This is a genomic window from Hymenobacter rigui, assembly GCF_003944715.1.
GTDB classification, from domain to species: domain Bacteria; phylum Bacteroidota; class Bacteroidia; order Cytophagales; family Hymenobacteraceae; genus Hymenobacter; species Hymenobacter rigui.
This window is the reverse complement of sequence record NZ_RWIT01000003.1, coordinates 1-113,838: the sequence shown is the minus strand read 5'-3', so window position 1 is coordinate 113,838 and position 113,838 is coordinate 1. Positions and strand designations below refer to the sequence as shown.

Genomic DNA, 113,838 nt, shown 5'->3' with positions numbered 1-113,838 from the left:
GTTCCACTTTATCATTGGTCAGCAGCTCCGCTAAGCCCGGCGGCGTGGCGGGCCGTTCATCTCTCCGTATCAGTATGAACAAACTGTTGTTATGGATGGCTGCCCTGAGCATGGGGCTGGTAGTTAATATACTGGCACCGCAAGCTGCGCAGGCCCAGAAATTCGGATACGTGGACTCCGAGTTTATCATGAGCAAAATGCCGGCCTATACCCAGGCCCAGCAGGAGCTCAACACGCTTTCGGCGAACTGGCAGAAAGACATTGAAACGCAAAAAAAGGACCTCGATAAGCTCTACCGGAATTATCAGGCCGAAGAAGTGGTTCTGACGGAGGCCATGAAGAAGAAGCGCCAAGACGAGATTCTGAAGAAGGAGCAGGACATCAAGACCTACCAGAACAGAATTTTCGGCTTCGAGGGCCAACTCTTCAAGAAGCGCCAGGAACTGACCAAGCCGGTGCAGGACAAGGTGTTTGAAGCCATTGAAAAAGTAGCCAAGAAAAAACAGCTGGCTATTGTATTCGATAAGTCCGGCGACCTGACCATGCTCTACACCAACCCCGTGCATGATTACACGGAATTTGTGCTGGAAGAGCTGGGTTTAGCTTCCGAAGACCGGAACCAACCCGCCCAGAAGGGGGCGGTAAAGACGGTAGCTACTCCGCAAACGCCGGCCACTGATGCCGCCGCCGAAGAGGAGCCGGTACCGGGTAAGCAACCAGCCAAAACCCCGGCGCGGCCATCTACCCGAAAAAAGTAACTTTGTGCATCTAACTCTCTGACTTTTCTCTTTTTGATGACCACTATGAACAAATTCCGCGTTGCGCTGGCTGCTGCCGCCCTCACCTTCACTACGGCTACGGCTTCGATGGCACAGACCGCCGCTCCGCTGAAAATTGGCTATACCAGCGTGGAGTACGTGCTGAGCCAGATGCCCGAAAGCAAGCAGATTGAGTCGCAGTTGAAAGATTACAGCACCCAGCTTAAAAACCAGCTGGATGCTAAGAATACCGAGTTCCGCACCAAGCTGGAAGCCTACCAGAAAGGTGGTGCTACCATGCCCGACCCCGTGAAGGCCGATAAAGAAAAAGAACTGCAAAACATGCAGCAATCGATGCAGGAGTTCCAGCAGAATGCCGAAGTATCGCTGCAGCAGAAGCAGCAGGCGTTGCTGAAGCCCGCCCTGGATAAGCTGCAGAAGAACATTGACGCGGTGGCCGATGAAAACGGTTATACCTACATTCTGAACTCGGATGGTGCCAGCCCGGTGCTGCTCCACGGCCCCAAGGATGGCGACGTATCGGACCTGATTCTGAAGAAAATGGGCATCACGCCCGGCGCTGCTCCGGCCGCTGCTCCTAAGGTAACCACGCCGGCTACCACCACGCCGGCCGCTGTACCCGCCGCTTCGAAAACCAAAACCAAGACGAAGAAATAAGGCGTCAGCCCGTTTCTGACCAGATTTCTGCACAGTCGGGGCATTCGCTCCGGCTGTTGCTGTTTTATAGAACCCTGGCCCGCACTGCTGTACGTGGCCGGCCCATGAACTACCTGACCCACGCCCATATGTCGGAGCTGGAAGAAGAACTGGAAAATCCCACGCTCCCGGCCGCCATGCCGCCGCACCATGCTGTTGACATCGATGAAGATGGCGAAGGTGGGGACGAGCTGTATGAGCACCACCGCATCACGGCCGACCGGCGACAGGAGTTGCTGCGGCTGGATAAGTTTCTGCTGAACCGGCTGCCCAGCACGTCCCGCACTCGCATTCAGAATGCCATCAAGGCCGAAGCCGTGCAGGTAAATGACCGTGCGGTGAAATCGAATTACCGCGTCAAGCCCGGCGACACCATCACCATTACCCTGCCCGAGCCACCTCGCGAGTTTAAGGTAGTGCCTGAGCCCATGGACCTGGATATCCGCTACGAGGACGCTGAGCTACTGATTGTGAACAAGCCGGCCGGATTGGTGGTACACCCGGCCTTTGGCAACTGGAATGGTACGCTGGTAAACGGGCTGGCGTATCATCTGCAGAACCTGCCTACCGGCCGTAACGGCGAAATCCGCCCCGGTCTGGTACACCGCATCGACAAGGATACGTCCGGGTTACTAGTTGTGGGCAAAACCGAATTTGCCATGACGCACCTATCTAACCAGTTCTTCCATCATACCATTGAGCGGACGTATCTGGCGCTGGTATGGGGCGTGCCGAAGGAGGAAGTCGGTACCATGCGGGGGCACATTGGCCGCAGTCTTAAAGACCGGAAAATTCAGGCAGTGTATCCGGATGGGGAGCAGGGTAAGCACGCCGTGACTCACTATAAAGTGCTGCGTTCATTCGGCAAAGTAGCTCTGCTGCAGTGCAACCTGGAAACCGGCCGCACCCACCAGATCCGGGCGCATATGAAGCATATCGGTCACCCGCTGTTCGGCGACTCTACCTATGGTGGCGACAAAATAGTGTATGGCCAGCGTACCGGGGCATACAAAATATTTGCGGAGAAAATGCTGGAGATAATGCCCCGACAGGCACTGCATGCCAAGTCACTGGGCTTCGAGCATCCTACCACCCGCGAGATACTGCACTTTGAAGCCGAATTACCGGCCGATTTTGAAGCCGTACTGGCAGAGTGGGGTAAGTATGCTGCCGAGCACTCCTAGTGCCTTCAAAGGGTGTTAAAACGCAAAAAGGCCCGCTACTAGGTAGCGGGCCTTTTTTAGTGTGAAGGGTCAAGCGGTTATTTACGCTTTACCGGGGCTTTTGCCGGAGCCTTCTTGGCTGGAGCGGGCTTTGTGATTTCACTCACGGCCGTTTTAGCCTGCTGGTCGTTGGGGTCCAGGGCCAAGGCCTGCTGCCAGTAGGGGAGGGCCGCAGCCTTATCACCCTTCTGATAGTAGTAATACCCCAGGTACTTGTTGGCCTCAATCAGACCCGACTTGTACTTGCTGGCATCTTCAGCGGCACCAGCCACCTTGATGTACTGCTCATAGTATGGCTTAGCCAGGCCCTGCTTCGAATCCTTATCCTGGTTCGCATTGGCGCGGGCGCGCATCTGGTAGCCGGGAATATAGTTCGGACGCTCCGTCAGTACCACACCGTACAGGCTGTCAGCCTGGGTATACTGGCCGTTCAGTTCGTAGGCACGGCCCAGGTATACCTTATCCGTCAGCTCACCCCCTTTATTGGCATTCATGCGTGCTTTCAGCGTGCTGATAGCATTGGGGTAGTCCTTGGCGGCGAGGTAAGCCTGTGCCAGTTCGTTCTGCAGTTCAGAAGCCTTCTTGGGGTCAGCGTCAATGGCCTTTTTGATGATGGCAGCACCTTCAGTGGTTTTACCACCTTTGATGAGCATCTTACCGTAGTACACGTTGTCTTCGGTAATCACCTTGTTGTTGGTTTGTGCTACCTGCAGGTATTTCTGCATGGCCGCCAACGCCTCATCGTTCTTGCCGGTTTCGTACAGGCTGTAGGCCCGCAGACGAAGCATCGTCAGGTTATTGGGGTCTTTGGCCAATACCTTATCTACTTCTACCAGCGCCTCGGGATACTTTTTGGTCAGGTACAGGAACGACGCATTCTTGGCATCGGTAGTCGACGACTTTTCGGCCAGTGAGGAATACTTCTGGAACTGGGCCAGAGCATCATCATAACGACCAGCGAAGTAATAGGTCTCGGCCAGCGAGTTGTAGGCCGGCGCATAGTTCGGGTCGATGCTGATAGCCTTGTCGAAGTTGGTTTTGGCTTCGTTGTAGGTACGGGCCCGCATGTTCAGCTGGCCTTTCCGCACATACGCCTGCACGTTGTTGGGGTCAGCCAGCGTAGCACGCTCGTAGCTGTTCATGGCTTCGCCACCACCCGTTTCCGACTTCAGGTAGATGTCACCGCGAGCAATCATCAGCGCGGCGTCATCTTTGCCTTTGTTCAGCTTTTCTCCGGCGCTAACGTATGACAGGGCCTTGTTGATGTCCTTCACATCCGACTCGGCGTAGGCCTGGGCAATCATGGTATACACCTTCTGATCTTTGCCTTTCGAGGCCTTCACCGCATTGTCGAACTGAATTTCAGCTTCAGCAGTCTTACCCTGCGCCAGGGCGGCACGACCAGCGGCCACCATCGTCAGGGGGTCTTTCTGATTCAGCGTAACCCGGTTGAAGTAATAAGCAGCCGAGTCGGGCATGTCGCGCATCTGGTACAGACGGCCCAATTCGTAAGAGGTTTCATTGGACTGCGGAGCACGTAGCAGAGCAGCACGGGCTTCGCTGTACCGCTCCAACTCAATGGCTTTCTGAGGGCTGGTTTGAGCAAGCGCGGCCGAACCGGTAACAGACAAAGCAGCGAGGAGCGTGAGCTTCCAGGGCTTGAGGTTCATGAGCAAAAGGTTTGGTGAAAAGACGTAGGAAAGGGAGAAAATGTAGACTTACAGGGAGGGCTTCACATCCAGCATCCGGACTTGGCCGGTAGCCGGCATCAAGCCCGATTTCAGCATGATCAGCTGTCCTTTGTTGCCAGCTGAGAAGGATGCAAAACCGGTGCCAAGTCCGGCCCGCGCCTCCCGGCTGATGACGTATAGCGTCCGGCGCAACGGATACACTTTCTGCGCCAGATACGCCTGATACGGCTGTACGTAGTCGGACGGAGTTGCGCCGGTATTCTTCGTGCTGATACCAGCAACCCGGATTCCTTTCAGGAACTTGGGAACCTTCGGGTCGTCCCGGTCACTGATCCAGTTAATTCCGATTACCCCAATAGCATTGGGATGAGTAGCAACGTAATCAATAAGCGCTGGGTTCGATTTAGACGCAAAAACTCCTTTGGCAAGCGCTGCACCACGCGTTACGGAATCCTGCACATAGCGGGCAGTGCTGGAGTTGTTGTTGTCAAATACCGCCGTAATATCCCCCAGTTTGTTACCGGAGCTGATCTGGCTCCACTGCTTTAGCTGGCCCGTGAAAATGCCTTTCAACTGGTCTACCGTCAGCAGAGAATCAGTGTTGCTGGGGTGCACGATAATGGCCACCCCATCTACCCCGATACGAATAGCGCGGGGCTCAATCCGCAGCTGCTGAAACTTTGCCTTCTCATCTGCCGTCAGCTCGCGCGCTACCACGGCCAGCCGGACGCTGTCGGCCATAAAAGCCCGCATCACGTCCAGCTCCGGCTTGTAAGCCGCCTGAATGTGGGCGCTGGGGTACAGTTTCTGAAACGTATCTACCTGCGACTTCAGGATGGGGGCAAACGTCTCATCCACCCCGATACGAATGGTTCCGCTGGTCGGAGTGTCGGTGGCGTCCGGCTGGGTGGCCGTGTTATTGCCGCCGCAGCTGGTTAGCCATGCGCAGGCCAGCAGGCAGGCACTGGTACTCCAAAATTTAGCGTGCGTCATCCCGGTCTTTTTTGAAATGTTGCTGGTAGGTGCGGACAAATCTAACGATTCCGTAAAATACGAAGACACCAGCCAGAAGGCGGCGGGGCAGCTCCGGCAAGTTAAAAGTGCCGGCCGGAGCCAGCCACAGAAACACCCCAATGCCCGCGTAAAATACCGACATGATGAGGGTAAAGTAGCGTACCAGAGTAGGTTGGCTACGTTGATCCAACCGTTCGTTGGTGGTAGGGCGTTCGGACATATTAAAGTTCTGACTAAAGGCAGGTAGGTAGCTTCTAAACGCAAAATCACCCGGATTTTGTTCGTTTACAATCCGTGCCATATGCCGCATCGGAAGAGCAGTCCGCAAAAAAAGCCAAAAAACGGCTGGTTCTACGCGAACCAGTCGTTTTTTGGCTTTTGAAAAAACAATTCAATTAACGCTATGTGCCATCGGCTTTCTACTCGTACTTAAACGTGATGGGTAGCGTGTAGCGCACGGGTACCGCGTGATGGTTCTGGTAGCCAGGCTTCCAGGCAGGCATCTGGCGGATAACGCGGCTAGCCTCCTCATCGGTGCCAAACCCCAGCCCCTTTAGTACGGATACATCCTGAATACTACCGTCGGCATTCACGGTAAAGGAGATGAATATTTTGCCCTCCACGCCGTTGCGCAATGCCTGGGAAGGATAATGCAGCTGGCGCTGCAGGTATTTGGCCAGCGCTGCCTGACCGCCCGCAAACTCCGGCATTTCCTCCACATGCACGAATGGCTCCACTACAGCCGGGGCGGCGGGTTGCGTTACGGTATCGGTACCGCGGCCCGTGGAGCCGATAACCGTACCTCCATCACCTGCCTGAGCCACCGGGCCCACTACCACGGGGCCATCAATTGGCGGCGCGGTAATCGGATCCGTTGCCGGCGGAGTCACATGGTCGTTCGGCACTACGCGGGGCGGTAGCAAAGCGGGTGGGCGTACCACTACTGTAGGGCGGGCGGCTGTGGCTGGAGCAGGCTTGACAAAAACAGGATCAATCAGTGTAATGGGTGGCAAGTCTCCCTTATTTATATCCGGCACTACGGTAACAGGGGGGAAGAAGTGCTGCACAGCAAGTGGAACGGCCAGCAGCAGGCCGGCTAAAGCGGTGGCAATACCAACGGCTTTAATAACGTGCTGACCATACAGCTTCCGGAGCACATAGGCTCCGTAGGCTTTGTTGCGGCCCTCAAATACAATGTCATCGAGGGAGGGTAGGGAGGTGTGCGCGGCTGTGGTCATGGGATAAATAGTTAAAGTGAACGATGAAAGAATACAGATCTATAATTCCAAGCCATTCGCCCCTGCCTCTTACCACTTATGCACTGGCTTTCAGTTATTCAACGCGTCTGTAAATGCTTATAGTATGCCAGCCGACTATATTTTTTTTCGACAGTATTCACCACGAAAAAGCCCCAGACCGGACAATGTCCAATCTGGGGCTTTAGGTGTTCAGCGGCGGGTGCCTATGAACGAGCTTGCTTACTTGATGGCGAAGGTTACCGGAACAGTGTAGTACACTGATACAGCACGACCATTCTGCTTGCCAGGGGTGAAGCGAGGCAGGTTTTTGATTACCCGCAGCGACTCTTCGTCGCAACCGGCACCAATGCCCTTCTGCACTTCGGCATTCGTAACCGATCCGTCAGGACCTACTACGAACTTGATAAATACCCGGCCTTCCACCTGGTTACGCAGCGCCATTGCCGGGTACTTGATGTTCTTGGCAATGTACTGCAGCAACGCTTCCTGTCCACCGGGGAAAACCGGCATCTGTTCCACGTAGGTGTAGGGCTTGGTTTCCACCACTTCCTCTACCGCTTTGGTGCCTTCACCGGGTTCCAAACCAGCCAGGTCGGCGGGGTTGTCGGTGTTGCCCTTCACGGTTTCGTTGGCTACCACCTTATCCTTCAGCTCTTCCTGATCCGGAATTTCTTCCTGCTTCTGTACCTCTTCGTCCTTTTTAACAACGGGAGGTACAAACTTGATAGTGGAGAGCTTTGGCGGCGGCGGTGGCGGCGCGTCTGGTGGCGGCGGGGGTGGGGGTGGCGGCTTCGTAGCGTCCAGGGGTGGGGCTTCGAGTACGTTCACCTTGAGCATCTTCTCGTCTACTGCTACCTCGTCCTTCTTCAGCATGCGAGCCACCAGGGGAAACGCAATGAAGAGGGCGAACAGCGCAATAGCAATAAGAACTGCCCGGGTTACGTGCTTGCCATACACCCGCCGGATTACGTAGGCTCCATAGGCCTTATTGCGCCCCTCGAAGACGATATCGTCGAGGGAGGCTTTGGCCAACTGTGCGTTGTCCATCATAATCCAGAAGATTTAATCAGTTCCTGGTCGGGCTTGGAAATGTCCACCAACGCGTACTTTTTCGTCTCGGTGATGTTCATTTCGTCCAAAATGTCGACCATGTTCTTATAAGCGGCTTTGTCGTCCGGCTTAATCAGCACTACCAGCTGGGGGTTGCTCTTGTGCTGCAGCAGCACTTTGCGAATCCCGTCAGCACCGTAGTTCGAGAGTTTCAGCTCGGGCTTCGTGGTGCCGTCCAACAGACCGTCGTAGTAATACAGCTTGTTGTTCTCACCCAGCAGCAACGTCAGGGCATTGGATGCCTTGATGGGCGGCTGCTCTTCACCCGGCTTGGGCTTTACCGGCATAGCAACCTCCATTACGGTCGGCTTGCTAAAGGTAGTCGTGAGCATGAAGAAGGTGAGCAGGAGAAAGGCCAAGTCTACCATCGGGGTCATGTCGATTTTGGTCGACATTTTCTTGGCCCGCTTCTTCCCACCTTTACCGGAGTCACCGGATTGTTGAATTTCTGCCATGTCTGTGCGGGTTACTTACCGGCTACTGGTTTAGTTTCCAGGTCGGTAATGAGGTTGAACCGGTTAATGTTCTTATCCTGCATCAGCTTGATGACTCTCTTCACCGTCGGCACGTCGGCATTACCGTCGCCTTTAATGGCAACGTAGGCCGGCTTACCGTAGGCTGATTTGCGGCTCAGGGCCTGAGCGGTCTGTACCCATTCAATGAACTGGTTGTTCACGGAGTCAGCCGGAATACCGGTCTGCTTCACGTTCTTCCGCTGCTCGCTGTCCAGGTTCAGGAGAGCGGGTAGCTGTTCAATGGGAGTACCAAAGCTCGAGGCAACGCCTTTGAAGGCCTGGATCTGCGACGGGGTGAAGCTCACTCCGTACTTAGCTCCGACCTGCGTCAGCAAATCCGACTTGATAGCGTCATCATCCACCCCGAAGAATACCCGCTTGTCTTTGTCAACCGCAATGGTAATTACGTGCGACTCGGGCAGGCGAATTTCGGAGGTAGAGGAGGGCGTATCAACCACCACGGCCTCTTCCGGGGCAAACTTGGTGGTGAGCATGAAGAAAGTCACCAGCAGGAAGGCCAAGTCCACCATCGGAGTCATATCCAACGACGGGGAGGTTCTATGAGGCTTTACTTTGGGCATTGCTGGTGTCGGTTAATAGCGTAATTCAGAAACGAAAGAACCTGTGCTTTAGTGCGTAAAGGCACTAAAAATTAAGCAACGTGGTGGTCGGTTTCGCCGTGCTGAGCAGCGTAGGTCTGAATGATGCTGAAACCAGCTTCGTCGATGCTGTAGGTCAGCTCGTCAATCTTGCTGGTGAAGAAGTTGTAGGCTACGATGGCCAGAGCCGAAGTACCGATACCCAGAGCCGTGTTGATCAGAGCTTCCGAAATACCGTTAGCCAGACCTACTGCGTCAGGAGCACCACCTTGGGCCAGAGCCGAGAAGGCCTTGATCATACCCAGTACCGTACCGATCAGACCGGTCAGCGTGGCTACCGAAGCCAGGGTCGAGATGATAACGAGGTTTTTCTCCAGCATGGGCAGTTCCAGAGCCGTCGATTCCTCGATTTCCTTCTGGATGGCCAGGATTTTCTGGTCTTTCTCCATGTTGCGCTCACGCGACATTTCCTGGTACTTCATCAGGCCAGCGCGAACTACGTTGGCTACCGAGCCTTTCTGCTGGTCGCAGGCGGCAATAGCACCGGTGATGTCGTTCACATTCAGCTTCTGACGGATGGTGCGAACGAAAGTTTCGATGCTCTTCGAGCCTTTAGCGCGGCCGATGGTCAGGGCACGCTCAATCGAGAAGATGAACACGCACAGGAACATGGTCATCAGTACAGGTACTACGGGACCACCTTTGTACACTACGCCAAAGTAGTCGCCCGAAATGGGGTTGTTGTCATGGCTACCACCTTGGAAGTGGCTACCGTCGCCGAGGACGAAGATGTAAATGACTACGCTGACAATAAACGCCACCAGGATGGCGATAACGGCAAATGAGGATGAACCACCACCCTTGGACTCGCCCTTAGGCGCAGCAGCAGCGGCGGGCCGAGCCGCGGGCTTGTTCATGGCATTCTTTTGTTCCATTGTTCCGGAGAATTAGTGGGTTGTTGGTGAAAGGTTGACGTACGTGTGAAAAAAAAAGAAAAACAGCGGCTAATCGATTTCACTTCGACCGTCGCTCACCCGCATCCTGCTTCGCGGGATGGGTCTGCTCGTGTGCGAAGTCTGTGGCAAAATCAGAAGTAGCCTTGGCAAACCTAAATAAAAAACCTGACTGCCGCCAAATGAAAAATGGGTTTAAACGCTTTAAACCGATGTGAACCTCAAAAAAAGGCTATTTTTATTGCGTTGCTTCATGGTTACCGGGAGCTTGCTTTTTGGCTTGTTCCCAATATACGTCCATCTGGGCCAGGGTGAGGTCGTGCAGGGCGTGACCATCCTGAGCAGCCTGAGTTTCCAGATACTGGAAACGGTGGATGAACTTGCGGTTGGTTCGCTCCAGTGCCTCTTCGGGGTTGATACCCGCGTGCCGGGCAAAATTGATAAGCGAGAATAGCAAGTCGCCGAACTCCGCCGTGGCACGCTCCTGATTGATTTCGGCCGGAGTACTATTGGAAAACTCTTCTCCAAACTCCGCCAGTTCCTCCTGTACTTTTTCCCATACCTGTTCCGGCTGCTCCCAGTCGAACCCGGCTCCGCGTGCCTTTTCCTGAATGCGCATAGCCTTCACCAGCGCCGGTAACGACGTAGGTACGCCGCCTAGTACTGAGGAGTTGCCTTTTTCCTGCAGCTTAAGCTGCTCCCAATTGCGTTTTACGGCTTCCTCGTCGTCGGCCTGCACGTCGCCATAGATGTGCGGGTGCCGGAAAATGAGCTTTTCGCACTGGGCATTCAGTACGTCAGCAATGTCGAAAGCGCCTTGCTCACTGGCAATTTTGGCATAAAACGTCAGGTGCAGCATCACGTCGCCTAACTCCTTTTTGAGGTCGGGCAGGTCATGGCGGATGATGGCGTCGCTGAGCTCGTAGGTTTCCTCAATGGTGAGGTGACGGAGGCTTTCCAGGGTCTGTTTCCGGTCCCAGGGACATTCGGCCCGCAGGCGCTCCAATACATCAAGCAGGCGGCCGAAGGCTTCCAGTTGCTGCGGCCGACGGGCAGGGGTGTTGTATTCCATTACACCAAATATACAACGGCTGACGTCTTTCTCTGTTACTACATGTAAGCCGGTTCTACTATCGGCATCTATTGACCCGGATTCTTTCGTAGGGAAAGCAGGCGCAGTTGGCTACTTTTGCAGCCTGATAACGCATTACTTCTCGCACTTCAACATAGCGCACATACTGTGGCACTGATCAAATCAATTTCGGGCATCCGGGGAACCATTGGGGGGGCGGCCGGCGACGGCCTGACGCCTATTGATGTGGTAAAATATGCGGCTGCCTTTGGTACCTGGGTTCTGCAGCAAACTGATAATAACACCATCATTATCGGCCGCGACGCCCGCTTGTCGGGGGATATGGTGAGCCGGCTGGTATCGGCCACGCTGCAGGGACTGGGCATCCATGTCATTGACCTGGGCCTGAGCACCACGCCCACGGTGGAAATGGCCGTGCCGGCCAAAAAAGCGGGCGGCGGTATTATTCTGACGGCCTCGCACAACCCCAAGCAGTGGAACGCGCTGAAGCTACTCAACAGCAAAGGCGAGTTCATCTCGGACGAGGACGGCAAGAAAGTCTTGGCTCTGGGCGACTCGGAGGCGTTTGATTTCGCGCCGGTAACCAAGCTGGGTAGCTACACCACCGACGACACGTTCCTGCAGGAGCACATCGACGCTATTCTGGCGCTGCCGCTGGTGGATAAAGCCGCTATTCAGGCCAAAAACTTCCGGGTGGTGGTAGATGCGGTGAACTCCTGCGGGGGCTTTGCCGTGCCGATGCTGCTGGAGCAGTTGGGCGTGGAAGTAATTGAAAAGCTGTTCTGCGAGCCGACCGGCGACTTCGCCCACAACCCCGAGCCGCTGCCCGAGAACCTGCGCGAAATTGCCAAGACGATGGAAAAAGGCTCCTTCGACCTCGGCATTGTGGTAGACCCTGATGTGGACCGCCTGGCCCTGGTGAACGAAGACGGCACCATGTTCGGGGAGGAATACACGCTGGTGGCCGTGTCCGATTACGTGCTGCAGCAGCTGGGCGGCGGCAATACGGTGAGCAACCTGAGCAGCACCCGCGCCCTGCGCGACGTGACGGAGAAGCACGGCGGGCAGTATGCCGCCGCCGCCGTGGGCGAGGTGAACGTGGTAAACAAAATGAAGGAAACCAACGCCGTAATTGGTGGGGAAGGCAACGGGGGCATTATTTACCCCGAGCTGCACTACGGCCGCGACTCATTGGTGGGTATTGCGCTGTTTTTGAGCCACCTAGCTAAAACCGGCCTGACGATGACGCGCCTGCGGGCCTCGTATCCCAACTACTTCATCTCGAAGAATAAGATTGAGCTGACGCCTGAAATCAACACCGACCAGGTGCTGGTAGAGATGGAGAAGCGCTATGCCAAGCAGCCCGTAAATACCATTGATGGGGTGAAAATCGAATTTGACAAGGAGTGGGTGCACCTGCGCAAGTCAAACACTGAGCCTATCATCCGGATTTACGCCGAATCGGACTCCAACGCCACGGCCGACCATCTGGCCAACAAAATCATCGGCGACATCAAGGAAATCATCAGCAAATAGTGCTGTAACCGGCCTTGCGCCGCTAAACTGCCGGGCCACTTACCGCTACCCATGAGGGCTGCAGTAAGTGGCCCGACAGTTTTTTAGGAATGTGGCAGGTCGCACGGCCCAACGGAAACCACTATTTTTGTGGGCGTTTTCCTTTCCTGCGTTTTCACCCGCCTTCGTCTTGCTTTATGAACGTGTATTTCGATAATGCCGCTACCACGCCGCTGGACCCCGAAGTGCTGGATGCCATGCTGCCGTTTCTGCAGAACCATTTTGGCAACCCCAGCAGCATTCATGGCCACGGCCGGCAGGTACGCGCCGCCGTCGAAAATGCCCGCAAGACCATTGCACACCTGATTAACGCGGCTCCCGCCGAAATTGTGTTTACCTCCTGCGGCACCGAGGCCGATAACTACGCCGCTTTCGGGAGCGTGCGTACGTTGGGGCTAAAGCACGGTATCACCTCTAAGCTGGAGCATCACGCCGTGCTTCATACGATGCAGGCGCTGGAAAAATCCGATGGCATGGCACTGAGCTACCTGCGCCATGACGCGCAGGGCCGCCTCGACCTAGCGCATCTGGAGGAGTTGCTGGCTACGCATCCGCGCACGTTTGTGAGCTTGATGCACGCCAACAACGAAATCGGCAACCTCAATGATATTGCCGCCATTGGTGACATCTGCGCCCAACACAACGCCGTGTTTCATACCGATACGGTGCAGACCATGGGCCATTACCGCCACGACGTACAGCAGTTGAAGGCGCATTTCCTGGTAGGGTCGGCGCACAAATTTCATGGGCCGAAAGGGGTGGGGTTCCTGTACCGTCGCTCAGGCCAGACGGTGGATGCCCTGATTCATGGGGGCTCGCAGGAGCGCAATCAGCGGGCCGGTACTGAAAACGTGTACGGCATTGTCGGGCTGGCCAAAGCCTTGGAAATTGCCTACCGCGACATGGCCGAGCACCAGCGCCACATTCAGGGGCTGAAGGACCGGTTTATTGAGCGTTTGCGCGCTGAAATTGATGGGGTGGAGTTCAATGGCACCTCCGCTGACGCCGACCAGAGCCTGTACACGGTACTGAGCGTAAGTCTGCCGCCTTCGGAGCTGAATGAGATGCTGCTGTTCAACCTGGATATCAACCACGTATCGGTGTCGGGCGGCTCGGCGTGTACCAGCGGGGCCAATGCCGGCTCCCACGTACTGAATGCGTTGGAATGCGACCCAACCCGGGGCACCATCCGTTTTTCGATGAGCAAATACAACACGGCCGAGGAAGTGGATTACGCCGTGGAGCAGCTGGCCAAGATGTACCGGAAGGTGCCAGCGTAGCTTCCTTGACATACCAGAACTCGGATGCCCCGACCTGCCAACAGGTTGGGGCATTTGTGTTTTTCAGGTTGTCAGAGCCGTACGCCTGCATCATATTGCAGGCGGAGCGCGTAAGGCACACGCACCCTTTTCCGGTTTGTATGGCTGACATCAATATTCAACGCAAGAAGAACACTCCAAGCCCGTGGCTGCTGTTGCTGGTGGTACTGGCGGTAGTGGGCATTGGCGCATATTTCCTGTTCCGCGCCGAAACGGCCCCGCCCACTGATGTACCAGCTCCGGCTGGCTCCGGCATTCCGGCCCCGCCTGATAGCACTACTGGCGCCGAAACAGGCCCGGCTCCCGCCCCTGATGCCGTAGGGGATATGGCAGCCGAAGCCCCGGCTCCCGTAACGCCTTCGGTGCTGGCAGCGTTTGCCAAAGGTGATGCCTCGCAACCAACCTACGGGCAGGAAGGACTGCGGCTACTGAAGGCGGTGTTAGTGGATCTGGCTGACCGCGCCGATTTGCAGGATCCCACCATTCAAACCCGGCGCGACGATTTAACCAGCGCCACCAGCCGCCTCGGCGAGCCGGGCACCAGCCTGCGGCCCGGGTTTGTGGCTGCTGCGTCGCTGATTCAGGCTATTCAGCAAAAGGGGTATCCGGAGCAGGAAAAGGCGGTGCGGCAACTGGCTACGCTCACGGAGGGGCTAAGCGGCCGGAACACAACTGCACAGGATCAACAGCAGGTACAAGCCTATTTTCAGCAGGCTGCCGAGCTGGTGCAGGCCCTGAGTGAGCCGCCCCGGTAAGCGGCTGAGCTCTGCTTTTTGAAGTAATTGCCCACAATAACCGTATTTATGGAAACCACCACTGGCCCAATACCATCCGCCGAAGGCATGCACCTGCGCCGCCTGCGCGACCTGACCGAATTTGAAGTGGCCGACGGCAACCCCGATGTACGTGGCTGGTCGGTGCGCGGGGCCGATGGCCGCCAGTTTGGGCAGGTCTTCGAGCTGATTGTAGATGTGGATGCCCTCAAAGTGCGATACCTCGATATTGAACTGGACGAAAGCCTGCGAATCAACGAGCGGGACCGGCACATTCTGCTGCCCATCGGGGTAGCGGCGCTTGATGAGGAAGCCGATAACGTGTTTGTCCCTTCTCTCACGGCCCAAACAGTGCTGGAGTATCCGCCCTACGTCGAAATTCAGATTACCCGGCAATACGAGGAGGCCATGCTACGGGCGCTGAGCCTGCCGCTGGCCGCTGCACCCGGGCAGGATTTCTATGGGCAGCCCGTGTATGATGGGTCCGGGTTCTACCAGCGCCGCAAGCTTGGGTAGGATAGCGTCACGCAAAAGCCCCGGCCCCGCTGCACTGTGCAGCGGGGCCGGGGCTTTGATATATTCTGTACTGGCTAGTTCCGATGAATCATATCGGTTACAGCGTCCACCCACAGGGGGGTAGAGTTCAGGCTGGGTACCAGCTGCCAGTGCTGGCCGCCGGCTTCCTCAAACAGTTCCTTGAATTCCTCGCCTACTTCAATGGTCGTTTCCAGGCAGTCAGCCACAAAGGCCGGGCTGAATGCCAGTACGTTCTTAATGCCTTTGGCAGGCATTTCCTTAATTACCTCGTCGGTGTAGGGCTGCAGCCATGGGTCGCGGAGGCGGCTCTGCAGGCGGCTTTGGAAGGTAGTGGTGTATTGCTCAGGGCTAAGGCCCAGCGCGGCCCCCAGCTGGCGCGAGGTTTCAAAGCACTGCGCCCGGTAGCAGTACCGGTTGTTCTTGTTGTAACTGTTGCAGCAGCTGCCCAGCTTGCAGTAGTTTTTGTGGCTGCCCTTCAGCACGTGCCGCTCCGGAATACCGTGGTAGCTGAATACGATATGGTCGTAGTCGTGCTTTTCCAGTTCAGCTTTGCCTAAAGCCGCGAAGCTGTTGATGAAGCCCGGATCATCCACGAACGTGCTGATAAAGCTGATGCTGGGCACCACCCACCATTTGCTCACCAGCTCCATCACCTTTTCCTGCACCGAGCCGGTGCTGGCCGCCGCGTACTGCGGGAACAGCGGCAGCACGATAATGCGGTCCACGGCCGCGTCGCGCAGCTCCTGCAAAGCACTTTCGATGCTGGGGTTCTGGTAGCGCATGCCGAAGGCCACCAAATAATCTTTGCCCAGCTTCTCCTGCACCAGTTTCTGCAGGTCCAGGCCGTGGTAGAGCAGGGGAGAGCCCCGGTCCTTATCCCACAGCTGCTGGTAAATCTTTGCCGATTTGGGTGCCCGTAGCGGCACCACCAGCCCCCGGAAGAGCGGGTAACGCACGGCGGCTGGCATGTCAATCACGCGGGCATCGGTGAGAAACTCGTTGAGGTAGCGGCGCACATCGGGCGTGTTGGGCGAGTCGGGCGTACCCAGATTGACGAGCAGGACGCCGATGCGGCCCTTGGAAGATGCTGAAGAAGAAGGCATAAACTATTGATACGGTGGCCCAAACGGCTGACGACCCGTACAAGAGGGCAGCCAGGGCCGCCTCGTGCAGGGAAGTGCAAAGGTCGCACAATCAGCCGCCGAAGAAAAACTGACTTCCATCAGCTTTCCTACTGCAGCCAAGACAAACTCCCCACTGCCAATGTTCTGGCAAGCAGCCCGAAGGCCGCTAAAAAACCGTACCTTTGCAGCCCAAAATCCAGAATCTGAAGTGAATACCGAACCAACTCCGCACCGCGCCGGCTTTGTGAGCATTATTGGCAAGCCCAACGTAGGCAAGTCCACGCTCATGAACGCCCTGATGGGTGAGCGGCTCAGCATCGTGACCAGCAAGGCCCAGACCACGCGCCACCGCATCCTGGGCATCCTCAACGGCGACGATTTTCAATTGGTGTATTCCGATACGCCCGGTATTATCCAGCCCAAATACGAGTTGCACAACGCCATGATGTCGTTCGTGTATTCGTCGCTGGAAGATGCTGACGTGGTGCTGTTTGTGACTGATATCTACGAAAAGCACGACGAGGAGCCGGTGGTGGAACGCCTACGCAAAATGGTGGATACCCCCATTCTGCTGTTGGTAAACAAGATTGACCAGGCCGACCAGGCCGAGGTAGAGGCTAAGGTGGAATACTGGCGTAGCCATTTGCCCAACGCGGCCCGGGTACTGCCCATTTCGGCGCTGGAGAAATTCGGTACCGGTGAACTGCTGGATCTGGTGCTGAGCTACCTGCCCGTGCACCCGCCCTACTACCCCAAAGACGAGCTGACCGACAAGCCCGAGCGGTTCTTCGCGGCGGAGATGATCCGCGAGAAAATCTTCAAGCTCTATAAAAAAGAAGTACCCTACAGCTGCGAGGTAGGCATTGAGGAGTTCAAAGAAGATGACGACATCATCCGGATGCGGGCCATCATCTTCGTGGAGCGCAGCAGTCAGAAAGGTATCATCATCGGCCAGCAGGGTGCGGCCCTGAAAAAAGTGGGCACCTGGGCCCGCGAGGAAATGGAGAAGTTCTTCCAGAAGAAAGTCTTCCTCGAAATCCACGTCAAAGTCAACGAAAACTGGCGCACCGACCCCAAGGCATTGAATCGGTTCGGGTACAGCCAATAATATTCAGTCCGATGATTCCAGAAGACATGCCAGCATGGTTGATACTATTGATTTCTGTAATAGTCTTTGCCATCGGTATTGTATTGTGGGTTCAGGCGCAAACTGACTACCAGCGGCATCGACCCGATCGGGAAACAATGCCTGAGTGGTCTCGTCAGTCCCGTCAGTCGCGTATACCCCGACAGTTTTTAAATGCTTTAGGGGCCATTCTACTTGGTTTGTATTTACTCACGGTTGCCTGGAATCGGCTATAGAAGATTCTGAAAACCTCCGACCTCACATTCACTTAACTACTCCGGGCACTGCCGAACTTGGTCGGGCCGGCGGCTGGAGTCAGACACATGAAGAATACCATTGCCATTGTGGGCCGCCCGAACGTGGGCAAATCCACCCTGTTCAACCGCCTCGTGGGCCAGCGTAAGGCCATCATGGACAACGAAAGCGGCGTAACCCGCGACCGGCACTACGGCTACGGCGAGTGGACCGGCACCTACTACACCGTGATTGACACGGGTGGGTACGTGCACAACTCCGATGACATTTTCGAAGGCGAAATCAACAAGCAGGTAAAGCTGGCTATTGATGAGGCTGACGTGGTGCTGTTTATGGTTGACGTAGACGCCGGCGTACACCACCTCGATGAGGAATTTGCCAATGTGCTGCGCCGCTACCAAGGCAAAAAGCCCATCTACATTGTAGCCAACAAAGCCGATACCAACGCCCGTGCCCACGCCGCCGGCGAGTTCTACACCCTAGGTGTTGGCGACGGTGAAATTTACCCCATCAGCTCCCAGAGCGGCTCGGGTACCGGTGATTTGCTGGACGCCGTTGTCAGCCACTTCGAGGAGGAAGGCATTGAGGAGCCCGATCTGGGCATCCCGAAAATTGCCGTGGTGGGCCGTCCCAACGTGGGCAAGTCGTCGTTCGTGAACCTGCTGCTGGGCACCGACCGGAGCATCGTAACGGATATTGCCGGCACCACCCGCGACTCCATTCAGGCCCGCTACAATGCCTTCGGCAAGGAGTTTATGCTGGTAGATACGGCCGGCTTGCGCCGCAAAACCAAGGTGCACGAAGACGTGGAGTTTTACTCCGTGCTGCGCTCCATCCGGGCCCTGGAAGAAGCCGATGTGTGCGTGGTGATGCTGGACGCCACCCGGGGCATTGAGGCCCAGGATGTGAACATCATTGGCTTGGCCGACAAGAACCGCAAGGGCATCGTGATTCTGGTGAACAAGTGGGACCTGATTGAGAACAAGGAAACCAATACGGCCAAGGAGTTCGAAGCCAAAATCATGGAAAAAATAGCGCCCATTGCCTATCCGCCCGTGATTTTCATTTCCGTACTCAACAAGCAGCGCGTGCACAAAGCCATTGAAACGGCCATTGACGTGTACGAAAACAAGCGCCGCAAAATCCCGACTTCGGAGCTGAACGAGGTAATGCTGAAGGAAATTGAGAAGTACCCGCCGCCCATCCAGAAGGGCAAAATGGTACGCATCAAGTACGCCACGCAACTGCCCACGCACAATCCGGTGTTTGCCTTCTTCTGCAACCTGCCCCAGTACGTGAAAGAAAGCTACACCCGCTACCTGGAAAACCGCCTGCGCGAAAACTTCAACTTCACGGGCGTACCCATCGGCATCGTATTCCGCAAGAAATAGACGGCAGCTATATAGTGGGTGAATGAAGAAAAGATGAAAATTATTCTGGGGGTCGGGTTACCTTCTGGCAGAACCCATATAAAGCCTCGATTCTCGGGGAAAACCCGCCGAATCATTTTCAATTGACATTTCATTCTCTCACATTTCCCCCACTATGAAAAAGGTATTGTTCCTCGCCCTGGCTGCTGCTTCGTTCTCTTTCGCTTCTTGCGACAGCAAAACCGAAAACGCTCAGGAAGCTCAGGCTGAGAAAGTAGAAGAGGCTGGCGAAGCCAAAGCTGATGCTATGGAAGCTGCTGGCAACGAAGCTGGTGCTGACTCGGTAGAAAACGCTACCGAAGCCAAAGCCGATGCTATGGAAAACGCTGCTGACGCGCAAGACGCTAAGTAAGCCGGCGCGCCTCTCGGCGCCCAGCAAAAAGCCTGTTTCCCAGCCGGGAAACAGGCTTTTTTGGTTGTATAAAATGGCGGCCTGTTCATAAGCTGAGCCGTACGGCGAAAAAAAACCTGTTACCGTTGGGTTACCCTTCTTGATACTCTGAGATAAACAGTTGAATTTCGCCGCCGCTCCGTGTGAAAAACGGCGCAATTCGCTCGTAAACGAATTTCATTTTCTCAACCAACCCTCATCATGAAAAAAGTACTGTTCCTCGCCCTGGCTGCCGCTTCGTTCTCTTTCGCTTCTTGCGACAGCAAGAAAGAAGACGCTCAGGAGCAAGCTGCTGAGAACGTAGAAGCTTCCGGCGAAGCTAAAGCTGACGCTATGGAAGACAAAGCTGACGCCGTACGTGACTCGGCCGATGCTAAAGCTGACGCTATGGAAAACGCTGCTGACTCGGCTGACGCCAAGTAAGCAGATGCGCCGACCGGCGCACAAAAAAGGGCCGCTCCGAAAGGTGCGGCCCTTTTTTATGAACAACTCAGCCCAGACGGCGCAGTAGCAGGCTATCCACTACTTCAAACAGCTTGCGGGGCGGGTAGGTACGCCACGGCAGTTCATCCAGCTGCCCGCCAAAGTTGAGGTAGGAATCAATGTTGTACTGGCGCATTTCGCGGATGACGTGCTCCTGAAAGTTTACGGCCGCAATCCAGCCGTCTTCCACATCCTCAAACCACTCCTCATAGTAGGAGTCGTCGGAGCCGTGAAAGTTGAACACGTTTTCACCGACGAGAATGAATTTGCTGATGCCTTCGTGCGTCATCAAATCCACGATGTTGCGCTTGAGCAGCATGACGTCGTTTTCAATGGCGTCATTCCACTCCCCAATAAACTCAATGATGGCCGTGCCCAGCTCGTAATCCACGAACAGGATTTTCAGATACAGCGTGTCCGAATCGAGGCTGTCCCACTGCGGATGGATGTAGTAGCCGTAAATGGTATTGGTGTAAGTGTCGAGGCTGTTTTCGGCTTCGAACAGGGGAGAGCGGGGGTCTTCGGAGGCTTGGTATTGTTCCAGCCAGGCGTAGTGCGGCTCGATGGTGTGCATGGCAGTAGCGAAAAGAGAAACCCACACCGAAGCCTGGGCCATCAGTTTCTCTGACTAACTCCGAATACGCAAACGGGGTTTCCGGAGCCCTGTGAAAAGTAACTCCGGAAACCCCGTCTGACCTGCTACATTGCAGCTACTACCTGGCGTTCAGCGCAGCGCGCACCGAGCCGTGCCGGCGCAGCAGCTCCGCCGCTTCGGGCTGGGCAATGCCCAGCTCATCCATCAGCATTTTCTCGCCCCGGTCAACCAGTTTGGCGTTGCTGAGCTGCATATCTACCATCTTGTTGCCTTTTACGCGGCCCAGCCGAATAAACGTGGCGGTGGTGAGCATATTAAGGACCAGCTTCTGGGCGGTACCGGCCTTCAGGCGCGTACTGCCGGTTACGAATTCGGGGCCGGTTACCACCTCTACCGGAAACTCCGCCACGGCCGCTACCCGGGAACCCGCGTTGCACACGATGCAGCCCGTAGCCAGACCGGCCTGCCGGGCCTGCTCCAACCCGCCAATTACGTAGGGGGTGCGCCCCGAGGCGGCAATACCCACCACAATATCCTGGTTGGTGATATTATGGGCCTGCAGATCTTTCCAGGCCTGTTCGGTGTCATCCTCGGCGTTTTCCACGGCCTTCCGGATGGCTGTGTCGCCGCCGGCAATGAGGCCGATGACCACGCCATGGGGCACGCCAAACGTGGGCGGGCACTCCGAGGCATCCAGAATCCCGAGCCGCCCGCTGGTGCCGGCCCCGATGTAGAACAGCCGGCCGCCTTTGCTCAGCCGCTCCACGGTAGCATCCACCAGCGCTTCAATCTGGGGCAGTGCCTTGGCCACGGCCTGCGGTACCGTCTGGTCGACGCTATTGATGCCGGCCAGCAGCTCGTGGGTGGACAGGGTTTCGAGGTGGTTGAATTCGGAAGGGCTTTCGGTGGTGCTCATGGAAAGGAAGTGGTAGCGGGGGAATCAGCTCAGTTGACCGATAACCGGGAATTTATCGAAAACGTTGGGTGTGTGCGGGGCGTCGTGGTCCAGCTCCTTAGTCAGGTCTTGGCCGGCCCAGTGTTCGTAGTGGTTGCCGCGCTTCCAGAGGCGGGAGCGGGTTACGTCGTAAATCAGCCCCCGGTACGCTACCCAGATTTCGTCCCGGTCCTGGCCGTTGCGCAAAGCCAGCTGGCCACGAGTATACGTTTCTAGTTGCTGGTTGCTGGTTGCTGGTTGGGTTAAGCCAGAAGCAGCAGCCTTCGTTGCACTCTTATTGGCAGCGCCGGGCTTTGCTGGTTCCGTAGAGGACTCAGCAGATGAAATGGGCTTTTGCATACGCATTGATTTGACTAGAAACCAGCAACTAGCAACCAGAAACTTAACCTACCCCAGCAGGGCCTGCGTCAGAATCCAGCGGTGAGGCACGTCGCCCTGGGCGGCGTGCAGGTAGTCCTGGTAGCTGCAGGGTACAATGCGCTTCACGTTGCCGGCCAGGTTCACCACTTCCATCCACCACCGGTCCGTCTGCTGGGATTTGTAGAACACAATCCGGTCGGGGCCTTCCTCAACGTACTCATCCAGCGGGCTATAGTCGGGCGGGCCGTGCAGACCGGCGGCGTAGCGCACAAAGCTGGGACCCCGGAAGTCGGTTTCGCGGCGGCGGTGGTAGTAGCCTTCCACAAAATACCACAGCATGGTGGCCAGCACCATAGCAGCCAAGCCGTTGGCGTCGTAGTCGGGCCGGTAGCCATACAGTCCGAACGAAGTGAGCTGGTCGTTGCAGCCCGCGTACCAAGCCAGCTTGGCAGCTTCCTCATTGGTCAGGCCAAAAGGGTTGGCTGGGTGGTAGCCCGGGGCATCGTTCCAGCGCAGGGCCGTAATATCCACGCTCACAAAATCGGCCTGACGCAGCAGCGGCTCCGCCTGCCGGATATCATCCCGGATTTGGCCTACGCGCAGGGTTTCGAAGTGTAGCTTCTCCAACGCAGCCAGCACGTCGGGCGCTACCAGATATTGCTGGTGGGCCAGCTGGGCGAAGTTGAACAGAAAGCTGGGCTCGTGCAGCAGCATCCGGCGCAGGTGGCTGTCTTCGGGTGTGGCACTGTCCGGCTCGGCCATGTCAACCCGGGAGTCAATGGCGGCAAAGCTGATGGGCCGCTCCAGCGTTTCATAGGCCAGAAACTGCCCGTAATCCAGGTCGTGAGAGCCGCCCAGCAGCAATGGCACGGTATTGTGCTCCAGCAGAGTCGCAATAATCTCGCGCAGGCGTTGATACGTGTCTTCCAGCGTCAGTCCGGGCCGCAGGTTGCCTAAATCTACCAGCCGACAAGGGCCGGTGCCTCTCTGGAGCTGATAGAAGCAGTGGCGTACGGCATCGGCCCCGTGCCGGGCCGGAGCGCCGGCCGCGCTTCCCCGCCATTCATCCAGCCCAATTATAGCCAGATCAGCAGTACGCCAGTCCGGAAACGTGTCCAGAAAGGGCGTAACGTAGCTTGCCAGCGTAGTAGATGCGGATGCGGGAGAAACCAGCTCTTCAGTGAGCGGGTCAAAAAAAATGGCCAGATTCATCGTGCGCGGCGGGTGCGGACTCCGACAAAGCTACGCAAAAGCTTGCCACGGCCCTACGGCCCTTTCCGCCATGGATTGCGCTTTACCCGGAAAAAAATAGTTATTTAAGCAGCATTTACCATTACTGTTGAGGTTTTGGCTCGTATCATAGCTGCCAGTACCGCTTCTCTCTCACTGCCAACCCACCAAGTGCCCGCTCTCTAGCATGGATATTCGCCGTACGTTCGACATTCTGCCCCATCTGCAGCAGAAGTACAATAAGCCCGATTGTTTTGCCGCCAAAATTAACGGCCAGTACACGCCCATCAGCACCGATGCGGTGGTAGAAAAGGTAAACCAGGTAAGTCTGGGCCTGCGTAGCCTGGGTATTGGTAAGGACGATAAAGTGGCCATCATTGCCATGAACCGGCCGGAGTGGATGTTCGCCGACTTTGGTATTGCGCAGCTGGGCGCCACCAGCGTGCCCATGTACCCCAGCATCACGGTGGAAGATTACAAGTATATCTTCCAGGATGCCGGCGTGAAAGCCGTTTTTGTGTCGGACAAGAAGCTGTTCGATAAAGTAAAGGAGGCTACCCAGGGCCTGAACATTCCCGCCGAAAACGTCTTCACCTTTGATAAGGTAGAAGGTGCCCGCCACTTCGATGAGTTGCTGGAACTGGGCAAAAAAGGCAACTCCGCCGACCTGGAGCCGCTGAAAGCCGCCGTGCAGCCCGATGACCTGCTCACGCTGATTTATACCAGCGGCACCACCGGCCAGCCCAAAGGCGTGATGCTCACCCACAACAACCTGCTCAGCAACTGCCGTAACTCGCAGCGGTTTGTGCCCGTCACCAAGGACGATAAGGCCCTGAGCTTTCTGCCGCTCTGCCACATTTTCGAGCGGATGGTGACGCACCTGTACCTCATCAACGGCGTGAGCATCTATTACGCCGAGAGTATGGAAACCATTGCCGACAACCTGCGCGAAGTGAAGCCCGAAATCTTCACCACCGTGCCGCGCCTGCTGGAAAAGGTATACGACAAGATTGTAGCCAAAGGCCACGAGCAGACCGGCATCAAGAAAAGCCTGTTCTTCTGGGCCCTGGATCTGGGCCTGAAGTACGACAACCAGAAGGATGGCGGCTTCCTGTACAACACCCAACTGGCGCTGGCCAACAAACTTATCTTCAGTAAGTGGCGGGAAGCGTTGGGTGGCAACCTGCGCTGCATCGTAAGCGGGGGCGGTGCCTTGCAGCCGCGCTTGGCCCGCGTGTTCTGGGCTGGCGGCATCCGGGTGATGGAAGGCTACGGCCTCACCGAAACCTCGCCCGTAATTGCCGTAGGCGGCTATGAGCCCGAAAACAATATGATTGGCACCGTGGGCCCCATCATTGACAACACCGAAGTGAAAATTGCCGCTGATGGCGAAATTCTGACCAAATCGGAGTCGGTAATGAAAGGGTATTACAACAAGCCTGAGCTGACGGCCAAGGAGTTTGACGCTGAAGGCTGGTTCCACACCGGCGACATTGGCGAGTTGGTAGAAGGGAAATTCCTCAAAATCACCGACCGGAAAAAGGAGATGTTCAAAACCTCCGGTGGCAAGTACATTGCCCCGCAGGTAATTGAAGGCAAGCTGAAGGAGTCGCCGCTGGTGGAGCAGTGTATGGTAGTCGGCGACGGACAGAAATTTCCCTCCGCGCTGGTTATTCCGTCCTTTGATGACCTGAAAGGCTGGTGCAAGCGCAACGGCGTGGACTGCAACTGCTCCAACGAGGACCTCGTGAAAAACGAGAAAGTAGTCAAGATGTACGAGGACCTCGTGCACAAGTACAACAACGGCTTCGCCCAGTGGGAGCAGGTGAAGAAAATTGTGCTGCTACCCAAGCTCTGGACCGTAGAAACCGGTGAAATGACCCCTACCATGAAGGTAAAGCGCAAGGTCATCACTGAGAATAATAAGGACCTGATTGAAGGCCTGTACCATCAGGACGGCCACCGGTAAGCGGAAAACGGCGCTACTGCATCAGCAGTAGCGCCGTTTTCTGTTTGGGGCTTTAGGGCAATGGAATACCGTGTCAGAATGCGTGAATGAACAGAAGAGAAGCCAAAACTTTTTTTGGGTAACTTAGTATGCAAGCATAACATATTTCTGTATGTTTACCGGACTTGCAGTACCTACCCATGACTCCCGAAGAAACCGTCGATTATAATATTAAAGTTGCCTGGCACGCCATTTCGCGTATGTACAATACGCAGGCCGCCAAGCACGACATCACCACGAGCATTGGCTTCGTGCTGCTAAACATCGACCAGGAAAACGGCACGCCCGCTACCAAAATCGCGCCGCTGCTGGGCCTCGAAACCCGCTCTCTCACGCGCATTCTGCGCAGCATGGAGGAAAAGGGCCTCATCTATAAACAGGCCGACACCCAGGACAAACGCTCAGTGCGTATTTTCCTGACTGAGGAAGGCCTGCGCGGCAAGGAAATTTCCCGCCAGACGGTGCGCCACTTCAACCTGAAGGTACGCGAGAAAATCCCGCAGAGCGAGCTGAACGTGTTCTTTAAGGTAGTAGCCCAGATTACGGGCATGATTGAAGGCAAAACGCTCTACGACGACTTCAAACTGAAACCTTTGCGCTCCGAGTCGCCGGCTTAGCCGCGCGGCCGGGGCTTTTTTTTGTGGGCTTACTTCCAACTGAGAAAGGAAGTTTGTTTGCTTAAAAACTCGGCATGACGACTAGTTTAGTCCTTCAGCTGACAACTGGTAACTGACAACTAACAACTCATTTTCCCACCTCATTCCTCCCCACGAATGAACCGTACCATCAAAAAAGTAGCCGTATTGGGCTCCGGGGTGATGGGCTCGCGCATTGCGTGCCACTTCGCCAACATCGGTGTGCAGGTACTGCTGCTCGACATTGCGCCCAAGGAGCTGCTGCCCGCCGAGGAGGCCAAAGGCCTGAAGCTGGACAACCCGGCCGTGAAGAACCGCATCGTGAACAGCTCGTTGCAGGCAGCCGTGGCGGCTAACCCCTCGCCGCTGTACCGCAAGGCTGATGCCGCGCGCATCAAGACCGGCAACTTCGACGATAACCTCAAGGACATTGCCGGCTGCGACTGGACGATTGAGGTGGTAGTGGAACGTCTCGATATCAAAAAGAGCCTGTTTGAGCGCGTAGAGCAGTACCGCAAGCCCGGTACGCTCATCACCTCCAACACCTCGGGCATTCCGATTCATATGATGACGGAAGGTCGTTCCGACGACTTCCGCAAGCACTTCTGCGGCACGCACTTCTTCAACCCGCCCCGCTACCTGAAGCTGCTCGAAATCATCCCGACGCCGGAAACCGACAAGTCGGTGGTGGATTTCCTGATGCACTACGGCGACCTGTACCTGGGCAAAACCACGGTACTGGCCAAGGACACCCCGGCCTTCATTGCCAACCGCGTGGGCGTTTTCGCCATAATGGACGTGGTGCAGGTGATGAGCGAGCTGGGCCTGACGGTGGAGGAAGTGGACAAGCTGACGGGGCCGGTTATCGGCCACGCCAAGTCGGCCACGTTCCGCACTTCCGACGTGGTGGGTCTGGATACGATGATCAACGTGGCCAACGGCCTCGCCCAGAACCTGCCCAACGACGAAGCCAAGCACGTGTTCCAGCTGCCCGACTTCATCAAGAAGATGGCCGAGAACAAGTGGCTGGGCGACAAAACTGCCCAGGGCTTCTACAAGAAAGTGAAGGGCGCCGGCGGTAAGTCGGAAATCCAGGCCCTCGACCTAAACACGCTGGAATACAAGCCCAGCCAGAAGGTAAAATTCGCTACCCTGGAAGCCACCAAGCCGATTGAGAAGCTGGCGGACCGCTTCAAGGTGCTGGCCGGCGGCAAAGACAAGGCCGGGGACTTCTACCGCAAGACTTTCGCGGGCCTGTTTGCCTACGTGAGCAACCGGATTCCGGAAATCACCGACTCGCTCTACAAGATTGACGACGCCCTGCGCGCCGGCTTCGGCTGGGACCTGGGCCCCTTCGAAACCTGGGATGCCCTGGGCGTGCAGAAGGGCCTGGAACTGGCCAAAGCCGAAGGCAAAACCGTTGCGCCGTGGGTAGAGGAGATGGTAGCCGCCGGCCACACCGCCTTCTACAAGGTGAGCGAAGCGGGCGTGAAGCAGTTCTACGACATCGAGTCGAAGAGCTACCAGGCCATTCCGGGCATGGAGAACTTCATCATTCTGGACAACCTGCGCGCCACGGGCAAAGTGCTGTGGAAAAACGCCGGGGCCTCGGTGCTCGACATGGGCGACGGTATTCTGAACGTGGAGTTCCACTCGAAGATGAACGCGCTGGGTTCCGACGTCATCCAGGGCCTATTGAAAGGCGTGGAGCTGGCCGAAAAGGACTTCCGTGGCCTCGTGGTGGGCAACGACGCGCCGAACTTCTCGGCCGGTGCCAACCTGGGCCTCGTGTACATGTTTGCGCTGGACCAGGAGTACGACGAGCTGAACCTGATGATTGCCCAGTTCCAGCAGGCCATGATGCGGATGCGCTACAGCAGCATTCCGGTGGTGGGCGCACCCCACGGCCTGGCCCTGGGCGGCGGCTGCGAGCTGAACTTGCACTGCGACCGGGTGGTAGCGGCGGCCGAAACCTACATGGGCCTCGTGGAATTCGGCGTGGGCCTGATTCCGGGCGGCGGCGGCACCAAGGAAATGACTTTGCGCACCGCCCTCAAGTACGAGGAAGGCGAGCCGGAGTACAACCTGCTGCGCAACGCCTTCATGACGGTGAGCACCGCCAAGGTATCCACCTCGGCCCACGAAGCTTTCGACCTGGGCTTCTTGCGCCGCGGCGACGAAGTGGTGGTGAACTCCAACCGCGTACTGGCCCAGGCCAAAGCCGCTGCCATTGAGCTGGCCGAGGATGGCTACACCCAGCCGCTGCAGAAAACCAACATCAAGGTGCAGGGCAAAGGCGCTCTGGGCATGTTCCTGACCGGCGTGCACGCCATGAAGGAAGGCCGCTACATCTCCGACCACGACGTGAAGATTGCCAACAAGCTGGCCTACATCATGTGCGGCGGCGACCTGAGCAGCCCCACCGAAGTATCGGAGCAGTACCTGCTGGACCTGGAGCGCGAAGCCTTCCTCAGCCTCACCGGCGAGCGGAAAACGCTGGAGCGGATTCAGAGCATTCTGACCACCGGCAAACCCTTGAGAAACTAGAGCTAGAAGTTAGTTCCCCTCCTTGGAAAGGAGGGGCTAGGGGTGGTTGAATGACGCCAGAACAATACTAGAGCTAACTCTAACCATCGTTCAACCAGTCAACCACCCCCAACCCCTCCTTTCCAAGGAGGGGAGCTAGTCAACCTCTACTTCCCCACCTTCTCTTAGACTTGAAACCATGAACGCATATATCGTAGCCGGTTACCGTACGGCCGTTGGCAAGGCCAACCGTGGCGGTTTCCGCTTCACCCGCCCCGATGACCTCGCCGCCGACGTCATCAAGCACCTGGTGGCCTCGGTGCCCCAGCTGGACCCTACCCGCATCGACGACGTGATTGTGGGCAACGCCGTACCGGAGGCCGAGCAGGGCCTGCAGATGGGCCGTCTGATTTCGTTGCTGGCTTTGCCCATGAACGTGTCGGGCCTCATCGTGAACCGCTACTGCGGCTCCGGCGTGGAAACCATTGCCATGGCTGCCGGTAAAATTGCCGCCGGTATGGCCGACTGCATCGTGGCCGGGGGTACCGAAAGCATGAGCCTGGTGCCCACTGTGGGCTGGAAAACCGTGCCCAACTACAAGCTCGCCCAGCAGCACCCCGACTACTACCTCGGCATGGGCCTCACCGCCGAAGCCGTGGCTCAGGATTACGGCATCACCCGCGAAGACCAGGACCAGTTTGCTTACAACTCGCACCAGAAGGCCATCAAAGCCATTCAGGAAGGCAAGTTCAAGGAGCAGATTGTGCCCGTAACCGTGGAGGAAACCTACCTCGATCAGGCCACCGGCAAAAAGAAAAACCGCTCGTTCGTAGTCGATACCGACGAAGGCCCCCGCGCCGATACGTCGATGGAGGCCCTAGGCAAGCTGCGCCCCGTGTTTGCCGCCAACGGCTCGGTAACGGCCGGTAACTCCTCCCAGACTTCCGACGGAGCTGCTTTCGTCATCGTTATGTCGGAGCGCATGGTGAAGGAGCTGAACCTGGAGCCGATTGCCCGCATGGTGACCTACGCCACCGAAGGCATCGACCCGCGCATCATGGGTATGGGCCCCATCAAAGCCGTGCCGAAGGCGCTGCGTCAGGCCGGTATGAAGCTCCAGGACATCGACCTGTTTGAGCTGAACGAGGCCTTCGCCTCCCAGAGCCTGGCCGTAATGCGTGAGCTGGACATGGACCAGAGCAAAGTGAACGTGAACGGTGGTGCCATTGCCCTCGGTCACCCACTGGGTTGCTCCGGCGCCAAGCTCAGCATCCAGCTGTTCCACGAGTTGCGCGCCCGGGGCCAGAAGTATGGCATGGTAACCGCCTGCGTAGGCGGCGGCCAGGGCGTAGCCGGCATCTACGAGCTGCTGAAGTAGCACACGCTTTAGCTTGTGCCGTGGGCGGCCCGAAGCCCAGCTTCGGACGGAAAACTCAGCCGCTCACGGCACAAGCCAAAGCTGCGTGGTCAGAACGTGTAGAGACGCAATATTTTGCGTCTCGCCGTTGAACGACCGGTCTTGCGCTATCTGAACAACATCAGCAACGGCGAGACGCAAAATATTGCGTCTCTACACGTTCTGCCGAACCGCAAAAAGAAACCCCACATCAAACTGGGGTTTTCTTTTCGTGAACTAGTCGGCAAGCATAACAAATTTTTGTATCTTTCGGTACGACAAAACAACGGGGCTTACTTGCCGGTAAATAGTAGGTAAGCCGAGTAGTTTCTCTTCTTTTTGACTTCGAATTTTCCCACATCAACCCTCACCCGGTCATGGAAGTAACCAACCAACTTGTGAAAGGCGGCGAGTTTATCATCAAGGAAACCGACGCCCAGGACGTATTCACGCCCGCCGATTTTTCGGAGGAGCAGAACATGATGCACCAGACCGCTCTCGACTTCGTGGAGAAGGAGGTGACGCCGCTGCTGGAGCGCCTCGATAACCACGAGGAAGGCCTCATGCGCAACCTGATGGAAAAGGCCGGCGAGCTGGGCCTGTTCGGCGTGAGCATTCCCGAGCAGTACGGCGGACTGGACATGGACTTCCCCACGTCGCTGCGCGTGACCGAGGGTGTGGGTGGTGGCCACTCGTTCCCGGTGGCTTTCGCGGCCCACACCGGTATTGCCATGCTGCCTATTCTGTACTTCGGCAACGAGGAGCAGAAAGCCAAGTACCTGCCCGGCCTCACCAACGGCGAGCTGATGGGTGCCTACTGCCTCACTGAGCCCGGCTCCGGTTCTGACGCCCTGGGCGCCAAAACCAAAGCCATGCCCACCGAGGACGGCGAGCATTACGTGCTTAACGGCCAGAAAATGTGGATTACGAACGGTGGTTTCGCCGACGTATTCATTGTGTTTGCCCAGGTGGATGGTGACAAGTTCACCGGCTTCATCGTGGAGAAAGAAACGCCCGGCCTGAGCCTCGGCAACGAGGAGCACAAGATGGGCATCAAGGGTTCCTCGACCCGCCAGGTGTTCCTGTCCGACGTGAAAGTGCCGAAATCGGCGGTGCTGGGCGAGATTGGCAAAGGCCACCTCATTGCCTTCAACATCCTGAACATCGGCCGCATCAAGCTGGCTGCCGCTTGCCTGGGTGCTACCAAAATGGCTTCCACGCTGAGCGTGAAATATGCCAACGAGCGGGTGCAGTTTAAGCTGCCCATCAGCAAGTTCGGCGCTATCAAGTACAAGCTGGCCCAGCAGGCCGTGCGTATCTACGCCGTAGAATCGGCTATTTACCGCGCCGGCATGGACATCTACCGCATGGAGCAGGAGCTGCTCAGCAAAGGCCAGAGCCACAACGAGGCCCTGTTGGGTGCCGCCCGCGAGTTTGCCGTGGAGTGCGCCCTGCTGAAAGTAGAAGGCTCGGAAGTGCTTGATTACGTGGTGGACGAAGGCGTGCAGATCTACGGCGGCTACGGCTTCTCGGCCGACTACCCGATGGACCGCGCTTACCGGGATTCGCGCATCAACCGCATCTTCGAGGGCACCAACGAAATCAACCGCATGCTGCTCGTGGACATGATCCTGAAGAAGGGTCTGAAAGGCGAGCTGGACCTGATGGGCCCGGCCCAGGCCGTGCAGCAGGAGCTGATGGCTATTCCGGACTTCAACCTGGAAGAAGAAACCGGCCTGTTCGCCGCCGAGAAAAAGACCATTGCCAAGCTGAAAAAGGCTATTCTGATGGTAGCCGGTACGGCCGTGCAGAAGTACATGAACTCGCTCGCCAAAGAGCAGGAAGTGCTGATGAACATTGCCGACATGGCCATCAAGGTGTACACCGCCGAGAGCACCCTGCTGCGCGTGGAGAAAGAAGCCGCCGCCAAAGGCGAAGAGGCTGTTTCGACGCAAATCGACATTGCCCGCGTGTACCTCTACGACACCGTGGACCAGGTGAACAAGTTCGGCAAAGACGCCATCGGCACCATGACCGAGGGCGACGAGCAGCGCCTGCTGGCCATGGGCCTGAAGCGCTTCACCAAAGCCGACCTCTACAACGCCAAGGAAGCTCGTCGTCGCATCGCCGACAAGCTGATTGCCGCCAACGAGTACGCCTACTAAATCACGGATTTAGCCGGATTCATCGGATTTCACGGATTTTGTAGACGGTGCTGGCAGGCGCTTTCTGCGGGTCGTGAAGCCGATGAGAATCTGAGAAACCGCAAGCCGCTCCCGTTTCGGGGGCGGCTTGCTGCGTTTTTGGCCGGTTGTCATTCCGACAGAGGGGAGAAATCTGGGTGGGGCCGCCAGAACGGTGTAGAGACGCGCCACTTCGCGTCGCGTCGTTGCTGAGGTTGCTGTAGTCGCTGCATAGATGGTAGGACTCTGGTCGTTCAACGCCGAGACGCGAAGTGTCGCGTCTCTACATCGTTCTGGCGGCCTGAAAAACACGACTCAGCACAACGCCGACGGCCGGGCCGCCGTTTGCTGATACATCTCCCACCTTCAACTCCCTCCAGCTATGGCCAACGAACAGGTACAGGGTAAAGACTTTTACGAGAGCGTGCTGCGGTTTTACGACCACGCGGCCAGCTTCTCCAAGCTCGACCCCGGCATCATCGCCCAAATCCGGGCCTGCAACAGCATCTACAAGGTCAACTTCCCGGTAGAAGTGGACGGCCACGTGCAGGTGTTTGAGGGCATCCGGGTGCAGCACAGCCACCACAAGCTGCCCAGCAAGGGCGGCATCCGCTACAGCGTGTACGTGGATGAGGAGGAGGTAATGGCCCTGGCAACCCTGATGACGTTCAAGTGTGCCCTGGTGGACGTGCCCTTCGGCGGCGCGAAAGGTGGCGTGAAAATCAACCCGCGCACCACGCCCGTCAACATCCTGGAGCGCGTGACGCGGCGCTACGCCACGGAGCTGATCAAAAAGAACCTCATCGGCCCCGGCATGGACGTGCCGGCCCCCGACTACGGCACCGGCAGCCGCGAAATGGCCTGGATTGCCGATACCTACCAAACCTTCAAATACGGCGACACCAACGCCCTGGGCTGCGTAACCGGCAAGCCGGTCGGGCAGGGGGGCATCCGGGGGCGGACCGAGGCCACGGGCCTGGGGGTGTTCTACGGCCTGCGCGAGCTGCTGCTGGACGAGCCGATGCTGGCCAAAGTGGGCCTGAGCAGCGGCGTGGCCGGCAAACGCATCATCGTGCAGGGGCTGGGCAACGTGGGTTACTACGCGGCCAAGTTCTGCCAGGAAGCCGGTGCCCTCATCGTGGGTATTGCCGAGCGGGAAGGCGGCGTGTTCAGCGAAGCCGGCCTCGATGTGGAAGCCCTGTTCCAGCACCGTCAGCAAACGGGCTCGGTGCTGGGCTTTGCCGGGGCTGAGGACGTAGCTGAGTCGCTGGATTTGCTAGAGCGGGAGTGCGACGTGCTGATTCCGGCCGCCCTGGAAAACCAGATCCATGAAGGCAACGCCGACCGGATTAAGGCCAAAATCATTGCCGAAGGCGCCAATGGGCCCACTACTCAGGCCGCCGAGCAAATTCTACTGGCCAAGGGCGTAATCATTCTGCCCGACCTTTACCTGAATGCCGGCGGCGTGACGGTATCGTACTTCGAGTGGCTGAAAAACCTGTCGAACGTGCGCTTCGGGCGCATGGGCAAGCGGGCCGAGGAAGGTGCCATGCGCCGGCTGGTGGAAACCATTGAGCGCACCACCGGCAAAACCATCAGCCCCCAGGAGCGCCAGCTCATCGTGCACGGTGCCGACGAAATCGACCTGGTGCACTCCGGCCTCGAGGATACCATGATTACCGCCTACCAGTCCATCCGCAAAGTGATGGACGACGTGGAAGGCATCACCGATCTGCGCACCGCCGCCTTCTACAGCGCCATCGAGAAAATCGGCGTCAGCTACCAGTCCCTCGGCATCTTCCCGTAAGCCAAGGCGGATATCCGCCCACGAAAAAGCCGCTTCTGAAGAATCAGAAGCGGCTTTTTCATTAGAACAGATCTGCGGCATCAGTGCCATCTGCACCATCTGTGATTTATTTAACCACAATCTTATTCAGCATGAGGGCTGCTGATTTTTTGCTGGGGCGGCTTACGCCGATGAGGGTTTTGGCATCGAGCCAGGCCGTAAAATCCTTTACATAGGACGGGTTCTGGTCCGAGGCCACGTTCAGGCCCAGGCCTTTTGGCTCCGATACCACGCCCGTCTGCACGTTCACGCGGCGCAGGTACAGGTCTGACTTGTTCTTGAGCTTCTCCCAGGTTACCATCTGCACCTCGGGCCCAAACACGGCCGCCCGGTAGCCAATGCTGCTGTAGCCTTCGGTGGCGGGGGCTACCTGGTCCTTGCCGATGATGCTGTGCCAAGTAGGCGACTGGAACTCGTTGTAGCCGAACAGGTGCAGCTCGCGGGTGTGGCCGGGCGAGTCGTCGCCGCCTTCCTCGTACTTCTTCTCGGCCGCCACCACTAGCTGCTTATCGTCGGTGAGCAGCAGGTCGGTGAGGTACACGTCTTCGAGGCGCTTGGCCGCGCTGCCGTTTGCCTTGTTGACTTCAGCCAGATACTCGGGCGTGAACTTGAACTCGGGGGCAAATTTCATGTCGCCTTCGGCCGAGAAATCAAACTTCACCATCTTCAGGCTGTAGTATACACCCGTTTCCCGTTCGTTGCAGATGGCGGCGGCGTACAGCGTATTATCAGGCAGCAGGCGAAAGCGCGTGTCAAACACATTCACCACTTTGCCACCAAACGTACCACCTACCGATACCGACATCACCTTCACATCGGGCGAGTCGTTGCGGTAGCGGCGCACGGTGAGCTTTTTCATTTCATCACCTACCAGCGTCACATACTGCGAGCCGTCGTTACCCACGTGTACGGTGCTGGAGAAAAAGCCGCCCTGGTCGTGAAAATCATAGGTGCGGTCCTTGATTTTGGTGAGCTTTTCATCGTAAATGCTGGCGCTGATGGCTTTGATTTGGGCACCCTGCGTGAGGTAGCGCCACACAATCAGCTTGGTGCCGTCGGGAGAAAAAGTCGCGCCGGGGCGCCGGTCGCGCGAGCCTGCTTCCAGGAGCTTTTTCGCCGGTGCCTTCTGGCCCGAAGCCAAATCCAGCGTGTAGCCGAGTAGTTGCTGAGACGGGCCGCCCTGATGCACAACCACCAGCACCTGCGCGCCGCTGCGCGTAAATCCGTCAATACTCTCCCCGGCCGCCAGCGGCAGAGAAGTGCTCCACAGGCGCTTCAGGTCAGCATCATAGCGCTCCACGGCGTATTCCGTCGCCGATTTGTGGGCCAGAATCACAAAGCCACCAGTCGCTATTGGCAGGGTTTTGCTGGCCACCCGCTGGTTATAGCGGTCCTCTGTCTGCTCTGGCAGGTAGCTGAACGCAGCCGACTTCACCCGCTGCGCTATAGTCATAGTAGTAGCGGTAAACAGCAGACTGGCAGACAGACCGGCGGTGAGCAAAAAAGAAAAACGCACAGATAAAGACAGTTAGGTGAACGAAACAGCAAAAACTAAAAAAATGTACTCTCCAAAGGTATCCAACTTCGGGCGCACTCCGTACACCCACCGCTTTACAACAAGTTAGGAGGCTTCAAGCCTATACTTCATGCTTTCTTAACACCAAACGGGTGTATAAAGTAAGGTATGCAGGCGTTCTTTGTAGCGTAGAAGTTACCTGAGAGGTTTTCCTGCATGGAAGCAGACATCTGAATACCAGATAAAGAAAAATGAATATTTTGAATATTTTGTATTCGTATCTGCTTTTGTCAGTGGTTCCTAATGGGTGGTTGTAAAGGCCTTTTCGTTGTTCTTTTTGTATCTCTTTAGGAAGGTTTAGGAATTAAGGACTATTGGTCTGAAATTTGCAAACCTCCGGAACTTCTTAAAAACCGGTAGTGCCCTATGAAATCTTTGTTACGTTTTACGCTCATGATTTCGCTGATAGTAGTTGGCAAGCTGAATCAACAGACGCTGTTACCCTCTTCTAATACCAAGGCTACCCAGCCGGCGTGGCGGGTTTCGGTACACACGGCGTCGTTCTTCCAGAATTCCACGGCTGTCAAGCGAAAGATCAGGGGCGGAGGTTCTTCCTTCTGGCAAGCCACAGCTCCCGCTGTCACTACCAATAACATAGAATAACCCTCGGCAGACGACTTTCTAATAAAGTCGTCTTTTTTATGCTTCACATAAAAGCCCGGCTGCTACTATTCTGTAGGCGGCCGGGCTGTTTTATGTCATCCGTCAAGCAATTGGGAATGGGCTAGCTGATGCGGCTCCAGTTCACGGCCGTAGCCGGCAGGCTCTCGATGTGACGGCGGATAGCCTGGTTTTCGGGTTTTGCCAGGTTAGGGTCTTCGGCCAGAATAGCCTGAGCCGCCGCCCGGCTTTCGCTCAGGATGCGGCCGTCCTTTGCCAGGTCAGCAATCAGCAGGTCCAGCACGCCGCTCTGTTGGGTGCCCATCAGGTCGCCGGGACCGCGCAGCTTCAGGTCGATGTCGGCAATTTCGAAGCCGTTGTTGGTGCGCACCATTGTTTCGATGCGGGTGCGCGAATCCTTGCTGAGCTTGTAGCCGCTCATCAGAATGCAGTAGCTCTGGTCGGCGCCCCGGCCCACGCGGCCGCGCAGCTGGTGCAGCTGCGAGAGGCCGAACCGCTCGGTGCTCTCAATCACCATCACGGAGGCATTCGGCACGTTTACGCCTACCTCAATTACGGTAGTGGCCACCATAATCTGGGTTTCGTTTTTCACGAAGCGCTGCATTTCGGCGTCCTTTTCGGCGGCGCTCATGCGGCCGTGCACAATGCTGATCTGGAACTCGGGGAAGGCGCGGGCCACACTCTCGTAGCCGTCCATGAGGTCCTTGTAGTCGGCCATGGTTTCGCTTTCCTCGATGAGCGGGTACACGATGTACACCTGCCGGCCCAGCCGGATCTGGTCGCGTAGGAAGCCGAATACCTTGAGGCGGTTGCTATCAAAGCGGTGCACCGTCACGATGGGCTTGCGGCCGGCCGGCAGCTCGTCAATCACCGACACGTCCAGGTCGCCGTAGAGCGTCATGGCCAGGGTGCGCGGAATGGGCGTGGCTGTCATCACCAGCACGTGCGGAATCACGTGGGGATTTTTCTGCCAGAGCTTGGAGCGCTGCGCCACCCCGAAGCGGTGCTGCTCGTCCATAATGGTCAGGCCCAGGTTCTTGAACTGCACCACGTCTTCGAGCAGGGCGTGGGTGCCCACCAGCATGTGCATCTCGCCGGAGCGCAGCTGCTCGTGCAGCACGCGCCGCTCGGCGGTGCGGGTGCTACCCGTGAGCTTCCCGATTTTCAGCCCCAGCAAGTCGGCAAAGCCCTTCAGGCCCACGTAGTGCTGGTCGGCCAGGATTTCGGTGGGGGCCATCAGACAGCTTTGCGCGCCGTTGTCGGCGGCCATGAGCATGCTGATGAAGGCTACGATGGTTTTGCCTGAGCCCACGTCGCCCTGTAGCAGCCGGTTCATCTGCTGGCCTGCGCAGAAATCCTTGTAGATGTCGTGGATGACGCGCTTCTGGGCCCCGGTGAGGTCGAAGGGCATCACGTTCTTATAGAAATGCACCAGCGTGGGCACCTCCTTAAAGATCTGTCCCGCCAGCGTAACCTTGCGCTGGTCGCGCTGGCGCAGCAGCTTAAGCTGCACGTAAAACAGCTCCTCAAACTTGAGGCGGAAGCGGGCCGTCTGGAGCAACTCGGTGCTCTGGGGGAAGTGAATCTGCTGGATGGCCGTGGCCTTGTCCATTAGCCCGTACTGCTGAATCAGGGCCGGCGACAGGGTTTCCTGCACCTGGGGCAGGGCAATCTTCAGCAGATCGGCCACCATGCGCATGATGGCCTTACTATCAACGCGGTGGTAGTTTTTGAGCTTCTCGGAAGTGTTGTACACCGGCTGGAGGTAGCTCTGGCCGGCTTTCTGCTCGGTTACCTCTTCCATTTCCGGGTGCGCCATCTGGGGGCGGCCGTTGAACATGGTGGGCTTGCCGAACACGATGTACTCCTGGTGGTTTTTAATCACCTTTTCCAGGTAATTCACGCCCTTGAACCACACCAGCTCTAGCTCCCCGCTGGCATCGGCCACTTTAGCCACCATGCGCTTCTTGGGGCCTTCGCCCACTACCTCGCGGTTGCGCAGAATGCCCTTCACCTGCACAAACGGCAGGTCATCGTGCAGGTCGCAGATGTTGTAGAACTGGGTGCGGTCGAGGTAGCGGAACGGATAGCGTTGGATTAGGTCGCCGTACGTGAACAGGCCTAGTTCCTTTTGCAGCAGCTGGGCCCGCTGCAGGCCCACGCCCCGCAGGTACTCAATCTTGGTCTGAAAGAAGTTGCTCAAGGGAAAATGGCTGGATTGCTGAACGGCTGGAGGGTTTGCGCCCTCGGCAAGGAAAACAAGCGGCCATCAAGCCGTTCACCAGTTCAACAATTTGACAGTTACTTGTATTGCAGCGTGTTCAGCAGCCGTACTACGTCCTGCTTTACGTACTCAATCACCGGAGCCAGCGAGTCGTTGGCGGTGGCGGTGCGGAAATACAGCGCTCCACGGAAGAAGTGGCGGGTGCTGTCGGTAGTGTAGAACTGGAACTGGCTGGGTACCTCGCCCTGCAGCTCAAATACGGCCACGCGCATGCCATGGGGCGTTTTGAGAGTAGTTTCGTCGATGGCCGTGGCTTTGATTTCGTGCTTGCTGGTGAGCTTGCGGGCATCTTCCAGCAGCTTGGTATATAACTGCGGCCGGCCTTTGAGGTCGGCGTACGTAATCTGCACGTTGGCTTTCAACTGCGGATAGTACACGTTAATCCAGTTCGGCTGGGCTAGGTAGGAGGAGTCGCGCAGAATTTTGGCGTAGCGCGAGTACTCGAACGTGTACGGCCGACCAGGCGCCAGCTGCTGGTAGGCATGCGGCGGCAAATCGATGCGGTTGTAGCCCTTGGGCTTGGGCGTGAAATCGGGAGCCGAGGTGCAGCCGGCAGCCAGCGTGAGCAGTGTGCTAACCGCCGCAGCGGCTCGCAAAGAGGAAGAAACGGCCATGCGGAAGCGGGACGAATGAAGTAGTAAAGGTAGCCAAGAAACCGGCGCAACGGCGGCCCGCGTTCCGGCTCCGCCCGGAAAAATCTACCTAATAAAAACCCCACCGGGGCACAGGGCTCCGGCGGGGTTTTCGTTGAAAGAAAGCAGACGGTTAAAATGGTAACTGGTCCAGCTCTGGTTCCTGGCGGAAAGTGGTAGGCGTTTCCGCCGCCACTACGGGTTGTGCAGAATCAGTGGCTGGGCGGTTACTCAGCAAAGAAATTTCTTCGGCTATAATTTCCGTCACGTAGCGCGTCTGGTTGTCCTTATCCTGGTACTGGCGGGTACGGATGCGGCCCTCTACGTATACCTGCTGGCCTTTACGCAAGTACTTTTCAGCCAATTCGGCCAAGCCGCGCCACGCGGCTACGGTGTGCCACTCGGTGCGCTCCACGCGGTTACCCTGCTTGTCTTTATAGTATTCATTGGTAGCCATCGTAAAGTTGGCTACCGAGTTGCCGCCTTCCAGATGCCGAACTTCGGGGTCTTTGCCCAAATGGCCAATTAGAATTACTTTGTTTACGCTTGCCATACGCTTTGAAGAGAAGTAGTTGAAAGTAAAGAAATAAGAACTGAGTACTGACGTATAAAGATAGTAAATATGATATTATTTGCCAATATAGTTAGGTGTTTAAATTCCTGAATTGCTAATATAATTGGTAATAAGAATTGATTTCGGCAGCTCCTCAATTTCGGCGGCCTGGTAGGGGGCCAAGCCAGTGGCGGCCAGTGTAGCGGCCGGTAGCGGCTCCTGCAGCCATACCGCATGAAACTTCGCTTCCACTTTCTGATGGCTCAGTACGTGCCGCAGCGCGGCCACTGGTTCCTCGGCCCGGTTCGTAGCCACACGGCCACCCAGACTTTCCACCACCTCCACTACGGCCACCGCCGGCAGCTCAGCCGATTCCGTCTCGTGCAGCGCGAAATCGTAGAGTCCTTCCCAAATATCCTTGGGCCCACGCTTGCGCAGGTACACTGTATTGGCGTGGCGTAGCACCAGGTAGTGGAAGTAGCGGGTGCGGGCGGCCTTGGCCTTGCTTTTCACCGGCAGCTCCTGCACCATACCGTGCTGGAATGCGAAGCACTGCTGCTGTAGTGGACAGAACAGGCAGTCAGGTTTTGCCGGGGTGCACTGGATGGCCCCAAACTCCATAATGGCTTGGTTGAACTCGGCCGGCTGCTCGGCCGGAATCAGCGTATCGGCCAGCTGCTGGAAAACCTTACGGCTGGCCGGGGCAGCAATATCCTGTGTGAAGCCAAACACCCGCGCCAGCACCCGGAATACGTTGCCGTCGAGTACGGCTACTTGTTCATCGTATGCGAAAGAGGCAATAGCGGCCGCAGTGTACTGGCCCACACCGCGCAGCTTCAGCAGCTCTTGGTAAGAGCCCGGAAACTGCCCGCCGTATTCCTGCACCACCTGCTGAGCCGTATGGTGCATGTTGCGGGCCCGCGAGTAGTAACCCAAGCCCTGCCAGTGGCGCAGTACCTCGTCCTGCGGGGCAGCAGCCAGGTCCTGTACGGTGGGGTAAGAGGTGATAAAATCCAGGTAGTAGGGGAGGCCCTGTTTCACCCGGGTTTGCTGCAGAATTACCTCCGATAACCATATGGCGTACGGGTCACGAGTGTGGCGCCAGGGCAGGTCGCGGCGGTGGCGTGGGTACCAGTTGAGCAGGGCGGCGGAAAACCAGAGACGGGCAGGATCGGTTAGGACTAAACTCAAGGCTTTGAGAAAGAATTAGTTGGATGCAATCATGACACCGGTGCGGATTGCGGGAAAACGGTTTGCAAAACCAAAAAAGCGGACTACCTTTGTGCCCCTCAAAACGCAGGCAAACTCTTACCGGGCAAGTGCTTACGTTTTGAGGAAAGGCATCCTTTTTGCCAATCAGAATATTTTTCACTCCCTAGTACACTTACCAGCGTGACTAAAGCAGAAGTAATTGCCGAAATTGCCGACAAGACCGGCATCGAGAAAGCAGACGTTTCGGCTACCGTAGAAGCCTTCTTCAAAGTCGTGAAGGATTCAATGGCTGAAGGCAACAACATTTATGTGCGTGGCTTTGGCTCTTTCGTAAACAAGAAGCGCGCTAAAAAAGTAGCCCGTAACATCTCGAAAAACACGTCGATTATCATCGACGAGCATTTCATCCCCAGCTTCAAGCCGTCGAAGACCTTCATTGGTAAGATCAAAAACAGCAAGAAAATCAAGGAGCTGGCTGCTTAAGCATCCTGCACCATTCAGTTGCCGGCTGAGCCGCCGGGCCTCCCTGTAACCGGGGACCTGGCGGCCGGCTTTTTTCCCGTGCTGATGGCTACTACCACCTCTTCTTCCAAGCATCAACTACTTGTGCTGGCCCTGGCGTTTGCGCTGGCGGCCGGTTTGTTTTTGTTGCCGAAGGTAATTGTGAAACCCAAGGAGGGCAAAGGAACTCTTGCGCAGGATGCGGCCCGTACGGCTAATCGTGACCAGGGAGCAGCCGCGCCCTCTACGGCTGCCAGTGGCCTCGATGAGCACGGTCACCCCGCCGGTAGCCATGAGCAGAATGGCACCGCCGAACAGCCTCACATGACGTTGCCCCCAGCTCAGCGCCGGGAAATCAGCGCATTGGTTGGTAAGTTCACCGCCGAAACCGATCAGGCAGCCCGGCTTCGTCTGGCGCAGCAGCTGGCGGAAAAGTATAAGGCGGTGGAGCGGTTCGACAGTGCCGGTTACTATCTGGAGCAGATGGCCATTGCCCGCCCCGGCGAGCAAACCTGGAAACGTGCCGCCGACGAGTATTTCGAGGCGTACAGCTTTGCTACCACTGAGGCCCGCCAGAAGCTGCTCGGGGCCAAGTGCATGGAGCTGTATGAAAAGGTGTTGAAGAACAACCCCGACAACCTCGATGCCAAGACCAACCTGGGTATGGCATATATGTCCAGCACCAACCCGGTGCAGGGTATTACGTTAATCCGGGAAGTTCTGGCAGCAGATCCGCGCAACGAAAAAGCGTTGTATAACCTTGGTTTACTGGCAATTCAGAGCGGCCAGTTTGATAAAGCCGTGGGGCGTTTTCAGGAATTGACGAAAGTAAACCCCGAAAACGTCAACGGACAGTTTTATCTTGGCGTCACGTTAGCCAAAACCGGCGCGAAGGAAGAAGCCAAAAAAGCCTTCCTGAAAGCCAAAAGCATCAGCCCCGATCCGGCCCTGGCTGCCTCGGTGGATGAAGAGCTGAAAAAGCTGCAATAAATTAGTTGTCAGTTACTTGTTATTAGTTGTCGGAATTTTCTGACAACTAATAACAAGTAACTGACAACTAACAAAACAAACCATTCAACCACTTAACCCACATCAACATGCCCTGCGGTAAAAAGAGAAAGCGTCATAAGATTGCCACTCACAAGCGGAAAAAGCGTCTGCGCAAGAACCGTCACAAGAAGAAGTAAGCCCTCCCGGGGTTTTGCTGACGGGCTGTTTCTGATATGTTCAGCGGCTCGTCTATCTATCACTTAGGTTCTCTGAGAGTGGCCATAAGTTTGCTTTCCCCGTGGCTCGAAAGGGAAGCTGGTGCCTTGGTGCACCGGCTTCCCTTTACGGGTTTCGGGGGCAGCGGCAACTGGCCAACGCTCAGCAGCAGCCATTCTAACCGCTTAATCCATTGAGTAACGAATTAATCATTAATTCTACTCAGGACGGAGAACGGATTGCCCTGCTACAGGACAAGCGGCTCATCGAATATCATTTCGACCGCAACGACACCGCCTACTCGGTGGGTGACATCTTCCTGGGCACGGTCAAGAAAGTTATGCCCGGTCTGAACGCCGCGTTCATTGACATCGGGTACCAAAAAGACGCCTTTCTGCACTACGGCGACCTGGGGGAGAATTTTCCCTCCTTGGTGAAGTGGGGCAAAGGCGTACACTCGCAGAAAATACCCGTCGGCCCCCTGAAAACCTTCCAGTTTGACGGGACGCTCGACAAAGTCGGCAAAATCGATAACGTCCTGAAGAAGGGCCAGCAACTGGTGGTGCAAATCATCAAGGAGCCGATTTCCACGAAGGGTCCGCGCTTGTCCATGGATATTTCCATGGCCGGCCGCTACCTGGTGCTGGTGCCGTTTTCCAACACCATCAGCGTATCCAAGAAGATTGTCAGCAAGACGGAGCGGGAGCGGCTCAAGCGGCTCATTGCTTCCATCAAGCCTGACAATTTCGGCGTGATTATCCGCACCGTGGCCGAGGGTCGCGAGGTGGCTGAGCTCGACCGGGATATGCAGAATATGGTGGAGAAGTGGAACACCTTGTTCCAGAATTTGAAGACGGGGAAACCCAACGATAAGATTCTGGGTGAGCTGGGCCGCACCTCTTCCATGCTGCGCGACATGCTCAACGAGTCGTTCGATGCCATTACCGTGGACTCGGCGCCAATGTATGAGGAGATGCGCAGCTACCTGCAGCAGATTGCGCCCGATAAGCTGGGCCTGCTGAAGCTGCATACCGGCAAGGTAAAAGTGTTCGAGCAGCACGGCATTGAGAAGCAGCTGAAAACGCTGTTTGGCAAAACCGTAACGGTGCCCGGTGGCGGCTACCTTGTTATTGAGCACACGGAAGCTCTGCACGTTATCGACGTAAACTCCGGTAACAAGAGCAACCAGGAAGGCGACCAGGAGGCCACGGCCCTGCACGTGAACCTAGCGGCCGCCAAAGAAGTAGCCCGCCAGCTCCGGCTGCGCGACATGGGCGGCATCATCGTGGTCGATTTCATTGATATGAAGTCGGGCGAGAGCCGCAAGAAGGTAGAGGATGCCGTGCACAGCATCATGAAACATGATAAAGCGCGGTACACCATTCTGCCCATCACCAAGTTTGGCCTGCTTCAGATTACCCGGCAGCGCGTGCGGCCGGCCGAAGCCATTGTCACCGGTGAGGTGTGCCCTACCTGCGGTGGCACGGGTAAGATTTCGGCGTCCATCCTTGTGACGGACGAAATCGACAACAGCATTGACGACCTGCTGGTAGCTCAAAACCAGTCGGGTATTACACTTTCGGTACATCCTTTCCTGCACGCTTATTACACCAAAGGGTTGGTAAGCCGCCAGATGAAATGGTACCTGAAGTATTACAAGTGGGTAAAGGTGATGAAAGACACCAGTCTGGGCCTCACCGAATACCGCATCGAGGACGAGCACGGCGAGGAAATCGAGCTGCACTCGGCCGCAGCGGCCATGAGCCGGTTGCAGGACCGGGAACTGGAAATAATTGACTGACGGATTTTCTGCGAGAAAACTCCTCCTGATAGAAGAAAAGGCCGCTTCACGGATAGTGAAGCGGCCTTTTTTAGTGTAGCAACCTAGGTTCCCGACCTACCTCGGTCTGCTTGTCTTTCGGCCACTGCAAACGCACGTTGACAGGGCAAAACTATATATTCAGCCAGAATGGTTGACCATTCGGCGAGGACAGGCGTACTTGCGTGAAGCTCTTTCTTCTCAGCTCCCCCTCATGAAATCTTCTCCTACTGTTCCGTTTGAGTTTTCAGATGCTGCCCGGGCACATCAACGGATTCAGGAGCTGGAGCAGGAACTGCAGGCGGCGAAAGAGGTAGCCCGTACGATGGAAAACCGCCTGGGCCACCTGATTAATTACGTACAGGAAGGCGTATTGCTGACGGATACGGACGGACGGATTTCGCTGGTGAATGAGCGGTTCTGTCAGCTGTGGGATATGCCTCAGCCCGCGGCCTACTGGATTGGTCGTCCGTGGCAGGAAATGGCGGCGCTGATGAAGGGCTTGGCCGCTGATGGAGCTGCTTTCGAGAAGCGTATTCATACCCTGCGGGCGTTAGGTCAGCCCGTATTCAACGAACGGGTGGACCTGAGCGACGGCCGTATTCTAGAGCGGGATTTTATCCCGGTGCAGCAGGTAGATACGCTGAGTGCCCGCAGTATGATTCGGCTACGGGACGCCACCGATTATCATCGCGCGGCTGAGCAGTTGCGGGCCGTAGCCAGCATCCCGGGGCAGAATCCCAACCCGATTTTCCGGATTGATGGTGAAGGCCAAGTGCTGTACAACAATCCGGCTGCCAGTGCTTTGCACGCCGGGCTGAATGAAACCGATCAGAACCGTTTACTGGCTAAAATTCAGCGGCTGGCATCTGCCGCCCTAAGTCAGGATGCACCCTGGCAGGTAGATATACCGGTGGGTAGCAGCTTTTACGCGGTATTCGTGGTGCCTTTCCCAGAGGAAGGTTATGCTAACCTCTACCTGGTAAATATTACCAAACGCATGCTGGTAGAGCAGGAGCTCAACCATGCCAAGGATGAGGCTGAAGCAGCGGTGCGGGCCCGGGAAAACTTTCTGGCCAACATGAGCCACGAAATCCGTACGCCTATGAACGGGGTGCTGGGTATGGCCACACAGCTTAGCAAAACTCGCCTCGATGGTCGGCAGCAGGATTTGCTGCGTATTATCCGCAATTCGGGCCAGCACCTGCTCAGCATTATCAACGATGTGCTGGACATGGCCAAGATTACGTCGGGCAAGCTGGAGTTCGAGCAGACTGCTTTTAATCTGTGCGACTCAATGGCCGAAGCGCTGCAGCCACTGGTGCACCAGGCCATCGAAAAAGGCATTACCGTAGCTGGTACGCCCCTGAAAGCAACCTGTTCAATGCCTTGGGTCGTTGGTGACCCATACCGCCTCAATCAGGTTCTTATTAATCTGATGGCTAATGCCGTCAAGTTCACCGAACCGGGTGGGCATATTACGGTGGTAGGGCAACAGCTGGCAGCTACTGCCGAAACCCTCACAGTAGAGTTTCTGGTAACGGATACCGGAATAGGCATTCCTACGGAGCAGCTGGACCGCATATTTGAAGGCTTTACGCAGGCGTACGCCGACACCACGCGCCGGTTCGGGGGTACCGGCCTTGGCCTAAGCATTTCCCGGGCTATTATAGAGCAGTTAGGCGGGACCCTGACCGTAGATAGCGAAGTAGGAAAAGGAAGCACGTTCCGGTTTCAGCTGACGCTGCCCCGCACGGCCCCGCAACTGGCCGCTACTGCTGCATCCTCTTTCGATACCGGAGCGTTGCGCGGCCGTCGGGTGCTATTGGTAGAAGACAACGAAATTAACCGGGATGTGGCGCGGATGCTGTTGGAAGAGTGGGGCGTAGAGGTAGACGAGGCCGAAAACGGTCAGCAGGGGGTTGAGCACTATCAACAAGGCCAGTACGATGCCATTCTGATGGATATTCAGATGCCGGGCATGAGTGGATTGGAAGCCACTGCCCTGATCCGCCAGCTGCCCGATGCCGCCAAAGCCAGTGTGCCCATTCTGGCCCTTACGGCCAACGCCTTCCGGGCCGACTATGTGAAATACCTGGCAGCGGGCATGAATGATTGCCTGACGAAGCCCTTCGAAGAAGTAGAACTATATCAGATTCTGGAAAAGCTGCTGCCACCAGCTGCTGCGCCGAAAAGCAGCTACGATCTGACAAAGCTGCGTGCCCTGGCCCACGGCCGGGAGGCATTCGTGGTTAAGATTATCCGCTCGTTCCTACTGAATATGCCGGGCAGCTTGGTGCAGCTGGAAACTGCTGCCGCCCGTGGCGACTGGCAGCAGGTAGCCGCCATTGTGCACCACATCAAGCCCGGTATCGAGTCGTTGGGGGTGCAGGATGTAGCGGGTGCTCTGCAGCAGCTGGAGCATGAAGTACCTGCCTTGGCAGGAGTTGAACAAGGAGCCGCGCACACGGCCGTGGCCCGCGTAGTGGCGCAGGTAAAGCGGGCGTTGCATGAGTTGCCAGGGGAACTGCCGGCAGAATAGGGTTACAAACCGCGCAGGTGGCGGTAGAATTCGTCCTGATACGACTTGCCTACCGGCACCTCATACTTGCCAAGCTGAAGCATATTGTCCTCTACCGCGTCGATGCGCTGCGTATTAACAATGTAGCTCCGGTGGGCGCGGACAAAATGCGCAAACGGCAGCCGTTCAGCCAAGGCTTTCAGCGTCAGGTACACAATGTGCTTCTGGGTACCCGTGACCAATATGGAATATGTGGACATAGCTTCAATGAACAGCACTTCATCGAAGTTGAGACGCAACATTTTGGTACCCACCTTAATAAATAGCTCCGAGTTAACAGCCTCAGTGGGAGCATCCGGAGTGGATGTGGCCGGCAGTGTCCGCTGACGGTTCAGCACCCGCGCAACCGCTTGGGTGAATCGAGGAAGGTCGATGGGTTTTACCAGATAATCGACCACCTGCAACTCGAAAGCATCCACCGCAAAGTCCCGGTGGGTGGTAACCATGATAACCGGGGGAGCTGGTTGTGGCAGTAAACGGGCCAGTTCCAGACCCGTCAGGTGTGGCATCTCAATATCGAGCAGCAATAAGTCGGCTTTTCCGCCTTGGCGGAAGTATTGCAGCGCCTCCAGGCTGCCCGGCAGCGAGGCCGCTAGGTTGAGTTCCGGCGTCAGCTCAACCATGTGCTCGAGTGTCAGCCGGTTGATTTCGTTATCATCAACTATTACGCAGGCAAAAGAAGTGGGCATACGACGAAGAGTAGGAAACGGAGTAGCTCATCAGAATGAAACTGTTATAAGTCTCACTTTGGGATACTGATACAACTCAACCCATGCAAAGTAATCTGCAGGCTGTTAGCCTTGTAGTAGGCCAGCCAGTAAATTGGATGAATTGGATCTAATACTCGTTCAGTACAGTTGCAAGCTGGTTGTACGAACTACATGCAATGAGTGGATTTGGCGTTGCAGCAAATCTGTTCGCATATGAAACCAAGCCGTTTGAGAAGAGTTTTCCCTCATTGGGATAACGGACCAAGTAATTAGTACCTGAGCACGGTAGGTTTGGATCTTCTCCAACAAAGGGGTACTACTCAACCGACAATGCACCTGCTCGCGTGAAAAAGATTTTCCACTCACTGCTGATGGTTTGTGCTTTGACTGTCAACGCTCTGGCCGCTACTTATCCGGTGCATCGCAGAATGATGAAGCTGCCAAAAATGACGAAGCCACGGGCTCAACAGGATGCGGAACTGTCCAGGCGCTCCTTGCAACTCACCTGCTACCTCGTCGATATGCTGCGTCTGACCGGTAAGCAGGCCGCTGAAGTCCGCCGGGCCACGTTGCTGGAACTGCAGCAGGGCGGCCCGGCTAGCAAGCAGGCTATTGCCACTTACAATGCGGCCCTGTGGCGCGTTCTTACCTTCGGTCAGTACAGCACGTTTCGCTGGCTGGAGGAACGCCAACCTGTCTCCAACATGCTTCAGAATCCGTTTGCAGACGAATCGGCACGCCGCTAATTCCTTCTTCACCTGCCATTACCTACTATGTGCTCCGCCCGTCTTTTCTGTTGGCTGCTACACTGGGTTTGGTAGTGCAAACAGCTTCAGCTTTCGGCTCGTTGCCCGTAAAGCCCACACACACGTTCAAAAAAGAAGTAACAACCAAAGCAGCGACTACCACGGCGCGGTTGCAGCCGCGCCGTGTAACGTCCCCGGATGATAGTATGCACGACTACAGCCCGGTAATCGTAACCGGTGGCATCACAAGGTCGACGGTATGCCGCTACCCGGCGCTACCGTATAACTGGCCAATACGCACCAGGCCGTGGCCGTAGTCAACTCCGTTGGTGGCTTTACTTTCACATTCCCCAATAACGCTACTGTAAGCCTGACCTGTGGCTACGGCAGTGCTGAACAGCAAACAGTGCTGGTGGTGTTGCCCAGTAAGCGCGACGGTATTTTCACCTGTAACGGCTTCACGCTGCCACCGCAAACTGCTCCCGAAAAATGTCGATTAGAAGTGTGCTGGGGTGGCTGCAGTTTCTGGTAGTGGCGGCGCTGTGTTTTGCGGGGGCTGATGCTCTTGCTCACCTACCAGCCCCAACAGCCACTATTGTACTGCTGCCGTTGGTAGCCGGCCGCCAGGCCGTTACCCCATTTCGGGTTTTATAGGAGCCCCACACAGCACAACGCCCGCAGCACCATACGGTACTGCGGGCGTTGTGCTGTGTGGGGCTCTGACGAGTTAAAACTTGATGCCCAGATCCAGGGCAAACTCACTGTTTTTCAATTCTACTTCTTTGAAATTTCGCTCATCCCCGAAATAGTTGTCAATGTTGAAGAGTCCCCGGTGGTAGCTCAGGCCGGCCAGCAGCTTGGTGTTCTGACCCAGCTGATACTCCACTCCAAAACCGCCCCGCAGAGCCGCATCCGGAATGATAACGTGCTTGGCGGCTTTGGTTTCCTGGCCGGTACTGGCATCGGTGTAGCGTTTGTCTCCATTGATGCGGCCGGCAATAGCCGCGTTCAGGGAGCCGCCCAGCTGAAAATAGAGCTTGGTATCGGTGGCAATGTCATTGGTGAAGAGCTTCACCGTGACGGGTATTTGCAGGTATTGCAGCCCGATTTTTTGCTCGACGCGTTGGCCGTTGGCTCCACGGTTGGGGTCAAAGTAGCTGATGGTGCCGCCTTTACCAGTCAGCTCCAGGCCGGTGCTGAAGGCGTAGTTCTGCCCAAAGAAGTAATCGACGATGATACCGCCGCCGATACCCACTTTGGATTTCTGGTTTTCGAAGCCATAGGTGCTGGGCGAATCGGTACGCAGGTGCGTGATGGAAGGCGAAACCTTCAGGCCAATTTCAACCTGGGCCGATGCTGCACCAATGGTGGCACCACTAACGAGAAGGGTAAGCAGAGCGTTTTTCATGGCAGCAGTGGATTTAGTGGAGGAGAGAAACACGAACCACGGCTGAGAGCCGTTTGGTTTTGGCTAATTTCGCCTTAAAGATAGAAGCGTGATGCATATTCCTGCCCGTTTGCGTACCCTGATCCTCCTGCTGACCACTGCCGCCACGCTGTTGGCCTGCGGCCGAAGTCAGGAAAGCTGTGAGCTGAACCCGGAAGTAGCTAAAGTTGAAGCACCGGTGACCATTGAACGGTTGGAAAAACCGTTCTTTCAAATAAAGTCACCGGCCGACGCCAACCAGTTTCTGCAAGAGCATAAGCTGTTTGCCCGGCAGTTTCTGCAAAGCGGGCAATACCCGGCGGGCGTACTGGCAGCCACGCTTACGCGCCTGGCTACCAACTCCGGTCTGCAGAAACTGGGTGCCCAGGCTGATACCACCTTTACCACCGCCGAGTTGGAGCAGCAGCTGAAACCGATGTTTCAGCACATTCGCTATTATTTTCCGGACTTCCGGGTGCCGCCCGTCAAAACCTTTGTGAGCGGTTTAAGTCAGGATTTATTTGTGAATGACAGCCTGCTGGTGCTCAGTACCGATTTTTTTGTGGGTCCTGAGGCTGCCTACCGCCCCAATGTACCCGGCTACATTTTGCGGCGCTACACCAAAGAACACTTGGTGCCTGCCGTAGCACTGGCCATCAGCAGTAAATACAACCAGAAGCAACTCACCAACCAGACGATGCTGGGCGAAATGGTGCAGTTCGGCAAGTCGCTCTACTTCGCGGAAAAGATGCTGCCCTGCACGCCCGATTCCCTGCTCATTGGCTATACCGATAAGGAAATGGCCGGAGTGCATTTCAACGAGGGCAAAATCTGGGCGCACTTCATCGAAAAGAACCTGCTCTATAACACAGCTGCTTTCACCATTCAGAAGTACATCGGGGAGCGGCCCAACATTCCGGAAATTGATAAAACCTGCCCCGGAAGGGTAGGGGCGTGGGTTGGTTGGCAGATTGTACGCAAGTACATGGCTGAGCATCCGACCGTGACCCTGAAGCAGCTGATGGCGGAGAAAAACGCCCAGCGCATCCTCAACGACTCGCGCTACCGGCCTAAAGTCAACCGGGGGAAGGTGTCTTAATTCGCATTAACCATTCCGCCGGTGCACATTGCCGTCTTCAGCCAGTATCATACTAACCCCGACTGCCCCGCGACCAGTCGGCACTACGCGCTGCTGGCGCAAATGGCCCGTGCGCACCGTATTACGCTGATCACCACCCAAACCTGGGAGCAGCAGCGCCTAACGCAGGAGTTTCCCTGGATACCGGAGGGCGTGGAAATGCGTGCTGCCGCCGTACCCTATGAAAACCGGATGGGAGTTCTCCGCCGGGGAATGTCGTTCGGGCACTACGCTGCTTATGCCCTCCGGGAAGGGCTGCGTATAGACAAGCCAGACGTAATCTGGGGCATCAGCACGCCGCTCACGGCGGCTTGGGCGGCGGCGCAGGTGGCCCGCTGGCGGCGGGTGCCGTGGGTGTTTGAGGTGCAGGATTTGTGGCCGTCGTTTCCTATTGCAATGGGGGCAGTACCCAACCGGCAGCTGCAGCAGGCCCTGTACCGCATGGAGCGCACCATGTATCAGCAGGCCCAGGCCATTGTCACCCTCTCGCCGGATATGACGGACTACGTGCGAGGCATCGGGCAGGAAGCCAAGCGCAACCCCTTCGCACCTCAAAAAGTGCATACCTTGCTTAACGGCACCGACTTGGACCTGGCAGCGGCTGCCACGGAGGAGGCCGTTGCTGCTTTACGGCAGGCCTGGGGGCTGGAAGGCAAACAGGTTATTTTATATGCCGGCACCTTCGGGCGGGCCAACAATATTCCGCTGCTGGTGGAAGCGGCTATTCAATTGGCCACTCAGTGCCCCAACGCAGTGTGGCTGTTTATGGGGCACGGGTTTTATGATGGACTTCTGGAGCGCGCGTCGGTCAGCTACCCTTTCATTCGGGTGGTGCCGTCGCAGCCGCGCCATGCCGTGTTTGCGTGGTTTAAGCTCGCCGATGTATCGGTAGCACCTTTTCTGGGCCTGCCCGTGCTGCATGCCAACTCACCCGCCAAGTTCTACGACAGTCTGGCTGTGGGTACTCCCGTCATCGTGACCAATTCCGGCTGGACGAAAGACTTCGTGGAGCAGCACCACTGTGGCTGGTACTCGCCCGCCGATGACGCTGCGGCTTTGGCAGAGAAACTAGCCAGTCTGTTCCGGACACCGGAATACTTACAAGCTGCCAGGGAGCAGGGACGCCAAATAGCGGCTACCGAATTTGACCGTCGACAGATAGGGCAAGTGATGCAGCATATTCTAGAAGCAGCATCCCGGTGATTCACCCCGCCCTTCCCTCTACACCATAGAGGAACTTATAGGCTTCTTAGAACTACTTATATACTAAGTTGTACTATTGAGTTTGGAATTAATGGCTTTTCGGCGAGTATGAGCATTTTCTGTAGCTGAATTAATCGTTTTGCTGATAACATCAGCGTAGTATTTGCACCACCCGGAAAGCGGGCAAACAGCGCATTTAGGAGAGCGGGCCAGGCAGATATACCGGCCGTGCAGAATCAGCCAGTGGTGTGCTTTGGGAATCAGATCCTGCGGAATGTAGCGCACCAGTTCCTTCTCCACCGCCAGCGGCGTAGTGGCGGTTTCGGCTACCAGTCCCAGCCGATGGGATACCCGGAATACGTGGGTGTCGACAGCCATTGCCGGCTGATTGTAGATGACCGATACTACCACGTTAGCCGTTTTGCGACCCACGCCCGGCAGCCGTTGCAGTTCTTCAATCGTGCTGGGTACCTCGCTGCCGAAATCCTGCACCAACATGCGGCCCAGGCCCGCCAGGTGCTTGGCCTTATTGTTAGGGTAGGAGACGCTGCGGATAAATGGGAAAATATCCTCCGCCGAGGCAGCTGCCAGCTGCTCGGGCGTTGGGAATTGCTCCAGCAGGGCCGGCATTACCTGGTTCACGCGTTTGTCGGTACACTGGGCGCTGAGTACCACTGCCACAATCAACTCATACGGGTTGCGGTAGTGCAGCTCCGTTTCCGGTTTCGGAAAATGAGTGGTGAAATACTCAAGGAAGTGGCGGAAACGCTCGGGCTTGCGCATGAAAAGCTATAGAACTGATGGGGAAGGCCGGTACGGCACTAATGCACCGCGCCGCAAAGGTACCAAGCGGTACTTTTGCGGCGCGGTGCTTTGGGGTAAGAAAGCGGGTTATTCCTTCCGCAGAAAGGTGCGGGAATACTGCAGAATTGAATCGGTGGTGCGCTGGCTGGGTGCGCGGCGTAAGTCGTTGAGGGCACGCTGGGCCAACAGCAAATCGGCGCAGGAAGCCGCTAACTCGGCATCGTGCAGCAGGGCGTGTTCAACTTGCTGGTGCTCCTTAGCTGGCAATTCGTTGTACACGTACCGGAGCAGCGTCTCGTGGGTAAAGGTTTTGATCATAGAAAACGGGTTGTGCGGCCATTTTTTTCCGCAGGTTGATCAGCGCATAGCGCATACGCCCCAGCGCGGTATTAATGCTGACCCCCGTTGCATCGGCAATTTCCTGAAAGCTCATGTCGCCGTAGTGGCGCATGATCAGGACTTCTTTCTGCGCCGCGGGCAGCTCCTGAATCAGTTCCCGGAGCCGCGCGTGGGTTTCTTCCCGGGTAAGCGCGGCCTCGGCTCCTTCTTCTGCCAACGACAACGAATTGAACGCATGACTTGTTGTGTCAAGGTTCAATAAAGGACTCCGTTTTTCGCGGCGGAAGCAGTCAATAGCCAAGTTATGCGCAATGCGGCAAATCCAGGACGAAAATTTTCCTTCTTCATTATACCGGCCACTCTTCATGGTGTGCACGGCTTTGATGAACGTGTCCTGCAGCAAATCTTCCGCTACGTCTTCGTCGCGGACAATGAGCATAATAGTAGTAAATACACGGGCCTTGTGCCGCTCAAGCAGTTGAGCAAAGGCATCTTCCTGGCCGGCAATATAAAGCGAGATGAGAGCAGAGTCGCTCGGCTGCATGGTTTCCATAAACACTACGAAAAAGAAGGGAACGTAGAGCTTTAGGCCATAGGGTGCAGTTGCCGGTGAATACTCGCGTGAAGGAAGAATGAAGAATTGGAATAAATCAAATGTAGAGAACCGCTAATCGAAACGCAACGGGTAAGGAGAGGAAATGACAAAATTTTTTCGACCTGTTGAAAAACCTAATATCACTTATCCTAAATACTTAATACCCTATTGCCGGTGGCGTTGGCTGGTGCCGTGTAGCTATATGCCAACGAAGGCTGATTCTCTCAATAATAAACGAGAAAATCAGCCTCCGGAAAAGGTATATAGCAAAAACCGTGCGCTAGGGCTGGAGCTGTTGGCTTAACTGCCGAATACGGGTCTCCAGCTCTGTTGTAGTGCTAGTACCGGTAGCGGCTGCCGCTGCCCTCTGGTCCAGCAACTGGCTTAGCTGCCGCAACTGGTCTAGCCGCTGGGCGGTATTCTGCAGTTGGGTGGCTATAGCGGCCATATTAGTGGAAACCGGAATAGCAACGGTAGTAGTACCCGATGAGCCGGTGGCCTGCTCATCGTGGCGGGCAATGGCCTCCGGGGTCATCATATCGTCGCGGTAAATCACCACGTCGCCCTGCATGTTCACGGCTTTGCCGTTTTCCAGTAGCTGACGAGTGCCGCTCTTGCTCACCATAATACCATCAGGGCGAAGCGTGAGGCCGTTGGCAAAGCGTAGGGGAGCGGATAGGGGAGTGGTCTGGCCAGCCTGCAGCCGGAACACTTTTCCATTGCGCCGAAAGGCACCGTCTTTTAGCTGAGACTGGGATGTTGCTGCCGGAACAGTTTGCTGCGCTTGGGCAGCCGCAGAAGCAGTAGTAAGCAAACCTGCCAGCAGCAGGGAGCGGAGATGGTATGTAACGGCGGGCATATGGTGAAACGGTGGAGTGGTATAAGCACTAGTGGGGTAAACAAAGACATTAGTCACTTTCGTGGTGCTGACGGCCAGCCAGCCAATGCAAGGCCGGTTCCTCAGCGGCAAACAGACGCACGTGGGCCTGGTCGGTGAGTACCATGGGGGAACCGGCTTCCTGTTCTTCGGGGCTGAGTTGGCTGGCCGCTACCAGAAACGCCAGGTACACGCGGCCGCGCGTCCGGGCCGCCAGATCGGGTACAAACTGGGTTAGTACCCAGTGCGTGTCGTCTTCACTGGCCGGGCCGCGCTGGCGCAAATCCAGCAGCCAGTAGCGGGTAGCCGGGGCTGCTTCCAGGGCCATGCTGTAGCTCTGCTGCAGTTCCCGGGCTGCCACCGGCCGCAGCCAGCGTACGTCCATCACTCCCAACTCGGGACGGTACTGCATCGTCAGCAGGTCGGGGGTATCAGAGGCTATAATAGACATAGGGGAAGCAACAAAACGTGAGAGAAAGCCTGGGTAACAGCCGTGAAGCCGGCAGGTTGTGCAGTGCGTCCGGTATACGTACGATAAGCAGGGCAAAAAGGCTTGTCAGTGAAAACCCACGTTAGCTAAAAGGAGAAAAGTGCTCTGGCTGAGCTTAGCAGGCGAGCGGCGGGGCCTACCTTTGCCCGGCCGTTGCTTTCCGGCCTGCTCTTGTATGTCAGCACCCGTCCCTGCTTCCGACTCCCCTCGCCATGACCCGTACGCGGCCCTACGTATTCCGGATTTTCGCCGGTTTATCTCGGCCCGGGCCAGTTTCGTTATTGCCACCCGCATTCAGGGGCTGGTGGTAAGCTGGCAGCTGTTCAAGCTCACCGGCGACCCATGGAAACTGGGCCTCATTGGCCTGACGGAAGCCATTCCCAGCATTGCCGTCTCGTTGTACGCGGGGCACGTGGCAGATTCCATCAAGCGGAAAAACATCATTCTGGTAGCCGTAGCGCTGCTGGTGCTGTGCGCGGGGGTACTGGCGGCCCTGTCATCCTCGGCGGGAATTAACCTGCTGGCTTCGGAGCACCTGGGTACGCTGCCCATTTACGCGGTGATTTTCGTGAGTGGTATTGCCCGGGGCTTTCTGGGGCCGGCGCTGTTCTCCTACATGCCCCAGCTGCTGCCCGACCGGGAGAAACTAGCCAATGCTATTACCTGGAACAGCACTACCTGGCAGGGCTCTTCGGTGATAGGGCCGGTAATTGGTGGCTACCTGATTGCACCGCTGGGTGTGGCCGGAGCTTACACCGTGGCAACCACGATGCTGCTGGTGTCGCTGGGGTTGTTCGGTAGTCTGGCTTCACACCCGCTGCCGGAGCGTGAGGGCGCCGCCCCCGATTTCCGGGAAAGCATCAGCACCGGGCTGAAGTTCATTTTCGGAAATCAGCTGGTGCTGGCCGCGTTGTCTCTGGATTTGTTTGCGGTGTTGTTCGGTGGAGCCGTGGCTATGCTGCCGGTATTCGCCGAAAGCATCCTGAAAGTGGGCTCCACCGGCCTGGGCCACCTGGAGTCGGCACCGGCGCTGGGCTCGGTACTGATGGCCGTATTGCTCACGTATTTTCCCCTGCGCCGCCATGCAGGGCGTAAGTTACTCTGGGCCGTGGCGGGTTTCGGGCTGGCCACCATCGGGTTTGCCCTGTCGCGCAATTTCTGGCTTTCCCTGGGTCTGCTATTCCTGACGGGCATGTTCGATTCTGTGTCAGTAATTGTGCGCTCCACGCTGCTGCATACGTTTACTCCGGAGCACATGAAGGGACGGGTGTCCGCGGTGAATAACATCTTCATCGGGTCCAGCAACGAAATCGGCGCGTTTGAGTCGGGGGCCATGGCGAAATGGCTGGGCACGGCGGCTTCCGTGGTATTCGGCGGCATCATGACCCTAGTAGTGGTGGGTATTACTGCACTGAGTGCCGATAAGCTGCGTCGCCTGGATATGACTCCTGAAAAAGCCAAATCCTGATCCTGACTGTAAGGTAAAAGCAACGGGGCCGGTGTTCAGCACTGAACACCGGCCCCGTCTCTTTTACCGGAATACTTACTTCAGAAAAGCCTGCTTCTGATCCTGGGGGCAGATGGGGTCGGGCTTCATTTCCAGAATTTTATCCACCTGCAAGGCTTCTTCCGTGACCGTGCCTTCCATGCGGCCCTGGCTGGTGACGGTAGCGGCTACCCGCAGAAATACCGGCTTGCCAGCTTCCTTGCGGGTAGTACCGTATTGGCGCTCCAGCTGGGCTCCGAGGCCGGCCGGAGCTATGGCGTAGCGCTTATCGGAGCCACACTCCACAAATACTGCCGCATCGGCCAAGTAGGTGTAGCGGCCGGTGAATTCCCGCTTGGTACCGGTGGCGCTGAGGTCGGTGGCCGCCAGGTGTTGCAGCGTGTAATCCTGACCGGCCGTCTGCATGGGTTTACCATCCGCATCCAGTAGGCGCAATCCCTGGTTCGGTTCTACTTGATACCGGCGTACGGGGTCGTTACCGCTGGGCTCCAGCGTAACCACCTGTCCCCGCACGCGCCAGGAGCCCCGGCGGTAGTTTTCCGGCTTCGGCCGGCCGATGTACACTTCCTGCAGCTCGTACAGGCTATCCGGCTTGAGGGTAAGGCGGGTCGCTATGCCTTGGCAGTCGTTGCAGGGCACGGTATCGGCGTAGATGCCGGCTAAGGGCAGCGCAGCAGCACCGGCATCTTTATCGGGGGCGGTGTTTTGGGGGCCGGTGCCGTAGGGTTGCTCACGGCCCTGGCAGGCGGCAAGCAGAATCAGCAACGGGGCAGCAGAAAGCAAACGAAGCATAGTGGAGCGTAGTGAACAGGGTGAATATCTCCTGCTACGCAACCCACTCCGGCTTAGATGCATCAGCCACTACGGTGGCCCACGGCGCTCAGGTACGCATGGGCACCAGGATAAACGTGCCGCGTAGGCAGCGGGCAAAGCCCTGACGGCGGCTGTCCTGGTTCAGGTCGTGGCGCTGGTACTGGCCGTTGAGCGTAGTGCTGCCTACCACCAGAATGGTGTAGCCACGCCGCCGCACCAGGTACCGCCGCTGCCCCACAGTGCGTACCGGGGTGTACCGTTGCTCAAACTGCTGGGTAGCCTCCCAGGCGGCTAGCAAAGGCTGCGGATCGGTACCGGTAGCGCGGGCTTGGCGGTAGAGGGCTGCCAATCGAACATCGGAGGTATAATGAGTTTCCGGAGCATGCCGTACCACCAGGTCGTGCGCCTGCCAGAGGTGCTTCATGGCATCTCGCTTCGGAAAAAACTCCCCGCAATGCCGGCAGATGTGCTCCTCCGGTCCGCACCGCAGCTGGCCTTCCGACTTAGGCGGCACCTGCCCAGGCGCGGCCCGCTGCTCGCGCAACACCTGCATCAATGCCGAGAACAACTCGCCTTCACTCACATCGTGCTTATGCCGTAGAATATCGAGCGTATGCCGGCTGAGCATCTCAAAGGCCAGTAGGTCGTGTATATCGGCGCGCAACAGGTGCATAGGGTGCTATAAGCTACTAACCGGGTGGCGGGTTCCCGAAGGGCAATAGTACGGGGCAAAAGCAAAGCGCCGGAACTGGCCCGGCGCTTTGCTTTTGGATTTAAAATAGCTACAAGCTAGCGGCTGGCCTGAGCACTCTTGATGGTTTTTTTACCGGTTTTGGGCGTTGTCGTGGCCGATTTGTCGGCCGATGGACCGGGCTGGGGCCGCTCCGTATTCTCAAAAATCCACTCTCGCATAGCTGTCAGGGCTTTGGGCGAGAATACGGGCTGCTGCTCGCCGTTCACCAGCGGCCAATCCTTCATTTCGGGTTGATACCAGTGGTTGGCTCCGGCAATGCGCTCTGATTTCACTTTGGCACTTTTCAGGCCTTTCTTCAGTGGAGCCATATTCTGGTGCGAGTCCACCTGCAAATCGTTGGAGCCACCCAGCAGCAGCACCGGACATTTTACACTGGTCAGGCTCCGGGTGGGGTCGAAATCGAGGAAATAGCGCGACCAGGGCGAGGTAAGCTGAATAGCGCGGGCCCGGGCCATGTGGGGGTCGAGGTCTACGTTGTTGAAGCGCAGCGTGGCGGCCACCTTGCCCCGGGCCTGGTTGTCGTTGGGCGTCTGGCGGATGATTTCCACCATCTCCTTGTGCAGTTCCAGCGCGGCTTTCACCTGCGCCGGGTTCGAGCCAATCAGGCGCATAATTTCCATCTGCTGCCGCATAATCACGTCGCGGCCGGGTACGCCGTAGCCCGACAGGGACACTACGAAAGCCGGCGTAACGGGCTGCTGCTCGGCGGCGGCCAGCAGAGCCACGTTGGCTCCTTCGCCGTGGCCAATCAGCCCGATGTAGCGCTGGTCGATGAGGGGCTTTGCCCGCAGGTACACCATGGCGGCCTGCGCATCGCCCACCAAATCGGCGGTGGTGGTCACGAAGTGGTTGCCCTGCGACTTGCCCACGCCCCGGTCATCGAAGCGCAGTACGGCAATACCCCGACGGGTGAGGTGGTCGGCCAGTGCCCCGAACATGCGGTAATCCTGCTGTTCCACGTCGCGGTTTTGGGGGCCATTGTCGGAAAGCAGCACCACGGCCGGGAAAGGACCGGGACCCGCCGGAATGGTCAGCGTGCCGGCCAGGGCCAGGTCGGCGGCAGTATTCACAAACTTCACCTCTTCCTCGCGGTACGGTGGCGTGAGGCGGGGCTTGCTGGCGGCTACGGGCTGCTTGGCAGCGGCCATGCGCGTAAGCGTCAGCGGAGCCGACAGCCCGGGCTGCGTCCAGGTTCCCTGAAACGTCGTTCCCCCATCCTTCACTTTGCCTACAAACTTGCTGCCCGCCTGCTCGATGCTAATCGTAATATCGGTGCCTTTCAGCGTTACCTCAGCAGGCATCCGGCTGATGCGCTGCTGGGGGGCATCCAGCGCCGCGTAATATGCGCCGTTGGAGAGAGGAACCAGCGTAATAATAAGCGTGAGCTGCCCCCCGGGAACCTTGAGCGGACCCTTCCATTGCCCGTTAAGTGGAGCTGGGGCTTCGCCGGCGAAAACGGCCGTGGGCAACATCCAGAAAAGTAGCCCAAGCAGAAAAAATACGTGTAAGAGTTTCTTCATAAAATGAAAAACAAGAAGGGTATTTTACTGTCGCCAGGGCAACAAGAGACGGAAAATATCAAACTTGACGCATACATGCCAGCCAAGGTTGCGGAACCATGGTCGGAACCCATTGGAACGGGCGGAAACGCCCAAAAAACTTTTGCAGTAGTTCATCTATTTCGCCCTGGCAGCATCAACAGGGAGCTATATTCCGAAATAGCTGATTTCTGCCGCTTCCGGTGCGCCGGCGCAACCTCCCAGCGGGTGTCCCGACTTTGGCATAATGGCTCCCTGTTCAGGTGGGTAAATAGTAGGTACAGTTGAGTTTATATACTATGCTTTCTACATCGTTGGGCTACTGGCGGAAAATTGTTTTAGTACTACTTGGTACCTGCGGTTTCGGGCACGTAGCTGCCGCTCAGGCACCACCCATTAAGCCCGCTCAGTGGACCGATGAGCTGCGTGCCTTTGCCCGGCAGGATAGCCTTACGCCTCCGCCCGCGCACCCCATTCTGTTCTACGGCAGCTCCTCCATCCGCAAGTGGGAAACCCTGCGCCAGGATTTTGCCGGCCGCCCGGTGCTCAACCGCGGCTTCGGTGGCTCCCGTTTCCCCGATGCGTTGTACTTTTTTGATCAGCTGGTGGTGGCCTATGAGCCCCGGCAGGTGGTGCTCTACGAAGGCGACAACGACATCGGATCCGGTGCCTCGGCACAGGAGGTATTCCAGTCGTTCCAGGCATTTGAGCAGTTGATGCAACAGAAGCTGCCCAAGGTGCCGCTGGTGTTTCTGGCCATCAAGCCCAGCCCCTCGCGCTGGGCGCTTTACCCAAAAGTGGAGGAAGCCAACCGCCTGATCCGGGAGTACATTGAGCAGCACCCCAAACACCTGCGCTACGTGGATACGGCCACGCCGCTACTGGGCCGCAACGGCCGGCCCCAGCCGCAGTTCTACGTGTCCGACAGCCTGCACATGACGCCCGCCGGTTACGCGGTGTGGAAGAAGGTGGTGGGGAAGCGGTTAAAGAAATAATAGCGTAAACTCTGCCATTACGTAGCCTTATCATGCGAAATTGAAGCTACAATCCGACTCAATCTTCAATGGCTTCGATTCCCAGCTCCTTCAGCCGTGCCAGGTTTTCCTGCATGGCCTTCAGCTGTTCCGGCGAGTGACCCTGCCACTCCGTTACCTCACCCGTAACCCGTAGCGGATGCTTGGAGCGGTACGACTTGGTAGGGTTGCCGGGAAACTTTTTGTCCGTCAGGTTAGGGTCATCCTCAAATGGGCCGGTGGGCTCCACTATGTAAATTCGGCCGCGCCCTTCGCCCAAGGCCAGTTCGGCTCCCCAAGTGGCCGCATCCAGCGTAGCAGTCAGGTAGATATACACAGCCTGTCTTTGCTGGCCGTAGTTGGAGGCAAATCCGGGCACAATCAGGTCGCCGGGCTTCAGGTCGGCCTTGGTACCGTGGTAGAGTGGCTGGTCGGTTAGGTCTGGGGTGAAGGCCATGGGAGTATTAGTCATGCAGCCCTTTGCCATGGAGAATCTGCGGCACACATTTTTCAATGCGTGACTCGCGGGTTTTCGACTGCTTGGGCGCGGAAAAATGCAGGTTGTAAGCGCGCTGCCGGCCCGGCGTCAGGGCCTCGAAGGCTGTTTTCAGCGCCGGATTGTCAGCTAGTTTGCTTTGAAACTCCTCGGGAAAAACCAGTACCTCTTTTGCTTTTGATTCTACTTTCAGGCCTAGCCTTTCCACCTCTATTGCCTCGTAGAGATACGCTTTCAGGATAGGGGCCAACTCAGTTATCTGCCGCACGTTGGTGAACCGGATCTGCCGGCCACCCTGCACGTTTTCCGTCTGCTGAATCAGCAAGCCGTTGGTGTCACTCAGCAGTGCGCCTTTCATGAACAGCAGCGCGCAGTATTCCTTGAAGCCGTGAATCAGGGCCACGTTTTTTTGCTGAAACGTGTAGCACGGCACGCCCCATTTCAACTCCTCCACAAGTCCGCATTCCAGCACAATAGCCCGCAACGCACGGAGTTCCTGCTGCCACTTTTCTGCTTTGACGAAGTAGAAGTCGACTTTGGGATTGGTGTTCATTGCGTTATTGGGGAGTGGCTGGTTCAGCTGGTCGTTGGCAGCTGGAATATAGCAGCAGAACGGGGTGAAACGCAATGGCCCCGGCAGCGAGGTATTACTTGCACAGAGCTGGGGTAACGTCGGCGGCAGTATAAGCTCTCAGGGCTTCATACTCGCGGGATGACGCATCAAACCGGCAAACCGGACAGGCACCGGCCCGCTGGTTTTTCAGATAGCGAATCGTCTTGTCGTTCTGGACGTAGGTTCTTTCCTCGTTCCGGGTTTCGGGCAAGCCGGCCGGTCCGCCAGTATGTACTTTATAGGTGAAAAGTAATTTGCCGTCCCTGTAATAATACTCATACTTGGAAGCCCCGTCGCCGACAAATCCCCAGTCGAGTACAATCTTGACCACTTTACCATTGTCGGTGTAATAGGTAATCGTATTTTCGGCATCACACACAAACGTGCGCTTTTTCGCTTTCAACCGAAGCGAGTTGATCCGCGCAAATTCCTTGCGGATAGCCAGCACAGCTTGCTCGGTGGGCGTAGTGGCTGGGGTGGCCATTTTTCCCGTAGAAGAATCCCGGGTAAGTGGCGGCACCTGTGCATCGGCTGCCGGTTGCGCTGGGGCCGGCTGACTTTCTTTTACGGCCGCTTCTTTCTGTGACTCGGTGCGTTGCTCGCAGGAAATAAGGAAGGATGAAAAGGCCAGAAGAAGAAAAAAGCGTTTCATGCTACAGCATTGTGGTAAGTGAAGCGTAAGGAGTTTTCAACCAGCATGAAAGGCCTTATGGTCTGGCTGCAGCATAACTACCACTTAGCCTTTATGCACGTGCTGTATAATAGCTGATAAGTTTTCGATGGGTGAAAACCAGCCATTCAGTTCATTGAACCTCAGGCCATACACGCCTTGCGCAGCAAGAGCCAGCAGGTAGTCAATGGCTTTTTGCGTATCCGTGGATATCACCAGCACGTTGCCGCTTTCATCCACAAACCCACCGTTGGGGATGGTTCTGGCGTACTCCTGCGCCCGTTGCCTGTCCGTAAACAGGAACGCCCAGGGCTTACAATCCATCACGCCCACAAACGGTTTTCGGTCTTCGATAGTGGCCGTTTGCCGCGTTATGAAATGCCATTGCGGCAAACTGAGGGCCGCTTTCCACAAGGCAGACAGGTCTTCCGTTTTTCCGGAGCTTTTTGCTTTTGCTAAGAGAAGGTCAATATCCTCGTGGGCAGATGAGTCCATAGGTCCTTGTCAGATTACCATTGAAGCGCTTACTGCAAGTGACATACTACGAGTAGGGCGTTTGGTTGTGCGCGTGCTTTGTTGCGTTGTGATTCCATAATGGATGTTCGATGTCTGGCGTAAGTTATTTTGTGCTGCACTCGTGCCTGATAGGTTTTCATAGAGCGACATAGCAAAGCGTATGTCTCATTTCTCGCAGATGAGGCTATATCTTTGAGATACTTACATATACTTCATTTATCAGCTGGGCGAGCCATGAGCTGTTTACTCAATTTCTACACAGAGCTCAATGCATACCTGCTCACCACGGGACTGGATGTACCAATAGCTGAGCCAGGCTGTACGGATGCAGAAATAGAAGAAACAGAGAAAGAGTGGGGTGTTCAATTTCCCGAATCCTACCGGCTTTTCCTGAAGTGGTGCGGCAAAGGCACGATGGAGTGGATGGGCGGTCAGGATTTCACGGCCGATTCTCTGGACTACAGCTGGGAATGCGCCATTACGTTGCTTGCGGAAAACAACGAAACACTCGCTTCACGAGACTTTGTGATTTCACAATGGCAGGGATATAACTTCTTTGCCATCCAATTAGGAGCTGATAATCCACTAGTAACACTCTATGTTATTAAGAGTGATAACCCGGATGTGCGTGGACTGAACAGGATAGAGTATGGCCGGCTCACGGACTGGATAATCCAGCAAATCAAAATAATGACAGAGCTCAGGCATGAACTAGGGCGGATAAATGCAGATGTTCCCGCCGTTTGGGGAGAGCTGGACCGCATTGCGCTGCTGGCAACGGAGTAAAAATAACCCAGAGTAGCACGACACTGCTACCCCGCCGTACCTTCGCCTGACCTAAACCGCGCCCAGGGAAACCAAACCCCCGGCCGCAGTTGTTTACCCGTTCTATGGCCGATAACTCCGCTCTGCAAGTAGCCGCTCCTGCGGCCGACCCCATTGACCAGCTCGACCCGCGCGAGTTTATCCTCATCAAAAACGCCCGGGTCCATAACCTCAAGAACCTGAGCGTGGCGCTGCCGCGCAATAAATTCATCGTCGTGACGGGCCTGTCGGGCTCCGGCAAGTCGTCGTTGGCGTTTGATACGCTGTACGCCGAGGGCCAGCGCATGTACGTGGAGAGCCTCAGCAGCTACGCCCGCCAATTTCTGGGCCGCATGGATAAGCCCGACGTGGACTACATCCGGGGCATCTCGCCGGCCATTGCCATCGAGCAGAAGGTCAGCATCAAGAACAACCGCTCCACCGTGGGCACCAGCACCGAAATATACGACTACCTGAAGCTGCTGTTTGCGCGGGTGGGCCGTACCTACTCGCCCGTCAGCGGCGAGCAGGTGAAAAAGGACAACGTGGCCGACGTGGTGGACTACCTCATGCGCCTGCCCGAGGGAACCCGCGTGATGCTGCTGGCCCCCCTGCAGCCCGCCCAGGACGGCCGCCCCATGAGCAAGGAGCTGGATCTGCTGCTCCAGAAAGGCTATAGCCGGGTGGTGGTGAACGGCGAAACGGCCTTTATCGAAGAGCTCATTGCCGAAGGCCAGCCCGAAGTAGCGGGCGAAGTCTTCATCATGATTGACCGCGCCGCCATTCAGCCCGGCGACGAGGACCTGATGTTCCGCCTGAGCGACTCCGTGCAGACGGCTTTCTTCGAGGGCCACGGCACCTGTATCGTGAAGATGGACGATGAAACGCGCACTTTCTCCGACCGGTTTGAGTTGGACGGATTGGTGTTCGAGGAGCCGAGCGTTAACTTCTTCTCCTTCAACAACCCGTACGGGGCCTGCCAGACCTGCGAAGGATTCGGCTCGGTGCTGGGCATTGATGAGGACCTGGTAATCCCGGACAAGAGCATGACGGTGTATGAGGGCGCTATTGCCCCCTGGCGCACCGACAAGCAGAGTGAGTGGCTGAAGCCCCTGCTCAAAAACGGCATCCGCTTCGATTTTCCCATTCACCGGCCCTATAACGAGCTGAGTGAGGCCGAGCGGAACCTGCTCTGGAAGGGCAACAAGTACTTCGATGGCCTCGACGCTTACTTCAAGTGGGTGAGCGAGCAGACGCACAAAATCCAGTACCGGGTGCTGCAGAGCCGCTACCGGGGCCGCACTACCTGCCCCGACTGCCGTGGCACCCGCCTGCGCAAAGACGCTCAGTACGTCAAAATCCAGGGCCAGAGTATCACCGACTTGGTGCTGCTGCCAGTGAGCCGGGCGCTGGAGTTTTTCCAGACCCTCGACCTACCCGAGCACGAAGCCAAAGTGGCCGAGCGCCTCGTGACGGAAGTAACCAACCGCCTGGAGTACCTGAACCGCGTAGGCCTGGGTTACCTCACGCTCAACCGCCTCAGCAGCACGCTCTCGGGCGGAGAAAGCCAGCGAATTTCGTTGGCTACCTCGCTGGGCTCGGCGCTGGTGGGTTCCATGTACATTCTCGATGAACCCAGCATCGGTCTGCACCCCAAGGATGCCGAGCAGCTGATTGGTGTGCTGCGTTCCTTGCAGCAGCTCGGCAACACCGTAATTGTGGTAGAGCACGAGGACAAGATGATGGAGCAGGCCGACCAGATCATCGACATCGGGCCCGAAGCCGGCTCGGGCGGCGGCATCCTGCAGTTCCAGGGCACCTACGCCGAGGTGTTGGCCTCTGATACCTACACCGGCCAGTACCTGAGCGGCCGCATGGCGGTGCAGGTACCCAAAACCCGCCGCCCCTGGCGCAACGCCCTAGAGCTGACCGGAGCCCGCGAAAACAACCTCAAGAACGTGTCAGTGAAGTTTCCGCTGAACGTCATGACGGTGGTAACGGGCGTATCGGGCTCCGGTAAAAGCACGCTGGTGAAGCGGATTCTGGCGCCGGCGCTGCTCAAGCAGCTTGGCGGCGGGGCAGGGGAGGCCACCGGCAAGTTCGACCGTCTCACCGGCGTGAACGGCCAGGTAACGCACGTGGAGTTCGTGGACCAGAACCCCATCGGCAAGAGCAGCCGCTCCAACCCGGTTACCTACGTGAAGGCCTACGACGCCATCCGGACCCTATTTGCCGATCAGCAGCTGGCTAAGGCTCGGGGATTCAAACCGTCGCATTTCAGCTTCAATATTGATGGTGGCCGTTGCGAGGTGTGCCAGGGCGAGGGCCAGGTGAAGATTGAAATGCAGTTCATGGCCGACATCTACCTGACCTGCGAGGCCTGCGAGGGCCGCAAGTTCAAGCAGGACGTGCTGGACGTGCAGTACAAGGACAAGAGCATCAATGAGGTGCTCGAAATGACCATTGAAGACAGCATTGAGTTCTTCAAGGACCAGCCTAAAATCGTGGAGCGCCTCAAGCCGCTCGATGATGTAGGGCTGGGCTACATCCGGCTGGGGCAGTCGGCCAACACGCTGTCGGGCGGGGAAGCCCAGCGCGTGAAGCTGGCTTCGTTCCTGACCAAGGGCAACACCTTGCAGAACGATAAAATCCTGTTCATCTTCGATGAGCCCAGCACCGGCCTGCACTTCCACGACATCAACAAGCTGATGACGGCCCTGAACGCGCTAGTAGAGCAGGGCAACTCGGTGCTCATCATCGAGCACAACATGGACATCATCAAGTGCGCCGACTGGGTGATTGACTTGGGCCCCGAAGGCGGCACCAACGGTGGCCACCTGCTCTTTGAAGGTACGCCTGAGGACATGGTGAAGCTCAAAGACACCAACCACACCGCCCGTTTCCTGGCTGAGAAGCTGTAGTAGTACCTGCGTGAAAATGCCCCGCCCCGCCCGAGCTATTCGGGCGGGGCGGTTTGGTTAATACGGTAGCTCGGCCCGATACTTGTGTCCTAAATAATCGGTATCTTATAAGAGGGGGGCAGAAAAACGTACAGCCATGATGGTGGAGCAACAACCAGGAGTGCGGGTGCAGTACGATGCGGCTGCCAGCTTTTTGCGGGCGGCCTGGGTTGCCGGGCAGCCGTTGGAGCAGTTTCGGCCGGCGTTGGAAGCCCTGATGCGGCTGAGCCGGGAGCAGCACGTAACGCGCTGGCTGATTGATATGCATAACATTCCGCCGCTGGGCCCCACGGAGCAGGTCTGGATTGGGCAGGAGTGGTTTGCCGAAATGGCCCGTACGCCCGTGGAGCAGTTGGCCTTGGTGTTGCCACCCGATATGCATAACTACCTAGTGGCCACCGCCCCCGTGCACGATGCCAGCCTGCAGCCCTCCTTCGATCTACACTTTTTCACGGATGCGGCTTCCGCGTTTCACTGGTTGCTCGAAGCTATGCCGCATCATCCAGCATTATGGGCTGAGTGGCAGCAGCCTGCATTGTGCACCGGAACTCCACAGTAATGCCTTGCGTACAGGCAAACCGGTTTTTTTAGCTTCTTCGCGCTATGTCCGGTACTTCTTCCCCCGCTGCGGCCACGGCCGCTTTCGACTACCTCTCGGCTCCCACTGAAAGCCGGGCCTGGCGCTGGGCCGCTTCCGGTGCCATTGTGGGCAATATTGCTCTCAACTACGTGTCGCAGCGGTTTCCCTTCAACGGGCAAACCAACGCCGATGTATCAGGCAAGTACCCCACGCCGCTCACGCCGGCCGGGTATGCTTTCAGCATCTGGGGCATTATTTTCCTGAGTCTGCTGGTGTATGCGGTATGGCAGCTGCTGCCGGCCCAGCGCCGCAACCCCCTGCCCGATGCCGTGGCCCGGCCGCTAGTGCTGGTGAACGTATTGACGGGCTTCTGGCTGGTGGTGTTTGCTTACGAGCTGCTGCCCCTGAGCGTGGTGGTGATGCTGGGTATTCTGGCCGGGCTGGCGGTGGTGTACGGCCGCGTGCGGCACTTTGCCCGCCGAGGAGAAGCGCCGGCCTGGGTCAACCTGCCGTTCGGTCTGTACCTGGGCTGGATTTCGGTGGCGCTGGCGGTGAATGCCACTGTAGCCCTGGGCACCCGCTGGCAGGTAAGTGAAGCCAAAGGCGTTGAAATAGCCATCATCTTGGTAGGCATTGTGGCTGGGCTGGCGCTCAACGTGACCAAGCGGTTTCGCGAGCTGGCGTACCCCGCCGCCGTAACCTGGGGCCTGGTGGGCATCTGGGCGGCTCGGCACGGGGAAACCAGTACGATGGTGCTGGCCTGGATGGCGCTGGCAGCGGCAGGTGTGGTAGCTGTAATGAGCCTAGTGCTGGTGTGGTGGGGAAAAAGAGAGCTTAGAGCGCAGAAGTGATGGATAGTATAGGCCGCAGTTCGGTCCTGGCCTGCGGCCGTTGCTACCATGTAAGCTCTCGGTTCTCACCTCTCATTTCTAAGTTCTCTTCCCTATTCCCCTAACTTGCGCCCAAACCCAACCTCAACCCTTTCCGCTATGCGTAAGAAGATTGTGGCCGGCAACTGGAAGATGAACACCACTCTTCAGGACGGTCAGGCGCTGATTTCCGAAATCGTGAACATGGTGCAGGACGAAGTGACCAATTCCTCGGTAGAGGTGGTCGTGTGCCCGCCCTTCCCCTTCCTGACGGCCATTGGTAAGCAGCTCCCCGAGGGTAGCCGGTTCCATCTGGGTGCGCAGAACTGCCACCAGAAGGAAAGCGGCGCCTACACCGGCGAGGTATCGGCCAAGATGCTGCAGTCGGTGGGGGCAGAATACGTGATTCTGGGCCACTCGGAGCGTCGACAGTATTTCCATGAGGACGACGAGCTGCTGAGCCAGAAGCTGAAAGCCGCGCTGGTCGCCGGCCTGAAGCCCATTTTCTGCGTGGGCGAAAGCCTGGAAACCAGGGAAGCCGACGAAACTTTCAACTTCATCAGCAAGCAGCTGAAAGACGGCCTATTCCACCTCTCCAATGAGGAATTCGACCAGGTAGTTATTGCCTATGAGCCCATTTGGGCTATTGGGACCGGCAAAACGGCCACCAGTGCCCAGGCACAGGAGGTGCACGCCTTCATCCGGGAGCAGATTGCCCGCGCCTACGACGCGGAAGCCGCGCTGAATACGAGCATCCTCTACGGTGGCTCGGCTAATGCTCAGAACGCCCGGGAGCTGTTCAGCCAGCCCGACGTGGATGGCGGCCTCATTGGCGGTGCTTCGCTCAAGTCGCGCGACTTCACGGAGATTATTAAGTCGTTCTAAGCGCTTAGTTGCTGGTGCTTAGTGCTTAGAGGGCGGGATTCTATATCCGTGTTAAAACTTCGGTATCATTTATGTTTCTGGCACCGAGAGTCCTTAAGCTACCAGGTCTGCCGGTTACAGCCTAAGCACTAAGCACCAACAACTAAGCACTACATCCTCATGCTCTCAACGCTGCTGCTTTCCGGCCTGTTGGCTCTAAACCCATTTGCCGCCCCACAGCCGCGCGTGCCGCTGGCTGCCGGAGCCGTGAGTTCCGTGGACCCCTGCCGCCTCTATGGCACGGTGTACCTGGAAACCGACCCGCGCCGCAAAGGGCAGTGCTTTGGAGTGGTGTATCAGGAGCCCGAAGAGGCTTTTGCTGACCTGCTGGTGTATCAGGAGAACAACAAGCTGTTTGCTGACAAAGTGGGTCTGTGGTATCTGTCGGATTCGCGTGACTTTGCTGATTACGTGTTATTCGTGACGGACAACCGCAACCTGGCCGACTTCAGCTTCCATTACACCAAAGTGCGCAACTACGCCGGCTGCCGGAAGCAGTAAGTACCCAAAGCCCCACAAGTAGCCGCCCTTCATTCCAGGTCACCCTACGACGGGCTGGAATGAAGGGCGGCTACTTGTGGGGGCTTTTTTGCCTACAACTTTACCAGTTCTACCCGACGGTTTTTAGCCCGGCCTTCTTCGGTAGTGTTATCAGCTACTGGCTTGGTTTGCCCGAAGCCAGCGGCCTGCAGTCGGTTTGTAGCAATACCCGCTTCGGTAAGCGCTGCCACTACACTTTGCGCCCGGGCGGTAGAAAGCTGCTGGTTGTGCGGGGCGGTGCCGGCATTATCGGTGTGGCCCTGCACGGCCAGGCGCAACTGCGGGTTCTGCTGCAGCAGTGTAAGTACCTCGGCTACCGTAGCCGCCGATTCGGGCCGAATGATGGCTTTATCCGTGTCGAAGTTGATATACAGGGCTATCTGGCCTTCTGTATCTAGTTTTTTTTTAACTCGTCGGCTTTGATGATGGTGGCCTGCTGGGGCATGGCGGCACGCTCAATCATGGTGATGTTGTAGTTACCGTCGCCGCCCAGCGGAGTTACCAGCGCCCACACTTCCTTGTCCTTCTGGCGGATAACGTACGTGGAGGTTTCGTGGTCGGGGCTCAGGCTCCATTTGTTGTGCTTGTACACTTCATCTGAGCCAACCTTATCAATGGCTTCCTGGGTAACCTTGCCGGAAAATACCTGCACCGCACCCAAGCCTTTAAGCAGGGTTTCATAGTTCCGCTGAATCATCAGCTCAGAGGCCTTTTTCTCGCCGTTCATCTCATCAAACAGCCGCTGCGACACTTTGCCCTCTATGGGTATCAGGCTTTTTCCATCGAACACGTAGGCGCGCTCAAAGTCGTAGTCCTCACTGTTGCTGGTGTTTACTTCGTAGCCTTTTAATGCGCTCAGGTACGGGAACTGGCCCAGGTTGGCGCTGGAAACGGGAACAGTATTGATGTCGAAAGCAGCGGCCGGAGCCGAGGTGGCAGGAGCTTCTTCGGCAGGCGTTGCAGTGGCAGGCGCAGTGGTTGTTGCAGAGGTTTCGGTGGTGGTAGTGGCGGTGGTTTCTTCAGCTTTGTCTTTGCTGCCGCAGCCGGAAAGAGCGGTTGTCAGCAAGCAAGCCAGAGTAAGATAGCGCAGCGTGTTTTTCATAGGAGGGGAAAAAGAGAAGATTTGGTGGCTCAAATAAAGACATATTTATATCAAAATATTTTGATTCCTCCGGCAGTGATCTGTCGGGTACCACAAGGAAGATGGTTTTTTGACCGACCTTTGCGGCCCCGGTCCGGCCGGTTTTCCCGATTTCCCTTTTTTACTGAATTGCTGATGGATTACGTTGAACTGCGTGTGCAGGCTTCCCGCGAGTTGTCGGATATACTGGTAGCTGAGCTGGCCGAAGTGGGCTATAACACCTTCGAGGACAACGACGAAGGATTCTGCGCCTACATTGATGAGGACCAGTTTTCGGCTGATAACGTGGCCGAAATCATGAGCCGCTACGAGGGCCTGGGTGAGCTGGAGTTTTCGCACCGCGTGATTACCCGCCAGAACTGGAACGCCGAGTGGGAAAAGAACTTCCAGCCCTTGGTCATTGCCGATAAGGTATCGGTGCGCGCGCCCTTCCACGAGGCCCGGCCCGATCTGGAATACGAAATCGTCATCATGCCCCGCATGTCGTTCGGCACCGGCCACCACGACACCACGGCCCTGATGATTACCAACCAGCTCGACATTGACCACCAAGGCAAGCGGGTGCTGGATATGGGCTGCGGCACCGGAATTCTGGCCGTTATGGCCGTGCACCTGGGCGCTAGCTATGTGCTGGCCGTGGACGTGGAACCCTGGACCGCCGAAAACGCCGCCGACAACGCCTTGGAAAACAACGTGCAGGACAAAGTGGAGGCCCGCCTCGGCGACGTAACTGCTCTGGAAGGGGAGGAGCCCTTCGATATCATCCTGGCCAACATCAACCGCAATGTGCTGCTGGAGGATATGGGTGCGTATGCGCAGTACCTCAAGCCCGGCGGCCCTATCCTGTTCAGCGGCTTCTACGAGGACGACCTGCCCCTGATTCGGGAAGCCGCCGAAAAAGCAGGGTTCCGCTACGAGAGCCACCGCGTGCAGAATCACTGGGTTTCGGCCGTGTTCCGTCAGCCCGCATAAGCCCCGTTTCTGGCTTTCGCCATAAAACCCTACCGCTTGGTCCAGCTGGACCAAGCGGTAGGGTTTTTGCTGAAAAAGGGCTGACAATCAGAATTGAACGAAAAAAAGCCCGAGTATGATTGTGGGTAGGCAGCGGACAGAGGACACCGGAAAGTGCTGTCTTTTGCTGAAATTGTAGGCGAGTAATCAGGTTTCTGTGGATAGGTATATGAAGCATTTCGCTTTTAGATGGGTTTGCGCCGTGGTAGTGGGGTTGGGCATTGGTGCGCCGGCTTGGGCGCAGCAAAAGCCTCAGGCAGCTAAAAAAGGCGAGCCCGCTCCGGCGGCCCCGGTTCTGCCCAAATTCGCGGGTAAGCTTAGCTCGGAGCCCGAGCAGTTTATGGTGGATGTGCAGTCGATGATGGCTACCACCAACAACGCGGCGGCCAAAGCGGCCGGTACGCGGCTACAGCAGGTGTGGGCCAGCAACCGCCTCACGGCCACCCAGCAGCGCTACATTGTGGCCCTGAGCCAGTACATGCTGGGGCGCAAGTTTCGGCCCAAGCCCCACTTCGAGCAGTTTTACACCGCCATTGCCGCCGGCGCCCTGGTACAGAACTTCTCCGACCAACAGATGACGGAGTTCCTGGACGTGGCTGGCAAAACCCTTGAAAAGGAGCAGCCCGCCGATGCCGAGAAGTTTCTGGCCAGCGCGGCCAACTTTCTGGATACCAAGTTTCTGCACAGATCCCGTTATAGCTCATTGCAGGTAGTGGGCGGTACGTTCAGCTTTGCCTATAACGTACAGGACATGCCCTCGATGGCTCCGCCGGCGGCCCCGGTACCGGCCGCGCCGGTTACCCCTACCGTTACTACCAAGCCGCTGAACACCAAAGGAGCCGCCAAGCCCGCCAAGAAAAGCAGCGGCTGGGGTGATGATGACCCCTGGAGCAATACCGACGACGGCTGGAGTACGCCCGCCAAAAAATCGGCGGGTACGGCGGCCGCTAAACCCGCTGACTCCGGTTGGGATGCTACCACCACGCCTTCCTATACTTCATACATGGCACCGCCCACCCGTGGGCCGGTTATTCTGCTGAAGGATGCGGATTTGTTTCTGGTGTCGCCTTCCGATTCGGTGTATATCCGCAAAACCAGCGGAGCCGTGGTGGGCAGCAGCAACCGGTTTGTGGGCTACGGCGGCGAGTTTGCCTGGCAGGTAAATGGTAACCCCGCCTCGGTGGTCCTGGATAGCTACGACTTCGACATCCTGAAAGCGGAGTTCGTGGCCAACCCGGTAACGCTCACGTACCCGGCCGTACTGGAAGCGCCAATCAAAGGCTGGTTCGCCTACAAGAGCGTGCAGCGCAAACCGGGCGTGAAGGAATCGGGCTACCCGCGCTTTATCTCCAACACCAACGACGCCCGGGTAAAGAACATCGGTGAGAACATCCGCTACTTCGGGGGCTTCTCGCTTACCGGTAACCGGGCGCTGTCGGCTTCCCTCGATGGGGCCATGTCGCGCATTATTGTGGACGTGGATGGCAAGCCGAAGTTCAAAGCCTCCTCGCGGGCGTATGTGCTTGGCGACTCCATCATCACGGCCCAGCACGCGCAGGTATCCATCTTCCAGGATAAGCAGGACTCGCTCACGCACCCTGGTGTGAAGCTGAAGTACAACAAAGGCAAGCAGATTCTGCAGCTGGCCCGCGAGGATGGCCTCTATAAATCCACGCCCTACTACGACTCCTACCACCAGATGGAAGTAACCGCGGAGCTGCTGACCTGGCCCGTGCGCACGCCCTACATCGACTTCAGCATCCTGACGGCGAAAAACCAGGTGACAGCCAATTTTGAGTCGAAGGAGTTCTACACCAACACCCGCTACCAGCAGATCAAGGCCATCAACAAGCTGCACCCGTTGCAGATGGTGGTGGGCTACAGCATGGAAAACGGCAACAAGCGCCTGTTCACGGTGCAGGATATTGCCACCTTCCGCAAGCTCAAGCCCGACAACGTCCGCTCGGCGGTGGCCGGCCTGGCCCGCGACGGGTACGTGGGCTGGTACCCTGCTACTGACCAGATTGTGCTGCTGCCCAAGGCGCTGCACTACGTAAACTCCTCGCGCGGCAAAAAGGACTACGACCACATTGCCATCAAAAGCCTGGCCCCGAACGGTAAAAACGCCACGCTGGACCTGAACACCAACGACCTGATTGTGCGGGGCGTGGACCGCTTCAACTTCTCCGACGACTCCGTGACAGTATTCGTGAAGCCGGATTCCAGCATTATCCGCATTCAGAAAAACCGGGGTGTGCTGTTCAACGGGACGGTAGTGGCCTCAGCCTTCGTGTTCAAGGGCAAGGAGTTCAAGTTCGATTATGACGGCTTCTTCATTGATCTGGTGAAGATTGACTCCATCATTGTGAAGGGCAAGGGCTCCAAAGGCTCGGTGATGAAAGCCCGCAAGGACCTGGACTGGACTCTGACCAACAAAAAGAAAAACTCGGCTGGTAAGCTCTACATCAACCATCCCAGCAACAAGTCGGGGCGGAAGAAGCTGGGCGCGTACCCGTCGTTTGATGCCAGCACCGGTGCGTACGTGTACTTCGATAAGCCGGAAGTGCTGGGCGGTGCCTACGATACCACCATGTACTTCGATATTCCGCCGTTCAAGCTGGACTCGCTGAATAACAAGAACCGGGCGGCCGTGGGCTTCAAGGGTACTTTCGTGAGCGGAGGCATTGTGCCCAACTTCGATACCAAGCTCAGCATGCAGGATGATGGCTCCCTGGGCTTCGTGTACGATGTGCCCAAGGCTGGTTTCCCGCTGTATGGGGGCAAGGGCCGCCTGTTCAATAAGGTAGCCATGAACAACCACGGCTTCCAGGGCATCGGCAACATCAAGTACCTCACCGGCGACTTCCAGAGCGACCAGTTTGTGTTCTATAAAGACTCGGTGGTGACGGTGGGTAAAGCGGCTACCATTCTGCCGGGGCCGCTCAACGGGACGGAGTTTGCGAAGGTGACGTTCCTGCCCGGCTACCAGATGAAGTGGGCCGTGAAGCAGGACTCCATGTACCTCACCACGCAGGATAAGGGCGAAGCCTTCAAGATCTACGACGCTACCTACGGCTTCAAAGGCACCCTCACCTACACGCCCACCGGCCTGTTTGGCGACGGGCGTATGGATGGCCCCCAGTCGTTTATCCGCTCTACTACGTTTGCCTTCAAGCCCACGCGCTACACCGGCACCAAGTCTACGCTGAACATCAAATCGGCGGAGGTGAACAAGCCGGCCCTCACGGCTAACAACGTAAACTTTACCTACGATCTGAAAAACGGCAATACCGAGTTTGCCCGGGAGTTCGACGATACCAAATCCAGCATTGAGCTGCCGTACTCGCAGTACCGCACCACGCTGTCGGGGGGCAAGTGGGATTTCAAGAAGAAGCTGGTGCAGCTGCGCGTAGCGGCCGGCGCCGACTCATCCCGCTCGTTCTTCTACAGCACCAAGCCCGAGCAGCGGGGCCTGAAGTTCCAGGCGGCTACCGGCCAGTATGATCTGAGCCGTTACCGGTTGGTGGCGGCCGGCGTACCCCGCATTTCCTCGGCCGATGCCTGGATTATGCCCGATTCCAGCAAGGTGTACATTCTGCCCAACGCCGAGATGCGCGCCTTCCAGAACGCCGGCATTGTGATGGATACTCTGCGTAAGTACCACAAGCTGTACAAAGGTGAAATCCGGGTGTTGTCGCGCACGGCCTTCAGCGGCAACGCCCTGTACAGCTACAAAACCTCCGCCGACTCCTTCGCCATCAAGTTTGCCAACTTCCACGTCGATTCGGCCGCTACGGCCATGGCCTCGGCGGGCCGGAAGGGTGGGGCGCTGGGTAAAGGCCTGCTGAAGCGTGGCCCGGCCAGTGACGGGTATGATTTCCCGCCTTCACCGCCGACCATTGCCGTGGCCAGCCTGCTGGCTACCGATAAATTTCACCTGGCTCCGCGCATTGCGTACCGGGGCGGCATCACCATGAACTCCCAGAAGAAGGGCTTCACCTTTGATGGGCAGGCCAAGCTGAACTTCGTGAAGTCGGCGGCAGCCTCGGAGTGGTTTGCGGTGCAGGATACCATCGACCCCAAAGCCATCCGCATCAAGCTCAACAGCCCCAAAACCGAGGACGGCACCCCCATGCTGACGGGCCTGTTTATGGCCGACGGCACCAGCAAGGTGTACCCGCTGTTTGTGGCACCCAAGCCGGGCGTAACGGATATGAACCTGTTCCAGGTGGATGGCAACCTGACCTACGACATCCGCCGGAAAACCTACGCCATCAGCCAGCACGACCCCAACGACCCGGACGTGTACGAGGGCTCGGTAATGACGCTGCAGGACTCCACAGGCCAGCTGAACTTCCGGGGCAAGCTCAACCTCATCAACTCCAACAAGGACTACACCCTCACGGCCGCCGGCCTGGGTACCGCCAAGCCCGACAGCAACCTCTACGACCTGGATACCTTCATGGCCTTCGATATTGTGCTGCCCGAAAAGGCGGTGGAGGCTATGGGCACGGATATGGCTACCAACGCCAAAGGTCTGCCGGAAGCGCTGAACGGCTCACCGGCCCAGCTGTACAAAATGGGCGAGTTTGTGGGTAGCAAAACCGTGCAGGACTACAGCACCCGCAAGGGCGGCTACGTGCCCCTGCAGAAGGTATCGGCCAAGTTCCTGCACACCATTGTGCTGAGCCAGGTAAATCTGCGCTGGAATGAGAAGCTGAAAGCCTGGTACTCGGTGGGCAAGATTGGCCTAGTGAGCGTGGGCAAGAAGGATATCAATGCCCTTATCGACGGCTACATCGAAATCAAGAAGGAAAGCACCGGCGACGCCGTGGAGCTGTACCTGGAAGCCGAGCCCCAGACGTGGTACTACCTCAAGTACTCCAACAATGTGCTGCTGGCCAAGGCCCAGCACGGCTCCTTCGACGAAATCATCGGTCTGAAAGCCAAGGGTGACTACAACACGGCCACCCAGTACGGCTTCTACCTCGGCGACGACCAGGAGGTGCAGTCCTTCCTCAACCACTTCCGTAAGGACTACCTCAAGGAAACCGGCAAGCGCAAAGTCAACGTGACCCAGCCCCAGAGCACGGGCAACTTCGACTTCGACCAGGACGCCAACAAGAAGAAAAAGAAGAAGAAAGACCCCGTACAGGAAGCCCTGGATTCGGACCCCTCGGCTGAGCCGCCGGTAGAGGAGCCCAGCAGCAAAAAGAAGAAGAAAAAGGACGAATCCGTAGAAGCCGCCCCCGTGGATACGCCAGTTGAGGACACCGGCAAGAAGAAAAAGAAAGACGCCGTAGAGGCGGCTCCCACCGAAGCTCCGGCCGAGGATACGGGCAAAAAGAAGAAGAAAAAGGATGAGGTGGTAGACCCGGCAACCCCCGCCGCCAATGCCCCCGCCGAAGACCCCAAGAAAGACGCCAAGAAGAAAAAGAAGAAGGACCCCAACGACCCCTTCGGCGACGAATAACGACAACGCCCCGGCAGCCTCTGCCGGGGCGTTGTCGTTATGCTGAGCGGAGCCGAAGCATCTCGTGTGCTGACGTTGTATAACTCCAACGAAGTGGTAGAGATGCTTCGACTTCGCTCAGTATGACAGATAGTTTGGCAACGTCAGCACGCGAGATTCCTCGGCTGCGGCCCCGCCTTCTCTCGGAATGACGGTCTGCTTAGCGTTGCGGTCTGGTACTCTCTATTCCCTGCCAACACCCGCGCCCCGGCTCCGTATCTTTGCCCATCGACTGAACCGCTACTCTCTCTTCCCGCATGAATCTCCCCTTAGTGCTCGGCCTGCTGGTGGCCGCTTACCTCATTGGCTCCATCCCCACGGCTCTGTGGGTGGGGCGGGCGTTTTTCGGGCTGGATATTCGGGAGCATGGCTCCGGCAACTCCGGGGCCACCAACACCTTTCGGGTGCTGGGCAAAAAGCCCGGTTCCTTTGTAATGGCCGTGGATGTGCTGAAGGGCTGGGTAGCTACCTCGCTGGCCACGGTGATGCTGAACCAAGGCGCTATTTTGCCCTCGCAGCTGCTGTACTACCAGCTGGCCTGCGGGGTGCTGGCGGTGGTGGGGCACATTTACCCCGTCTGGGCCGGGTTCCGGGGCGGCAAGGGCGTGGCTACCATTCTGGGCGTGATGCTGGCCATTGCTCCGGCTACCGTGGGCGTGTGCATTCTGGTGTTTATTGCGGTGCTGCTGGCCTCGCGCTACGTGTCGCTGAGCAGCATGACGGCCGGGGTGGTGTTTGCTTTGCTGCAGCTGCTGCCCCTGTTCCGCCCCGATAACCAGCTGCTTGTGTGGTTTGGCTTCGTGGTAGCCGGGCTGCTCATCTACACTCACCGCGCCAACATCCAGCGCCTGCGCGCCGGCACCGAAAGCCGGGTTCCTATGCCTTGGGATAAGAAGTAGGAGGATGGGCTATCAATGCGCCTGTTGCGGCGAAACGCACGAAGGATTACCAGACATTGGTTCGGTAATGCCCTACATGATATACGACATACCGGAGTCGGAATGGCTGGGCCGGGTTATGCTAACGGCAGATACGTGTATCCTGGATGATGAGCATTATTTCATTCGAGGAGTGCTGGAAATTCCGGTACATGAGCAGGAGCAAACCTTGGGCTTTGGCGTGTGGGTGAGTCAGAAAGCAGAGCATTTTCATGCTTATCGTGAGCAACCTGACTCGACCGATATAGGGCCGTTTTTTGGCTGGTTCTGTACCGAAGTCAACGCATTTTCACCTACCATTCTGCTGAAGTCAAAAGCGCACTTCATTGGAAACGGGCAGCGTCCCAGTATTGAGTTGGAACCTACCGACCATCCGCTGGCCGTAGCGCAACGGGAGGGCATCAGCTTAGCCCGCGCTTGGGAAATCGTGCACGAGTACCTTCCGAAGGAATAAGCTGCTTCTACCGCCGCGCCTTTCTACCTTTACCCCCGCATTTCCAACTCCTAAACCACCCCGCATGGCTTCCTACCTCGAGCAGAACCAGCAGCGTTTCCTCACCGAACTCATCGACTGGCTCCGTATTCCGTCGGTTTCCGCCGACCCTAAGTTTCACGGCGACGTGTTGCGGGCCGCCGAGTACCTGAAAGCCCGCTTCCTGGAAGTAGGCCTGGAAAACGTGGAGCTCTGCCCCACGGCCGGCAACCCCATCGTGTACGGCGAGAAAATCATTGACCCCGCGCTGCCCACCGTGCTGGTGTACGGCCACTACGACGTGCAGCCCGCCGACCCCTACGAGCTGTGGGATTCGCCCCCGTTTGAGCCCGTTATCAAAGACGAGAAGATTTACGCCCGCGGCGCCTGCGACGATAAAGGCCAGGTGTACATGCACGTAAAAGCCCTGGAGGTGATGAACCAGGAGGGCGGCCTTCCCTGCAACATCAAGGTGATGATTGAAGGTGAGGAGGAAATCGGCTCCAACAACCTCGGCATCTTCGTGCGCGCCAACAAGGAGAAGTTGAAAGCCGACGTTATCCTGATTTCCGACACCGGCATGCTGGCCAACGACGAGCCCAGCATTGAGGTGGGTCTGCGCGGCCTGAGCTACCACGAAGTGGAGGTAACCGGCCCCAACCGCGACCTGCACTCCGGCCTCTACGGTGGTGCCGTGGCTAACCCCATCAACGTGCTCTGCAAGATGATTGCCTCGCTGCACGACGAGAACAACCACATCACCATCCCCGAGTTCTACAACAACGTAGCCGTGCTGACCGACGAGGAGCGCGCCGAGCTGAACCGCGTGCCCCACTCCGACGACGAGTTCAAAAAGAGCATCGGCCTGCCCGATATCTACGGCGAAAAGGGCTACACCACCGTGGAGCGCATCGGCATCCGGCCTACCCTGGACGTGAACGGCATCTGGGGCGGCTACACCGGCGAAGGTGCCAAAACGGTTATTGCCTCCAAGGCCTACGCCAAGATTTCGATGCGCCTGGTGCCCCACCAGACCTCCGATGAAATTACGGCCCTGTTCCAGAAGCATTTCGAAAGCATTGCCCCCAGCGGCGTAACGGTGGTAGTAAAACCCCACCATGGCGGCGAGCCAGTAGTAACGCCCACTGACTCGGTGGCCTACAAAGCCGCGGCCGATGCCATGGAAACCACCTTCGGCAAGCGCCCCATCCCCACGCGCGGGGGAGGATCCATTCCCATCGTGGCCATGTTCAAGAGCGAGCTGGGCTTGGATACCGTGCTGCTCGGCTTCGGCCTGGATTCCGACGCCATCCACTCGCCCAACGAGCACTATGGCGTGTTCAACTTCCTGAAAGGCATCGAAACCATCCCACACTTCTACCGCAACTACGCGGCAGCCGTGAAAGGCTAGACTCCAGCTTGCCCGCACAGCAAAAGGCCCGGCTACTGCTACAGTAGCCGGGCCTTTTGCTGTAGAGACGCAATATTTTGCGTCTCGTCGTTGCTGACGTTGTTCAAAACGCTTCAAACGTATCGTTCAACGAGGAGACGCAAGACATTGCGTCTCAACATCGTTTCAGGATCAGCCAATTGCTTCTAGTTGCCCTGGAAGGAATACGTCAGGTACAGCTGAAAGGCGCTGTTACGGATGTTGTTCTGCACCTTGGTGGTGCCCACCAATACCGATTTTTCGATGTTGGTGATGCCGCCGTTATAGCGGAGGCCCACGCCCAGGCCGGTTTTGCGCTGGTAGCCCAACCCGAACAGGTAGCCGGCATCCACGGTGTTGTAGCGGGGCTTCACGTCGAGGCTCTGGTTGTCGGTTTTCTGGCGGGCCGCCACCAAGAAGCCTACCTGCGGGCCAGCCTCGAAAAACAGGCCATCCACGTTGATGTGGAAAACCAGCGGCACATCCACGTAGTCGAGGCGGGTGGTTACTTCGGGGGAGGTGGGCAACTTGGCACCCTTGCGGGAGTAGATAACCTCCGGCTGAAAGGCAAACAGCTTCGACAGGCCAATATTGGCGAAGCCACCAGCCTGAAACCCGAAGGTATTTTTGTAGCTGTCGGCCTGCTCGCCCGCAAAGTTGGAGAGTGTGCCACCGGCTTTCAGCCCCAGCGATACGTTACGCTGAGCGTGGGCCGTGCCACTCAGGCCGGCCACGAGAAGAAGAGAAAGAAGTGCTTTCTGCATAGAGCGAAGGAAAGGAGAAACGGAGTAAGCCGCGAAACTACGCGCAAAAGCCCATGTACTCCGCGCCCGCAAATAAAACAGCCCCGCTTTCAACCGAAAGCGGGGCTGTTTTTAGCACGGATGTCGAAGCCTTATTTGCCCGGCAACAGGAAACCTACCGAGGCCTGGAACACCGAGTTGCGGGCGTTGCGTACGTCGGCGTCGCCGGTGTAGCCGTCTTTGGCGAAGTCGGTGAACGAACCGTTGTAGCGGATACCCAGCATGAAGCCGTTGTCGGCCTGGTAGCCCAAGCCAGCGGCGTACCCGATTTCGTTGCGGTTCACATTATCGAGGTTAGCTACACCCTGGCGCTGGTAAGCCGTGTTGCCGTTGACGGACACTTTCGAGTCGTCCTTCACTTTCAGCAGGTAGCTGTACTGTGGGCCGGCCTCAAAGTAGGCCCCGCCAGCGCGCACCTTCAGCAGAACCGGCACATCAATGTAATTGTACGTCCGGTCACCCTCGTACTTGTACTTGTTACCGGCAATAGTAAACTCGTTGTCGGCGTAAGTGAAGCCTTTCTGTGAGAACAGCACCTCCGGCTGTACCGACAGGAAACCGTCGTCGAGCAGACCAACATTAAGCATCACCCCGCCGTGGAAACCGAATTTGTTCTTGTACTGGTCCTCGTTCGTCAGGTCGCCGGAGATATTGGACAGATTCGCGCCGCCTTTCAGGCCGAAGCGAATGCCTTGGGCCTTCGATTCGGAAACGGCAACAGTGGCCAGCAGGGCCGCAGCGGCCAAGAGTGACTTTTTCATGAGCGCAACAGAAGTTAGGGGTGGTGAGGAAAAACAAAAAAAGTTCACGGCCGGAACACGAAAAGTATGCCAGCCTGCTGCCTTTAACGGTTATTCAACGGGAAAGGCATATAAACCAGCCGAAAAAAATGGCTGCTCTCCTCCTGGAAAGCAGCCATTGTAGTTGGTCAGGCTCGGCTATTTGGTCGGAATCAGGTAGCCGAGCTGCAGGGTGAAGGCGTTGTTAAAGGCCTTCGGCTCGTTGTCCTGGTTTTTGGTGTCGATCAGCGAGTTAAAGCCCCGGGCATACCGCAGACCCAGGCTGATGCCGCCGTCGGTCATGTAGCCTACGCCAGCCACGCCGCTGATGTCAAACTGGGCCAGGTCCGACTTGTAGGCCTCATCGCGCGAGATGCCGGTATAGTCGCGGAAACCGCCGTTGTTTTCCACCTTATCCTTGGTGCCGTCGTTGTATTTGGTGGTCGTCTGCGACTTGTTTTTGGAGCCGAACAGGTAGCTCACCTGCGGACCCAGCTCAAAGAACAGACCCCCAGCGTTGATTTTAGCCAGCAGCGGCACATCCAGATAATGCAGTACGCGCTGTTGCTCTATTTCTACCGATTTCACGCCGGCAGCCAGGCCGCTGGTCTGCATCGATTTAATCTCGTAGCCTTTACGGTTGTACAGCAGCTCGGGAGCGAAGGAGAAGAAGCCGTCCGAAGAGAGCGGAATGCTGGTGCTTACGCCCACGTTGTAGCCCAGCTTGTAGTCGCCGAGGTCGGTGCTGTAGCCGGGGCCGGTAATCTGGCTCACGTTGTCACCGGAAATGTTGGAGTAGGTACCGCCTACTTTCACTCCCAGACGGAAGCCACCGGCATCCTGCGCGTTTACAACGGAAATGGAGGCAACGCCCAATGCGGCCAGTAGTGCAAATTTTTTCATGACAATAGGGGGATTTGAACGCACAGATCAACAACCACTTCACCGACCACAACAGCCACGTTCCTCGTGGTTTTCAGGGGCTCTTAGCGTAAAGACGGGCAGTAGGGTTACAGGAAGAATTCAATTTTCTTTAGAATTCACCATATCGTAACACGCCGGTTTCCAGATAAGTGCTACACTGGCAGACGCTTATCGTTTGAGCTTGTGGCTGAAGTTTCCGGCTAATCCACACGCTGATTTTGCTACTTTTGGCCTTAGTGCTTGCTACATTTTTATGCTGAGTTGGAACAGGTGGCTGCTGGCCGCGCTGCTTTTCGGGGGAAGTCTACACGCAGGATTGGCACAACGCCGGCCCGCTGCTCCGCTGGTGCTGGGCGTGTACGGGCAGGGCAGCTTCATCATTGCCCACACGCCCGCCGTGAAGCATCTGGCCGTATCGCACCCCACGGGTGTAGAGGTCAATATCCAGCGGCAAACCAACGGCTCGGAGCCCTGGCACGCGTGGTATAAGTACCCTAAAGTGGGTTTGGCGCTGGTGTATTACGATTACCATAACCCGGTGCTGGGCAAGTCCTATGCGGCCAGTGTGTACATCAACAAGGCCTTCTGGCGCACCCGGCGGCAGGAGCTGAACTTCCGCATTGGTACCGGCGTGGGGTACTTCCCGGTGCGCTACAACCAGGATACCAACCACAAAAACACCATCGTCAGCTCCGGACTGAATGCCACCATCCAGACGCGCCTGGAGTATGATGTGGCCCTGACGGAGCATTTGGGGCTGTTGCTGGGTTTAGGGCTAAACCACTATTCCAACGGGGCCACTACCAAGCCCAACTTCGGCATCAACCTACCCACCGTGCTGCTGGGCCTCAACTACCACCAGCAACGTCCGTTCCGGCCGCTGGATACTGCTCCTGAACCTGCTCCGGCAGAGCTTGGTCGTAACTTTCTGAATGTAAGTACCTCCGTGGGCTGGAAGCAGCGCAACACCACCGACCACCGCCGCTACCTGGTAAACTCCGTAACCCTGGCCGTGGGCCGTCGCGTGAACCGCAAAAGCAACCTGGTAGCCGGGGTGGAGGGGTTCTTTGACCGGAGTCTGCAGGCCCAGCTCCGGGACACGGCCCGGGCCGGCGACCAACTGCCCGATGTGAAAAAAGCAGGAGCCTACGTGGGCCACGAGCTGCTGTTCGGCCGACTGGCGTTTGTGTCGCACCTGGGATTTTACCTCTACAATCCCTACAAATCCAACAAGTTTTACTACGAGCGACTGGGCCTGAAATACCACTTCACCGACCGGGTATTCGGCAACGTGGACTTGAAGGTGCATCGGGGCTCGGCCGATGTGATTGAGTGTCGGCTGGGGGTGAAGCTCTAGAACGGCTCAGTCGGCTAAAACCACGTTTCGGGGTGGGTAGGCTGAAGTTGGGAAAGAGGTAATTGCCCTGAAGTGTGCAGAGGCGCTTCTTTGAGCTATTCACCTACGCTTTACCGCTTATGGAAACCTTTCTGCTTCTGAACCGCTGGCTGCACATTGCGGCGGGCTTCACCGGTTTTTTCGTGGCACCCGTAGCGCTTATCGTGCAAAAGGGCGGCCCAGCCCACCGGCTGTGGGGCAAGGTGTTTTTTTACGCTATGCTGGTAGCAGGCACCACGGCTATTATTTCAGCCAGCATCAAGGGACTGACGTTTTTGCTGCTGACGGGCATTTTCAGCCTGTACCTGGCACAGTTCGGGTACCGCTCGTTGCAGCATAAGCGCATGGGCCAGGGGCAGCAGCCCAGCCTCTATGACTGGGCCAGTACCGTAACCGGACTGTTGATTTTCGCGGGCACGCTGGCTTATGGCCTCTGGAGCCGCCCGTTTAACCTGGCCATGGTCGTATTCGGAGCCATCGGGCTGATGACGACGGTTCGGCAGCTGCGCGGCTTTCGACGGTCAGGACCCTGGCCCGCCGGGCAGTGGCTGCGCAACCACATTTCGGGCTTTGTGGGCTCGTATATTGCGGCGGTATCGGCGTTTTCCGCCACCAGCCTCAGGTTCATTCCGTTTCCGCTCAACTTTTTGTGGCCCACGCTGGTGCTGGTACCCTTGCTGATCTGGATGCAGCGCCGCTACGTGCCAGCCCGCGGCATCAGCCCGCAGGTAATAACTTCTGCGCAAGAAAGCTAGGCTTTTTTCAACGCTTGGTTTATCTGACGAACCAGACCCGGGCCTTCGTAAATGAAGCCCGTGTAGAGCTGCAGCAGGCAGGCTCCAGCCTCCAGCTTCTCGCGGGCATCCTGCGCCGAGTGAATACCGCCCACCCCAATAATGGGTAGGTTGCCCCGGCTATGCTGGCTCAGGTACCGAATCACCTCGGTGGCTCGTTGCCGCAAGGGCTTGCCGCTGAGGCCCCCGGCTCCCAGGTTGGCAACGTTGGCGGCCGGGGTTGTCAGGCCTTCCCGGCTGATGGTAGTGTTGGTGGCTACCAGGCCGCTGAGATTGGTTTCGCGGGCTATCAGCAGAATATCATCGAGCTGCGGATCGGTGAGGTCGGGGGCAATTTTGAGCAGAAGGGGGCGGGGCTTAGGTAACGACTGGTTCCGTTCCTGCACCTGCTGCAGCAGCTCAATCAGCGGCTCCCGCTCCTGCAGCTGCCGCAGCCCCGGCGTGTTCGGCGAGGATACGTTCACCACGAAGTAGTCCACCACCTCGTGCAGCGCTTCCACGCAGGCAATGTAGTCGTGGGCGGCCAGCTCATTGGGCGTATCCTTGTTCTTGCCGATGTTGCCTCCAATAATCAGGTCCTGGTTCTGGCGTTGGCGCAGGCGGGCGGCGGCGGCTTCCGCACCGTGGTTGTTGAAGCCCATGCGGTTCACCAGCGCGGCATCCTGCGGCAGCCGAAACAGCCGGGGCTGCGGGTTGCCGGGCTGGGGGCGAGGTGTTACCGTGCCAATTTCCACGAACCCAAACCCCAAAGCACCCAGCTCGTCCGTCAGCTCGGCGTTTTTATCGAAGCCGGCTGCCAGCCCCACCGGGTTCCGGAACCGCAGACCGAATATTTCCCGCTCCAGACTGGGGTGGCGCAACTCATACAGCCCGCGCAACGCTGCTGCCGCCCCCGGCACCCGGTAGGCGCGCTTCAGGTTGTTGAATACCAAATGGTGGGCCTTTTCCGCATCCAACCGAAAAAGCAGGGGCTTAACCAGAGCATTGTATATCACGCCGCAAAGCAACAGTGAAATAGTGAGATAGTGAAATGGTGAGTTTGAGGTTTAATGCGCGCAAGTGGCACCGGCAGAACATCAAACTCACCATTTCACTATCTCACTATTTCACCACTCAGCCCGCCCAGCCTTCCCGGTCCAGGCTGCGGTACTGGATGGCTTCGGCCAGGTGGGGCAGCTGGATTTCCTCGGAGCCGGCCAAATCGGCAATGGTGCGGGCCACTTTCAGAATCCGGTCGTAGGCCCGGGCCGAGAGGCCGAGGCGCTCCATAGCGGTTTTCAGCAGCGTGAGGCCGGTGGCATCAATGCGGCAGATGTCCTTTACCATCTGCGAAGGCATCATGGCGTTGGAGTGGATATCGGGCTGCTCCCGGAACCGCTCAGCCTGCCGTTGCCGGGCCGTTTCCACCCGCTCCTGAATAGTGCGGCTATCCTCCGAGCGGCGCGTTTCCGTCATCTGGTCAAACGTCACGGGCGTCACTTCCACGTGCAGGTCAATACGGTCCAGCAACGGCCCCGATACTTTATTCAGGTAGCGTTGCACCACGCCCGGTCCGCACACGCATTCTTTCTCCGGGTGGTTGTAATAGCCGCACGGGCACGGATTCATGCTGGCTATCAACATGAAGTTAGCCGGGAAATCAATACTGACTTTGGCTCGCGAAATAGTGACGCGGCGTTCCTCCAGCGGCTGGCGCATCACTTCCAGCACGGTGCGCTTGAACTCCGGCAGCTCATCCAGAAACAGTACGCCGTTGTGGGCCAGGGATATTTCACCCGGCTGCGGGTTGCCACCGCCGCCCACCAGCGCCACGTCGGAGATGGTGTGGTGCGGTGACCGGAAAGGCCTCGTATTCAGCAACGAAGCATTGGCCCCCAGCTTGCCGGCTACCGAGTGAATTTTGGTGCTTTCCAGCGCTTCCTGCATGCTCAGGGCCGGCAAAATACTGGGCAGGCGCTTGGCCAGCATGGTTTTGCCTGCGCCGGGTGGGCCAATCATAATCACGTTATGGCCGCCGGCCGCAGCTATTTCCAAGGCGCGCTTGATGTTCTCTTGGCCCTGCACATCGGCAAAATCGGCGGCGTACTGGTTGGCGGCCTGTTGGAATACGTCCCGGGTATCTACCACCACCGGCTCAATGCTCAGGCGGCCTTCCAGAAAATCCACCGCCTCCTGCATGGTATCTACCGGAATAACGTCGAGGTTATTGACAATGGCGGCCTCCCGAGCGTTTTCGCGGGGTAGGATGAAGCCCTTGAAGCCTTCCTTGCGGGCCTGAATGGCAATGGGCAGCACGCCCCGTACCGGCCGCAGCTCCCCATCCAGGGCTAGCTCCCCCATAATGATGTAGTCGCCCAGCCGCTCGGTTGTTAGCTGCTGGGAGGCGTGCAGAATGCCCACGGCAATGGGTAAATCGTAAGCCGATCCTTCCTTGCGGATGTCGGCCGGGGCCATGTTCACCACCACCTTGGTGCGCGGCATGCGGTACCCCCGAAACTTCAGGGCGGCCTCTACCCGCTGCTGACTTTCCTTAATAGCATTATCAGGCAGGCCCACCACGTAGAAACCCGTGCCCATCGATACAACTACTTCAATGGTAATAGTATAAGCGTTAACCCCTTGCACGGCCGAGCCGAAGGTTTTTGTAAGCATGAATAACGCGGAAAAAGAGCGGGTGAATAGAATTGTATCAGGAGCGGAAGTTACGATTAACCTCCACAATGCAAAGGCCCTTTTCCTACCAAAGCAAGCACCGGGTCAACGGGAGCTTCCGCAGAAAAAGGGCCTTGAGATGAGCGCCGTAGTAAGGACTTACGACTTCACCAGCTGCTCAATGAGCATAATCATAATGTGAATGGCCTTGATGTGGATTTCCTGAATCCGGTCGGCGTAGCCGGTGTGCGGGGCCCGGATTTCCACGTCGCTGATGGCGGCCAGCTGGCCGCCATCCTTGCCGGTTAGGCTTACTACGCGCATACCAGCGGCGCGGGCGGCTTCGGCGGCCAGCAGCACGTTGGGCGAGTTGCCGCTGGTGCTGATGGCTAGCAGCACGTCGCCGGGGCGGCCCAGGGCTTCCACGAAGCGGCTGAACACGTAGTCGTAGCCGAAGTCGTTGGCCACGCAGCTCATGTGCGAGGCTTCGGTGAGGGCAATGGCCGCCAGGGCGCGGCGGTTCTGGCGGTAGCGGCCGGTAAGCTCCTCGGCAAAATGCTGGGCGTCGCAGAGGGAGCCGCCGTTGCCGCAGGTGAGGACTTTGCCCCCGGCATCGAGGCTGGCGGCTATCAGGCGGGCGGCCTGCTCAATGGCCTGCAGGTTGGCCGGATTCTGCACAAACCGGTCAAGCACGGCCTGGGCTTCGTTGAGTTCGGCCTGGATGAGGCTGGTAAGCGAAGGTTGGGTCACGAAATGCGAAAATTACGCCGGGTAGTTAGGGTTGCGCGGCGGAATGATGGAATTAGGTTGGTCGATGGGCGCGTTGGGCAGGGCCGGGTCCGACTCCGGAAACGTGGGCTGGTGGTGCTCGGGGTAGGTGGTAACGCCGGTGCGGGGTACCACCGGAGGGCGCTCAGCGGTGCGCTGCTGATCCAGCTGATGGTCGTAGAGGCGGGCTTTCAACTCATTGATTTTGCCCTCCCGGGCCGCTACATCCCGGCGCAGCAGTACGCTGTCCAGGTTTTCAGTCAGTAGCTGCAGACCCAGCAGAACCGTGGCCGTCAGAAACAGGCCATGAAACAGGCTTTCCGGCGAATCAGCCATGCTGGCAAAGCTACTCTGTACGGAAGGCACCAGCAGGACTAACAGAGCTATCAGGAGAAATACCATCACCAGGATGGTTACCAGACGTTTGAGAGCAAGCATGAGATGAAGGCGGTTGTGGTGGAGGAGAGAGAATTCAGCCCCTCATACGCAGGAGCAAACAGAACGGACTAAATATAGGGCTTTGGCAGTGTTAGCTGCGGAAATCCCTCGCCGCCCCACGCTAAGCCAGGGCCGCGTTGGTCGTCTGCATCATGTTCAGGCGCTGGTACAGGCCGCCCTGGCGCAGCAGCTCCTCGTGGGTGCCGCGCTCCACAATGCGGCCCTGCTGCAGCACCACAATCTCATCGGCGTGCTGCACGGTGCTCAGGCGGTGGGCAATTACCAGGCTGGTGCGGTTCTGCATCAGCCTGGTAAGGGCCTCCTGCACTAGTTTTTCGCTTTCGGTGTCGAGGGCCGAGGTGGCTTCGTCCAGAATCAGGATGGGCGGGTTGCGCAGGATGGCGCGGGCAATGCTCAGGCGCTGGCGCTGGCCCCCGCTCAGGCGGCTGCCCCGGTCGCCAATCATCGTTTGGTAGCCTTCCGGCGCGGCCATAATGAAGTCGTGGGCGTTGGCAATGCGGGCCGCCTCCATTACCTCGGCCTCGGTGGCTTCGGTATTGAAGCGGATGTTGTTGAAAATGGTGTCGTTGAACAGGATGCTTTCCTGGGTTACGATGCCCATCTGGTCCCGCACGGAGTGGATGGTGCAGTCGCGCACGTCGTGGCCGTCGATGAGCAGCTGGCCGCCGGTGGGGTCGTAGAAGCGGGGGAGCAGGTCGGCGAGGGTGCTTTTGCCGCCGCCGCTGGGGCCTACCAGCGCCACGGTTTTGCCCTTCGGAATAGTCAGGTTGATGTCTTGCAGCACAGGCGCATCGGCGTAGCCGAACTGCAGGTTGCGCAGCTCAATCTGGTGCTCAAAAGCGGGCAGCACGTCAGCGCCGGGCTTGTCGCGCACCAGCGGCTCAGTATCGATGATGCTCAGCACCCGCTCCCCGGCCACCAGCCCGCGCTGGATGTTGCCGAATGACGACGAAAGGGCTTTAGCCGGTGTGAGCACCTGCGAGAATATGACTACATAACCGAGAAATGTTTGGCCGGTAAGCGAAGGATTAATGCCCAGCACCAGCGTGCCGCCGAAATACAGCAACCCAACCACTACGGCTACGCCAGCAACCTCTGAAAATGGTGATGCTAAGTCGCGGGTATTATCAATGTTGCGGGAAGCCCGTGCATATTGTGCATTCTGATCCTCAAACTTGTCTTTAACATATTCCTGAGCATTAAAGGCTTTGATGACGCGAATACCGCCCAGGGTTTCGTCGATTACCGACAACATGGTACCCAAGGTGCTCTGACTCTGCTTGGCCTGAGTACGCAGGCGTTTGGCAACACCAGCAATCAGCCCCCCGGAAATAGGAAGTAATACCAACGCAAACAAGGTCAGCGGGACCGAGATGTAAAATAACATCGAGAAATAGACTACAATCTTGAGTGGCTCCTGAATAACAGCTGTCATAGTGTTGACGACCGATGTTTCCACTTCCTGCACATCCGAGGTAAAGCGCGACATCAGGTCGCCCTTGCGCTCTGCTCCGAAAAAACCTAGCTGAAGCCCGATAATGCGGTGATATAAGTCATGCCGCAGGTTTTTAATTACTCGGGCCCGGACAACCGCCAGAATACGCAGGCTCAGATAGCGAAACAGGTTGCTCAGGAGCACAGATACCACAACCACGGCACACACAAACGTGAGCGTACCCATTGCGCCGTAAGTGTCCAGTATCTGCGCAAAAAAGTAGTTGAAGGTGTCTTTCGCCCAGTCAATGCTGATATGAAACTTAGGAAGTTGTTTTGGGGCCTCGGCAGCCACTTTATCCGTCTTCTCAAAAAGTACAGATAGAAGGGGAATAACGAGCGTGAAATTGATTAGGCCGAACACTGTAGCAAGTACAGTGTAGACTAAGTATTGCGGCAGGAAAGAAGCCCAAGGCCGGGCGTATTGCAGAATGCGGAGGTAGGTCTTCATCGGAACGGGCAAAGGTACGGCATCGGGCCGGGTAGGCCATTCGTCGGCGAAAACCGGTCGTTCTTCCAGTGGTAGAGAGAATTGATACAATAGGACGCGGTCGGTGCGTTAAGAACCCATAGCTCCTCAGTATCTTCCGGAATCCGCTGTTTCCGCTGACGCGGTAGCCTGCCGTTTACTTTCCCTGTTTCACCGTTCCCCTCATTTTTTTCGCTTCTCTATGGACCGCAAAGATTTTCTGCAGCTGCTGGTGCTGGGTAGTGCCGCCGCTGCTACCGGCTGCCTCGGCAGCTGCAGCAAAGACGACAGCACCGGCTCCACTACCGGCGCCTCCAACGTCGATTTTACCGTGGACCTCTCGGCCGCGTCCAGCAGTTCGCTGGTGGCTGGTACAGGCTACGTGTACGACTCCGGCAACCAGGTGATTGTGGCTAAAACCAGCGCCAGCAGCTACGTGGCGGTGCAGGCCCCCTGCACGCATGAGGGTGTCAAAGTAATCTTCAATTCCAGCCGGCAGCAGTTCTTCTGCTCTCAGCATTCGGCCTATTTCAGCACTGACGGGGCCGTGGTGAGCGGTCCGCCGCCCCGGGGCCTCAAGCAGTACACCGTAACGCAAACCGGCAACTCCCTCCGGATTACCGGGTAGTACGAAGCAGCAATACACACAAAAGGGCCGATGCAACGCTGCACCGGCCCTTTTGCTGTTTTCTTGTAGTAAAGCTGTGTAAAGAATCGTAAAAATCGACAGTTCGTCATGCAGAGCCGGAGGCAAAGCATCTCGCGTGCCGATGTCTGGATTACCATTGCAACGTCAGCACGCGAGATGCTTCGCTGCGCTCTGCATGACGGTATAAGATTTCATAAACAGCTTCAGTATTACCTCAGGCAGCGCTAAATACGCTCACCACCTCAATCTGCCCGATGATGTGGCGGTTGAATTCGGCCAGTTCCTCGGCCGGTACCCACAGCTCGTTATGCTCCGGGTTACCCACGTTCTGCACCGGAAACGAGTCGGCGTAGTCGGCTTCCACGGCAAACCGCAGCACGTAGCCCACGCCGTAGTAGGGCACGTTCCAGTCGCGGGCAATCTGGGCGGCGTACTGCTCATTGAGCACCGGATAAAAGAACGGTTGCTCCGGCAGCCGCGGCGGAAATTCCAGCCACCCCGAAGCCGCAATCAAATCCAGTTCCGCCTGATTCACGGGCCGGTACAACAGCGTTACAGCCGATTCGTGGCGCATGGCTTCAGCGGTTAAAACTCGTGCAGGCGCTGAGCAATGTTCCAGCGCAGGCCCACCGAGGCCAGCACACCACCATCGGCCGTGAAGTTGGGCGGGGGCGTACGGCCATCTTCATAAGTGCGGTGCCGGTAAATCACTTTGCCATCCAGCCACAGGTTGTGGGCCGCCTGCCAAGAGCCCGTCAGGTCACCGTGCAGCAGGTAGGAGCTGATGCCGTTGCCCACGAAGAAGCCGTATTCCCGTACTTGGCCGTTGGCGTCGCGGGGCCGGTCGTCGTAGGGCAGCAGCACGTTGGAGCCGTAGTTCTGGCCGGCGGGGTCGAGGCCCTGACGCACCAGAAAGCCTTTGGCCACCACGTGCAGGCGGGGTAGGGGCTGAAAGCTGGCAATACCAATCAGCTCCCACAGATTGGCCCCCATGGGGTGAGCCAGCGGCTGGGCGGCGTTCTGGTAGCTGCGGAACTTGTCGAGGGCCTGATAGGTGTAAGGCCGGATGAAGTTGAACTCGCCCTGCAGGTCGAAGTTGCGGATGCCGGCCACGTTAATGTATTTGGCCCCCAGCTGCACCGACTGCTTGTTGGCCCACCAGCCGTTGCCGCCGCGCACCTGGCTCAGCACAAACTCATCCAGCACCAGTTGCCCGTACAGCTGCACCCGCTTCCAGAGGTTCCACTTGAAGTCAAGGCCCAGCAGGGCGTTGCCATCCTGCGAGCCGGTGCTTTGCTCAATGGTACGGTAGAAGATAACCGGGTTGAGGTACTGGATATCGAAGGTGTTGCGGCGCTGCACCCGCACCTGCCCGTTGCTGATAACCGAATCCCGCCGCGACGAGGCCGTAAGCACGCTCTCAAACACCCCGATGTTCAGGTTCGGCAGCACATCGAGGCTCAGGTGGTGCATGGCCAGAAACTTCCGGTCGTACGATGCATCCAGGTCGCCGGGGTCGGCCATGAGCTGGGCAAACAGGTTCTGGTACTGAAACTTCCAGATGCGCGTTTGCACCTTCAGGAACAGGTAGGGCGAGGAATAGTCCGACAGGATCAGGCTGCGGTAGCCGTTGCCAATCTGGTTCCGGTCGTGGCCCAGCTGCAGGCTCACGTGGCGGCCAGCGGCATACGTCAGGTAGCCCCGCGCCGACAGGAAATCGTACTGCCCGCCGGTGGTTTTGAAGGGCTTCCAGAACCCCTCGTGGGGTACGGCCCGGTCGCGCTCCACTCGCTCCTGCACGTACAGCGGCACGGCCATCTGGTTGTCGGCCAGGAAGGCATAAAAGCCCAGCCGCTTATCAATGGTGCCCTCTACCTGCACCCCGCGGGTGTTCAGGAACGAGTAGCTCTTGGCCCCATCGGAATTACCCAGGCTCAGACCTAGCACCGGGTTCACGCGCAGCGAAAACTCCGGCTGCTCCAAGCTGTATAGGTCGGAAGGCCGCTGGTAGAAATACTTCAGAATAGGCTGCTCGCGCACGTTCACCGCCGAGTCCAGCCGAGCATCATGCCAGTTGTCGCGCAGCAGGTAGCGGATGTTGAAGCGGTCCTGTCGGGAAAGGCCCGCCGAGGAATCCTGCAGTATGCGCTCGGCCAGCCGGGCCACGGCGGCGCGGGTATAGGGCCGCACCGAAGTGTGCGGGTCGCTCAAGGAGTCAGGCCCGTGCAGAATCACATAACGGTCAATGAGGCGGTAGATGTCCGCATCCAGTGGCACGTAGGTGGTGCCCATGGTGGTTTTGCCGGAAACTGCCGGCTGCGCATTGGTAGCCGCCGCATTTTCGGGTTTGGCAGGCTTACCGGGTTTGGGCGGCTGGTCGTAGGTGAGCCAGTTGCCCTGGCCGTCGGTGGGGCGGGTGGGGGTGTCTTGGGCCGCCGCGGGCGTGGCCAGCACGCCCAGCAAACCCAGCACGTATAGGTAGGAATTTCTCATAAGCAGAGCCGTGTACGCCAAAGCCGGCGCGTAGGTGGGCAAACCTACGGAGTTTACGCAGGATTGGACGAAGCACCTAACGCCGGAAGCTGCCCGGCAGTACCTTTGGGTATGCCCATTCGCCTGCTACGCTTCTCGGAACTGGATTTGGCTGCCTGGGACGCCTGCGTGAATTCGGCCCCGCAGGTGGTACCCTATGCGGCTTCTTGGTGGTTGCAGGCCACGGCCGGACAATGGGATGCGCTGGTGAAAATGGAGCCCGAAACCGGCCGCTATCTCGCCGTGTGGCCCTTACCGGTCAAGCGTCGACTATGGGGGCGGGAAGTGGTGCAGCCGCCCTTTACGCAGCAGCTGGGCATTATCGGGCCAGAAAATGACATCGAAGCCTGGCTGGAAGAAAGGGAGGCTTTCACGGCATACGGCCGCTTCTACACCCAGCTGAATACTGAAAACGGCTTGCCGGCTGCGCCTTCCGCCCCGCTGACGGCACAAGTTCGCCAGACCTATCACCTGCCGCTGCATCAGCCGTACGAAACCATCCAAGCCGGCTACTGCGCCGACTACCGCCGCCGTCTGCGTCAGCAGGAAGCCGGCGCATCGAGCTTTGCCGTACAAACCACGCCTGAGCTGGAGCCGCTTCTGTTGCTATTCCGGCAAACCCAGGGCCCGGCCGCCGGCTTGAAAAACCGCCATTATGCACTACTACGCCGGCTGGCGGCGGTACTACAAGCCCGGCAGCTACTGACATTGTACGAAGCGCGCGACCAGCAAACCGGCCAGTTACTGGCCGGGGCGCTGTTCGTACGGTACCGCTCCCGGTTGGTGTATTTGTTTGCTGCGGCTTCTGCGGAAGGTAAAAAGCAGGCGGCTCCGTTAGCCCTGGTAGATGCGGCCATCCAGCGGCACGCGGGCACGCCGGGGCTGGTGCTCGATTTTGAAGGCGGCATGATACCGTCTATTGCCCGTTTTTTTGCCAATTTCGGGGCCGTGCCCGTGTCGTACGCGGCGCTATCCTTCACCTCCCAACTACCCTGGTACCTACAATGGCTGCGCTGACGCCTTCTCCTGCTGACCTTTCCGCTGCGGCCGCCGCCGCGGCCAACCCGCGCGTGCACGTGGTGTGCGCCGAGCCATCCATTGCCAACCACTTCCTGGCCGAGCTGCGCGATGTATCGGTGCAGCAGGATTCCCTGCGCTTCCGCCGTAACCTGCAGCGCCTGGGTGAAATCATGGCCCTCAAAATCAGCTCCCAGCTGAGCTACACCGATAAAACGGTGCGCACGCCGCTGGGCGAGTCCAGCAGCAAGCACCTCCACGATTTCCCGGTGCTGGCCACCGTGCTGCGGGCCGGCCTGCCCTTTCACCAGGGCTTTCTGAACTACTTCGACCAGTCGCCCTCCGCTTTTGCTGCCGCCTACCGCATTGAGGGCACGGCCCAGGTGCAGGTGCAGGTCGATTACCTCTCGGCTCCCAGCCTGGATGAGCGGGTCCTGATTCTGGCCGACCCCATGCTGGCCTCCGGCAAAAGCCTGGTGCAGACGTACCGGGCCATGCTGCGCTTCGGAACGCCCCGGCAGGTGCACATTGCCGCCGTCATTGCCAGCCCCCAGGGGGTGGAGTACGTGACCCGCGAAATTCCCGAAGCCACCCTCTGGGTGGCTGCCATCGACCAAGGCCTCAACGAGCAGGCCTACATCGTGCCCGGCCTCGGCGACGCCGGCGACCTGTCATACGGTAGCAAGCTCTAATATCGGAGCCGGTGAACCGGGCCTGTATTCGTTGGGTTTCGTAACAGACTGCTAACAGGGCGGTGCTAACCCGGCGGCCGCCTGCTGGTTATATTTACGCTGCTTCGCTTACCAAATTTGCCTGTGTTACCTGATCTGCTCAAATACGCCACGGTTTTCGCCATCGGCATGTTCAAGTTTGTGGCCGCTCCCGTTGCCGGGGTGGCGGCAGGCCTGCCCATGCCGCTGGTCTGGGGCCTGTCGGTGGCGGGCATGATGACCACGGTGGTGCTGATATCCGGCTTGGGCCGGCAATGGGCGCTGCACATGCGGCGCAAGCGGGAGCAGAAGGGCAAGCCGCTATTCAACCGCCGCAGCCGCACCATCGTGAGCATCTACCGGCGTTTCGGCATGGTGGGCATTGCGTTTCTGACGCCCATTCTGTTCAGCCCGGTGGGCGGTACCGTCATTGCCACGCAGCTGCACGTGCCCCGCTGGCGCATCCTGCTGCACATGGCCTGGAGTGCTGCCTTCTGGGGCTTCACGTTTACTATGCTGGCCATTCGCTTCAGCCACCTGCCCATTTTCGACCATTATCGGTAGTGGTGATATAGTGAAATGGTGAGTGGCCGTTCTGTTAGCGCGAAATGCGCTTTTAGAACGGCCACTCACCATTTCACTATATCATTACTTGCTCCGTTTGGCGCGGGCGCGGCCCTGGGCGGCGCGGAAGGCTTTGGAGGAGTGGGAGGAAGCTTTGCCCTTGGACGGGTTAGCCTTCTTGCCCTTCTGGCTGCGGTTGGGGCCGGCTTTGAACTCCTTGCCAGTGCGCTTATCAATGGTTACGCCGGGTTTGATCCACTCCTTGCGCTCATGGAAAGCACCCTTAAAGTTGGGGTCTTCGCGCTTGCGGCGGTCATCCTTCTCCCGGTCCATGTTCTGCTGCTCATCGAAAGAGGTTTTGGCAATTTCGACACCCTCCGGAATGGGCAGCAGCGGAATTTCCTGCCGGATCAGCTCCGCAATCTGCTCCATGTGGTACATCTCGGCCTCGTTGGCGAAGGTGATGGCCGCGCCGGTGTGCTGGGCCCGGCCCGTGCGGCCAATGCGGTGCACGTAATCATCGTACACCAGCGGCACATCGAAATTCACCACGTGCGATACTTCCGGTACGTCAATGCCACGGGCCGCCACATCGGTAGCCACCAGAAAGCGCACTTCCCCGGCTTTAAAGGCCTCCATAGCGTTGATGCGCATGTTCTGGCCCTTGTTGCCGTGAATGGCCCGCACCTCGCCGTGGGCTTTGCGCTGCAGGAAGCTGGCCACGTTATCGGCGTGCTCCTTGGTGCGCGTGAAAATCATCACGCGGTGGAAGGTGTCCCAGTCGAGGAACAGGTACTCCAGCAGGTTGATTTTGGTGAGCAGGTTGGGTACTTCGTACAGCGACTGGCTCACGGTCTGGGCCGAGGTGGCCGCGGGCGTTACCTCAATCCGCACCGGAAACTCCAGGAATTCCTCGCTGAGCGTAGTTACTTTTTCCGGCATGGTGGCCGAGAATAGTACGTTCTGGCGCTTACGCGGAATCACCTCCAGCAAGCGTCGAATCTGGGGCATAAAGCCCATGTCCATCATTTTATCAGCCTCATCCAGCACCAGCGTTTTCAGCTCCTTCAGCACCAGGTCGCCGCGCAGGTACAGCTCCATGAGGCGGCCCGGCGTGGCAATCAAAATATCCACGCCCTTGGCAATGGTTTCGATCTGAGTTTTGGGGCCCAGGCCACCGTAAATGGCGAAAATGCGCAGGTCGGTGTACACGGCCAGTTTTTTCAGGTGGCTTTCCAGCTGCATAGCCAGTTCCCGGGTGGGGGCCATAACCAACGCGCGCGGATGAATGCCCTGGGCGTATTTTACCTTCATCAGCAACGGCAGCCCGAAGGCAGCTGTTTTGCCGGTACCGGTCTGGGCAATGCCCAACACGTCGTGGCCAGCCAGCAGCAGCGGAATGGTTTGCTGCTGTACGGGTGTGGGCTCCGTAAAGCCGGCCTCCTCCACTGCCGTCAGCAGTTGCTTGTTGAGCTTGAAATCGGCGAAAGTGAGCGGCAGCGGCGTGTCAGACATAAGGCAAAGCGTGTTGTAAACCACAAAGGTACGCGGAATCCGGGCGCGGGCCTTGGCTTGTGACCTCGGCCCGGCCGTAACCGCCATAAAACCAGCATCGGTGGGGTAGCTCCACGTATGTGCGTAACAGTCAGTTAGCGGAGCGGGAGAAAAAAACTGGCCATTTGTTTTGCAAATCTGCGGCCGGCCGCTACTTTTGTGGCTCCAATACCCAACACGGTAGGTATAGCTCAGCTGGTTAGAGCGTCGGATTGTGATTCCGAAGGTCGTGGGTTCGAGCCCCATTACTTACCCTCCGTTTTGAACAAAAAGGTCTCTCCTCAGCGGCAGAGGCCTTTTTTGTTTTTCAGCATTCCGCATTAGCTCCGCCTTTTCCAGTGCCAATGGAAGGATTCGGCGGCGGCTGGTGTTGCGGCCCTGTATAAGTAGAACCCTGAACCACTTTTTCCCCTTTGAATCTATGAGTCTGGTTGTTATCGGCACGGTGGCCTTCGACGCCCTGGAAACGCCCTTCGGCAAAACCGACAAGATTGTTGGCGGCGCTGCTACCTACATCAGCCTGTCGGCTTCCTATTCGGTTAAGCCCGTGAAAATTGTGGCCGTAGTGGGCGACGATTTTCCGCAGTCGGATATCGTGATGCTGGGCGAGCATGGCGTGGACACCGAAGGTCTGCAGATCAAACAGGGTGAGAAGTCGTTCTTCTGGTCGGGTAAGTACTCCAACGACCTGAACTCACGCGAAACCCTGGCTACCGAGCTGAACGTGTTGGCCGATTTCGACCCCGTGCTGCCCGATTCCTACCAGGACTGCAAGTATCTGATGCTGGGTAACCTCACGCCCCAGATTCAGCGCCTCGTGATTCAGCGCCTCGTGAACCGCCCCAAGCTCATTGTGATGGACACGATGAACTTCTGGATGGACGTGGCCCTGGACGAGCTGAAAACCACCATTGAAATGGTGGACGTGCTCAGCATCAACGATGAAGAAGCACGTCAGCTTTCCGGCCAGCACTCGTTGGTGAAAGCCGCCAAAATCATCATGGAGATGGGCCCGAAGTACCTCATCATCAAGAAGGGGGAGCACGGCGCTTTGCTGTTCCACAAAAATCAGATCTTCTTCGCCCCGGCCCTGCCGCTGGAAGAAGTCTTCGACCCCACCGGCGCCGGCGACACCTTTGCGGGCGGCTTCATCGGCTACTTGGCCGCCACCGACGACATCAGCTTCGAAAACATGAAGCGCGCCGTAATTCACGGTTCGGCCATGGCCTCGTTCTGCGTGGAGAAATTCGGCACCGAGCGTCTGCTGAACCTGACACAGGAAGAAATCGAAGCCCGCGAAAAGCAGTTCGGCGAGCTGGTAGCCGTGCAGCCTGTAGCTACCGAAGCGTAACTGTTCCGGCAGCAGCTTCAAACGCCCGTCAGCCTGAGCGCCGCTCAGGTTGACGGGCGTTTTGCGTTCTAACTCTCTGAGAATGGCCAAATTTTATAGTAACCTCTGCCGGAGCCGTTGGGTACAAGGAGTATTCATCCACCCGTAAATCCCACGGCCATGAGCATGAGCAAAAAAGAAACCGACCTGACCAACGATAAAACGTCCGTCAACCCGGCTGCCAATACCAAGAAGAAAAGCACCCAGGTGCAGAGCCCCAATACCATGGACGTTTCGGCCCACGGCAACACCACCGACGGAGCCTCCGCCGGCGAGGGCGTGCACAACATTCGCAACAACCCCCAAGGCAATAATCCCGCCTCCGTAAACAGCGGCAAAGTGGGCAAAGGCGGCGACGCCAAACACTAGGGGTTATAACTTAGAGGTTGGAAGTGAGAGCTTAGAACCTGAAAACAAGAAGTGAGACGTTCGTTCCGTAACCGACAGGTAGCAGAACGAACGTCTCACTTCTTGTTTTCAGATGCTTGTGTCTGAACTCTACCTTCTAATCTCTAAGCTCTCCATCAAGGCACAACGGTCAGGCGGACTACGCGGGTGTCCACGTCGCCTTTGTCAAAGAAGTCCTGCTCGAACAAGATGGTTTTGTTGTCGAGCCAGCGGGGCTGGGTGCAGCCCCATTCGGTTTGCCGCTCCCAGAGCAGGCGCGGGGCTTTGTCGTCGAGGCTCCAGAGCTGCAAGCCGCTGGGTTCGAAACGGGCCAGCACGTCGGAGTTGCCGCACACGAAGTGGCGGCCATCGGGGGCAATAACGGGTGGGGCCATTAGCTGGGTGCGGCGGCCGCTGCGCTGGTCCACCAGCATGTAGTAGCCGCCCTCGTACAAGTGCACCGAAATCAGCCACTGGTGGATGCTGGGCAGGGTAGCCAAGTATTCGTACGCTACGTTGCGCTCATCCTCGGCGGGGTTGTTTACTAGCCGTACCTCGGCTGCGGCCGTGGGGCGCAGGCGCAGGGCCCGACCAGTGCGCTGTATGCGCGTTCCGGCTTTATTCAGCCGCAGCCGTTCCTCGGCAGCAAAATCCAGAAAAGAGTCTTCCTCCTCCGCCGAAGCCGGGTTGGTTATCACCCAGTCGGGGCTTTTAAGCTGCGCATAGGCCTGCCGCGGGGCCGGGTAGATGTGCAGTACGCGCCCGGGTACCTGCACCAGCGTATCGAGGTGCTGGAGCCGGTAGATGCGCGGCGGCTTGGGAGCAGGCGGGGGCGGTAAGGCTACACTGGGCCGCGACTTTTCGGTGGGCTGCATGCGCAACGAACAAGCCGGTAGCGCCACTACCAGCGGTAGGGCAGTAGCTACGGTACGAAACCGGAACATGAGCAGAAGTGTAGACTTGGATCGAAAGGCGCGTCGTTGTCGGGTGGACAGAGAACGAAAAGAAAAACGCATGCGGAGAGTTCCCGAAAGCGCAAACCCGGCAAAAAGTTTGCGCCGTCCCGGCCGCCGTGGTTTCTACGTGCACGGCAGCGGCCGGGATGTAGCCGAAAAATTAAAAATCCTGCTTCAGCCACTGCCGGAAGCTGCCCTGCTGCTCAGGCGTAGCCGACGGCAGTTTTTCCACCGTTACCTTCTGCCAGAACCGGTGGGCCGGGTCGGCGGCGAGCGTCACGGTCAGCAGGCGGTTCTGGCGGAATACGGTTACCTCGTGGTGGTCGGCCCCGTCGCTGAGCAGGCTGTGCAGGTTCATATCCACGCGGCGGCCGTTGATGGCCACGATTTCGTCATCCACCGTTAGGGCCAGGGCGGCGGGGGCGTCGGGCAGGATGTCGGTTACTTCGGTCCGCTCGTTTTTCACCACCGTTCGGAATCCGTACACGCCTTCCGAGGCCGAGGCATTCTCATCAATGCGCAGGCGGCAGCCCACGAAGCTCAGCACCCGGTTCAGGGGCTCCTCCAGCGGGGCCGTGCCGTAAATGAACTTGTCGAAGTAGGTCTGCATGTCGCGCCCGGCCACTTCCTGTACCAGGCGGGTGTAGTCTTCCTCGGTGTAGCCCACGCCGGTCTGGCCGAAGTCCTCCCACAAACGGCGCATCACGTCATCGAGGCTGCGCTGGTGGCCCGAGAGCTGGCGCAGCGTAAGATCGAGCAGCAGCGCCACCAACGCGCCCTTGTGGTACACCGATACTTTGCGGTCGGGGATGCCAGGTTTGTAGCCATCCAGCCACAGATCCATGCTGGCATCGGCCACCGAGAGGTGGTAGCGGCCGTAGTCGTCGTAGTGCTTGCGCAGCACGGTGTTCAGCTCGGCAAAGTACTGCTCGGCGGTGCGCACCCCGGCCCGGGCCAGCAGGTACTCGCCGTAGTAGGTAGTAATACCCTCGGCAATAAAGCAGGTGCGGAAGTAGTTCTCGCGGGCGTAATCGTAGGGCTGCATCTCGGCCGGCCGGATGCTCTTAATGTTCCAGGCGTGGAACAGTTCGTGGCAGCTCACGCCCAGCAGCTCCTTGTACAGGCCTTCGGTCATCAACAGCTCGGCCGGACCCAACGTGATGACGGTGGAATTCAGGTGCTCCACGCCGTGGTAGTGCTTGTAGGGCAGAATCTGGTTGAGAAAGTGGTAGTCCTGGGCCGGAAACGAGCCGAACAGCTGCAACTGCTCCTCACTGAAGGCCCGGAAATCCTGCACCAGCCGCGTCCAGTCGACTGGGCATTCTCCCTGAATCCAGATATAAAAGGGCAGCCCGTTCACCTCGTAGTTACGGTACTGCAGGGTGGGGCTGGCAATCAGGGGCGAGTCGGCCAGGTGGTCGAAGCTGCGGGCTTCCAGCAGGTTGGGGCCGCGCTGGGGCAGGCCACAGGCCAATTGCCAGCCTTCGGGCAGATCCAGCAGCAGCTGACAGGTTTCCTGCTGCCGGCCTTCCACGTACATCAGCGCCTGCACCGGGTTCAGGTACAGCTGGGTTTCATCGAGCCAGGAGCCGCCGGCGTCCATCTGGTGGGCGTAGAAGTTGTAGCGCACCCGCACCGTGCGGCCCGCCGCCCCGCTCAGCTGCCACCGGTCCTTCGTGATTTTGCGGCTCGGCAGCGCCTCGCCGGAGACCGCATCCTCCAGTACCACGTGCTGTAGCTTCTGGGCGAAGTTCTGCAGCTCGTAGCGGCCCGGCCGCCAAGCGGGCAGCTGCAGCTCCACCGGCGCTTCGGTGCCGGCGGGCACCTCAAACGTCATCTGAATTTGCAGGTAAAACGTGAGCGGGTTCTCGAAGGAAACGTGGTAGTGGATCATGGAAAGAGGTGGCCTAAGCTTTAGCTTGGGCCGGGGTTTGCTTGGGGGCAGCCAGCAGGTACAAAGCGTTATCTTAGAAACAGGAACGGGCCCTATACGCCCGCCGCCTGCAAAAGCTTTTCCTGCATGAGTTTTTACCAGCGCAATTTACCGCACTTTGTGCCACCGGGCGCTACCTTGTTCATCACTTTTCGGCTCAAAGGTTCCCTGCCTGTCATAGTGTTGCATCGATTTCTACAAGAAACTGACGAGCAAATCCGACGCCTGCACCGGGAGATACCCCAGCTTGTCCAGCGGCGGGAAGCGCTGCTAAACCTGCACAAGCGCCAGTTTGCGCGGCTGGATGCCTACCTGGATACCAGCCAAGACGGTCCGCATTGGCTGCGGCAACCGGCTATTGCCGGCATTGTGGCGGATGAGATGCATCGTTTGTCGGAACTGTCGGTGCAGGTATGGTGCTTCTGCGTGATGTCGAATCATGTGCATCTCGTGGTGCAGCTCCCACCGCAGCCCAATTTCTCGTATCCCCGCATAATGCAGCGGCTGAAGGGCAGAACAGCTTTGGCCGCAAATCGGCTATTGAAGCGCACAGGTGGGTTTTGGCAGCACGAAAGTTACGACCACTTGGTGCAACGTCCGGGTGAGTTGGAGCGCGTCATGGCGTACACGCTGGATAACCCCGTGCGTGCTGGTCTGGTAGCAGAAGCCACTGAGTGGCCGTATTCCTACCTACGGCCCGACTGGTAGTGGTTCAAGCTTTAGCTTGAACCGAATGTGCTAATGAGAAATGCTGTTGATTATCAATATAGTAACGTATGCCCTATGTCTTCCATACGGTTCAAGCTGAAGCTTGAACCACATTCAGTGACGTAGGCTTGTCAATTCCAACTCAACCTGTTACCTTTGCCGGCCTAAGTTGTAACAAGAGTCACTTACCCATACCATGAAACGTACTTTTCAGCCCTCGCAGCGCAAGCGCCGCAACAAGCACGGTTTCCGCTCGCGCATGGAAACCGCTAACGGCCGCAGCGTAATCGCTCGTCGTCGTGCCAAAGGCCGCAAGCGCCTGACCGTATCTGACGAAGGTCGTCATAAGCGCTAAGCCGCTGCCGGCGGCTGAATGGCCGCTGCTCCCGCCGATGACGACTCCTGTTTCAACGCCGGGCGCGCGCTCCTACTCGTTTCCGAAAGAAGAACATCTGTGCCGAAAAAAGCTCATTGAAGCGCTTTTCGGTCAGGGTTCTTCTTTTGGTTTATACCCCCTGCGCCTCACCTGGCGGGCCACCGAAACGCCCACCACCGAGCCGCCGCAGGTACTGGTGAGCGTGAGCAAGCGCAACTTCAAGCGCGCCGTCGACCGCAACTATCTGAAGCGCCTGCTGCGCGAGGCCTACCGCCTCAATAAGTACCGGCTGCTGGAGGCCCCCGGCGGCCATCGGGTGGCCCAGCTCGCTATCATCTATACCGGCAAGGAAAAAAAGCCCTTGACGCTTATCGAAAAGAAATTAACTTCAGGGCTGGAGCGTTTGCTTGCCGAGACTGGTGCAACTGCGGAGGCAGGAGCGGGGTCTTGACAACAAATGTGCTGGGGGGCGGGCTTTTCAGGTGTGAAACGCAAACCGACCCTCCGGACTTCCGTTTAGGGTCGTACAGTTGCCTTTAGCCCCTCTTATGCGCAAAAAATCCTTGGCCGTGGCTGCCCTGCTGGGCGGTGCCGGTCTGCTCGTATCCTTCCGCGCAGCTACCGACAACGAGCGGTACTTCGAAATTGCCAAGAACCTTGACATCTTCGCCACCCTGTTCAAGGAGGTGAATACCTATTATGTGGACGAGGTGCCGCCGGCTAAGCTGGTAAAAACGGGCATCGACGCCATGCTCAAGTCGCTGGATCCGTACACCAACTACATCCCCGAGGACGACATTGAGGACTTTCGCACCATGACCACCGGCCAGTACGGGGGCATTGGGGCGGTAGTGCAGAAGCGCAACAATAAAACTGTAGTACAGGCTGCCTACGAGGGCTACCCGGCCCAGAAAGCCGGCCTGCTGCCCGGCGACGAAATTCTGACCATCAACGGCGTGAATGTGGAGAAGAAGTCCAACGCCGATATCAGCAAGCTGCTGAAGGGCCAGGCCAACTCGCAGGTGAAGCTGATGGTAACCCGCTACGGGCAGGACGCCCCCGTGGAAATCAACATTACCCGTGACAAGATTCAGGTGGACAACGTGCCGTACTATGGCATGCTCACACCTGAAATCGGCTACTTCCAGCTGTCGGGCTTCACGGTGGATGCCGGCAAGGAAGTGCGCATGGCCGTAGCCAAGCTCAAGGAACAGGGCGCTAAAAAGCTGGTGTTCGATATCCGGGACAACCCCGGCGGCTTGCTTAACGAGGCGGTGAATATCTCCAACCTTTTCGTGGACAAGGGTAAGGATATTGTGAGCACCAAGGGCAAGGTTTCTGACTGGAACAAGACCTACAAAGCCTTGGATGCCCCGCTGGATACCCAGATTCCAATGGTGGTCATTACTTCCAACCGCTCAGCCTCGGCCTCCGAAATTGTGTCGGGTGTGCTGCAGGACTACGACCGGGCGGTGCTGGTAGGGGAGCGGACGTTTGGTAAGGGACTCGTGCAGGCTACCCGGCCGCTGAGCTACAACTCGCAGCTGAAGGTTACTACCGCTAAATACTACATTCCGAGCGGCCGCTGCATTCAGGAAATCGACTACTCGCACCGCGCCGATGATGGCACGCTGGGTAAAGTACCCGATTCGTTGCGGACCGCCTTCAAAACGGTGGCCGGCCGCACTGTGTATGATGGTGGCGGCGTGGCGCCCGACGTGGAAGTAGTAGACCGGGAAATTGCCGACATCACGCGGGTATTGCTTCAGAAAAGCTACCTGTTCGACTACGCCACCCGCTACCGCGCCGAGCATGCCACTATTCCGCCGGCCCGGCAGTTCAAGCTCACCGACACTGACTACCAGAAGTTCGTGGATTACCTCAAGGGCAAGGATATCAGCTACAGCACCGATGCGGAGAAGGCGCTGGCTGACCTCACTAAAAAAGTGAAGGACGAAAAGCACTATGAGGACGTGAAAACCGAGCTGGAAGCTATGCGCCGCAAGGTGACCACCAACAAGGCCAACGACCTGATGCGCTTCAAGCCCGAAATCCGGGAGCTATTGGAGCAGGAAATTGTGTCGCGCTACTACTTCCAGAAAGGTGGTATTGAGGCCAGCTTCGACGACGACCCCAACATCCTGATGGCCATGACGGTGCTGAACGATGCTCCGCGCTACTCCGCGCTGCTCAAGCCCGGTACTGTTGAAGCTAAAACCCGCCCCGAAGCCAAGCGCAGCACTGCCGGCGGCCGCCAGTAACAGCGGTTTAGCTAAATATAGGAAATCTACGAAGCCGCATTATTGTCAACCCGCTGCAAAGTGGCGGGCGGGTATGCGTATTCGGATAGCCGATGTATTGAACCTACTGGCAGTTGGACTATCGGTTGAGCATATGGTAGCGGAAATACCAGATCTGGAGGCGCTGGACGTGCAGGCTACGTTGTACTATATGGTAGTCTCTTAGAATAAAAGATGTTCACTTTTGCCAGAAAATCTTGAGCAGCTTATAACAGTATCGTTTAGCATATATAGAACTACATATTTTTCAAAAGGCGGCTGTTTATTGAATAGGCTGTGGTTATAATACATTTCTTCCGAACTAGGATATCGGGAGATGGAAAGGTCCGGCTGAGAAATGATGCTCAAGACATTTATTCTAGACATTCCTTTCCTTATAAGTGACATCCTTGTTTCTTTCACATGCTCCCTTTGCATATGTATCGAAATGTACAGAAGGCATGTAAAAACAATGGATGAAATAACTACGGCGAGTAATCTTTTCACAGGATAGCACTTGCGTTTATCGTCAATATAGTACGAAGCTGAGAGATTAGTCAAAAAGGCTATGTGACGCATCAGCATAGTACCTTTGCCATATGTCCAAGTTGCTGCTTTCCCTCGAAACCTCGTCGCCGGTGTGCTCGGTGGCGCTGCATCATCTCGAAACGGGCCGGCTGGTCGGCCAGACGGAGCTGCGGCTGGAGAAGTCGCACTCCTCGCACCTGAGTCTGCTCATCAGCCAACTGCTGGAAAACACCCTGCACACGCTGGCAGACGTGGCAGCAGTGGCCGTATCGGACGGACCAGGCTCCTACACGGGGCTGCGCATTGGGGCGGCGGCGGCTAAAGGACTGTGCTACGCGCTGGACATTCCGCTGTTGGCCATCAGCACCCTGCAAAGCCTCGCTCACCAGGTAGCCGCCGTGACGGCCCGGCCCGAGCAGTACCTCTACTGCCCCATGCTGGATGCCCGCCGGATGGAAGTGTACGCCGGCATGTACCAAGCCGATGGTACGGAAGTGCTGGCCCCCACGCCGCTGCTGCTCGATGAAACCACCCTGGCCGAACAATTGGCCGAGCAGTCATTGTTGTTCTTCGGAAACGGGGCGGCCAAGTTCCACCCGCTGGTAGCCGGGCACCCGCACGCGGCTTTCCTGTCGGGTATTGAACCCTCGGCGGTGGCCGTAGGGGCGCTGGCGCTGGAAGCCTACCGCCGCCAGGAATTCCGTAGCGTGGCCTACTACGAGCCGTTTTATCTGAAGGAAGTGTACACCACCACCCCAAAAAAATAGTGCTTAGTGTCGGTAGCCCTGCCAGGTGCCGCCGTAGCGGTAGCCCGGCTGGGGTTTGGCGCTGATGCAGCAACTTTCGCACACGAAAAACCAGCTTTTGCCGCTGGCCTGCAGCTGAATGCGGTAGAGTGTGGTGGCCTCGCGCCGGCAGTGGGCGCAGATTTTAGTTTTCATACGTACAGCCGGGTTGTCTGCTTCTGCCCGATAACCGAGACGGGCCGCGCCCGGTTTAGGCTGTATTCACCCGTTGTCTGTTAGGAATATGGAACCTCTCTTCGTCAACCGCGTCGCCAATTCCGGCCTCGTCACTTTTAATCTGGAAGACTTCATTCACCCCGGCGAGCGGGTGGTGTATGATATCAAGGACAACCTGTTCCACGGCCTGATGCTGCGCGAAAAGGACTTCCGCGAGTTCATCAAAACCCACGACTGGACGCAGTACGACGGCCAGAACGTGGCCATCATCTGCTCTACCGATGCCATTGTGCCCACCTGGGCCTATATGCTGCTGGCCAGCAAGCTCCAGAACCACGCCCACCGCTACGTGTTCGGCAACCTGGAGGCCCTGGAGCAGGAGCTGTTCCAGGAGGCCATTGCCGGGGTGGACGCCGAGCAGTTCCGCGACGCCAAGCTGGTCATCAAAGGCTGCGGCGAAAAGCCCGTGCCCACCTACGCCTACGTGGCCATTATGCAGAAGCTGCTGCCGGTAGCGGCCAGCATCATGTACGGCGAGCCGTGCAGCACCGTGCCGCTCTACAAGCGCCCCAAGGATAAAGTCGCCGAATAGCGGCCCAACGAGCAAATGTCAAATCGGCCCGTCAGTACCCACTGGCGGGCCGATTTGCGTGGTAGCGCGAAGCAGTGCTTCGCCGGTACCCGCTGTGTAGCGGTACGTGGGTTGCGGCCGAGCAGGTGGCCGAATGAAGGGCAGCCGGCCGGAATGTGCATCTTTGGCCGCAAATTCCGTTCCTGCATGGCATCACCTTCTGCATCTCCCTATAAAATCAGCGTGCTGACCGGCGTGGCTCTGGTAGTGGCCAATATGGTGGGTACCGGCGTTTTCACCAGCCTGGGGTTTCAGGTCATCACCATTCAGAGCGGGTTTGCGCTGCTGATGCTGTGGGTAGTGGGGGGCGTAATTGCGCTGTGCGGGGCGTTGTGCTACGGTGAGCTGGCGGCCGCCATGCCCCGCTCGGGCGGTGAGTACCACTACCTGTCGCGCATCTACCACCCGGCTTTGGGCTTTTTATCGGGTTGGGTATCGGCCACGGTGGGGTTTGCCGCGCCCACGGCGGCGGCGGCTTTGGCCCTGGAGCGGTACGCCGGCAGCGTGTGGCCCGCGCTGCCGCCGCGTCTGCTGGCGGTGGGAGTGGTGGTGGTGCTCACGGCCGTGCATGCCAGCAGCCGCAAAGCCGGCAGCCGGCTGCAGGTAGTAGTAACGGCCGTAAAGGTGGTCGTGCTGGTGGGCTTCATTGGAGCCGGGCTGGCGCTGGGGCAACCCCAGCCGCTGGCCTTCCTGCCCCAGGGCTCCGCCGACTGGCAGCAGCTGCTGAGCCCGGCGTTTGCCGTCTCCCTGATTTTTGTGTCGTACGCCTATTCCGGCTGGAACGCGGCGGCCTACCTCACGGGCGAGGTACAAAACCCGCAGCGCAACTTGCCCCGCATTCTGCTTACCGGTACGGCGATAGTGCTGCTGCTGTACGTGGGGCTGAACTTCATTTTCCTGTATTCCACGCCCATTGCCCAGCTGAAAGGGCAGGTAGAGGTAGGTTTCGTGGCGGCTACTTCCCTGTTTGGGGCGGCTGGCGGCCGACTGATGGGCGGGCTGATTGCGGCTCTGTTGGTGTCCACGGTCAGTTCTATGGTGTTTGCCGGACCCCGCATTGTGCAGGCCATGGGTGAAGATGTGCCGGCCCTGCGGTGGCTGGCCAAGCGCAGCGCCGCCGAGGTGCCGGTGCGGGCCACCCTGTTTCAGGGAGGGCTCACGCTGCTGTTCGTGCTGGTGTCGTCGTTTGCGCAGGTGGTGGTGTACGCCGGCTTTATCCTGAACCTGTTCACGTTTCTGACGGTGCTAGGCCTGTTTGTGCTACGCCGCCGCGAGCCGGAGCTGCCGCGGCCCTACCGCGCCTGGGGCTACCCGCTCACGCCGCTGCTGTTTCTGCTGCTCAATGGCTGGACGCTCTGGTTCATCGCCCGCGACAAACCCACCGAAACGCTCTACGGCCTGGGCACGTTGGTAGTGGGGCTGCTGGTGTACTGGCTCAGCCAGCGCCGGTCCGTGCGGGCCTGACCCTTGCTGCCACCCGTTCCGATGCCTACTAGCCAGCCCGAACCTCCGCAGTCTGCCTGGAAGCAGCGCGCTTATCAGATCATCTTCGAGTCGGACACCCGTGCCGGCCGCAACTTCGATGTGGCCCTGCTGGTAGCCATTGTGCTGAGCGTAATGGCCGTGATGCTGGAAAGCGTGGCTCCCATCAACCGGGAGTACGGCGCCTATCTGCGGGCGGTGGAGTGGTTTTTCACTGGGCTGTTCCTGCTCGAGTACGCGCTACGGCTGCTGGTGGTGCGCCGGCCGCTGGCCTACGCCTTCAGCCTGCTGGGCATTATCGACTTCTTGGCCATCGTGCCCACGCTGGCCAGCCTGCTGATTAGTGGCAGCCGGTACCTGCTTGTCATCCGCACGCTGCGGCTGTTGCGGGTGTTTCGCATTTTCAAGCTGGGCCGGTTTGTGGGCGAGGGGGAATTCATCGTGACGGCCCTCAAAGCCAGCCGCTTTAAAATTCTGGTGTTTCTGGCCGCCGTGCTCACGCTGGTAACCGTCATTGGCACGCTCATGTACGTGGTGGAAGGCGGGCAGCACGGCTTCAGCAGCATCCCGAAAAGCATTTACTGGGCCATCGTAACGGTGACTACCGTGGGCTACGGAGACATTTCGCCCGTTACGGTGCTGGGCCAGACGCTGGCGTCGGTACTCATGATTCTGGGGTACGCCATCATTGCCGTGCCCACCGGCATCGTATCGGCCCAGATGACCAGCCACCGCCCCGCACCGGCCGCGCCGGTATACAAGCAGGTCGTCTGCCACGTTTGCCAGGCCCCCGACCACAAGCCCGAAGCGGAGTACTGCTGGCAGTGCGGCGAAAAACTGTAGGAAGACTATATAAAACGGCTTTTCTTACCTTTCGCCTCTCCTCCACCTTACTTGCTCCTATGCGCTTTTCCCCCGTCCGGCTGCTGTTGCCGGCTCTGGTTGCTACCCTGACAGCCTGTTCCGAACAAAAAACCGCCCGTCAGGAACCCGCTGCTCCCCCCGTAGCCGCCCCCGATACCACGGCCGCCCAGCCTGCCACGCCGGCCACTCCCGCTACACCCGATACTTCGGCTATGCACAATGTGGCTGCTTTCCTGGCCGGGCTGCCCGTCAGCCGCCAGAGCGACCTGCGGCCCCTCACCGCCCAGCCCGCCTGGCAGGCCTACGCCGCCGACCAAACCAAGAGCTGGACCAACTACCACACCACCCGCACCGCCAAAATCGAAGAATGGGCCGCCACCGAGTTGGATTCGGTGCGTGCCGCCAGCCCCACGGTGTTTTACCCCTTCAGCGGCCCCGATTTTCTCAACGTCACCACCATGTTTCCCACCAGCACCACCTACGTGCTGATGGGCCTGGAGCCGATTGGCACGGTGCCCGATCAGGCCACGCTGGAAAATCCGAAGCTGTTTCCGGCCCTCAAGGCCTCGCTCTGGTCGGTGCTAAACTTTAGCTTCTTCCGTACCAACGATATGGCCGTGGAGCTGAACTCCAAAAAGCCCGACAGCAACACGCTCAACAAAGCCAATTCCATCGTAAAAACGGCCGAGCGCACCAACCAGCGCGTGAACATCGGTGGGGTGGTGCCGCTGCTGCTGCTGTTTGCCGCCCGTACCGACCACCAGGTGGAAGCCTTGCGCTACGTGCAACTCACCCCCGAGGGCCAGCTCACCGACGCCGATTCGGCCACCGTGCAGAAACCCGGCCTCAACGTAGTGCCCGGGGTGGAGGTGAAGCTGCGCAGCAAAGCCGGCCAGGAAAAAACCGTAGTGTATCTCTCCGCCGATATCAGCGACTGGAAGCTGGGCAACACTAAGGATGCCGCCCTGAAGTACGTACGCACCCTCGGGCCGCTCACCACCTACGTGAAATCGGCCACCTACCTCATGCACAAAAGCTACTTCAGCAAAGTGCGCAACCTCATTCTGGAGCGCAGCAATTACCTGCTGCAGGATGATTCGGGCATTGCCATGAAGTATTTCCGCCCCGCCGAGTGGCAGTTCACCTACTACGGCACCTACAAGCGGCCCATCAACCTGTTCGCCAAGCAGTACCAGCCCGCCCTCACCGCCGCCTACACCGACAAGGCCAATCCGCCGCGCCCCCTACCATTCGGTACCGGTTACAACTGGCGCCAGAACGATTCCAACCTGCTGCTAGCCCGCCGGCAGCAACCGGTGCAGCCGTAAGCCACTCCTATATATAGAGTGGCGGTGGCTTCTAACCGCCAAAGCTACCGGGAAGCAGTTACCAGACTCGCCCTGCTGTCATATATAGGAGCTGGGAATCTGGCCTGCACGAAAGCCGCTTCCTGTCAGGAGGCGGCTTTCGTCGTTTTCAGCCGCCTGTTGCGGGGTAGGGTAGGGGTTTTGCGTATCTTTTCTCTATGATTCGATTTGCTGCGCTGGTTGGAGCCGTAACGCTGGGCCCGGCTCTGTTACTCTCCTCCATCGAAACCCACCCCCGCACATTACCACCGGTACCGCAGGCCCCTGCCGACAGCCCATTGCTGGATAGCCTGCTTCATTCCGATGCCCGCCTGCTGCCCGTGGTCAACCGCGCCGATGCTTACGAGTTGCAGGTCATCTACACCCAGATCAACCGCGACGCGCAGCTGCGCCCCACGTTCGTGCAGCACAGTTTCCGGCTCGATGCCCGCCAATACTTCAACCCGGCCAGCTTGGTGAAGCTGCCCACGGCAGTTCTCTCCCTTGAGAAGCTAAACGACCTGCACCAGCCCGGCCTCACCCGCCGCTCGCCCATGCAGACCGGCACGGCCTTCCGCTGCCAGACGCCGGCCCCCTACAACCCCGCGCCCGATTCCGACCGGGTAAATACCGTGGGTAATTACATCAAGCGGATGCTGCTCGTCAGCGACAACCAAGCCTACAACCGCCTCTACGAATTCCTGGGGCAGGGCCCGCTCAACGCCCGCTTGGCCGAGCTGGGCTTTCCCGAAACACGTATCGTCCGCCGCTTCGCCCCCTGCGATACGGCCGCCAACCGCCACACCAACCCAATTGAGTTCCGCAACGCCGCTACCGGCGAAACGGTATACCAGCAGCCCGCGGCGTACAATGCCCGTACACTCACGCTTCCGCTCGGCCGCATCACCAAAGGCCGCGCCTATCAAGCCGGGGGCCGCGTCATCCCGCAGCCCTACGATTTCACTACGGCCAACTATCTGCCGCTACAGTCCGTCACCGACCTGCTGCGGCTAGTCCTGTTCCCCGCCGCCGCTCCCGCCGCCCAGCGCCTGCACCTCGCCCCCGATGATTACGCGTTCCTGCGCTACTACCTTCACCACACGCCGCACAGCTCTCTATATAGTATGTACACCGGCAGCCGCTATTTCGACGCCTATAAGAAGTACCTCTACTACGGCCGCCGGCCAACTACTACCCCGGAGGCGGGCCTGCGCATCTATAATATAGTAGGCATGTCGCACGGCTGCCTAGCTGATGTAGCCTATTTCGCCGATTCCACCCAGCAAACGGAGTTTATGCTGAGCGCCGTGCTCTACGTCAATAAGGATGGCATCATCAATGACGGTGCCTACGAGTACGAATCAGTAGGATTGCCTTTTCTGGCGGCACTGGGCCAGACAATTCAACGCTACGAAGCCCGCCGTCCTCGTTCAAACCGCGCCCTACCCACCGAATTCACCAACCCCGAACTGGTCAGGTAAACGCGCTAGTAGATAGTCTGTAAATTAATCTGCCTGATAATCTGGCAGAAAGCTGCCCTTCGCCGGCCTTGAACGGGTTTTTTCGCCGGTGGGTTTGGAAATGCCGCAACAACCTACCACTTTTGCACTCCCAATCCGGAACGCGGAGCGGGCCGCTGCCAACCTTCGGGCCACCAGCGCGAAACGTCTTCCTCGCCTCCCGGCCCTTTTAGCCGCCCCCGTCTTTCCTTCGGAAAGGCCCGGTGAAAAAAAGGTAGTCACTGGGGTTGCACAAGTCAGCAAGAAGTTGCTACCTTTGCACCCCGCTTCAGAAGGAGACGTTTTCCACGAGTCGAAACCGAAAAACTTTTTTCGCTTCGCTCTTGGAAAAAGGAAGAAAAGCTTGCTACCTTTGCACCCCGCTTTCGAACGAGAAACCGGGCCAGTGAATCGGAAACGAAGAAAATGCGAAAAACTTTTTCTTCTCTGGTTCTTGGAAAAAGCAAAAAGGTTGCTACCTTTGCACCCCGCTTCCACCGGAAGCGGATACACTGAAAAACGAATCGCTTTCGAAAAAAAGTTTTTCGAAAAAGGCTTGCAGAACAAAAAAAGCTGCTTACCTTTGCAACCCGCTTCAATCGGAAGGGGCTGACAACACGAATACTTCGCCGCTTTCGAGCGGTACACGGTAGGGCCCAACGGGGCACTGCACACGTTCTTTGAATGACTGGAAAAGACAAAAACGGTAAGCGACTTCGCTTCTGCGTAAGTAGGAAAAGAAGTCGACATTACAGGTTTTCAAGCGAATCATGGGATGAGCCCACAAGCAGCTCGTCAAATATACCGGGTCGGATCAGCACTTGACATCAGCTCATTTTCG

108 protein-coding genes and 1 tRNA gene (1 of these 109 only partly in view) are annotated in these 113,838 nt (G+C 57.7%); 59 read left to right on the top strand and 50 right to left on the bottom strand.

Features of this window, described 5'->3' with window-relative positions; translation table 11 throughout:
* The 4 genes from bamA to EI291_RS07520 all read left to right on the top strand — a co-directional run.
* Positions 1–34, top strand: the end of a protein-coding gene (gene bamA, locus EI291_RS07535) for an outer membrane protein assembly factor BamA (protein ID WP_125419197.1). Its footprint begins 2,495 nt before the window's first position; only the last 34 of its 2,529 coding nucleotides appear in the window; the start codon falls outside the window, past its left edge; the stop codon is at positions 32–34.
* Positions 35–74: 40 nt separating this feature from the next.
* Positions 75–758, top strand: coding sequence for an OmpH family outer membrane protein (locus EI291_RS07530; RefSeq protein ID WP_125419196.1), 684 nt, complete (start codon positions 75–77; stop codon positions 756–758).
* Positions 759–803: 45 nt separating this feature from the next.
* Positions 804–1,436 (top strand): OmpH family outer membrane protein, encoded by a 633-nt coding sequence (locus tag EI291_RS07525; RefSeq protein WP_240635424.1) that lies wholly within the window; start codon positions 804–806, stop codon positions 1,434–1,436.
* A gap of 176 nt (positions 1,437–1,612) precedes the next feature.
* On the top strand, positions 1,613–2,659 hold the full coding sequence (locus EI291_RS07520) for an RluA family pseudouridine synthase (protein WP_240635454.1): 1,047 nt from the start codon (positions 1,613–1,615) through the stop codon (positions 2,657–2,659).
* Between the two features lie 77 nt (positions 2,660–2,736).
* On the opposite strand, the gene EI291_RS07515 is transcribed toward EI291_RS07520, so the two are convergent.
* The 9 genes from EI291_RS07515 to mazG form a co-directional block, all read right to left on the bottom strand.
* Complete coding sequence (locus EI291_RS07515; RefSeq protein ID WP_125419194.1) at positions 2,737–4,368, bottom strand: tetratricopeptide repeat protein; 1,632 nt, start codon at positions 4,366–4,368, stop codon at positions 2,737–2,739.
* 48 nt (positions 4,369–4,416) lie between these two features.
* Complete coding sequence (locus EI291_RS07510) at positions 4,417–5,382, bottom strand: PstS family phosphate ABC transporter substrate-binding protein (protein ID WP_125419193.1); 966 nt, start codon at positions 5,380–5,382, stop codon at positions 4,417–4,419.
* On the bottom strand, positions 5,369–5,704 hold the full coding sequence (locus EI291_RS07505) for a hypothetical protein (RefSeq protein ID WP_125419192.1): 336 nt from the start codon (positions 5,702–5,704) through the stop codon (positions 5,369–5,371). The genes EI291_RS07510 and EI291_RS07505 overlap by 14 nt, the downstream gene beginning before the upstream one ends.
* Before the next feature lie 118 nt (positions 5,705–5,822).
* On the bottom strand, positions 5,823–6,641 hold the full coding sequence (locus tag EI291_RS07500; protein WP_125419191.1) for an energy transducer TonB: 819 nt from the start codon (positions 6,639–6,641) through the stop codon (positions 5,823–5,825).
* A gap of 240 nt (positions 6,642–6,881) precedes the next feature.
* Positions 6,882–7,712 (bottom strand): energy transducer TonB, encoded by an 831-nt coding sequence (locus tag EI291_RS07495; protein WP_240635422.1) that lies wholly within the window; start codon positions 7,710–7,712, stop codon positions 6,882–6,884.
* Complete coding sequence (locus tag EI291_RS07490) at positions 7,709–8,227, bottom strand: ExbD/TolR family protein (protein ID WP_125419190.1); 519 nt, start codon at positions 8,225–8,227, stop codon at positions 7,709–7,711. The genes EI291_RS07495 and EI291_RS07490 overlap by 4 nt, the downstream gene beginning before the upstream one ends.
* An 11-nt stretch (positions 8,228–8,238) precedes the next feature.
* Positions 8,239–8,868 carry an ExbD/TolR family protein gene (locus EI291_RS07485; protein WP_125419189.1) on the bottom strand — a complete coding sequence of 210 codons (630 nt, stop codon included), beginning with the start codon at positions 8,866–8,868 and terminating at the stop codon, positions 8,239–8,241.
* 71 nt (positions 8,869–8,939) lie between these two features.
* Complete coding sequence (locus tag EI291_RS07480) at positions 8,940–9,803, bottom strand: MotA/TolQ/ExbB proton channel family protein (protein WP_205701581.1); 864 nt, start codon at positions 9,801–9,803, stop codon at positions 8,940–8,942.
* Positions 9,804–10,077: 274 nt separating this feature from the next.
* On the bottom strand, positions 10,078–10,911 hold the full coding sequence (mazG, locus tag EI291_RS07475) for a nucleoside triphosphate pyrophosphohydrolase (protein WP_125419187.1): 834 nt from the start codon (positions 10,909–10,911) through the stop codon (positions 10,078–10,080).
* 168 nt (positions 10,912–11,079) lie between these two features.
* On the opposite strand from mazG, the gene glmM reads away from it, so the two are divergent.
* The 4 genes from glmM to EI291_RS07455 all read left to right on the top strand — a co-directional run bounded on the left by glmM (position 11,080) and on the right by EI291_RS07455 (position 15,115).
* The gene (gene glmM / locus EI291_RS07470; RefSeq protein WP_125419186.1) at positions 11,080–12,468 is read left to right on the top strand and encodes a phosphoglucosamine mutase; all 1,389 of its coding nucleotides are present in this window, start codon (positions 11,080–11,082) and stop codon (positions 12,466–12,468) included.
* Between the two features lie 176 nt (positions 12,469–12,644).
* Positions 12,645–13,787 (top strand): cysteine desulfurase family protein, encoded by a 1,143-nt coding sequence (locus tag EI291_RS07465; RefSeq protein WP_125419185.1) that lies wholly within the window; start codon positions 12,645–12,647, stop codon positions 13,785–13,787.
* 140 nt (positions 13,788–13,927) lie between these two features.
* Positions 13,928–14,581 (top strand): hypothetical protein, encoded by a 654-nt coding sequence (locus EI291_RS07460; protein WP_125419184.1) that lies wholly within the window; start codon positions 13,928–13,930, stop codon positions 14,579–14,581.
* Positions 14,582–14,629: 48 nt separating this feature from the next.
* Positions 14,630–15,115 (top strand): PRC-barrel domain-containing protein, encoded by a 486-nt coding sequence (locus EI291_RS07455; protein WP_125419183.1) that lies wholly within the window; start codon positions 14,630–14,632, stop codon positions 15,113–15,115.
* A 74-nt stretch (positions 15,116–15,189) separates the two neighbouring features.
* On the opposite strand, the gene hemH is transcribed toward EI291_RS07455, so the two are convergent.
* Positions 15,190–16,239: a ferrochelatase gene (gene hemH, locus EI291_RS07450; protein WP_125419182.1), complete on the bottom strand. Its 1,050-nt coding sequence runs from the start codon at positions 16,237–16,239 to the stop codon at positions 15,190–15,192.
* A gap of 229 nt (positions 16,240–16,468) precedes the next feature.
* Here hemH and era point away from each other — a divergent pair, with 229 nt between their 5' ends.
* The 4 genes from era to EI291_RS07430 all read left to right on the top strand — a co-directional run bounded on the left by era (position 16,469) and on the right by EI291_RS07430 (position 19,885).
* The gene (gene era / locus EI291_RS07445; protein WP_125419181.1) at positions 16,469–17,368 is read left to right on the top strand and encodes a GTPase Era; all 900 of its coding nucleotides are present in this window, start codon (positions 16,469–16,471) and stop codon (positions 17,366–17,368) included.
* Between the two features lie 341 nt (positions 17,369–17,709).
* Positions 17,710–19,032 (top strand): ribosome biogenesis GTPase Der, encoded by a 1,323-nt coding sequence (der, locus tag EI291_RS07440; RefSeq protein ID WP_125419180.1) that lies wholly within the window; start codon positions 17,710–17,712, stop codon positions 19,030–19,032.
* 154 nt (positions 19,033–19,186) lie between these two features.
* Entirely contained in the window at positions 19,187–19,423 is a 237-nt protein-coding gene (locus EI291_RS07435) for a hypothetical protein (RefSeq protein ID WP_125419179.1), read from the top strand.
* Positions 19,424–19,663: 240 nt separating this feature from the next.
* A complete protein-coding gene (locus EI291_RS07430) occupies positions 19,664–19,885 on the top strand; it encodes a hypothetical protein (RefSeq protein ID WP_125419178.1) in 222 nt (73 codons plus the stop codon).
* 67 nt (positions 19,886–19,952) lie between these two features.
* Here EI291_RS07430 and EI291_RS07425 read toward each other — a convergent pair whose 3' ends face one another.
* The 4 genes from EI291_RS07425 to EI291_RS07410 form a co-directional block, all read right to left on the bottom strand.
* Positions 19,953–20,519, bottom strand: coding sequence for a hypothetical protein (locus EI291_RS07425; RefSeq protein WP_125419493.1), 567 nt, complete (start codon positions 20,517–20,519; stop codon positions 19,953–19,955).
* A gap of 139 nt (positions 20,520–20,658) precedes the next feature.
* A complete protein-coding gene (gene murQ / locus EI291_RS07420) occupies positions 20,659–21,456 on the bottom strand; it encodes an N-acetylmuramic acid 6-phosphate etherase (protein WP_125419177.1) in 798 nt (265 codons plus the stop codon).
* A gap of 24 nt (positions 21,457–21,480) precedes the next feature.
* Entirely contained in the window at positions 21,481–21,687 is a 207-nt protein-coding gene (locus tag EI291_RS23145; RefSeq protein WP_240635446.1) for a cytochrome b5 domain-containing protein, read from the bottom strand.
* Positions 21,688–21,882: 195 nt separating this feature from the next.
* Positions 21,883–23,067, bottom strand: coding sequence for a formimidoylglutamase (locus tag EI291_RS07410; protein ID WP_125419175.1), 1,185 nt, complete (start codon positions 23,065–23,067; stop codon positions 21,883–21,885).
* Positions 23,068–23,272: 205 nt separating this feature from the next.
* Here EI291_RS07410 and EI291_RS07405 point away from each other — a divergent pair, with 205 nt between their 5' ends.
* From EI291_RS07405 to EI291_RS07380, 6 genes are all read left to right on the top strand, one after another.
* Positions 23,273–25,054, top strand: a complete 1,782-nt coding sequence (locus tag EI291_RS07405) for an AMP-dependent synthetase/ligase (protein ID WP_125419174.1) — start codon at positions 23,273–23,275, stop codon at positions 25,052–25,054.
* 179 nt (positions 25,055–25,233) lie between these two features.
* Positions 25,234–25,710: a MarR family winged helix-turn-helix transcriptional regulator gene (locus EI291_RS07400; RefSeq protein ID WP_044014483.1), complete on the top strand. Its 477-nt coding sequence runs from the start codon at positions 25,234–25,236 to the stop codon at positions 25,708–25,710.
* Positions 25,711–25,866: 156 nt separating this feature from the next.
* Positions 25,867–28,275 carry a 3-hydroxyacyl-CoA dehydrogenase/enoyl-CoA hydratase family protein gene (locus EI291_RS07395; RefSeq protein ID WP_125419173.1) on the top strand — a complete coding sequence of 803 codons (2,409 nt, stop codon included), beginning with the start codon at positions 25,867–25,869 and terminating at the stop codon, positions 28,273–28,275.
* Between the two features lie 178 nt (positions 28,276–28,453).
* Positions 28,454–29,632 (top strand): acetyl-CoA C-acyltransferase, encoded by a 1,179-nt coding sequence (locus EI291_RS07390; RefSeq protein WP_125419172.1) that lies wholly within the window; start codon positions 28,454–28,456, stop codon positions 29,630–29,632.
* Positions 29,633–30,027: 395 nt separating this feature from the next.
* Positions 30,028–31,815 (top strand): acyl-CoA dehydrogenase family protein, encoded by a 1,788-nt coding sequence (locus EI291_RS07385; RefSeq protein ID WP_125419171.1) that lies wholly within the window; start codon positions 30,028–30,030, stop codon positions 31,813–31,815.
* 400 nt (positions 31,816–32,215) lie between these two features.
* Positions 32,216–33,640 carry a Glu/Leu/Phe/Val family dehydrogenase gene (locus tag EI291_RS07380; RefSeq protein ID WP_125419170.1) on the top strand — a complete coding sequence of 475 codons (1,425 nt, stop codon included), beginning with the start codon at positions 32,216–32,218 and terminating at the stop codon, positions 33,638–33,640.
* A 106-nt stretch (positions 33,641–33,746) separates the two neighbouring features.
* Here EI291_RS07380 and EI291_RS07375 read toward each other — a convergent pair whose 3' ends face one another.
* The 5 genes from EI291_RS07375 to mutY form a co-directional block, all read right to left on the bottom strand.
* Entirely contained in the window at positions 33,747–35,195 is a 1,449-nt protein-coding gene (locus EI291_RS07375) for a hypothetical protein (RefSeq protein WP_125419169.1), read from the bottom strand.
* Between the two features lie 784 nt (positions 35,196–35,979).
* Positions 35,980–38,079, bottom strand: a complete 2,100-nt coding sequence (recG, locus tag EI291_RS07370) for an ATP-dependent DNA helicase RecG (RefSeq protein ID WP_125419168.1) — start codon at positions 38,077–38,079, stop codon at positions 35,980–35,982.
* Between the two features lie 98 nt (positions 38,080–38,177).
* Entirely contained in the window at positions 38,178–38,774 is a 597-nt protein-coding gene (gene gldD, locus EI291_RS07365) for a gliding motility lipoprotein GldD (protein WP_125419167.1), read from the bottom strand.
* 151 nt (positions 38,775–38,925) lie between these two features.
* Entirely contained in the window at positions 38,926–39,345 is a 420-nt protein-coding gene (locus tag EI291_RS07360) for a single-stranded DNA-binding protein (RefSeq protein WP_125419166.1), read from the bottom strand.
* Positions 39,346–39,444: 99 nt separating this feature from the next.
* Positions 39,445–40,536 carry an A/G-specific adenine glycosylase gene (mutY, locus tag EI291_RS07355; protein WP_125419165.1) on the bottom strand — a complete coding sequence of 364 codons (1,092 nt, stop codon included), beginning with the start codon at positions 40,534–40,536 and terminating at the stop codon, positions 39,445–39,447.
* A gap of 201 nt (positions 40,537–40,737) precedes the next feature.
* Here mutY and EI291_RS07350 point away from each other — a divergent pair, with 201 nt between their 5' ends.
* From EI291_RS07350 to EI291_RS07335, 4 genes are all read left to right on the top strand, one after another.
* A complete protein-coding gene (locus tag EI291_RS07350) occupies positions 40,738–41,040 on the top strand; it encodes an HU family DNA-binding protein (protein ID WP_110979047.1) in 303 nt (100 codons plus the stop codon).
* An 84-nt stretch (positions 41,041–41,124) separates the two neighbouring features.
* Positions 41,125–42,048 (top strand): tetratricopeptide repeat protein, encoded by a 924-nt coding sequence (locus EI291_RS07345; RefSeq protein WP_240635418.1) that lies wholly within the window; start codon positions 41,125–41,127, stop codon positions 42,046–42,048.
* Between the two features lie 409 nt (positions 42,049–42,457).
* The gene (locus tag EI291_RS07340) at positions 42,458–44,065 is read left to right on the top strand and encodes an Rne/Rng family ribonuclease (protein WP_170172553.1); all 1,608 of its coding nucleotides are present in this window, start codon (positions 42,458–42,460) and stop codon (positions 44,063–44,065) included.
* Between the two features lie 232 nt (positions 44,066–44,297).
* Positions 44,298–46,625 (top strand): ATP-binding protein, encoded by a 2,328-nt coding sequence (locus EI291_RS07335; RefSeq protein WP_125419164.1) that lies wholly within the window; start codon positions 44,298–44,300, stop codon positions 46,623–46,625.
* 2 nt (positions 46,626–46,627) lie between these two features.
* Here EI291_RS07335 and EI291_RS07330 read toward each other — a convergent pair whose 3' ends face one another.
* Positions 46,628–47,353, bottom strand: a complete 726-nt coding sequence (locus EI291_RS07330; protein WP_125419163.1) for a LytR/AlgR family response regulator transcription factor — start codon at positions 47,351–47,353, stop codon at positions 46,628–46,630.
* Between the two features lie 365 nt (positions 47,354–47,718).
* Between EI291_RS07330 and EI291_RS07325 the strand changes: the two genes are divergently transcribed.
* On the top strand, positions 47,719–48,120 hold the full coding sequence (locus EI291_RS07325) for a hypothetical protein (RefSeq protein ID WP_125419162.1): 402 nt from the start codon (positions 47,719–47,721) through the stop codon (positions 48,118–48,120).
* A 489-nt stretch (positions 48,121–48,609) separates the two neighbouring features.
* Positions 48,610–48,774: a hypothetical protein gene (locus EI291_RS22810; RefSeq protein WP_170172552.1), complete on the top strand. Its 165-nt coding sequence runs from the start codon at positions 48,610–48,612 to the stop codon at positions 48,772–48,774.
* A 73-nt stretch (positions 48,775–48,847) separates the two neighbouring features.
* Here EI291_RS22810 and EI291_RS07320 read toward each other — a convergent pair whose 3' ends face one another.
* Positions 48,848–49,528 carry a porin family protein gene (locus tag EI291_RS07320; RefSeq protein WP_125419161.1) on the bottom strand — a complete coding sequence of 227 codons (681 nt, stop codon included), beginning with the start codon at positions 49,526–49,528 and terminating at the stop codon, positions 48,848–48,850.
* 109 nt (positions 49,529–49,637) lie between these two features.
* Here EI291_RS07320 and gldB point away from each other — a divergent pair, with 109 nt between their 5' ends.
* Positions 49,638–50,645 (top strand): gliding motility lipoprotein GldB, encoded by a 1,008-nt coding sequence (gene gldB / locus EI291_RS07315; protein WP_240635416.1) that lies wholly within the window; start codon positions 49,638–49,640, stop codon positions 50,643–50,645.
* A gap of 21 nt (positions 50,646–50,666) precedes the next feature.
* On the top strand, positions 50,667–51,887 hold the full coding sequence (locus tag EI291_RS07310; protein ID WP_125419160.1) for a glycosyltransferase family 4 protein: 1,221 nt from the start codon (positions 50,667–50,669) through the stop codon (positions 51,885–51,887).
* Between the two features lie 63 nt (positions 51,888–51,950).
* Here the strand turns inward: EI291_RS07310 and nth are convergent, their stop codons facing one another.
* The 5 genes from nth to EI291_RS07285 all read right to left on the bottom strand — a co-directional run bounded on the left by nth (position 51,951) and on the right by EI291_RS07285 (position 54,953).
* Positions 51,951–52,670, bottom strand: coding sequence for an endonuclease III (nth, locus tag EI291_RS07305; RefSeq protein WP_125419159.1), 720 nt, complete (start codon positions 52,668–52,670; stop codon positions 51,951–51,953).
* Positions 52,671–52,778: 108 nt separating this feature from the next.
* The gene (locus EI291_RS07300) at positions 52,779–53,009 is read right to left on the bottom strand and encodes a hypothetical protein (protein ID WP_125419158.1); all 231 of its coding nucleotides are present in this window, start codon (positions 53,007–53,009) and stop codon (positions 52,779–52,781) included.
* Complete coding sequence (locus tag EI291_RS07295; protein ID WP_125419157.1) at positions 52,948–53,583, bottom strand: RNA polymerase sigma factor; 636 nt, start codon at positions 53,581–53,583, stop codon at positions 52,948–52,950. The genes EI291_RS07300 and EI291_RS07295 overlap by 62 nt, the downstream gene beginning before the upstream one ends.
* Positions 53,584–53,905: 322 nt before the next feature.
* On the bottom strand, positions 53,906–54,484 hold the full coding sequence (locus tag EI291_RS07290; protein ID WP_125419156.1) for a DUF6799 domain-containing protein: 579 nt from the start codon (positions 54,482–54,484) through the stop codon (positions 53,906–53,908).
* A 49-nt stretch (positions 54,485–54,533) separates the two neighbouring features.
* Entirely contained in the window at positions 54,534–54,953 is a 420-nt protein-coding gene (locus EI291_RS07285; RefSeq protein ID WP_125419155.1) for a hypothetical protein, read from the bottom strand.
* Positions 54,954–55,167: 214 nt separating this feature from the next.
* Between EI291_RS07285 and EI291_RS07280 the strand changes: the two genes are divergently transcribed.
* Positions 55,168–56,460: an MFS transporter gene (locus EI291_RS07280; RefSeq protein WP_125419154.1), complete on the top strand. Its 1,293-nt coding sequence runs from the start codon at positions 55,168–55,170 to the stop codon at positions 56,458–56,460.
* A gap of 75 nt (positions 56,461–56,535) precedes the next feature.
* On the opposite strand, the gene EI291_RS07275 is transcribed toward EI291_RS07280, so the two are convergent.
* The 3 genes from EI291_RS07275 to EI291_RS07265 all read right to left on the bottom strand — a co-directional run bounded on the left by EI291_RS07275 (position 56,536) and on the right by EI291_RS07265 (position 59,586).
* The gene (locus EI291_RS07275; protein WP_170172551.1) at positions 56,536–57,291 is read right to left on the bottom strand and encodes a copper resistance protein NlpE N-terminal domain-containing protein; all 756 of its coding nucleotides are present in this window, start codon (positions 57,289–57,291) and stop codon (positions 56,536–56,538) included.
* A gap of 88 nt (positions 57,292–57,379) precedes the next feature.
* Positions 57,380–57,985 carry a hypothetical protein gene (locus EI291_RS07270; protein ID WP_125419152.1) on the bottom strand — a complete coding sequence of 202 codons (606 nt, stop codon included), beginning with the start codon at positions 57,983–57,985 and terminating at the stop codon, positions 57,380–57,382.
* Positions 57,986–58,101: 116 nt separating this feature from the next.
* Positions 58,102–59,586: an alpha/beta hydrolase family protein gene (locus tag EI291_RS07265; protein ID WP_125419151.1), complete on the bottom strand. Its 1,485-nt coding sequence runs from the start codon at positions 59,584–59,586 to the stop codon at positions 58,102–58,104.
* Positions 59,587–59,903: 317 nt separating this feature from the next.
* On the opposite strand from EI291_RS07265, the gene EI291_RS07260 reads away from it, so the two are divergent.
* The gene (locus EI291_RS07260) at positions 59,904–60,599 is read left to right on the top strand and encodes an SGNH/GDSL hydrolase family protein (RefSeq protein ID WP_125419150.1); all 696 of its coding nucleotides are present in this window, start codon (positions 59,904–59,906) and stop codon (positions 60,597–60,599) included.
* Positions 60,600–60,657: 58 nt separating this feature from the next.
* On the opposite strand, the gene arr is transcribed toward EI291_RS07260, so the two are convergent.
* From arr to EI291_RS07240, 4 genes are all read right to left on the bottom strand, one after another.
* Positions 60,658–61,089 carry an NAD(+)--rifampin ADP-ribosyltransferase gene (arr, locus tag EI291_RS07255; protein ID WP_205701577.1) on the bottom strand — a complete coding sequence of 144 codons (432 nt, stop codon included), beginning with the start codon at positions 61,087–61,089 and terminating at the stop codon, positions 60,658–60,660.
* A complete protein-coding gene (locus EI291_RS07250; RefSeq protein ID WP_125419149.1) occupies positions 61,082–61,666 on the bottom strand; it encodes a YdeI/OmpD-associated family protein in 585 nt (194 codons plus the stop codon). The genes arr and EI291_RS07250 overlap by 8 nt, the downstream gene beginning before the upstream one ends.
* Positions 61,667–61,760: 94 nt before the next feature.
* A complete protein-coding gene (locus EI291_RS07245; protein WP_125419148.1) occupies positions 61,761–62,378 on the bottom strand; it encodes a hypothetical protein in 618 nt (205 codons plus the stop codon).
* An 84-nt stretch (positions 62,379–62,462) separates the two neighbouring features.
* On the bottom strand, positions 62,463–62,891 hold the full coding sequence (locus EI291_RS07240; RefSeq protein ID WP_125419147.1) for a hypothetical protein: 429 nt from the start codon (positions 62,889–62,891) through the stop codon (positions 62,463–62,465).
* 255 nt (positions 62,892–63,146) lie between these two features.
* Here EI291_RS07240 and EI291_RS07235 point away from each other — a divergent pair, with 255 nt between their 5' ends.
* The 6 genes from EI291_RS07235 (at position 63,147) to EI291_RS07210 (ending at position 69,550) form a co-directional block, all read left to right on the top strand.
* A complete protein-coding gene (locus tag EI291_RS07235; protein ID WP_125419146.1) occupies positions 63,147–63,698 on the top strand; it encodes an SMI1/KNR4 family protein in 552 nt (183 codons plus the stop codon).
* A gap of 104 nt (positions 63,699–63,802) precedes the next feature.
* Positions 63,803–66,637: an excinuclease ABC subunit UvrA gene (gene uvrA / locus EI291_RS07230; RefSeq protein WP_125419145.1), complete on the top strand. Its 2,835-nt coding sequence runs from the start codon at positions 63,803–63,805 to the stop codon at positions 66,635–66,637.
* A gap of 136 nt (positions 66,638–66,773) precedes the next feature.
* Positions 66,774–67,235, top strand: a complete 462-nt coding sequence (locus EI291_RS07225; protein ID WP_125419144.1) for a hypothetical protein — start codon at positions 66,774–66,776, stop codon at positions 67,233–67,235.
* A 44-nt stretch (positions 67,236–67,279) separates the two neighbouring features.
* Positions 67,280–68,107, top strand: a complete 828-nt coding sequence (locus EI291_RS07220; RefSeq protein ID WP_125419143.1) for a tryptophan-rich sensory protein — start codon at positions 67,280–67,282, stop codon at positions 68,105–68,107.
* Between the two features lie 138 nt (positions 68,108–68,245).
* Positions 68,246–69,010, top strand: coding sequence for a triose-phosphate isomerase (gene tpiA / locus EI291_RS07215; RefSeq protein WP_125419142.1), 765 nt, complete (start codon positions 68,246–68,248; stop codon positions 69,008–69,010).
* Positions 69,011–69,169: 159 nt separating this feature from the next.
* Positions 69,170–69,550 (top strand): DUF6150 family protein, encoded by a 381-nt coding sequence (locus EI291_RS07210; protein ID WP_240635414.1) that lies wholly within the window; start codon positions 69,170–69,172, stop codon positions 69,548–69,550.
* Between the two features lie 92 nt (positions 69,551–69,642).
* Here the strand turns inward: EI291_RS07210 and EI291_RS23490 are convergent, their stop codons facing one another.
* Entirely contained in the window at positions 69,643–69,930 is a 288-nt protein-coding gene (locus tag EI291_RS23490) for an OmpA family protein (protein WP_394343376.1), read from the bottom strand.
* 53 nt (positions 69,931–69,983) lie between these two features.
* Entirely contained in the window at positions 69,984–70,691 is a 708-nt protein-coding gene (locus EI291_RS07200; RefSeq protein ID WP_125419141.1) for a hypothetical protein, read from the bottom strand.
* 174 nt (positions 70,692–70,865) lie between these two features.
* Between EI291_RS07200 and prmA the strand changes: the two genes are divergently transcribed.
* The 5 genes from prmA (at position 70,866) to EI291_RS07175 (ending at position 80,074) form a co-directional block, all read left to right on the top strand.
* On the top strand, positions 70,866–71,702 hold the full coding sequence (prmA, locus tag EI291_RS07195; RefSeq protein ID WP_125419140.1) for a 50S ribosomal protein L11 methyltransferase: 837 nt from the start codon (positions 70,866–70,868) through the stop codon (positions 71,700–71,702).
* 208 nt (positions 71,703–71,910) lie between these two features.
* Positions 71,911–77,214: a hypothetical protein gene (locus EI291_RS07190; protein ID WP_125419139.1), complete on the top strand. Its 5,304-nt coding sequence runs from the start codon at positions 71,911–71,913 to the stop codon at positions 77,212–77,214.
* Between the two features lie 296 nt (positions 77,215–77,510).
* Positions 77,511–78,152 (top strand): glycerol-3-phosphate 1-O-acyltransferase PlsY, encoded by a 642-nt coding sequence (gene plsY, locus EI291_RS07185; protein WP_125419138.1) that lies wholly within the window; start codon positions 77,511–77,513, stop codon positions 78,150–78,152.
* 4 nt (positions 78,153–78,156) lie between these two features.
* A complete protein-coding gene (locus EI291_RS07180; protein ID WP_125419137.1) occupies positions 78,157–78,645 on the top strand; it encodes a DUF2199 domain-containing protein in 489 nt (162 codons plus the stop codon).
* 64 nt (positions 78,646–78,709) lie between these two features.
* A complete protein-coding gene (locus tag EI291_RS07175; protein WP_125419136.1) occupies positions 78,710–80,074 on the top strand; it encodes a dipeptidase in 1,365 nt (454 codons plus the stop codon).
* Positions 80,075–80,259: 185 nt separating this feature from the next.
* Here EI291_RS07175 and EI291_RS07170 read toward each other — a convergent pair whose 3' ends face one another.
* The 3 genes from EI291_RS07170 to EI291_RS07160 form a co-directional block, all read right to left on the bottom strand.
* Complete coding sequence (locus tag EI291_RS07170; protein WP_125419135.1) at positions 80,260–80,856, bottom strand: porin family protein; 597 nt, start codon at positions 80,854–80,856, stop codon at positions 80,260–80,262.
* Between the two features lie 131 nt (positions 80,857–80,987).
* Positions 80,988–81,656, bottom strand: coding sequence for a porin family protein (locus EI291_RS07165; protein ID WP_125419134.1), 669 nt, complete (start codon positions 81,654–81,656; stop codon positions 80,988–80,990).
* Positions 81,657–81,833: 177 nt separating this feature from the next.
* Entirely contained in the window at positions 81,834–82,577 is a 744-nt protein-coding gene (locus EI291_RS07160; protein ID WP_125419133.1) for a porin family protein, read from the bottom strand.
* 337 nt (positions 82,578–82,914) lie between these two features.
* Here EI291_RS07160 and EI291_RS07155 point away from each other — a divergent pair, with 337 nt between their 5' ends.
* Both EI291_RS07155 and EI291_RS07150 read left to right on the top strand, forming a co-directional pair.
* Entirely contained in the window at positions 82,915–83,955 is a 1,041-nt protein-coding gene (locus EI291_RS07155) for an acyloxyacyl hydrolase (protein ID WP_170172550.1), read from the top strand.
* Positions 83,956–84,074: 119 nt separating this feature from the next.
* Positions 84,075–84,749 (top strand): DUF2306 domain-containing protein, encoded by a 675-nt coding sequence (locus EI291_RS07150; protein WP_125419131.1) that lies wholly within the window; start codon positions 84,075–84,077, stop codon positions 84,747–84,749.
* On the opposite strand, the gene EI291_RS07145 is transcribed toward EI291_RS07150, so the two are convergent.
* The 5 genes from EI291_RS07145 to EI291_RS07125 form a co-directional block, all read right to left on the bottom strand.
* Positions 84,746–85,780 carry a quinone-dependent dihydroorotate dehydrogenase gene (locus EI291_RS07145; protein WP_125419486.1) on the bottom strand — a complete coding sequence of 345 codons (1,035 nt, stop codon included), beginning with the start codon at positions 85,778–85,780 and terminating at the stop codon, positions 84,746–84,748. The two genes, EI291_RS07150 and EI291_RS07145, sit on opposite strands and share 4 nt — an antisense overlap.
* Positions 85,781–85,901: 121 nt before the next feature.
* Positions 85,902–87,440 (bottom strand): YifB family Mg chelatase-like AAA ATPase, encoded by a 1,539-nt coding sequence (locus EI291_RS07140; RefSeq protein ID WP_125419130.1) that lies wholly within the window; start codon positions 87,438–87,440, stop codon positions 85,902–85,904.
* A 159-nt stretch (positions 87,441–87,599) separates the two neighbouring features.
* Positions 87,600–88,190: a D-sedoheptulose 7-phosphate isomerase gene (gene lpcA / locus EI291_RS07135; protein ID WP_125419129.1), complete on the bottom strand. Its 591-nt coding sequence runs from the start codon at positions 88,188–88,190 to the stop codon at positions 87,600–87,602.
* Positions 88,191–88,202: 12 nt separating this feature from the next.
* Positions 88,203–88,646, bottom strand: coding sequence for a hypothetical protein (locus EI291_RS07130; protein WP_125419128.1), 444 nt, complete (start codon positions 88,644–88,646; stop codon positions 88,203–88,205).
* A gap of 121 nt (positions 88,647–88,767) precedes the next feature.
* On the bottom strand, positions 88,768–90,612 hold the full coding sequence (locus EI291_RS07125; RefSeq protein ID WP_125419127.1) for an ABC transporter ATP-binding protein: 1,845 nt from the start codon (positions 90,610–90,612) through the stop codon (positions 88,768–88,770).
* A 220-nt stretch (positions 90,613–90,832) separates the two neighbouring features.
* Here EI291_RS07125 and EI291_RS07120 point away from each other — a divergent pair, with 220 nt between their 5' ends.
* The gene (locus tag EI291_RS07120) at positions 90,833–91,258 is read left to right on the top strand and encodes a QcrA and Rieske domain-containing protein (RefSeq protein WP_125419126.1); all 426 of its coding nucleotides are present in this window, start codon (positions 90,833–90,835) and stop codon (positions 91,256–91,258) included.
* A gap of 235 nt (positions 91,259–91,493) precedes the next feature.
* Here EI291_RS07120 and EI291_RS07115 read toward each other — a convergent pair whose 3' ends face one another.
* Together EI291_RS07115 and EI291_RS07110 are read right to left on the bottom strand one after the other, a co-directional pair.
* The gene (locus EI291_RS07115) at positions 91,494–91,853 is read right to left on the bottom strand and encodes an ADP-ribosylation/crystallin J1 (RefSeq protein ID WP_125419125.1); all 360 of its coding nucleotides are present in this window, start codon (positions 91,851–91,853) and stop codon (positions 91,494–91,496) included.
* A gap of 11 nt (positions 91,854–91,864) precedes the next feature.
* Entirely contained in the window at positions 91,865–93,772 is a 1,908-nt protein-coding gene (locus tag EI291_RS07110; protein ID WP_125419124.1) for a hypothetical protein, read from the bottom strand.
* A gap of 111 nt (positions 93,773–93,883) precedes the next feature.
* On the opposite strand from EI291_RS07110, the gene EI291_RS07105 reads away from it, so the two are divergent.
* From EI291_RS07105 to EI291_RS07095, 3 genes are all read left to right on the top strand, one after another.
* Entirely contained in the window at positions 93,884–94,828 is a 945-nt protein-coding gene (locus tag EI291_RS07105) for a GNAT family N-acetyltransferase (protein ID WP_125419123.1), read from the top strand.
* Positions 94,816–95,520 carry a uracil phosphoribosyltransferase gene (upp, locus tag EI291_RS07100; RefSeq protein ID WP_125419122.1) on the top strand — a complete coding sequence of 235 codons (705 nt, stop codon included), beginning with the start codon at positions 94,816–94,818 and terminating at the stop codon, positions 95,518–95,520. Before EI291_RS07105 ends, upp begins: the two co-directional genes overlap by 13 nt.
* Before the next feature lie 123 nt (positions 95,521–95,643).
* Positions 95,644–96,102, top strand: coding sequence for a hypothetical protein (locus EI291_RS07095; RefSeq protein ID WP_125419121.1), 459 nt, complete (start codon positions 95,644–95,646; stop codon positions 96,100–96,102).
* 84 nt (positions 96,103–96,186) lie between these two features.
* Here the strand turns inward: EI291_RS07095 and EI291_RS07090 are convergent, their stop codons facing one another.
* Positions 96,187–97,617, bottom strand: coding sequence for a DEAD/DEAH box helicase (locus EI291_RS07090; RefSeq protein ID WP_125419120.1), 1,431 nt, complete (start codon positions 97,615–97,617; stop codon positions 96,187–96,189).
* A gap of 219 nt (positions 97,618–97,836) precedes the next feature.
* Between EI291_RS07090 and EI291_RS07085 the strand changes: the two genes are divergently transcribed.
* The 3 genes from EI291_RS07085 to EI291_RS07075 all read left to right on the top strand — a co-directional run bounded on the left by EI291_RS07085 (position 97,837) and on the right by EI291_RS07075 (position 99,415).
* Positions 97,837–97,910 (top strand) — tRNA-His (locus EI291_RS07085).
* A gap of 167 nt (positions 97,911–98,077) precedes the next feature.
* The gene (locus tag EI291_RS07080) at positions 98,078–99,007 is read left to right on the top strand and encodes a PfkB family carbohydrate kinase (RefSeq protein ID WP_125419119.1); all 930 of its coding nucleotides are present in this window, start codon (positions 98,078–98,080) and stop codon (positions 99,005–99,007) included.
* Positions 99,008–99,172: 165 nt separating this feature from the next.
* Positions 99,173–99,415, top strand: coding sequence for a hypothetical protein (locus EI291_RS07075; RefSeq protein WP_125419118.1), 243 nt, complete (start codon positions 99,173–99,175; stop codon positions 99,413–99,415).
* 155 nt (positions 99,416–99,570) lie between these two features.
* On the opposite strand, the gene EI291_RS07070 is transcribed toward EI291_RS07075, so the two are convergent.
* The gene (locus EI291_RS07070) at positions 99,571–100,377 is read right to left on the bottom strand and encodes a hypothetical protein (protein WP_125419117.1); all 807 of its coding nucleotides are present in this window, start codon (positions 100,375–100,377) and stop codon (positions 99,571–99,573) included.
* Positions 100,378–100,549: 172 nt separating this feature from the next.
* Positions 100,550–102,283 carry a M61 family metallopeptidase gene (locus EI291_RS07065; RefSeq protein WP_125419116.1) on the bottom strand — a complete coding sequence of 578 codons (1,734 nt, stop codon included), beginning with the start codon at positions 102,281–102,283 and terminating at the stop codon, positions 100,550–100,552.
* A 126-nt stretch (positions 102,284–102,409) separates the two neighbouring features.
* Between EI291_RS07065 and EI291_RS07060 the strand changes: the two genes are divergently transcribed.
* The 6 genes from EI291_RS07060 (at position 102,410) to tsaB (ending at position 106,980) form a co-directional block, all read left to right on the top strand.
* A complete protein-coding gene (locus tag EI291_RS07060) occupies positions 102,410–103,030 on the top strand; it encodes a transposase (protein WP_125419115.1) in 621 nt (206 codons plus the stop codon).
* A gap of 196 nt (positions 103,031–103,226) precedes the next feature.
* The gene (gene rpmH, locus EI291_RS07055; protein WP_045689549.1) at positions 103,227–103,385 is read left to right on the top strand and encodes a 50S ribosomal protein L34; all 159 of its coding nucleotides are present in this window, start codon (positions 103,227–103,229) and stop codon (positions 103,383–103,385) included.
* Between the two features lie 37 nt (positions 103,386–103,422).
* On the top strand, positions 103,423–103,857 hold the full coding sequence (locus EI291_RS07050) for a ribonuclease P protein component (protein ID WP_125419114.1): 435 nt from the start codon (positions 103,423–103,425) through the stop codon (positions 103,855–103,857).
* Between the two features lie 97 nt (positions 103,858–103,954).
* Positions 103,955–105,667, top strand: a complete 1,713-nt coding sequence (locus EI291_RS07045) for a S41 family peptidase (protein ID WP_170172549.1) — start codon at positions 103,955–103,957, stop codon at positions 105,665–105,667.
* Positions 105,573–105,872 carry a DUF433 domain-containing protein gene (locus EI291_RS23410; protein WP_317127641.1) on the top strand — a complete coding sequence of 100 codons (300 nt, stop codon included), beginning with the start codon at positions 105,573–105,575 and terminating at the stop codon, positions 105,870–105,872. Before EI291_RS07045 ends, EI291_RS23410 begins: the two co-directional genes overlap by 95 nt.
* 412 nt (positions 105,873–106,284) lie before the next feature.
* The gene (gene tsaB / locus EI291_RS07035) at positions 106,285–106,980 is read left to right on the top strand and encodes a tRNA (adenosine(37)-N6)-threonylcarbamoyltransferase complex dimerization subunit type 1 TsaB (RefSeq protein ID WP_125419112.1); all 696 of its coding nucleotides are present in this window, start codon (positions 106,285–106,287) and stop codon (positions 106,978–106,980) included.
* A 3-nt stretch (positions 106,981–106,983) separates the two neighbouring features.
* Here the strand turns inward: tsaB and EI291_RS22805 are convergent, their stop codons facing one another.
* Entirely contained in the window at positions 106,984–107,154 is a 171-nt protein-coding gene (locus tag EI291_RS22805; RefSeq protein WP_170172548.1) for a hypothetical protein, read from the bottom strand.
* An 88-nt stretch (positions 107,155–107,242) separates the two neighbouring features.
* Here EI291_RS22805 and EI291_RS07030 point away from each other — a divergent pair, with 88 nt between their 5' ends.
* From EI291_RS07030 to EI291_RS07010, 5 genes are all read left to right on the top strand, one after another.
* Positions 107,243–107,767: a DUF2480 family protein gene (locus tag EI291_RS07030; RefSeq protein WP_125419111.1), complete on the top strand. Its 525-nt coding sequence runs from the start codon at positions 107,243–107,245 to the stop codon at positions 107,765–107,767.
* Between the two features lie 186 nt (positions 107,768–107,953).
* Positions 107,954–109,270, top strand: a complete 1,317-nt coding sequence (locus tag EI291_RS07025; RefSeq protein ID WP_125419110.1) for an APC family permease — start codon at positions 107,954–107,956, stop codon at positions 109,268–109,270.
* Between the two features lie 21 nt (positions 109,271–109,291).
* The gene (locus EI291_RS07020; protein ID WP_125419109.1) at positions 109,292–110,131 is read left to right on the top strand and encodes an ion transporter; all 840 of its coding nucleotides are present in this window, start codon (positions 109,292–109,294) and stop codon (positions 110,129–110,131) included.
* A gap of 59 nt (positions 110,132–110,190) precedes the next feature.
* On the top strand, positions 110,191–111,480 hold the full coding sequence (locus EI291_RS07015; RefSeq protein ID WP_125419108.1) for a hypothetical protein: 1,290 nt from the start codon (positions 110,191–110,193) through the stop codon (positions 111,478–111,480).
* Positions 111,481–111,677: 197 nt separating this feature from the next.
* Positions 111,678–112,979: a serine hydrolase gene (locus EI291_RS07010; protein ID WP_125419107.1), complete on the top strand. Its 1,302-nt coding sequence runs from the start codon at positions 111,678–111,680 to the stop codon at positions 112,977–112,979.
* 24 nt (positions 112,980–113,003) lie between these two features.
* Here EI291_RS07010 and EI291_RS07005 read toward each other — a convergent pair whose 3' ends face one another.
* The gene (locus EI291_RS07005; protein WP_125419106.1) at positions 113,004–113,747 is read right to left on the bottom strand and encodes a hypothetical protein; all 744 of its coding nucleotides are present in this window, start codon (positions 113,745–113,747) and stop codon (positions 113,004–113,006) included.
* Between the last annotated feature and the right edge of the window lie 91 nt (positions 113,748–113,838).

Bases quoted from the DNA above. Each gene is read 5' to 3' on its own strand.
- EI291_RS07530 (WP_125419196.1), top strand. From the start codon at position 75: ATGAACAAACTGTTGTTATGGATGGCTGCCCTGAGCATGGGGCTGGTA.
- EI291_RS07525 (WP_240635424.1), top strand. From the start codon at position 804: ATGAACAAATTCCGCGTTGCGCTGGCTGCTGCCGCCCTCACCTTCACT.
- EI291_RS07520 (WP_240635454.1), top strand. From the start codon at position 1,613: ATGCCGCCGCACCATGCTGTTGACATCGATGAAGATGGCGAAGGTGGG.
- EI291_RS07515 (WP_125419194.1), bottom strand. From the start codon at position 4,368: ATGAACCTCAAGCCCTGGAAGCTCACGCTCCTCGCTGCTTTGTCTGTT.
- EI291_RS07510 (WP_125419193.1), bottom strand. From the start codon at position 5,382: ATGACGCACGCTAAATTTTGGAGTACCAGTGCCTGCCTGCTGGCCTGC.
- EI291_RS07505 (WP_125419192.1), bottom strand. From the start codon at position 5,704: ATGGCACGGATTGTAAACGAACAAAATCCGGGTGATTTTGCGTTTAGA.
- EI291_RS07500 (WP_125419191.1), bottom strand. From the start codon at position 6,641: ATGACCACAGCCGCGCACACCTCCCTACCCTCCCTCGATGACATTGTA.
- EI291_RS07495 (WP_240635422.1), bottom strand. From the start codon at position 7,712: ATGATGGACAACGCACAGTTGGCCAAAGCCTCCCTCGACGATATCGTC.
- EI291_RS07490 (WP_125419190.1), bottom strand. From the start codon at position 8,227: ATGGCAGAAATTCAACAATCCGGTGACTCCGGTAAAGGTGGGAAGAAG.
- EI291_RS07485 (WP_125419189.1), bottom strand. From the start codon at position 8,868: ATGCCCAAAGTAAAGCCTCATAGAACCTCCCCGTCGTTGGATATGACT.
- EI291_RS07480 (WP_205701581.1), bottom strand. From the start codon at position 9,803: ATGAACAAGCCCGCGGCTCGGCCCGCCGCTGCTGCTGCGCCTAAGGGC.
- mazG (WP_125419187.1), bottom strand. From the start codon at position 10,911: ATGGAATACAACACCCCTGCCCGTCGGCCGCAGCAACTGGAAGCCTTC.
- EI291_RS07465 (WP_125419185.1), top strand. From the start codon at position 12,645: ATGAACGTGTATTTCGATAATGCCGCTACCACGCCGCTGGACCCCGAA.
- EI291_RS07460 (WP_125419184.1), top strand. From the start codon at position 13,928: ATGGCTGACATCAATATTCAACGCAAGAAGAACACTCCAAGCCCGTGG.
- EI291_RS07455 (WP_125419183.1), top strand. From the start codon at position 14,630: ATGGAAACCACCACTGGCCCAATACCATCCGCCGAAGGCATGCACCTG.
- hemH (WP_125419182.1), bottom strand. From the start codon at position 16,239: ATGCCTTCTTCTTCAGCATCTTCCAAGGGCCGCATCGGCGTCCTGCTC.
- der (WP_125419180.1), top strand. From the start codon at position 17,710: ATGAAGAATACCATTGCCATTGTGGGCCGCCCGAACGTGGGCAAATCC.
- EI291_RS07435 (WP_125419179.1), top strand. From the start codon at position 19,187: ATGAAAAAGGTATTGTTCCTCGCCCTGGCTGCTGCTTCGTTCTCTTTC.
- EI291_RS07430 (WP_125419178.1), top strand. From the start codon at position 19,664: ATGAAAAAAGTACTGTTCCTCGCCCTGGCTGCCGCTTCGTTCTCTTTC.
- EI291_RS07425 (WP_125419493.1), bottom strand. From the start codon at position 20,519: ATGCACACCATCGAGCCGCACTACGCCTGGCTGGAACAATACCAAGCC.
- murQ (WP_125419177.1), bottom strand. From the start codon at position 21,456: ATGAGCACCACCGAAAGCCCTTCCGAATTCAACCACCTCGAAACCCTG.
- EI291_RS07410 (WP_125419175.1), bottom strand. From the start codon at position 23,067: ATGAATCTGGCCATTTTTTTTGACCCGCTCACTGAAGAGCTGGTTTCT.
- EI291_RS07405 (WP_125419174.1), top strand. From the start codon at position 23,273: ATGGATATTCGCCGTACGTTCGACATTCTGCCCCATCTGCAGCAGAAG.
- EI291_RS07400 (WP_044014483.1), top strand. From the start codon at position 25,234: ATGACTCCCGAAGAAACCGTCGATTATAATATTAAAGTTGCCTGGCAC.
- EI291_RS07395 (WP_125419173.1), top strand. From the start codon at position 25,867: ATGAACCGTACCATCAAAAAAGTAGCCGTATTGGGCTCCGGGGTGATG.
- EI291_RS07390 (WP_125419172.1), top strand. From the start codon at position 28,454: ATGAACGCATATATCGTAGCCGGTTACCGTACGGCCGTTGGCAAGGCC.
- EI291_RS07385 (WP_125419171.1), top strand. From the start codon at position 30,028: ATGGAAGTAACCAACCAACTTGTGAAAGGCGGCGAGTTTATCATCAAG.
- EI291_RS07380 (WP_125419170.1), top strand. From the start codon at position 32,216: ATGGCCAACGAACAGGTACAGGGTAAAGACTTTTACGAGAGCGTGCTG.
- gldD (WP_125419167.1), bottom strand. From the start codon at position 38,774: ATGGCCGTTTCTTCCTCTTTGCGAGCCGCTGCGGCGGTTAGCACACTG.
- EI291_RS07360 (WP_125419166.1), bottom strand. From the start codon at position 39,345: ATGGCAAGCGTAAACAAAGTAATTCTAATTGGCCATTTGGGCAAAGAC.
- EI291_RS07345 (WP_240635418.1), top strand. From the start codon at position 41,125: ATGGCTACTACCACCTCTTCTTCCAAGCATCAACTACTTGTGCTGGCC.
- EI291_RS07335 (WP_125419164.1), top strand. From the start codon at position 44,298: ATGAAATCTTCTCCTACTGTTCCGTTTGAGTTTTCAGATGCTGCCCGG.
- EI291_RS07330 (WP_125419163.1), bottom strand. From the start codon at position 47,353: ATGCCCACTTCTTTTGCCTGCGTAATAGTTGATGATAACGAAATCAAC.
- EI291_RS22810 (WP_170172552.1), top strand. From the start codon at position 48,610: ATGTCGATTAGAAGTGTGCTGGGGTGGCTGCAGTTTCTGGTAGTGGCG.
- EI291_RS07320 (WP_125419161.1), bottom strand. From the start codon at position 49,528: ATGAAAAACGCTCTGCTTACCCTTCTCGTTAGTGGTGCCACCATTGGT.
- nth (WP_125419159.1), bottom strand. From the start codon at position 52,670: ATGCGCAAGCCCGAGCGTTTCCGCCACTTCCTTGAGTATTTCACCACT.
- EI291_RS07300 (WP_125419158.1), bottom strand. From the start codon at position 53,009: ATGATCAAAACCTTTACCCACGAGACGCTGCTCCGGTACGTGTACAAC.
- EI291_RS07295 (WP_125419157.1), bottom strand. From the start codon at position 53,583: ATGGAAACCATGCAGCCGAGCGACTCTGCTCTCATCTCGCTTTATATT.
- EI291_RS07290 (WP_125419156.1), bottom strand. From the start codon at position 54,484: ATGCCCGCCGTTACATACCATCTCCGCTCCCTGCTGCTGGCAGGTTTG.
- EI291_RS07285 (WP_125419155.1), bottom strand. From the start codon at position 54,953: ATGTCTATTATAGCCTCTGATACCCCCGACCTGCTGACGATGCAGTAC.
- EI291_RS07280 (WP_125419154.1), top strand. From the start codon at position 55,168: ATGTCAGCACCCGTCCCTGCTTCCGACTCCCCTCGCCATGACCCGTAC.
- EI291_RS07275 (WP_170172551.1), bottom strand. From the start codon at position 57,291: ATGCTTCGTTTGCTTTCTGCTGCCCCGTTGCTGATTCTGCTTGCCGCC.
- EI291_RS07270 (WP_125419152.1), bottom strand. From the start codon at position 57,985: ATGCACCTGTTGCGCGCCGATATACACGACCTACTGGCCTTTGAGATG.
- EI291_RS07265 (WP_125419151.1), bottom strand. From the start codon at position 59,586: ATGAAGAAACTCTTACACGTATTTTTTCTGCTTGGGCTACTTTTCTGG.
- EI291_RS07260 (WP_125419150.1), top strand. From the start codon at position 59,904: ATGCTTTCTACATCGTTGGGCTACTGGCGGAAAATTGTTTTAGTACTA.
- arr (WP_205701577.1), bottom strand. From the start codon at position 61,089: ATGACTAATACTCCCATGGCCTTCACCCCAGACCTAACCGACCAGCCA.
- EI291_RS07250 (WP_125419149.1), bottom strand. From the start codon at position 61,666: ATGAACACCAATCCCAAAGTCGACTTCTACTTCGTCAAAGCAGAAAAG.
- EI291_RS07245 (WP_125419148.1), bottom strand. From the start codon at position 62,378: ATGAAACGCTTTTTTCTTCTTCTGGCCTTTTCATCCTTCCTTATTTCC.
- EI291_RS07240 (WP_125419147.1), bottom strand. From the start codon at position 62,891: ATGGACTCATCTGCCCACGAGGATATTGACCTTCTCTTAGCAAAAGCA.
- EI291_RS07235 (WP_125419146.1), top strand. From the start codon at position 63,147: ATGAGCTGTTTACTCAATTTCTACACAGAGCTCAATGCATACCTGCTC.
- uvrA (WP_125419145.1), top strand. From the start codon at position 63,803: ATGGCCGATAACTCCGCTCTGCAAGTAGCCGCTCCTGCGGCCGACCCC.
- EI291_RS07225 (WP_125419144.1), top strand. From the start codon at position 66,774: ATGATGGTGGAGCAACAACCAGGAGTGCGGGTGCAGTACGATGCGGCT.
- EI291_RS07220 (WP_125419143.1), top strand. From the start codon at position 67,280: ATGTCCGGTACTTCTTCCCCCGCTGCGGCCACGGCCGCTTTCGACTAC.
- tpiA (WP_125419142.1), top strand. From the start codon at position 68,246: ATGCGTAAGAAGATTGTGGCCGGCAACTGGAAGATGAACACCACTCTT.
- EI291_RS07210 (WP_240635414.1), top strand. From the start codon at position 69,170: ATGCTCTCAACGCTGCTGCTTTCCGGCCTGTTGGCTCTAAACCCATTT.
- EI291_RS07200 (WP_125419141.1), bottom strand. From the start codon at position 70,691: ATGAAAAACACGCTGCGCTATCTTACTCTGGCTTGCTTGCTGACAACC.
- prmA (WP_125419140.1), top strand. From the start codon at position 70,866: ATGGATTACGTTGAACTGCGTGTGCAGGCTTCCCGCGAGTTGTCGGAT.
- EI291_RS07190 (WP_125419139.1), top strand. From the start codon at position 71,911: ATGAAGCATTTCGCTTTTAGATGGGTTTGCGCCGTGGTAGTGGGGTTG.
- plsY (WP_125419138.1), top strand. From the start codon at position 77,511: ATGAATCTCCCCTTAGTGCTCGGCCTGCTGGTGGCCGCTTACCTCATT.
- EI291_RS07180 (WP_125419137.1), top strand. From the start codon at position 78,157: ATGGGCTATCAATGCGCCTGTTGCGGCGAAACGCACGAAGGATTACCA.
- EI291_RS07175 (WP_125419136.1), top strand. From the start codon at position 78,710: ATGGCTTCCTACCTCGAGCAGAACCAGCAGCGTTTCCTCACCGAACTC.
- EI291_RS07170 (WP_125419135.1), bottom strand. From the start codon at position 80,856: ATGCAGAAAGCACTTCTTTCTCTTCTTCTCGTGGCCGGCCTGAGTGGC.
- EI291_RS07165 (WP_125419134.1), bottom strand. From the start codon at position 81,656: ATGAAAAAGTCACTCTTGGCCGCTGCGGCCCTGCTGGCCACTGTTGCC.
- EI291_RS07160 (WP_125419133.1), bottom strand. From the start codon at position 82,577: ATGAAAAAATTTGCACTACTGGCCGCATTGGGCGTTGCCTCCATTTCC.
- EI291_RS07150 (WP_125419131.1), top strand. From the start codon at position 84,075: ATGGAAACCTTTCTGCTTCTGAACCGCTGGCTGCACATTGCGGCGGGC.
- EI291_RS07140 (WP_125419130.1), bottom strand. From the start codon at position 87,440: ATGCTTACAAAAACCTTCGGCTCGGCCGTGCAAGGGGTTAACGCTTAT.
- EI291_RS07130 (WP_125419128.1), bottom strand. From the start codon at position 88,646: ATGCTTGCTCTCAAACGTCTGGTAACCATCCTGGTGATGGTATTTCTC.
- EI291_RS07125 (WP_125419127.1), bottom strand. From the start codon at position 90,612: ATGAAGACCTACCTCCGCATTCTGCAATACGCCCGGCCTTGGGCTTCT.
- EI291_RS07120 (WP_125419126.1), top strand. From the start codon at position 90,833: ATGGACCGCAAAGATTTTCTGCAGCTGCTGGTGCTGGGTAGTGCCGCC.
- EI291_RS07115 (WP_125419125.1), bottom strand. From the start codon at position 91,853: ATGCGCCACGAATCGGCTGTAACGCTGTTGTACCGGCCCGTGAATCAG.
- EI291_RS07110 (WP_125419124.1), bottom strand. From the start codon at position 93,772: ATGAGAAATTCCTACCTATACGTGCTGGGTTTGCTGGGCGTGCTGGCC.
- EI291_RS07105 (WP_125419123.1), top strand. From the start codon at position 93,884: ATGCCCATTCGCCTGCTACGCTTCTCGGAACTGGATTTGGCTGCCTGG.
- upp (WP_125419122.1), top strand. From the start codon at position 94,816: ATGGCTGCGCTGACGCCTTCTCCTGCTGACCTTTCCGCTGCGGCCGCC.
- EI291_RS07090 (WP_125419120.1), bottom strand. From the start codon at position 97,617: ATGTCTGACACGCCGCTGCCGCTCACTTTCGCCGATTTCAAGCTCAAC.
- EI291_RS07080 (WP_125419119.1), top strand. From the start codon at position 98,078: ATGAGTCTGGTTGTTATCGGCACGGTGGCCTTCGACGCCCTGGAAACG.
- EI291_RS07075 (WP_125419118.1), top strand. From the start codon at position 99,173: ATGAGCAAAAAAGAAACCGACCTGACCAACGATAAAACGTCCGTCAAC.
- EI291_RS07070 (WP_125419117.1), bottom strand. From the start codon at position 100,377: ATGTTCCGGTTTCGTACCGTAGCTACTGCCCTACCGCTGGTAGTGGCG.
- EI291_RS07065 (WP_125419116.1), bottom strand. From the start codon at position 102,283: ATGATCCACTACCACGTTTCCTTCGAGAACCCGCTCACGTTTTACCTG.
- EI291_RS07060 (WP_125419115.1), top strand. From the start codon at position 102,410: ATGAGTTTTTACCAGCGCAATTTACCGCACTTTGTGCCACCGGGCGCT.
- rpmH (WP_045689549.1), top strand. From the start codon at position 103,227: ATGAAACGTACTTTTCAGCCCTCGCAGCGCAAGCGCCGCAACAAGCAC.
- EI291_RS07050 (WP_125419114.1), top strand. From the start codon at position 103,423: ATGACGACTCCTGTTTCAACGCCGGGCGCGCGCTCCTACTCGTTTCCG.
- EI291_RS07045 (WP_170172549.1), top strand. From the start codon at position 103,955: ATGCGCAAAAAATCCTTGGCCGTGGCTGCCCTGCTGGGCGGTGCCGGT.
- EI291_RS23410 (WP_317127641.1), top strand. From the start codon at position 105,573: ATGCTCCGCGCTACTCCGCGCTGCTCAAGCCCGGTACTGTTGAAGCTA.
- tsaB (WP_125419112.1), top strand. From the start codon at position 106,285: ATGTCCAAGTTGCTGCTTTCCCTCGAAACCTCGTCGCCGGTGTGCTCG.
- EI291_RS22805 (WP_170172548.1), bottom strand. From the start codon at position 107,154: ATGAAAACTAAAATCTGCGCCCACTGCCGGCGCGAGGCCACCACACTC.
- EI291_RS07030 (WP_125419111.1), top strand. From the start codon at position 107,243: ATGGAACCTCTCTTCGTCAACCGCGTCGCCAATTCCGGCCTCGTCACT.
- EI291_RS07025 (WP_125419110.1), top strand. From the start codon at position 107,954: ATGGCATCACCTTCTGCATCTCCCTATAAAATCAGCGTGCTGACCGGC.
- EI291_RS07020 (WP_125419109.1), top strand. From the start codon at position 109,292: ATGCCTACTAGCCAGCCCGAACCTCCGCAGTCTGCCTGGAAGCAGCGC.
- EI291_RS07015 (WP_125419108.1), top strand. From the start codon at position 110,191: ATGCGCTTTTCCCCCGTCCGGCTGCTGTTGCCGGCTCTGGTTGCTACC.
- EI291_RS07010 (WP_125419107.1), top strand. From the start codon at position 111,678: ATGATTCGATTTGCTGCGCTGGTTGGAGCCGTAACGCTGGGCCCGGCT.
- EI291_RS07005 (WP_125419106.1), bottom strand. From the start codon at position 113,747: ATGTCGACTTCTTTTCCTACTTACGCAGAAGCGAAGTCGCTTACCGTT.